The sequence below is a fragment of the Bacteroides zoogleoformans genome (assembly GCF_002998435.1).
Taxonomy (GTDB): Bacteria; Bacteroidota; Bacteroidia; order Bacteroidales; family Bacteroidaceae; genus Bacteroides; species Bacteroides zoogleoformans.
In genome coordinates, this window is the sequence record NZ_CP027231.1 from 461,372 (window position 1) to 576,714 (window position 115,343).

Below are 115,343 nucleotides of genomic sequence, written 5' to 3' on the forward strand. Positions count from 1 at the left end.
AAGCAGACTCCCGAAGCCGAACCCAACTTCCGGTTCGTGCTCGACGCACTTGCTCCCAAAGATACCGTTCAAGAGCAAAGCGACCTGCCTCTTCGCATAAACTCACTGCTGGTTCGTCGCGGAAAAGTATCATATGACGTTCTTTCTGAAAAAGAGACACCGGAAAAATTCAACCCGCAGCACATTCGTTTGAGAAACATCATTGCCAATATTTCCCTCAAAGCCTTGCAAGGCGATTCCATTAATGCAGCCATCAAAAGACTGAGCATCGAAGAGGAGCACTCCGGACTTGAATTGAAAAAGCTAAGCCTTAGGGTTATCGGCAATAACCGGCAGATGAAGATAGAAAATTTTGCCGTCGATTTCCCGAACACGTCTTTGGCAATGGACACGATACACATGGAATATGACAGTTTGGGAGCCTTCGGCAATTTTGCCCGAGATGTACGCTTTTCGTTCCACATGCTGCCTTCTCAAATTGTCTTAAAAGACTTGGCGGCCTTTGTCCCTGCCTTCCGGTCTTTTAAAGAAAAGCTGGAAGTGGAAGTAAAGGCCAACGGCAGTATCGATCGGCTGAACTGTCCTCTTCTGTCCGTTTCGGCAGGAAATCACTTCTACTTAAATGGAGAGGTTTCTCTTCAAGACTTGTCCAATCCGGAAAGCACCTATTTATTCGGTCATCTGTCGCGCCTGTATGCCGACCCTGAAGGGGTTGCTTTCTTTGTCCGGAACTTCAGTGAAAGCAACAACGGCGTCTCTCCTCCTCTGCAACGTCTTGGCATCCTTTCTTTTCGCGGCGAAGTGTCCGGTTATTTCAGAGAGTTCGTAGCATACGGAAATGTAGAGACAGACCTCGGCAGCATCAAAACGGATGTAAAATTCAGTTCCGACAAGGATAAGGGATTTTTCGCCTATTCGGGGACGGTGGAAACTGAAAACTTTGAGTTGGGCAAAATGTTGGACGATGACACTTTCGGAAAGGTCATCTTCAACTTAAACGTCAACGGCAGGCATCACGACAATCAGTACCCGTCGGTACTATTGAAAGGACTGATAGCCTCCATTGATTATAGCAACTATACCTACGAAAACATTACATTAGACGGAGAATACAAGCAAGGAGGGTTCGTCGGTAAGGCCGCATTGGACGACCCTAATGGCTCCATCCTGCTGAACGGCGCCATCAACACCGCCGGCCAAGTGCCTGCTTTCAACTTTCGGGCAAGCATCAGCAAGCTTCGCCCGCATACGCTGCATCTCACTCCCGACTATAAGGACACGGAAATATCGGTCAAGCTGAATGCCGATTTCACCGGTGGGTCCATCGACGAGATGATTGGCGAAATAAACATCGACAGCCTACAGTTCATCGCTCCGGAAACGCACTACTTTATGGATAACTTGAAGATAGCCGCCGTAAAAGAGAACGAGCATCGGAAACGCCTGACCATACAGTCTGAATTTCTTCAGGGCCGCATTGAGGGCGATTATTCTTATCGTACACTGCCTGCCAGCATACTCAATATCGCACGCCACTACCTTCCCTCTATCATCCAGCCCGACAAACAACCGATGAAAACGGAAAACAATTTTCTTTTTGACGTACATGTCCACAACACTGAGCTGTTTTCTACCGTTTTTCAGATTCCAATCAAGATATACACGCACTCCACCATCAAAGGATACTTCAACGATAAGGCACAACGCCTTCGGGTGGAGGGCTATTTTCCCCGCTTCCGCTATAAAGAAAACTTCATCGAATCGGGCATGTTTCTTTGCGAAAATCCCGGCGACCGCTTCCACGTCAGCCTACGTCTCAACAATCTCCAGCCGGATGGCGCCACGAATGTGGCTTTGGAAGCGGAAGCGCAAAACGACAGTGTCCGGGCCACATTAAATTGGGGCAACAGCCACAAGGAGACTTACAGCGGCCGACTTGCCACCGTGGCACACTTCATCGGGCAACAAAAGAAAGAAGGACAGAGGCAACCGCCACCGCTGAAAGCCGTCATAGACATCTGTTCCACAAATGTAATCATCAATGACACATTGTGGAACATACATCCTTCTACGGTGATGATAGATTCCGGAAAAGTACACGTCAACGATTTCTTTTTCAGCCACAAAGACCGTCACCTTCGCATCAACGGGGTGATTTCGAAAGAGCCGGAAGATACCGTTCGTCTGGATTTGAAAGAAATCAATATAGGCTATGTGTTCGACATTGCAGACCTCGGAGTGAACTTCAAAGGAGAAGCCACCGGTCCGGCCTTTGCCAGCGGTGTGCTGGAGAAACCGGTGATGAGTACCGACCTGTTCATCCGTAACCTCGGGCTGAACGACGGATTGCTGGGCGATGCCGATATACATGGAGAATGGCATCACAACGTGAAAGGCATTTATCTGGACGCACACATCCGCGAAAAAGATATAGCGCAAAGCCACGTGCAAGGTTATATCTATCCGCTGAAACCCACCAGCTCGCTCGATCTTCAAATTGAAGCGAAAAACACCAATTTAAAGTTCATCCATTACTATATGAGCAGCATTACCCCCGAATTTAACGGGCGCGCCACCGGGCAGGTGCATTTTTATGGAAAATTCAAAGCTTTGACAATGCAGGGGCGTGTGTTTGCCGATGCATCCATGAAAATCGATGTGCTCAACACCACTTTCTCTCTAAAAGACAGCATCTATATAGAGCCGGAGGGACTGACTTTCCATAACAACCGCATTTTCGACACACAGGAGCACCAAGGAAGAGTGAACGGCTATCTGCACTACAGGCACTTCCAGAACTTGGAGTACAGCTTTAATTTCAACATCAATAATATGTTGATGATGAACACCAAAGAGTCGCCCGACTATCCTTTTTACGGCACCGTCTATGGCACGGGCAGTGCCACTATTGCCGGAAATCCTCAGAATGGGGTGAATATAGACGTTGCAATCACCACTGACCGCAACACCTTCTTCACATACATCAAAGATAATGTATCTACGGCAGTCAACAACCAATTCATCCGCTTTGTCGACAAGACTCCACGCCGTGCGGCACAAGACTCTGTCCGTCTTGCCGAATACGAGATGGCACAAAGGGCGATAGAAGAAAAACAGAAAGAAGAAAATACGGATATTCGCCTGAATCTGTTGGTAGACGCTACTCCCGATGCAACCATGAGAATAATCATGGATCCCATTGCCGGTGACTACATCAGCGGGAAAGGTAGCGGAAACATCCGCACCGAATTCTTCAACAAAGGGGACGTGAAACTGTTTGGCAATTATCAAATCAGCCAAGGAATCTATAAATTCAGTCTGCAAGAAGTATTCCGTAAGGATTTTACCATCAGAAACGGAAGCAGCATCAGTTTCAACGGCCCGCTACTCGACGCCTCTCTGGACATTACGGCCGGATACACGGTGAACTCGGCATCGCTGAACGACCTTATGCCTAATGATGCAAGCACTTTGGACTATATCAGCCAGACCAATGTCAAGGTGAACTGCATCATGGGGGTGACCGGACAACTGACTTCCCCTAACATCAAATTCGACATCGAGCTGCCCAACGAACGCGACGAAGTGCAGGCCATCGTGCGCAACTACATCCCTACCGACGAACAGATGAACATGCAGATACTCTATTTGTTGGCCATCGGCAAATTCTATACGCCTGAGAACCTGGGTGCCACACAGAACTCGAACATGATGTCGAGCGTAGTGTCGTCCACGCTTTCCGGACAGTTGAACAATGCCCTGTCGAACATCATCAATCTTAACAACTGGAATTTCGGAACCAACTTCAGCACGGGAGAAAGAGGATGGACAGATGTGGAGTTCGAGACCATGCTTTCGGGGCAATTGCTGAACAATCGCCTGCTCATCAACGGTAACTTCGGCTATCGGGAGAACCCGATGGCAAACACCAATTTTGTGGGAGACTTCAACGCCGAATGGCTTGTCAACCGCTCCGGCGACATTCGTCTAAAGGCATACAACGAAACGAACGACCGCTACTATACCCGAACCAATCTGACGACTCAAGGCATCGGCATTATCTTCAAGAAAGATTTCAACAGATGGAAAGAACTTCTTTTCTGGAACAAATGGAGACTGAGAAGGCTGAAGAAAAGACAAGAAGCAACTTCCGAAGCTCCTCTGCCTGCCTCAAACAACAAGGAGGCTGCTATGAGGAAACTGTCTCCAACACCTGCCGAAGCTCAATCCAAACGAAACAGAGAAGAGTAATGTGTATTTCTTTCTGCCTTCTACCGCTCTCATGTCTGCTCTTCCCTGCCTATACTTTACATCCACTCTGCCCATAGCTTAGGATTGCTCCCTACAGTATGTCATTAGAAGGGCAGCGGTCCGTCCGAGCCCACTCCTCCAAACGGATTGTCTGTCTGTGGCATGAAATCGGCAGCCGATGGAGGAGGCGGTGTGGCGACATTGCCTATGGGAGCGTTCATTCGCGAACCGAAGGTGGCTCCCATTCCATCAGATGGCGGTGGTATGACCATATCATCCTCCGGATTCTGGAAGCGGGTGTACTGTCCAATAAAGCGCAGACGCACGTCACCCACGGCACCGTTGCGATGCTTCGCTATGATAATCTCCGCCATGCCTCGCAAGTCCGCTCCATCGGCCGAAGTATATATTTTATAATATTCAGGACGATGAATGAAGCACACCATATCGGCATCTTGTTCGATGGCTCCGGATTCGCGGAGATCACTCAACTGTGGACGTTTCCCCTCCTCTCCTTCACGATTTTCCACTCCACGATTCAGCTGTGACAAGGCGATGATAGGGATGTTCAATTCTTTTGCCAATCCTTTCAGCGAACGAGAAATGGTACTTACTTCTTCCTGCCGGCTACCAAACGACATGCCGCTTGCGTTCATCAACTGAAGGTAGTCGATGATGATAAGCTTTACTCCATGCTCTCGCACCAAACGGCGGGCTTTTGTTCGGAGTTCGAAGACCGACAGTGAAGGTGTATCATCCACATACAACGGAGCGTCCAGCAAATCACGCAGTTTATAGTCCAGCTGTTGCCATTCGTAGTCTGCCAACTGTCCGCTCTTGATTTTCTCACTCGGAATTTCGCACACATTGGATATCAAACGGTTCACCAACTGTACATTACTCATTTCCAGAGAGAACAATGCCACCGGATTCTTAAAGTTCACGGCAATATTCTTTGCCATTGAAAGCACGAACGCCGTTTTACCCATGGCAGGACGGGCGGCAATGATAATAAGGTCGGATTTCTGCCAACCGGAAGTCATCTTATCCAGCTTGGTATAGCCGCTTTCCAGTCCACTCAGGCCATCCGTACGGGCAGCCGCTTTCTGAATCAGGTCATACGCTTCGGCAATAACGGGATTAATCTGCGTATAATCCTTCTTCATATTCTGCTGGGAAATCTCAAACAGCCTGCCTTCAGCTTCCTGCATCAAGTCGTCCACGTCCAGTGTCTCATCAAAAGCTTTGCTCTGGATATTGCTGGTGAAGGTTATCAGTTCGCGGGCCAACGATTTCTGGGCAATGATGCGCGCATGGTATTCGATGTGTGCCGAAGAAGCCACCTTGCCGCTCAACTGGGTGATGTAGAACGGTCCGCCCACCTCCTCCAGCACTCCTTTCTTGGCAAGCTGCTCTTTCACGGTGAGGATATCCACCGGTTTCTGATTCACTGCCAAATCGGTAATAGCCGAGTATATCAACTGATGCCTGTGTTCGTAAAAAGATTCCGGACGGAGAATTTCGCTGACCAGCGAATAAGCGTCTTTCTCAATCATCAAAGCACCAAGCACCGCCTCTTCCAGTTCCGGAGCCTGCGGCTGTATGCGCCCGTAGTCGTTGATTGGCTGTGGAGCCTTATTTTTCGGATTTCGGGATGTTTTTCTTTGTTCTGCCACTTCTGTTCTTTTAATATTATAATCTGATAAACCCTATTTCATAATCTGATATGCCTTTGCTTTTAAAAGGGGAAGCAAAGATAAGCGATTTTATTTATAGGGGTCAATAATTCATCGTTAAGTTTTCAGTCTACTATGAACAGAAATGGTTAACTTTGTCTCCGAATCGGGTTCCATGAACCCTAATAAACTTATAACCGAGCCATGCTGACTTTTCCAAATGCCAAAATCAATCTGGGATTGAACATCACAGAAAAACGTCCCGACGGATACCACAATCTGGAAACCATCTTCTACCCCGTCCCTGTGGAAGATGCGCTGGAAATAAACACGCTGAACGAAGGCGACCACAAGTTCCGCTTACACTTGTCCGGATTGGAGATAGCCGGGGAAGCGGAAAACAATCTGGCAGTGAAAGCCTATAAGTTGCTGGACGCAGCGTTCAACCTCCCCCCCGTAGACATTCATCTGTTCAAGCGCATTCCTTCGGGCGCAGGACTGGGAGGAGGTTCGGCTGATGCCGCTTTCATGCTGAAGTTACTGAACGAGAAGTTCTGCCTTGCATTATCCGACGAGGCGTTAGAAGATTATGCAGCAAGACTCGGCGCAGATTGTGCCTTCTTCATTAAAAACCGTGCGACTTATGCCGAAGGTATTGGGAACGTCTTCTCTCCCGTGGCGCTTTCCTTGAAAGGTTATCAGCTATGGCTGGTCAAACCCGATATTTTTGTTTCCACAAAAGAGGCATTTGCCAAGATAAAACCCCATCGCCCGGCACAGTCTCTGAAGCAAATCATCGAACGGCCCGTAGAAGAATGGAGAGAGTGTATGGTCAATGATTTTGAAGAAAGCGTGTTCCCGCAATTTCCTGCCATCGGAGCAGTCAAAGAGGAGATGTACAGGCAAGGGGCCGTCTATGCTTCCATGAGTGGCTCAGGCTCATCGGTTTACGGTCTGTTCAACGCAGACGCCCTGCTGCCAGATGTGGATTTCGGGGAGAAAGCTTTTATATACAAAGGAAGGTTCGGTGATATGTAAAACCAACGGTTCCACCTTACAGGAAAGCCCCCTATAAACAATTATAATGCTTATAGGAGGCTTATATTTTTATACTCTGTGCTTGGAAAAACATCCCCGCACCAATTACTCTTCCCTAACCGTTAACTGCTCTCAGCACACCTCCACTTTGGCGGCGATGCGTTTCGTCTTGTCGCGCAATGCATCAAGATCACCGTCAAGCGGCGCATAGCACAACACCACACCCATACGACGATTCACGCGGGTAGTTGGTTTGCCGAAAATGCGCAGATAGGTATCCTCTTCTCTGGTCACCTCTTCCAGACCACGATAGCCGGGCTGTTCTTGGCCGGAGATGGACGAGAGAATGACGGCACTCGCCCCTATACGCTCCTGCTTGATGCTCGGAATGGGCAGACCAAGCACGGCACGCAAATGGAGTTCAAACTCATTCAGGTTTTGTGTACCTGCCAATGTCACCATGCCTGTATCGTGCGGGCGAGGAGAAAGCTCGGAGAAGTAAACACCATTTTCGTGACTTAAGAAGAATTCCACTCCCCACAAACCGGCGCCGGTCAAGGCACGGGTCACTTTCTCCGCCATCTCTTGCGCTTCCTTCAGATGAGCCGGATGGATATGGGCGGGCTGAAAACTTTCGCGATAATCGCCTCCTTTTTGTACATGACCGATGGGAGGACAGAACAATGTCGGCCCGTTTTTCTGCGTAACGGTGAGTAGCGTTATTTCACTATCAAACTTGATAAACTCTTCGATTATAAGTTCCTTGATGTCTCCACGGCTGCCGTTACAGCCATATTCCCAAGCGTGATCCAGCTCGTCGGCACTCTTCACGAGAGACTGCCCTTTGCCGGAAGAAGACATCAACGGTTTTACCACACAAGGGAATCCTGTCTTTCCGGCTGCTATTTTCAGTTCCTCCAAAGACGTGGCATAGAAATAATTGGCAGTCTTCAGCCCCAGCTCCTTAGCGGCCAAATCGCGTATGGCCTTGCGGTTCATGGCGAAGTTCACCGCACGCGCACTTGGCACTACTTGGATACCCTCTTTCTCAAAATCATATAAACACTCCGTACGGATGGCCTCAATCTCCGGCACGATAATCTCCGGCCGATGCTTACGAACCACACGTTCCAGCGCCTCTCCGTCCAACATACTGAAGACCTCGCTCTCGTCCGCCACTTGCATGGCAGGTGCTCCGGCATACGAATCACACGCTACGACATATTGCCCCTTACGCTTGGCAGAAATCACAAACTCCTTTCCCAATTCGCCGGAGCCTAACAATAAAATTTTCTTCATCTGTTTTCTATCTGTTTGACCTTTCCATGTGGACGCGTGTTTTATTGATGTTGTTCTCTCAACAAATCATTCACCGTCTTTACCGGATTGAATGTGGATAAGGGCACTTCCACGAAAACAGTGTTCCAGTCGCTCATGGCTCCGTTCCACAAACCGGGTAACTCCAATGCTTTCAGGTCTTTACCATTCTTCGACTTATAAGAAATGAATCCTGTAGCCTTGTCCACGTACTTCGTAAGGTCGAATTTATCTCCTTTATAGTCGCGCACGGCGCACACCAAATCCACCGGATTGAAATGGGTGCCTTTTTCAAACATCTCTTTCTTTTCCGGATCACTCATGTCAATCTGCGAACTTTCCAGAATCTGCAAAGAAACAGTGCCGTCACTGTTGTAAGCCAAGAACGGACCTCCGCCGGGTTCCCCCACGTTCTTCACCATGCCGCAGACGCGCATCGGACGATTCAATTTCTTCTTCAGATAAATCGCCAGTTCGGCATCTTCCAGATTCTTTGTTTCCGGATTCTTGCAATAAAGTTGTTTCTGCAGGAATTGCAAGATCTCAAGCAATTGCTCATGCGTATATTTACCGCTATTCAGCAATTGCAGATAAGCAAAGGCCCGCTGTTGAAGCGTTACGAGCACGCCTGCAATCAATTTCTTATGTAACACCGTATCGCCTTTCAGCCTGTCCGGCACCACGTTGTCAATATTCTTTATAAAGATAACATCCGCATCAAGGTCGTTCAGATTCTCAATCAAGGCACCGTGTCCACCCGGACGGAACAGCAATTTGCCGGCATCCCTGAAAGGTTTGTTCTCCATGTCGACGGCAATGGTATCGGTACTCGCTTTCTGCTCCGAGAAGGTGACGTTGTACTCCACACCATACTTTTTGGCGTAAGCCACCGCTTTTTCATTCACCAATGCGCCGAACAAGGCACGATGCTCGGGAGAGACCGTGAAATGCACGTTTACTTTCGCATTCTTGTTGACGGCATACAATGCACCCTCCACCAGATGCTCCTCCAAAGGCGTACGGCTACCCTCCTCGTATTTATGGAACTTCAGCAAACCTTTAGGCAAAGCTCCGTAATTCAGCCCTACCGCCTCGAGCAAAGCAGCTACCACCGCTTTATAATCTCCGGTGGCAACCAAGGATGCGATGTCTTTACCCACCGTCTTCCGGCATGCCTCGTTCAGGTCACCATAAAAGGCGAAATTTTCTATTTTCTCAAAGAACAGCTTCTCGAAATCCGTTTGAGGAGTCGTATAATCCGCCCCAAGAAATTCGAACAAATTCTTGAACATACGGCTGGCCGCTCCCGAAGCGGGTACAAACTTCACCACTTCTTTATCTGCCTGTGTATATGCTTCCCATGCATCCAGATACTCCTTCTGCCGGTCTGTATCCAAAGCCAGCACTCCTCTGTCAATAGAAGCGGCGGCAAACAGATTCAGGTATGGAAAACCTTTTTCAAAACACGTCAACTGTTCGGCAATCTGTTTCTCAGAAATACCTTTGCTCTTAAGCAACTCTTTGTCTTGCGGTGTCATCATATCATCTAACCCTTTTATTAATTCATGCCCAAAATTACAAAAAAAACAGAACTGCTGTAAAGAAAATAAAGAAAAAACTTACCTTTGAAGCATAAAATACAGACGATTATGGAAACAGATGTTTTTTTCACACCGCAAGAGAAAAGTTTACTCTTCTCACTCTACCGAAGGCTATTGCAACTTTCGGGAGAAACACTCCGGAGGGGTGACTGCAAGAAACTGAAAACCCATCTTGTCAACACGATAAAGAACCATCACTTGCAGCGTGACTTATTCGGTCTGAATCCTGTCATCAAGGATATGCAGACGGCAGTCATCGTTGCCGAAGAAATAGGCATGAACCGTGCGTCCATACTGGGGCTCATGTTGCACGACTCCGTGCGCTGCGGCACATGCAGCTCTCAGGAAGTGGAGCAGGGCTACGGTGAAGATGTGGCAGGCATCATCCGAGGACTGATACGTGTGAACGAACTCTATGCCAAAAGTCCCACCATCGAGTCTGAAAACTTCCGCAACCTGTTGCTGTCTTTTGCCGAAGATATGCGCGTCATCCTTATTATGATTGCCGACCGCGTCAACATCATGAGGCAGATAAAAGATGCCGATAACGACGAAGCCCGCCGGCAAGTGGCCAACGAGGCTGCCTATCTTTACGCGCCCCTCGCCCACAAACTGGGCCTATATAAAGTGAAGTCGGAATTGGAAGATCTCTCGCTGAAATATACGGAAAAAGATATTTACTATCACATAAAGGATAAGCTGAACGAAACCAAAGCTTCGCGCGACAAATATATCGCTGCTTTCATTGCACCGATGCAAAAAAAGTTGGAAAAGGCCGGACTGAAGTTTTACATCAAGGGGCGCACCAAGTCCATTCATTCCATCTACCAGAAAATGAAGAAGCAGAAATGCGCTTTTGAGAATGTATATGATCTGTTTGCCATTCGCATCATTCTGAATTCTCAACCGGAAAAGGAAAAATTGGAATGCTGGCAGGCATATTCCATCGTGACGGATATGTATCAGCCTAATCCCAAACGCCTGCGCGACTGGCTGTCCGTACCTAAAAGCAACGGATACGAGTCTCTTCATATCACCGTGATGGGACCTCAAGGCAAATGGGTGGAGGTGCAAATACGCACGGAACGCATGGACGAGATTGCCGAACGGGGACTTGCAGCCCACTGGCGCTACAAAGGCGTGAAAGGAGAATCGGGGTTGGACGAATGGCTCACCTCCGTACGCGAAGCATTGGAAAATTCCGACAGCAGCGGAGCGGAAGCCATGGACCAATTCAAACTGGACTTGTATGAGGATGAAGTGTTTGTCTTCACTCCGAAGGGCGATTTGTTCAAGCTGGGTAAAGGTGCCACTGTGCTCGACTTTGCCTTCCACATCCACACCAAATTGGGATGCAAATGTATAGGTGCCAAGGTGAACGGTAAGAACGTACAGCTGAAGCAAGTGCTTCAAAGTGGTGATCAGGTGGAGATTATGACATCGAACACACAAACTCCGAAACAGGATTGGCTGAACATTGTGACCACCTCCAAAGCTCGTACCAAGATACGACAGGCATTGAAAGAGATGGCCGCCCGTCAGCATGCCTTTGCCAAGGAAACATTGGAACGCAAATTCAAGAACCGGAAGATTGAATATGACGAGGCTACCATGATGCGCCTCATCAAACGTCTCGGTTTCAAGGTGGTAACGGATTTCTATCAGGCGATTGCCGATGAAGTGCTGGATGTGAACGACATTATAGACAAGTATCTTGAGCAACAAAGGCGGGAAAGCGATACGCGGGACGAGATAATCTATCGCAGTGCCGAAGGCTATAACCTCCAACAGAGCATGCCCGAAGAGATAGGCGGCAAAGAAGACGTACTTGTCATCGACCAGAATTTGAAAGGGCTGGACTTCAAACTGGCACGTTGTTGTAACCCCATTTACGGCGATGAAGTGTTCGGTTTCGTCAGTGTGACGGGTGGCATCAAGATACACCGTTGCGACTGCCCCAATGCCGCCGACCTGCACTCACGCTTCGGCTACCGCATCGTGAAGGCACGTTGGGCAGGAAAATCGCAAGGGATGCAGTACCCCATCACTCTGCGGGTGGTAGGGCATGATGATATAGGCATCGTGACCAATATCACCTCCATCATTTCCAAAGAGACGGGCATCAGCCTGCGAAGCATCAGCATAGACTCTCACGATGGATTGTTCTCCGGCATGCTCACCATCATGGTCAGCGACACAGGAGGTCTGGAGGCGCTCATCAAAAAACTGAGAACGGTGAAGGGGGTGAAGCAGATTTCAAGAAATTGAGAATTTTTTTTGATTTTATCTCACCCGTTTCTTTTTGTAATAAGGATAGGTCAGCAGCACGAAAAAAAACAAGGCAAGAATGGCAGCCACAGAAGCGGCGTGATAAATCTGCGCCTCGTCCATGAGGCGACAAGCCACGGCAACGCCAATCAAAAAGCCCGCTTCCATCGACAAATGGCAAGTGGTATTAGCTGTTCCCCGCTGGCAATGGTGCGATAGTCTCACAAATATCCTCATCACCGGAATCACCGTAAATGCCAATACAGCCAATGCCGGCAAAGCCCAATAGTTGCCTGTAAACATCAAAGGCAGCAGCACACCCGGAACAAAGGCAAGCAACAGCATATTGAAGGCCGGCACCCACGCACGAGGCAGCAGAAAACGGTCAATGTTGCATAGTGCCATCCCTATAGGTGCGCGAAAAGCCACATATACCCTTGATGCGAAAAAGAGGCCGGCTACGCCTGTGGCTACAGACAGATAGGCCACCATGCGGAAACCGTCCATATTATAAAGCCAAACACCCAGCCCCGCACCTATCAGCATACCCAAACGTGCAGCCCACGCATAGACCATGTTTCCGGCACTGCGACATGTGGAAGCGGTGATGTCAATAGTCACGGTGATGCCCGCCGTCGTTGCTAACCCGAAACAAGCCCCCTGCACCAGAGCCAGCAGCAACAGCTTCTCATAACTGTCCACGAACACATAACCTATGGTTGCAACCTGCATCACAAGCATAGAAAAAAGAAAGACATGCTTCCTTTTATACTCATCCACCAAGTAAGCATGAAAAGGGCCTACGACAAACATGGCAGCGGAAAAAAACAAGAACATCGTTCCCGCCTCTCCAATGGAAACATCCAATTGCTGCCCCATCACAAAAGGAAGCAAAGGAAAGAGCATATAGACTGATGTGAACAACAACAGGTTTGCCGCACACATCCGCCAAAAATTCAATGTCATAAGTTTGTTAGTACTGTTCTTTCTCATTCGGGAAATCTAAGTTCTTCACATCGGATACATATTTGCTGATGGCATCCGTCATCACAGTGTGCAAGTCGGCATACCGTCGCAGGAAACGGGGGCGGAAGCCGTTGTTCATACCCAGCATATCCTGCGCCACCAGCACCTGGCCGTCTACATCGCCGCCGGCACCGATACCGATAACGGGAATGGCCAGTTCCTTTGCCACACGGGCAGCCAAGGCGGCAGGAATCTTTTCCAGCACCAATCCGAAACATCCGGCTTCTTCCAGCAAGTGGGCATCCTTCACTAACTTTTCCGCTTCTGCATCATCCTTGGCACGAACGGTATATGTTCCATATTTATTGATGGATTGTGGCATCAGACCGAGATGTCCCATGACCGGGATACCGGCACTGAGAATGCGTTTCACCGTACCTATCACCTCTTCGCCACCCTCTAATTTAAGAGCATCGGCATGACTTTCTTTCATAATGCGGATAGCAGAGGCTAATCCTTCCAATTCATTGCCTTGGTAGGAGCCGAAAGGCATGTCGACGATAACCATGGCGCGCTTTACGCCGCGAACCACGGATTTCCCATGATAAATCATTTGGTCGAGGGTGATGGGAAGAGTGGTCACATTGCCTGCCATCACATTGGAGGCCGAATCACCTACCAGAATAACATCAATCCCGGCGCCATCCACAATCTGTGCCATGGTGTAGTCGTAGGATGTCAACATTGATATCTTTTCGCCTCTTTGTTTCATTTCAATAAGGCGGTGTGTGGTCACTTTACGAGAATCATCTGAAATATAACCCATGATATTTACTGTTTATCGATTTACTATGTCAGTGCGAAGTTTTCGCTAATCGGGGGCAAAGGTAATCCTTTTTCCAATTACTTGTGCAATCGGGTCAACTTATCATAAGTGAATCCAGCAAAATCATCCAGAATAAAATGACATAACGGCTCAATCGCTTCGCGCGGGTTGGTGGTCGCCAAACCGATAACAGTGGCTCCGGAAGCCATTCCGGCCTTCAGTCCATTGAAAGAATCTTCGAACACATACGAGTTACCGGGATGGGTTCCCAGAACTTTCATACCAAGCAGGAAGCAATCGGGAGCAGGCTTGGAGGCGGCAAACATTTCGGCCGTGAGAATGCGGTCGAACAAAGTCTTTATTTCCGGGTGAACACGATAGACGGATGCCATCTTCGGTTCGTTGGAGCTGGTCACTACCGCCGTCTTCACGTCGTGGCAGCGCAAGTCTTCTATAAAATCGAGCACACCGGGAATAAAGTCGAACGACATCTCCCGTTCAAAGCGATTCAGGCGTTCTGTGATTTCTGCCTGCTCTGCAGCCTTATCCTGAAAGAAGGTTTCGTAGATATATACCAAGGTTTGTCCCTTCACCCTGCCTTCCAAATCGTCCATGCCCAGATAATCCTTTCCCATACGGTGCCAGAATTGGCTGTACTGTGTCTCTGTGTCCATCACCACCCCATCGAAATCGAACAGAGCAGCCATTGTTTTCGTTGTATCCATACGCATCTGTTTACCTGTTTGTATTCATACCTTTCGTTTACGGTCACAAAGGTCTGAATAATCTCTGAAGGAAACAACTTATTTTGACAAACTCTTACTCATTCCTGATACTTTTTACCGGATTCTCTTTTGCGATAGACCATGATTTCAGCAATACGCAGCCCACAATGAATGCCAACAGCAATAGACCTACCATGATGTAACCGGCAACCGGTAGCGGCACCATATCCTTGAATCGGCCAATCCAGACTTGTCCCGCCTTATAAGCGCCGGATATGCCAAGGGCTACAGACGGAGCAGCAATCCAAAGCACCTCTTGCCACAACAGACGCAGAATATCCCGGGGCCCTGCACCGTTCACCTTGCGGATGGCAATCTCCTTGCTGCGCAGACGAATTTCATCATTGGCATAGCCTATCAGCCCCATTATCACAATAAAAAGAATAGTGACCGATGCCCATAGCGTGACGTTTCGGAAAATGCGGACAGAAGTGGCATTCTCCCTTATGGTCTGCTCGATAGACAGGAATATAAGCTCATCTTGCGGATAGAGGTGCTTCATCTCCTCATTCAACTTCCGCAGGTTTTCATCGAATGGCTCTTTCAGGCGAACTTCCATACAAAATCCAACACCTGAAATCCACTCTATCATCACCGGAACGTCGTCATTCGGAGTACCGGGAAAAGCAAAACTATCCAACAATCCCACTACCCTGCCATAATCGTTCACTTGTTTTCCTATCGGGCTGTCCGTCCAGTGCATCTTCTCGCAGAACTTGCCGTTGACCAACAACTGATGCTCTCCCGTCAGGTTATGCCCCTCCTTCAACCGCAAACCGATGAATGGCAGATAATCGCTGTTGAACCATGAGTTTCTGGGATAAAACATCTCGTTTCCTTGATTGTCGAATATCGGGCGATTAGCCCCGAAACCCAGCATCGACCGCTCGGCCGAGGCTACCGCTTCCACATAAGGCAAGTTGCGTAGCTGAGTACGCAGTTGTGCACCGTCCACCTTATGCTGATAAATATAGGCTACCCTCCGTGGGTTCCAGCCACGGTTGCGCCCCACCATATGACGGTATTGCGAAAAGACCAGCAACAGCATACCCAAGATGAAAGCTGCACCCGTGAACTGCACAAAGAGCAATCCTCTTTTCCATCCTCGCCGTCCGGATGTGTACCGTACAAATACTTGTGTCACGGGGATACGGGCAAAAAGTACAGCCGGCAGGCAGCCGCCTAATAGGAATAGCACCACCGGTACAGCCAGCGGCGCATAGAGATGCTGTGGGGAAAACAGTACGTCGATAGGCACTGCCGCCAGCTCCTCCATTTGTTCATGAAAAAGATAGACCAGAACCCCAGCGACCAACAAAGATATGCTTACCATAACCGCCGTTTCCATCAGAAACATGCCAAATATGTTGCCGCCCGACGCACCGCTGCACTTATGCACCCCTATCGCTTTGGCTCGTTGTGTCAGTGAGGAGATGGAAATCAGCACATAGTTCAATGTGGTGGTAAAAAGCAGCACGATGCCCAAAAAGAACATAATCCAGATTGTTTTTCGTACTTGCGTGTCATCCAGATGCACGTAGCGGATGGGAGTAATGTGAACCGACAGTTCCAGATCGCTGTCCGCCGGCAAATGACGGACAATGGCCGCCGAGAGCCGTTCGTTCAGCCATTCGGCATCCTGCGAAGCGCGCAGCCGGACAAAGCCGTCGTAATTGCCGCCGCTCTGCCATCCCAACCTCCACTTAGCGTATTTACCGATACCGGAGAAAGAGACGATTGCTTCGGGACGTTTGCCCAACGAAGTGTTCATCGGAACGTCTTTGAAGATTCCTTTGACAAGCAGAGCTACACCATTTCCCCACAAATCATACATCAGCGTTTTCCCGATGGGATCTTCACTGCCGAACACCCTGCGGGCAGCCGCTTCCGAAAGGAAAAGCGCATCAGGATTCGCCAAGTCCTGCGGATTGCCTTTCACCACATCCAGCCCGAGGACGAAGAAATACGATGTATCGGCAAGTACTGTCTGCATTTCGAGGTTACGGTTGCCCAAGCGGTAGCGGTCGCCAAAGAGCGAACAACTGACCGTGGCTCCTTGCACCCGGTCGGGAAACTCTTCCGCAATCACTCCCGGAATAGGGATAAGGGTATAGAAGCTTTCTCCTCCATCCGGCACCCCATCCTTCAACCAGCCGGTCTTCACCCAATAGAGATTGTCCGCCTCTTTATAGAAGTTATCGAAATTCAGTTCAAAGGCTATCCTTGCGAAAAGGAATACCGACATCAACAAGCCTAATGACAACGAAACAATCTTGACGGCATTCGCGCCATATCCGCGAAGCAGGGTTTGAAAGGTGTAGTATAAATATCGCATATATGTTCTTTAATGATTAACTTGTTCCTGGTATTCTTTAATGGATTCCCCATCTGCAATACTCCCGTTTCAGATGCCTTGTGTCGGCACACTTGCCATCACACTGCCGTCGAACAGGTGCACTGTGCGGTGTGCAAAGCCTGCATCGTGCCGCGAGTGCGTCACCATGATAATCGTAGTGCCCTCCTTGTTCAGTTCCGTCAGCAGGTTCATCACTTCGGCTCCGTTCTTGGAGTCCAAGTTACCGGTAGGCTCGTCGGCCAGTATCAACCGCGGATTGGTCACCACTGCGCGGGCAATGGCCACACGTTGTTGCTGACCGCCGGAGAGCTGCTGTGGAAAGTGCTTGGCACGGTGGCTGATGTTCATGCGTTTCAAGATATCTTCCACCATGCGTCTGCGCTCGCCGCCCTTTATGCCGAGATAAGTGAGGGGAAGCTCCACGTTTTCATATACATTCAGCTCGTCTATCAGGTTGAAGCTTTGGAACACGAAGCCCAGCTTACCCTTGCGCACACGGGTGCGCTCCTTCTCTTTCAAGTCCGCCACTTCTTGGTCAAAGAGTCTGTAGCTACCTTCCGTGGGATTGTCCAATAAGCCGAGGATATTCAACAGAGTGGACTTGCCGCAGCCCGAAGGCCCCATAACGGCTACGAATTCTCCCTCTTTCACTTCGAGGTTCACATGGTTCAAAGCTACGGTCTCTACTTCCGAAGTACGAAACACCTTACTGATATTACTGATTTCAATCATCTTATTCATTGCTTTACGTTTTATATGTTTTTATAATTATAATCTCTTCTCGAAGAAAACAATCGTCCTATTCACTCTTAATACTGTTCACCGGATTCTCATTCGCAATCTTCCATGATTTCCAAAGGACGCACCCTACGATGACCGTCAGAATGACAATCATCATCAATGCATATACCATCCATCCCAAAGGGATGTGCTCGGAGAACTGCTCCATCCAAAGGCCGTTGACGTACCAAGAAGCAATTGTTCCGATAAGCACTGCCGGGCCTGCCACATAGAGCACGTCGCGCGAGAGCAGCTCCAATACAGTACTTACTTCCGCACCGTTCACCTTGCGGATGGCTATTTCTTTGCTGCGACGGCGCACCTCGTCGGCTGTATAGCCCGTCAACCCCATCAGCATGATAAAAAACATGGTGACGGCAGCCAACAACGTGGCATTACGAAACACGCGGACGGCGTTATAGCGATTCTTTATCATCTGGCTGTAATCGGTAAAGTCGATGGTCTGGCCGGGAAAGGCTTCGCTTGCTTCTTTGTTCAGCTTCCGCAGATTCTCGGCAAACGGCTCTTTCAGGCGAAGGTGTATGTATCCATAGAAAGCCTTGTTACCCCGTGCGATGAAAGGCTTTTTTCCCGAAGTGAAGCCTTGCATTTGAAACTCCTTCAGCAATCCCGACACTTTGTAAAGCCCATTTTCCATATTCACCGTGCGCCCTACTACTTCATTGCCCCAATGCATCATTTCGGCAAAAGTCTCGTTCACCACCACTTCGTCTTTTTCGCGCGCCATACGACCCGCTTTAAAGGTCATACCCATCAGCTCAGGGTAATCTTCGCGCATGTAATAGCTGGATCGTGTGGAAAAAAGAGCCTGCCCGGTAGCGTCCTGAATCATCGAGCCACTGTATCCCCATATCGGAGTACCATGAGCACTGGACAGCGCTTCCACATAAGGCAAATCCTTAAAGAATTGATAGGCGGCATCGCGTGCGTCCTTTTCGTCCCAATAGGCAGTGCCCATAGCGATGCGTTCCGGGCTATATCCCATGTCTTTGGTCATGACAAACCGATATTGCGCCACCACAACACACATCAGTCCACAGATAAAGGCCACCCCGGCAAACTGCACGAACAGCAGCGGACGCTTCCAACCCCTTTTGCCTTCCGTATAACGACGGAACACCTGCGACACGGGGATGCGTGAAAAGAGCCTGCCCGGCAACATACCTCCCACAAAGAAAAGCACACTCACCACCGACAACGGCACCCAGAGGCGGTTAGGGGCTAGCAACAGCAGCGACAGTTTGGCCGAGGCCGTGTCTTCAAAAAACTCGCGGAAGTTAAACAGCAACAATGCCATCAGCAACAGAGCCGCCAGAATGATGATGCCCGTCTCCAACAGGAACATGCCGAAAACCTTGCCTCCGCTTGCCCCGTTGCACTTGTGCACCCCCACTGCTTTGGCGCGATAGCTCAAAGAGGAGATGGAAATCAACACATAGTTCAGCGCGGCAATGAATAGGATAGCAAGACCGAGGATGCTCATGATGTTGCTCATCCGCTTCACTTCCGTATATCCGACGTATGTGTCGCGAATGGGCTGTACAAAGGCTGTGTAGCCAAACTTCTTTTTATCCTCTGCCGGACGATATTTGTCTATCATGGCATCAATGCGTGCGTTCACCACCGACTTGTCCGCTCCGGGGCGAAAACGTATATACTCCATCCAACTGTCCCCGCCACTCCAAGAATAATTGCCCAAGTCGCGACTCCAGAAAGAAGGCATGGAAATAACAGCTTCGGGATTCATGGTGGCATTTTCGGGTATCGCGGCATAAATGCCTTTCACCGTCAAGTCATAGTTATGCCCGTAGTTCAACACCTTACCTATCGGGTTCTCATCTCCGAATATTTTTTTTGCAAGGCGGTCACTCAGGAAAATGACGTCTTTCTGCATCAAATCTTTCTCCGGATTTCCTTTAAACACCTCGATGCCCATGGTGCGAAAAAAGAGTGAATCGGCAAGCACTTTGCCATCATCAAACCGCACGGTCCCATTGTAAAGAGGGTCTCTGGCAAAACCATATCCTATACTGGTAGCCGACTCCACCTGCCCGGGAAAGTTCTCAAGAATGGCACCTGCCACTGGACCGCAGTTTTGTTCCTGAGGCGAATACTTCTCACCGTTCGCGGTGAACACCGACCATACCTGATAAAGGTTGTCATAGTCTCGATAACACTTGTCGAAGCTGTGCTCGTAGACCACCCGGGAGAAAAGCAGAATACTCATCGTCAACCCCAGTCCCAAAGAGACTATTTTAATGATATTCGTCCCTCGCCCTCGCAGCAATGTCTGAATTACATAATGAAGTTCTTTCATCTTATTCGTTTTATGTTATTTTCCTGCTTTTTGTAAAGCAGAAACTATGCCAGAAAAGTAATTGTCTGATTATAAAAGATTAAGCAGAAAGTCCCAAAGGCAACCTGTCTAATAATTAGACACTGTCGTCCAACAATTAGACAGCCGGTGAGACAACCGCTGTCTTATAAGCAATACTGCCAGGCATGCGACCGAAACTTAGTCAAAAAAATATCACAAAATCTTGTCGAATCCTAAAAAATATACATAAACCTGACGTTTGAGGTAGTAGATAACTGAAAATGTACTCTTCATCGTCCTTAATTTTTTTAGGTTCAAAATTAGTCGGTGAAGAATCCTTCGTCGGTACGCAAAACGGGGAGGAACGGCGCAATCTTTTTCCGTAACAGGATTTGTTGCGTGAGTTGTCTGTAACTCACTAATCCTTAACGCCTTGTTCTGCCATTCGCACCCATTTCTTCACCTGTTTGGCGTGGTTACGAACAAGTAACGTAGCGGTGTCTTGATTTGGCTTCGGCAAGGATTAAGGTGGTGTTGGGAATAATTGGCAGCTTTGCTAAATACCTTGTAAATCAAATCTATCACTATATTCTTCCGTATTCCACTTTTTTGTAGTAACTTTGTTCCCTCAAAGCAAAGACGAGTTCAGAGTGAATTCTCTGAGATGGTTCTCTGTTTTTGCAATTAAGGAGATAAAATGAAAATAAAATTCATAAGCCTTGCCAGCGGAAGTAGCGGCAACTGCTATTATATAGGAACAGAAAAATACGGAATACTCATTGACGCAGGCATTGCGGTACGAACCATTAAAAAAGGGCTGAAAGAAGTTGGCATCAGTATGGATATGGTACGTGCCGTATTTGTCACACACGACCATGCCGACCATATTAAGGCGGTAGGCGGATTGGGCGAAAAATTGAATATACCCATTTATACTACTGCACGGATTCACGAAGGCATCAACCGGAGTTATTGCATGACGGAAAAGCTACATTCGTCTGCCCGCAACTTGGAGAAACAGCAACCCATGAAATTAGAAGATTTCACCATCGAATCTTTCGAAGTGCCTCATGACGGCACGGACAATGTGGGCTATTGCATACAAATAGACGGTAAGGTGTTTTCATTCCTTACCGACCTTGGCGAGATTACTCCTACTGCGGCGGAATATATTAAAAAGGCAAATTATCTCATACTGGAAGCCAATTATGATGAAGAGATGTTGCGCATGGGCAGTTATCCTCCCTATCTAAAAGAGCGTATAGCCAGCCGTACGGGGCACATGAGCAACATAGCTACCGCCGAATTTCTTTCGGAAAACATGACGGAGCATTTGCAATACATTTGGCTTTGTCATTTGAGTAAGGACAATAATCATCCGGAATTAGCATACAAAACAGTGGAGTGGAAGTTAAAGGAAAAGGGAGTCGTTGTAGGAAAAGACGTGCAGCTTTGCGCATTGAAGCGCACAACACCTTCCGATTTGTATGAATTTGGATAAAAGCAACCGCTATACCGAGAAACCGCAAAAACATACCGTAAAAACTTGTTTTTTGTTTGGCTGAATAAATTGAAAAGACTACTTTTGCAGCCGAAAAAAAATAAAAACACAGAATGCACTCTTAGCTCAGTTGGTAGAGCAACTGACTCTTAATCAGTGGGTCCAGGGTTCGAATCCCTGAGGGTGTACTACAATTGGGCAAGTTCTCTTTTATCCTCTTTTTCTTTCGTTTTAACATCCACAAACCATAGTTTCCTCTTTTTTTTGTGTATATTTGCGTGAAAAGCTATCGGGTATTCTTTAATGTAGAAACCCTTGCAGAAACCTTAAATTCAAAATATCATGTTACGGAAGATCAGACTAACTTTTGCAATGATTTTCTTTGCACTTATCACCTTATTGTTCCTCGATTTTACAGGGACAGTACACGGATGGTTCGGATGGCTGGCCAAAATTCAGTTCTTGCCCGCCATATTGGCGTTGAACGTAGGAGTGATACTCTTGCTCGTTATTCTCACATGGGTATGCGGACGTATTTATTGCTCTGTCATTTGTCCCTTAGGCGTGCTTCAGGATGTCATGGCATGGCTGGGACGAAAGATTCCAAAACGCAAAAAACTCCCCTACTCTTACTCACCCGCTTTGTCGTGGTTGCGTTACGGTGTGTTAGGGGTATTTGTGGCCGCATTGGCTACCGGCATCGGCTCGTTCGTAGCCTTACTTGCACCTTACAGCTCGTATGGACGCATAGCCAATAATTTACTTCAACCGGTATGGCAATGGGCAAATAACGGATTAGCTTATTTGGCCGAACGCACAGACAGCTATGCCTTTTATGAAACAGAGGTCTGGATAAAGAGCTTGCCTACATTGCTCATTGCGTCTGCTACTTTCGTTTCACTTATCATTCTGGCTGTGCGCAATGGGAGAACCTATTGCAACACAATCTGCCCTGTGGGCACAATATTGGGATTCCTTTCACGATACTCTCTTTTTCGTATCACGATAGATCCGGAAAAATGCAACAAGTGTAGCCTTTGCTCCCGCCGTTGCAAGGCCGCATGTATTGATTTCAAATCATATCGCATAGATTACAGCCGTTGTGTGACGTGTATGGATTGCATCGACACATGCAAGCATGCGGCTATTTCTTATAAGTATCATCCCATAGGCAGCTATCATGCGGTTGAAAATCAAAAAGGAGAAAGCATGGCTGTCACAGCCTCTTCCGCCCCAAAAGCATCTTCGGATGATACAGATAATACTCGTCGCAGCTTTTTCACAGCTACAGCCTTGGTTGCCGCCACCTCTCTCGTGAAAGCTCAAGAGAAGAAAGTCGATGGCGGATTGGCTACTATTGAAGATAAGGCGACTCCCCATCGGAATACGCCCATCACTCCTCCGGGGTCATTGAGCGCGCATAATATGGCGCAGCATTGTACGGCTTGCCAGCTCTGCGTATCCATCTGTCCCAATCAGGTTCTTCACCCTTCTACCGACCTGCTGAAACTGATGCAGCCGGAGATGTCGTATGAACATGGTTATTGCCGGCCGGAATGTACGAGATGTTCTGAAGTATGCCCCGCAGGAGCCATATTACCTATTACCCGGGCGGACAAATCGTCGGTTCAGATAGGGCATGCCGTATGGATAAAGAAGAATTGTATTCCCTTGACGGATGGCGTGGAATGTGGCAATTGTGCCCGTCACTGCCCTGCAGGAGCCATACAAATGGTGCCGAATGTGCCGGAAGATAAAAATTCCACGAAAATACCTGTGATTAATGTTGAACGTTGCATCGGTTGTGGTGCATGCGAGAATCTTTGTCCGGCCCGTCCGTTCACAGCTATCTATGTGGAAGGTCATGAAAGACATCGGATTGTATAATCTTTAGAACTTTTATCATTATGGAAAAGCGTAACAAACATATGAATCGTCGTGATTTCCTAAGAATCGTAGGCATTACGACCGTCAGCTCTACTGCCGCTCTTTACAGTTGCAGCTCTAAAGAAGGAAGCAATAAAGGGAACAAAGCATTGGGAGCTATCCCTACGGATAAAATGACTTATCGAAGCTTCTCGAGTTTGGGAGATGACAAAGTTTCCATCTTGGGATATGGATGTATGCGTTGGCCCACCGTTCCGGCTTCGGATGGCAAGGGCGATATGATAGATCAGGATGCCGTCAATGAATTGGTGGACTATGCCATTGTTCATGGGGTGAATTATTTTGACACTTCTCCGGTATATGTACAGGGATGGAGCGAAAAATCTACGGGAATTGCATTGAAACGCCATCCGCGGGAGTCTTTCCATATAGCAACCAAGCTCTCAAACTTTCATCCCGATACATGGAATCGCGAAAACTCCATTGCAATGTACCGTAAGTCGTTCAAAGAACTGCAAGTAGATTATATCGATTATTACTTGCTGCACATGATTGGAGGTGGAGGAATGGAGCAATTCAAAAAACGCTATATAGATAACGGCATGATTGATTTTCTTGTCAAAGAGCGTGAAGCCGGACGCATTCGTCGTTTGGGATGGTCGTTTCACGGAGATATCAAGGTTTACGACTATGCCTTGCAAATGCACGACCGTGGAGAGGTACATTGGGATTTTGTGCAAATTCAGCTGAATTATATAGACTGGAAACATGCTTCGGGCAGTAACTTCAAAGCCGAGTATCTTTATAACGAATTGGCCAAACGGAATATACCGGTGGTCGTAATGGAACCTCTATTGGGTGGGCGGCTTTCCAAAGTGCCCGATCATATCGTGGCACGGTTAAAGCAACGTGAACCGGACAACAGTGTGGCTTCTTGGGCATTCCGTTATGCCGGTTCGCCTGAAGATGTGCTTACGGTATTGAGTGGGATGACCTATATGGAACATCTGCAAGATAATATACGTACTTACTCGCCATTGGTTTCGTTGACAGACGAAGAAACTCAATTTTTGTATGATACGGCAGATTTAATGATGGAATATCCCACCATTCCATGCAATGACTGCAAGTATTGTATGCCATGTCCGTATGGCATCGATATTCCGGCAATACTGCTTCATTATAACAAATGCGTTAACGAAGAGAATATACCCGATGGCAGCCAGGATAAGAACTATCGGCAAGCGCGTCGGGCATTTCTTGTGGGGTACGACCGAAGCGTACCCAAATTGAGGCAAGCCAACCATTGTATCGGCTGTAATCAATGTTCGCCTCATTGCCCGCAAACAATCGATATTCCCAAGGAGCTGCATCGCATAGATGGATTTGTAGAACAATTGAAACAAACACTATAAGATGAAAAGCATTATTGATATGCTTCATAAAGGAGGATACTCTTGTGTGATGAGAAAAGATAAAGAGATTCGCGCCTTCAGCCGGCGAGGGGTGATGGATTTATACGATTTGTATCAGGCGGACCCTGCGTTTATGCGTGGGGCTGCCATTGCCGACAAGATAATAGGGAAAGGAGCAGCAGCCCTGATTGTGTTGGGAGGCATCAAAAGTGTCTATGCCGATGTTATCAGTAGCCCGGCTGTGAAGTTGCTACACGAATCGGGTGTAAACGTGACTTTTGCCGAAGAAGTGCCTCACATCATAAACCGTTCAGGAACAGGACAATGCCCTTTGGAAGATGCTTGCTGTGGTTTGGAGGCTGTAGAAGACATGTTTCCTGTGATACGGAACTTTATATTCCAAATACGCTCTATCCCCCAATAAAAACAATCTCCCCTCCAGAGTCATCTCTCAAAATTGAGAGATGCTACTGAAGAAGAGAACCCAACACCAGTTTTCATTAAAAATCTGATTTCACAATCAGGGATATCTTCAAGCCTTATGATTATTTACTCTTCTGAATAAATACTTCTTTCATACGAAAATCATCGAAAAAGGGAGATGGAGCCTTAATATATAACTCAAACAAAACAAAACGTTATAAGGACATCTCCCTTAGGAAAAAAGTTCACCTTCACAGGCTTCCTAAAAAAGCAAGATGTACAAATATACCATCCTTGCAAATACCTAATACCTAAATTCTCAATTCTGTTTTTATATAGAGTCTTTTTAGCTTTTGCTCATAACTTATCTTTGGAAACGATTTCTATAGAATACCTTACAAAACTGTTGCAGACATAGGTGTAATCTTCTGCCCCACTTTTTTCTCATATTCTTCCTTTCAAAATCCCTCGCCGCTTTTTCAACTCGTACTATACGTTCATCACATAGGCTGTCTTCATCGCATAAGATGCGATCGTCGATTATATCTACCACCTGTTCGTATGTCAGTAATGGTTTTTTCTGTTTATCCATATTCTGAATAACGGTTGAATAAATCATTGTTTTTTCTGTTGGCAAAGGTAACCTATAGTCCCTATTTATCTTTGCACTCGGTACGCAATAATTGGCATTTATTGCGCATTTTTTGATGGGAACATTTGACTAATATGCGCTTTTCCAAATGGTAAAAAAATGATTTACAGCTGTTTTTGAGATAAAAGAAAAAAGGTCGAGAGATGCGGCTCTTATATACCGCCTATCATTTTTTTATTTGCAATGATAAGGATATTATACACTAACTTTAGGTGTACTCAAAGGAAATACAACCTCAAAAAGGCAGGTAATCTTTGTCATAGCATTCAGCTTCTATTCTCAACCGAGATATTCCTTGTTGCTTTTGCGATACTGCGAAGGTGTCATTTGGAATGTCTGCTTGAATATGCGTGAGAAGTAGGATATCTCCGGAAATCCGCATTTAAAGGCAATATCGCCTATTGACATTTCGGTAGAAGCCAATAAGCGTTTTGATTTGTCCAAACGCATCTGAAGAACATAGCCCGAAGTGCTGAAGCCTGTGATGGCTTTTACCTTGCGATTCAGTTGTGAAAGACTCATATACATGCGGTCTGCCACGATGTCTGAACTTAAATCATGATCGCTTAGCATGGAATAGATAACATCATTCAAGCGCGTCAAAAAGTTCTTGTCATTAAGGCTTAGTTCTACTGCTTGCTTCTTACTTTCGTACATGGCACGTGAATATTTTTCGCGCAACAAGCGGCGTTGCTCCAATAAGTGATGAACACGAATATGCAACTCGTCGGGATTGAAAGGCTTTTGCAGATAAGCATCCGCTCCGGCATCAAGTCCTTCAATACGATCGCTGTCATCATTCCTGGCAGTAATGATAATGATAGGAATGTGATTCAGTAAATCAGACTTACGCACTTCCCTACATAATTCATATCCATCTTTTTCGGGCATCATTAAATCGGTAATTATCAAATCGGGAATAAACTCTTTTGTTTTTTCCAGTCCTTCCTCACCGTCGCGTGCATATAGCAAACGATATTTGTCTTTCAGCAGCCCTCCGATGTAATAAGAGACATCTTCATTATCTTCCACTATCAGCACAAGTGGTAATTCTGTTGATTCGGACGTATCTTGTACTTCAGAAGGTTCGTTCATTTCAATACACCCTGCCATGCAATCTTTTTCGTCCGGCAACTCCTCCGTAGTCCATCTTTTCCAAACGGTACTTCCATGCTTCAGTGGCAGAGAAACGGTGAATGTCGTCTTTTTTCCGGGCAAACTTTCCACATTGATATCGCCCCCCACGCTTTCTACTATCTGTCGCACCAATGGCAGACCTATTCCTGTGCCGATGCCCTCTTTGCTGTTCGCTCCTTGATAGAAAGGGGTGAATATATTAGGTATATCTTCTTCACTGACTCCTATACCAGAATCTATTACACACAAGATGAGTCTATCATCCTTTTGCTTCATGGTTACAAGAATGCTACCTCCTTTTGATGTGTACTTGAAGGCATTGGAAAGCAAGTTACGGGTTATTTTGCAAAAGTATTCGGGAACAAAATCCATCATAATCACTGTTTCGGCAGGAACAAAACGCAGGTCTATCTGTTTTTGACGCGAATAGGCACGATAGTTCTCCATAATCATACGCATGTAGGTCACCGAATCACCATGACGCCATTCCGGGGTACCTAATTCTGATTTTATTTTAGAGATGTCCAAAAGTTGATTCACCAGCTCAAGCAGACTTTTGCCCTGACGTACAATGGTGGCCAATCCCTGTTTATTCTCTTCCGCGGTGAGTTCCCCTTTCTGCAGTTGCTCCGACAATCCTAATATCACGGTCAGAGGTGTGCGAAATTCGTGGGTAATGTTGATGAAGAAGCTATTGCGTACGTTTTCCATGCGACGCATCACTCGCTGACTACGCGATTTCATACGCAAAGCATACCACAGGAAGCCAAACGCCACCAGCACAATGAACAAGAAGAACAACGTACTATTCAGGAGAATGGTCTTTGTACGCTGTTCTATACGATAGCCTTCATGAATGGACAGCAACTCTCTGGTATTCTTTTCTCGCTCATACTCGATGCGCAAATTCAGTATATGGCTCTGGCTTTTGGAGTTTTTTATGCTATCGGCATAGGTTCTGTTCAGAATGTAGCTATCCAATGCACGGCGACAGTCTCCGATTTGTTCATAATAAAGATAATTCAACAAATATACTCCGGACAGATGTTCCCATGAATGCATCTCTTTGGCTGCTTTTTCGGCACGCTCTAAGTAAACTAATGCGGCAGACGGATTTTTCTTTGACAGATTTACTCGCGCCAATGCCAGGCAAGCTTCCAGCCAATGATATATATCACTCTTGTCCACCATCAGATTGTAAGCGTTGCGGTATTCGCGCAAAGCGTCGTCCCATCGCTTTTCTTTTTCGAATAAACGTCCGAAATGATTGTGGCAAAGCGAAATTCCTACAATGGATTTAGCCATGCGGTTACACTCCATTGAATACTGATAATAGACCAATGCGGAGTCCAGCATTCCTTTTTGCTCAAAAATATACCCCAAATTGGCATAGTTCATGGCCTGACCCAGTTTACTGTCCAGTTTCTTTTCTTCAGCCAATGCTACCCGAAAAATACTGTCTGCCGTATCTCGATTATCTAATGTCAGATGTATGTTTCCAATGCCACTTAATGTGATAACTCTATTCTTTCTGGCTTGGGCACTGCTTTTATCTTTAAATTGCTCGCATAGCAATAACGCATGGTAATGATAAGTGGATGCCTCATCCAAAATACCTAAACGGCGGAAGTTTGTACCAATATTATTCAAGGCCCGTACTATTGCAAATGTATCTTTAAGATGCATTGCTATTTGTAATTCTTTGCGATGGCATTCGATGGCTTCATTGAAACGTGCTTGCTCGCGATAGCGCACACCTTGTATCTCAAAACTATCTATATCTGCATGTTCTTGAGCTATGAGACCAGACACATTGGTATCCCGGCACGAAAATAACAATAAGCATGTCATAGCAAGAATGGTTAGTTGATATACAGTCTTTTTCCTCATAGCACAATCGGAAATGAAATCAAAAGTGATTATTATAAGAGAACGTTGCAAATATATATATATTTTAATAATTTATATCCTGTCTGATAGTTTATTTGTAACTTTTCATTTAAATTCACAACGAAGCAACGTCTTTTTCTATATCAGTACACATATTATAGTATGTCTTTAACTTGAATCTACGTAACTCGGCAATCGTACCAATCGCCTTCTTTCTCATTCATGACAACGACCCATTTGTCACCAAATGACTGGCTTCTATCTGTTTGACAGCATTTGCTCTGATGTATATTGTAAGGTCGGAAAAATATACGGCAGACAGTTGCTCGAAAAACTGATATATCAAAAAAAAGGAACAAACAAATATTTTTTTCAATATTTATATGCTTTTCTTGTAAAAAAACATATATTTGCAGATGTTTAATAAAGTTGTTTCAGAGACCTATAAATAAAATATTATTAAACTAAAAAAAGAATGATTATGAGAAAAATTAATTTCAAGATGGCTGCCACCGTAATGGTTTGTGGAGCTTTCCTTCTGAGTTCCTGCATCGGCTCTTTTGCTTTGCACGGTAAATTGGTGAATTGGAACCAAAACATCAGCAACAAGTTTGTGAACGAATTGGTTTTCCTTGCGTTCAACATTGTTCCGGTATATGGTGTATGTTATGTAGCCGATGCCTTGGTTATCAACTCCATTGAATTTTGGAGCGGCAGCAATCCCATAGCCAGTGTAGGCGATGTGAAAAAGGTGAAAGGTGAAAACGGCAATTATTTAGTTCAGACTCTTGAAAATGGTTACTCTATCACCAAAGAAGGTGAAAGCACTTCTATGGAGTTGATTTACAACAAAGAATTAAATACATGGAATGTTGTAGCCGAAGGTGTCAGCACCGAACTTTTGCAAATGAATAATGACGGTACCGCACAAATCACTCTTCCCAACGGAGAAGAAATGACGGTAACATTAGACGCCAATGGCATGGCGGCTGCTCGCCAGGCAACAATGGTTAATACCTATTATGCGGCAAGATAATTGAAGGCATGAATAAGAGAGTGAAAAAACAAAAGGGCTCTCATTCAAGTACGGATTTCACGACCGACATCTGTAGGAAAAATTGCTTGTATCCGTAGAGATTTCTATCGCTATCGGGAAGAAAATTTGCTGATAGTGTCAGTCTTGTGATTCGTAAGACAAAAACAAATCAGTCGACTAAAATAAAAATCAGTCGACTGATTTTTATTTTAATCGATTGATTTCTCAGAGCAAGATGATTGGCAAGACTGACGCATTAGCCTCTTCCCATCCTCTAATTTATTAAAAAACTATACATCCGCTTGCTTTCGAATCCAACTATATTTGTACCTTTGCATATTATTTCTAAAAAAAATGACAGAGAACAAAGGGCACATGCAGCGATACGCAATGTTATTCGGCACCTATATAGGAGTGTATTGGATATTGAAATTCATACTCTTCCCCATAGGCTTGACTGTTCCATTTTTGGCTCTCCTCTTCATGGGACTTACGATTTGTGTCCCTTTCATGGGATACTATTATGTACGGATGTATCGTAACATGGCATGCAGAGGCAGCATCAGTTTTCTGCACGCATGGGTATTCACCGTCTTCATGTACATGTTCGCCGCCCTGCTTACAGCTGTAGCACATTATATCTATTTCCGTTTCATTGACGATGGCTATATCATCACTACCTGTGAAGCCATGATTGACATGCTTGCACAAAGCACTACGCCGGGAATGGAAGGGTATATATCCACATATCGGGAAGCATTAGATGCCGCCCGACTATTTACGCCCATAGACATCACGATGCAGTTGGTGTCATGGAATGTCTTTATAGGATCGATTTTGGCTTTTCCTACTTCTTTGTTCGTGATGAGACGGAAGAGAAAAGACGAACAGGGAAGATGATAATGAAACCTAAGTGTCAATGACGCTTCAACCGTAAATCGTTAATAGCAAAATAAGGGAAAAATGGATATTTCAGTTGTCATACCACTATACAACGAGGAGGAGTCCCTCCCGGAATTGTTCGCATGGATTGAACGAGTGATGAAAGCCAACGGCTTTTCGTATGAAGTGATTTTTGTGAACGACGGAAGCACCGACCGGTCTTGGCAAGTAATAGAACACCTGCAGGCACAGATGCCGGACAGGATAAGAGGCATCAAGTTTCGCCGTAACTACGGGAAATCTCCGGCACTGTTCTGCGGCTTCGAGCAAGCACAAGGAGATGTAGTGATTACAATGGATGCAGACTTACAGGACAGCCCCGACGAAATACCCGGCCTCTACCGGATGATTACGCAAGACGGATATGACCTTGTGTCCGGCTGGAAACAGAAGCGATATGACCCCCTATCGAAAACACTGCCCACCAAACTCTTCAACGCTACCGCGCGCAAAGTGTCGGGCATCAAAAATCTGCACGACTTCAATTGCGGACTGAAAGCATACCGCAAGGATGTGGTAAAGAACATAGAGGTGTACGGCGAAATGCATCGCTATATCCCCTATTTGGCGAAGAATGCCGGCTATGGGAAAATCGGCGAGAAAGTGGTGCGGCATCAGGCAAGGAAATACGGGAACACAAAATTCGGGCTGAACCGTTTTGTAAACGGATACCTGGATTTACTTTCCCTTTGGTTTCTCTCCGCGTTCGGAGTAAAACCGATGCACTTCTTCGGTTTGATAGGGTCGCTGATGTTCATTTTCGGATTCATTGCCGTCATCATCGTAGGCATCGGCAAGCTATATTATATGCACAACGGCATGCCCTACCGCCTCGTGACAGAATCGCCTTATTTCTACCTGTCGCTGACATCGATGGTCATCGGCACACAGCTTTTTGTAGCGGGATTCCTCGGGGAGTTGATTTCACGCAATGCCCCGGAACGCAATAAGTATCAAATAGAGAAAACGATTTAACGATGAAAAACTTAATCAGATTTATAATATTCGGCTGCATCTGCTGCCCTTTGCTTACTGCTGTGCTTGCCTGTTCGGAAGAGGCCGATTGCTCCATGACGGCACGCGGCATGGTGAAATGTTATCTATACAAGATGGACAAAGCCGCCCAAACTGCGCAAAACGATACGCTCGACTCCTTGACAGTAACAGCCTATGGTACAGATTCCATCATCATCAATAATCAGAAAAATGTACACGAAATCTCGTTACCCTTAAGATATACGGCAGACTCCACCAAACTGATATTCAAATACAGCAAGATAAAAAGAGATACCGTGGTCATCCGCCATACCAATACCCCCTATTTTCTGTCAATGGATTGCGGCTATCAGATGAAGCAGGCTATCACAAAAGTACGTTACACCCGCACATCCCTCGACTCAATCTCTATAGCAAACCATGAAGCCGGCATCTATGGAAAGGAAAATCTTAAATTATTCTATTAGCCTTGTATTCTGCCTGCTGACGGCTTTCCCGCTATGGGCGCAGAACCCACCGGCTCCGCCTAAAGGAAACACTCTGAAGAAAGAAAAAAAGGAGAAAAGGGAAGAGACACAATATCCGTTCTATAACGGCATATCCGTGGGGATGGAGCTATGGGGACTTGGCAACTCCGCCCTCGGAGGAGATTTTTCAAGCTCCGAGATTTCAGCGGACGTCAACCTTAGAAACCGGTTCTTTCCGATTCTCGAACTGGGTTATGGAAGTACCGACTCTTGGAGCGAAAAAGGAATACATTATAAAAGCAACGCTCCATACTTCCGCATAGGAATGGATTACAACATGCTATACAAGAAAAAACACGGGCACATGTTGCTTGTAGGCTTGCGCTACGGAGCAAGCAGTTTCAAGTACGACATAGCGGCATCGAAGCTGGACGACCCTGTTTATGGCGGCACAGTGGGCAATCCTAATCTGGAAGACGGCATTTGGGGAGGCAGTCTGCCTTACGAATATAAAGACATGAGGAGCTCCATGCAATGGACCGAATTCTGTGTAGGAATCAGAGCGCACGTATGGAAATCCTTCTATATGGGATGGTCCTTGCGTTTCAAATTCAAATTATCCGCCACCCCCGATGAGCATGGCGACCCGTGGTATGTGCCCGGCTTCGGCAAATACAACTCCAATACAATGGGAGTAACTTATACGATAACTTATAAATTGCCTCTTTAGGACTTATGACAGGATTAGAAATCTGGCTATTGGCTATAGGGCTTGCAATGGATTGCTTTGTAGTTTCTATAGCCAGCGGAATCATATTGAAACGCACCAGATTGAAGCCCATGCTGATCATGGCATTCTTCTTCGGCTTCTTTCAGGCACTCATGCCACTGCTCGGATGGATGGGAACCGGCTTTTTCAGCCATCTGATAGAGAGTATAGACCATTGGATTGCTTTCGGAATTCTGTTTTTCTTGGGAGGAAGAATGATAAAAGAATCTTTTAAAGATGAAACCTGCAAACACGAGTATGACCCCACCAGCCTGAAAGTGATAGTGACATTGGCTTTGGCAACAAGTATCGACGCCTTGGCAGTAGGCATTTCGTTCGCTCTGCTGAACATCAAAAGTTTCCGGACACTGCTACCCTCCATCGGCATCATAGGTTTTGTCTCGTTCGCATTGTCAATGGCCGGTTTGATGTTCGGCATCCGCTTCGGTTGCGGCATAGCCCGCAGGTTGCATGCCGAGTTATGGGGCGGCCTCATTCTCATTGCCATCGGCACAAAGATTCTGATTGAACATTTGTTTTTCACTTAAGGATATCTTCAAACAACTACAGCTATGGACAAGAAAGTACAACGGAATTTCTTATGGATTGTTCTGCTATTGATGGGCACCATATGGATATTGGCACGCCATAACCGCCCCACCCCTTCTTATCAGACCGACAACGGACTGATATTCGGGACAGTATATAAGGTCACCTATCAACACGACCGTAATATGAAAGCAGAAATAGAAGCGGAACTGAAACGCTTTGACGGTTCGCTGTCGCCATTCAACGATACGGCAATCATCACCCGTATCAACCGGAACGAAGATATTGTGGCCGACAGTTTCTTTGTTAAAGTGTTCCATCGCAGCATGGAAATATCCAAAGAAACCAACGGAGCTTTCGACATCACCGTCGCTCCACTGGCCAATGCATGGGGGTTCGGCTTCAAGAAAGGAACGTTCCCCGATTCTGCCATGATAGACAGCCTGTTGGAAATCACGGGATATGACAAAGTAAAACTATCCACCGAAGGGAAAGTAATCAAGCAAGACCCGCGCATCATGCTTTCGTGCAGCGCCGTGGCCAAAGGTTATGCGGTAGATGTCGTCGCCCACCTGCTGGAGAAAAACGGAATCGGCAACTTCATGGTCGATATCGGCGGAGAGGTGGTTGTCCGTGGAAAGAATCCGCAGGACGGGCTATGGCGTATCGGCATAAACAAACCGGTAGATGATTCGCTGGCCGTAAACCAAGAATTGCAAACCATACTGAAAGTTAGCAATTTAGGCATGGCCACTTCGGGTAACTACCGCAACTACTATTATAAAGACGGGAAAAAGTATGCGCATACCATCGACCCGCGTACCGGCTACCCTGTGCAACACAACATCTTGTCGGCAACAGTCATTGCCAAAGATTGTATGAGCGCAGACGCTTATGCCACAGCATTCATGGTGATGGGACTGGAAGAAGCGGAACGCTTTGCCGATATGCGGCCCGACATTGATGCATGCTTTATATACATGGACAAAAACGGCAAACCGAGAATGTTCCTGACCGAAGGAATGAAGAAGTATATGTGAGTTTGAAGGAGGAAACATCAAGGATGTAGATTGAAGTTCCTGACCGAAGGAATGAAGAAGTATATGTGAGGCTTACAGGGGCACCCCTAAAATGCAAAAAGATTTTTCGTTCACCTCGAATTTAAGTCTTATCTTTATCCGCCGTAACGCAATAAGAACGGGAAGGCGATGGGTACATCGCCAACCGTCATAATACCTTATATATATAAAAAAGATGAAACAAGCTAAGATAATCGTTGCCGGCATAGGGCCGGGCAGCGAGGCGGACATTACGCCCGCGGTGACGGCCGCCCTGCACGAGGCGGACGTGGTGGTGGGGTACAAATATTACTTCCGGTTTGTGACCCCGCACCTCCGCCCGGAGACGGAGTGCATAGACACGGGCATGAAGCGCGAACGCGCACGCGCCGAGCAGGCCTTCGAACTGGCGGAGCAGGGCAAGACGGTGTGCGTCATCAGTTCCGGCGACGCGGGCATCTACGGCATGACGCCCCTGATTTACGAGATGAAACGCGAACGGGGCAGCCGGGTGGAAGTGGTGTCGTTGCCGGGCATCAGCGCCTTCCAGAAGGCGGCGTCGCTGCTGGGCGCCCCCGTGGGGCACGACTTCTGCGTCGTCTCCCTCTCCGACCTGATGACGCCGTGGGAGCGCATCGAAAGGCGCATCCGAGCGGCGGCGACGGCGGACTTTGTGACGGCCGTCTATAACCCCAGAAGCGAGGGGCGATACTGGCAACTCCACCGCCTGAAAGAGCTTTTCCTGACGGAAGGCCGCTCGCCCGAGACGCCCGTGGGCTATGTCCGTCAGGCGGGACGCCCCGAACAGGAGGTGCACCTCACCACGCTGGGCGCCTTCAATCCCGAAGAGGCGGACATGTTTACCGTGATACTGATAGGCAATTCGCAGTCGTACGCCTGGGACGGCTCTTTCATCACTCCGCGGGGCTATTATCCGCAGGAAGACGGAAAGGAGAGTGAAGAGCCCGCGAACAAGGGGCAGGACATCATGATTCGCAGCTTCCGCACCATCGAGAAAGAACTGAAGAACAAAGAGATGGCGCCGGACCACAAATGGGCGTTGCTGCACGCCATACACACCACGGCGGACTTCGAGATGGAGCATCTGCTACGTACCGACGAGGGGGCTGTGGCATCGCTCTACCAAGACATCGAGGCGGGAAAGATAAAGACCATCGTGACGGACGTGACCATGGCTGCCAGCGGCATCCGCAAGGGGGCTTTGCAACGGCTGGGCATCGAGGTGAAGTGCTATTTGGGCGACCCTCGCGCGGTGGCAACGGCTGCTGAGAAAGGCATCACGCGTGCCCAGGCAGGCATCCGTCTGGCCGCAGACGAGCATCCGGACGCCCTGTTCGTGTTCGGCAACGCGCCGACGGCGCTGATGGAGCTTTGCGAGCTGATACGGAAGGGCAAGGCGCATCCGGCGGGCATCATCGCCGCTCCGGTAGGCTTCGTGCACGTGCAGGAGTCCAAACACATGGTGAAGCCTTTCGTGCACATCCCCAAGATTATTGTCGAAGGACGCAAAGGCGGAAGCAACCTCGCGGCCACGCTGGTCAACTCCGTGCTGTGCTACAACGACGCGGAACAGTTAAGGCCGGGAAGAGACGTCTGAGGACCTCTGCCCGCATCCCCAAACAGTAGATTGGTATGGAACGAAACTTTATCATCATAGGAATGGACGACAGCCGGGAGCCCTTCTTCACGCCCGAAGCACAAGCGTGGATACGGCAGGGAAAAGTGTTCTCGGGCGGCCTGCGCCATAAGGAGATTGTGGAAGACTTGTTGCCCGCGCAAGCCGAATGGATTTCCATCACCGCCCCGCTGGAGGATGTGTTCGCGCAATACGAGGAGGCCTTCGCCCGATGGAGAAATGCGCTTTCAGACCGTTTCATCGTTGTATTCGCTTCGGGCGACCCGCTCTTCTTCGGCTTTGCCAATACCGTCAGGCGGAAGCTTCCCGAAGCAGGCATCCGCCTTTATCCGGCATTCAACTCCCTGCAGACACTGGCGCATCGGCTCGTCATGCCGTACGATGACATGCGCACGGTCTCGCTTACGGGGCGTCCGTGGCAAGAGTTCGACCGCGCACTGATGGAGCGTGCTCCCAAGATAGGCGTCCTTACCGACCGCGAGCATACTCCGTCGGCCATCGCCGCCCGCATGCTGGAGTACAGCTATTCTTATTACACCATGTACGTAGGCGAACACCTCGGGCATCCCGAAAAGGAGCGTGTGCGCAGGTTCTCTCTTGAGGAAGCCGTGCAAGAGACGTTCCGGCATCCCAACAACCTGCTGCTGCACTGCACCGGAACTGCCGGCTCTTCGATGGTAAGTACGCCCCTTCCTCCCCGCCCCTTCGGCATTCCGGACGAAGCCTTCGCACACCTTGACGGGCGCGCCCGGATGATAACCAAAGCCCCCATCCGCCTGCTCACCTTGCAGGCGCTAGAGCTGAATCGCCGGCGCGTGTTCTGGGACATCGGTTTCTGTACGGGTTCTGTCTCCATCGAAGCCCGATTGCAGTTTCCCCACCTCACGGTCGTTTCCTTCGAGATACGCCCCGAGGGCGAAGCGCTGATGAAGACAAATAGCCGTCGTTTCGGCGCTCCGGGCATTACGGCAATGACAGGCGACTTTCTGCAAACCGAAACCGCCTCTCTGCCCCGCCCCGATGCCGCGTTCATCGGCGGGCACGGCGGACATCTGGATGAAATGACAGGCAAACTGAAGGAGGTGTTACTGCCCGGGGGATGCATCGTATTCAATTCTGTGTCCGCAGAAAGCAAGGAGGCATTCAGCCAAGCCGTAAAAAGGCACGGAATGTTGCTCCAACCTTCCATCCGCATCACGCTGAACGAATATAATCCCATAGAAATAATGAAAGCCACGCTTTCTTAGAATAAATATCATTCATGATGAAAATAGCCATTATCCTGATTTCCGAAGCCGGTCTGCATGTGGCCCGAACGCTGCTCGCTGAACTTCCCGCATCCGGGGTTTTCACCCTCAGGCACGAAGAAGGATGTACTCATATAGATTCTGCCGCCGACTTTACGGCCGAAAACTTCAGCCGCTACGACGCTTTTATCTTTATCGGCGCCATGGGCATCTGCATCCGTTCCATCGCCCCCTGCATCAAAGACAAATATACCGACCCCGCCGTATTGTGCATAGACAGTACGGGCAAGTACGTGGTTTCCGTTCTTTCCGGACACATCGGAGGAGCCAACGAACTGACTATGGAAGCGGCAGGCATCCTCGGAGCCGAACCGGTGGTGACTACACAAAGCGACCGTACCGGATTGTGGGCGCTCGATACCCTGCCGCAACGGTTCGGCTGGACTCCCGTAGTCATTGCGCCCGTCTCTTCCTCTTCTGTTCCGCCATCCACCCTCCCCTCCGGCGAAAAAGAAAGAGTGAGCATGAACAGGCACATCAGTCTCTTTGTCTCGGGCAGACCCACAGCCCTGCTGCTCACCGTGCGCGATGAAGGCACTGACCGGATGGAGGCTCACCTGCCGTCGCACGTAACGGTGTTTTATCGTCCGGAAGACATCGAGCCATCGCGCTTCGAACTGATTCTGTGCGTATCTCCCCAGGTGCCCCGTTTCACGGAAACGCCCATGATATGCTACGTGCCCCGTGCGGTACACCTCGGCATCGGCCTTGCCCGGCAAGCCGGCCCGACGCAGGAAGTGCTGAGGGCCATAGAAGAAACGCTGAAAGAGCAAGGCATACTGCCCGCCTCCATCGCTTCCATCTCCACCATCGACGCCAAGAGCGAAGAGCCGGTGGTGAAAGCCTTACAGAAGGAATATACGGTGAACTTCCATACAGCCGAAGAACTGGCGTCGATAGAAGTCCCCCACCCCAGCCCTACCGTGATGAAGCACATGGGCACAGCCAGTGTCTGTGAAGCCGCCGCACTGCTGACGGCAGCAAACTCCCAATTACTGCTGCCTAAGGTGAAAGGAGCAAACTATACCGTAGCCGCCGCCATCGACGGCGGCATGATGCGCCGGGGGCATATAGAAATTATAGGAGCCGGACCGGGCGACCCCGAACTGATATCCGTGCGCGGACACCGATTACTGGAGAAAGCCGACCTCATTTTATATGCCGGCAGTCTCGTGCCTCGCCAGCTGACGCACTGCGCTAAACCGGGCGCCACCGTGCTCAGTTCGGCTTCCATGGATTTGGAAGAACAATTCCGGGTGATGAAGACCTTCTATGACAAAGGCTGCTTCATCGTACGCTTACATACGGGAGACCCCTGCATTTACGGTGCCATTCAGGAACAGATGAATTACTTTGACCGACACGGCATGAGCTATCACATCACTCCCGGCATTTCCTCGTTTCAGGCTGCTGCTGCTGCCTTGCGGTCGCAATTCACCATTCCGGAGAAGGTGCAGAGCATCATCCTGACCCGTGGCGAAGGACGCACTCCCATGCCCGAACGGGAAAAACTGCACCTTATGGCACGTTCGCAAAGCACCATGTGCATCTTTCTCAGTGCCGGCATTGCCGATCAGGTGCAGGAAGAGCTGCTTCAGGAATATCCTGAAAACACGCCCGTGGCCGTCTGCTACCACCTGACGTGGAAAGACGAGCGGATTTTCCGCGGCGAACTGAAAGACCTTGCCCGGATAGTGAAAGAGAATAAGCTGACGCTGACCACGATGATTGTAGTGGGTGAAGCCATCGGCAACCGCGAAGGACTGTCACGCCTCTATGCGCACGAGTTCAAGCATTTATTCAGGAAATAACGTAGCACATTATGATATTGATATTTGGCGGAACAACCGAAGGACGCATCTCCGTCCAAACGCTCGAAGAGGCCGGGAAACCTTTCTACTACTCTACAAAAGGAGATGAGCAGGAAGTGTTCCTGCACAACGGCATCCGTCTGCAAGGAGCCATGGATGCGGGGCAGGCCATTGCATTCTGCCACCGCCACGACATCAGACTGATAGTGGATGCGGCACATCCCTTTGCCACCCAGCTGCACCACACGCTAGAGCAAGTCTCATCGGAGACAGGTATTCCCGTCATCCGTTTTGAACGCATCTTTCCCGAACGGGATGAGGAGCACATCACTTGGTGCAGGGATTACGACGATGCCATACAGCGGATAGAGGCAGAAAACATTGCTACCTTACTCGTACTTACCGGTGTGCAAACCATCGGAAAGCTGAAACCGCTTTGGCAGAACAACAAGTGCTACTTCCGTATTCTCGACCGCGACAGCTCGCGCCGGCTTGCCCGTGAACAAGGTTTTCCTGCGGAACGTCTCTTCTACTATCGTCAGGGGGGAGACGAACGCATCTTGCTGCAACAACTGCGCCCCGAAGCCATCCTCACCAAAGAGAGCGGAATGTCAGGCGGATTCGACGAGAAGGTGGCAGCCGCCCGCCAACTGGGCATACGCATCTTCGCCCTTTGCCGCCCCGATACGTCTCGCAGGTTTATCTGTGTGAACGGTGAACACGGGCTGCGCCGCATGGTCGAGAAGCTTCTGCCCGATTTCTTCCCCCTGCACAGCGGACTGACCACCGGCACATGTGCCACCGCTGCGGCTGTGGCTGCCGCATGGGATCTCTTCAACAGCAACTCCGCAGAGCGCCCGGAAGAGTTTCCGGTGGTATTGCCCAACGGAGAAACCATTTATGTGCCCGTGCAACCTCAAGAAGATACCCCCCGGCCGGTATTGCAGGACGACGGGGAAAGTTACCGCGGAATAAGCGCCACCGTCATCAAGGATGCCGGCGACGACCCCGACATCACCGACGGGATGAAGATTGTGGCACATGTGGCCGCACCCTCCTGCATGACCGACGCTTTGCGGGAAGAGACTGCTCGAGAAGCTCCCCGCATCATCATCCGCGGCGGAGAAGGCGTAGGCACCGTCACCCTGCCGGGCTTGGGACTGGAGCCGGGCGCACCTGCCATCAACAATACGCCGCGCGAAATGATAAAGCAGAACGTCCGGCTCTGCCTTGAGCGTCTTCATTTAGCCGAACCGTCTCTTCCTTTGGTCGTCACCGTTTCCATTCCCGGAGGAGAAGAGATAGCCCGACGCACCTTCAATCCGCGCCTCGGCATCGAGGGGGGCATCTCCGTCATCGGCACGTCGGGCATCGTGAAGCCATTCTCTTCGGAAGCCTTCGTCAACTCCATTCGCAAATCGATGGAAGTGGCCAAGGCAACGAAGAGTCCGCTCATCGTCATCAGCTCCGGTGCAAAGAGCGAGCGGCACATCAAAGCCCGCTATCCCGACCTCCCGCCCCAAGCCTTTGTACATTACGGCAACTTCATCGGCGAGACTCTGAAAATAGCGGACGAGAAAGAGGTGGCCCGCGTCGTCCTCGGCGTGATGATAGGCAAGGCAGTGAAACTGGCAGAGGGGAATCCGGACACCCACAGCAAGAAAGTGACCATGAACAAGGCGTTCATTCAAGACATTGCCCGCCGGGCCGGATGCGGAAGCGAAACCCTGGCCGCCATCGGGCAAATGACGCTGGCACGCGAACTGTGGGACATCATACCGAAAGACGTCTTGAAAGAGTTCGGCAGGATACTGGTGGAGCATTGTCATCGGTATTGCGCCCCGCTGTTGCCGAACGGAGAACTGACCGTATTACTTATAAACGAAAACGGTGAGATTTACTCATGAAGAACCGGAATAAGTCCTACCGCCAAGCATCAGGTAAACACTTGGAATATCCCTAATTATTACCAAGTTTGCTTTTGCGCTAAAAACATGCAATAGTAATCAATAATTGATTATCTTTGCACCAAAATCGCACAATATGACAATAAGAGAATGGATTCGATACAGAGAAATCGGTGGCTTCCCTACCTTTTCGGTCGAGGATGTAAGGCTGGCATTTCCTGCTTATTCGGGGCAGGTCATCAGGAATGAACTTTTCCGGTTGTCATTACAAGGCATTCTATATTCTGCATACAGAGGATTTTATGTAATCATTCCTCCACATTATGCAGCTAAAAGGATAGTCCCTCCATTATACTACATCGAGCAACTGATGTCATATCTAAACAAGCCATATTATATAAGCCTGTTGAATGCGGCAGAAATTTTAGGCGCGGCCCATCAGCGTCCGCAAACGGTATCTGTGACAACTGTAGAGCCAAAGCCATCCGTTTCATCGACAAAGAATAATTCTCTTGTCTGGGTATATCGTAAGGAGATTCCCTCCGATTTTCTGCTGTCCAAGAATTCCGAAACCGGAGTCATTCATTATTCAAATGCGGAATTAACATCCATAGACATAGTGCAATATGAGCAACATATCGGAGGACTTTCGAGGGCTGCGACCATTCTGGATGAATTGACGGACAAAATGGATTTTCGAGGAGCTTCCGAGAAACTGTTCAATTATACTTCAATTGCTACCATACAACGATTGGGATACATCCTGGAGAAGGTATTGGGCCGGGATGAGATTGCCGAAATAGTATATACGGAATTAAAATTATATGCGAAGCGTTTCAGATTTGTTCCGCTGAGTACACACAGACCTGATGCCGATGCGGAAAAGGACACCCGTTGGAAAGTAAATATTAATACGATAATAGAAACAGACGAAATATGATAAACAGAACAGCCATTACCCAATGGAACCGGGTCGTCCCTTGGAATGACAATGCCCAGGTTGAACAAGATCTTATCATATCTCGTGCATTGGTCGCCATTTTCAATGATGAATTTCTTGCTTCGCAGCTGGCATTCAGAGGGGGTACTGCACTCCATAAACTATATCTGAAGCCGCAACCCAGATATAGTGAGGATATTGATTTGGTACAGATCTCACCGGGACCGATTAAATCGATAATGTCCAGATTAGGCGAAGTTTTGGATTTCTTGCCGGATCGGGTAACAAAACAGAAACGATACAACAACACGATGTTGTTCCGTATGGAATCGGAAATTCCCCCGACAATTCCCCTGCGACTGAAAATCGAGATAAACTGTTTTGAGCATTTCAATGAACTTGGCTTGATTAGAATCCCTTTTGAAATGACAAACAGCTGGTTTTCGGGAAAAAGCGAGATAACGACATATCACCTGAATGAGTTACTCGGGACAAAACTCAGAGCTTTGTATCAAAGGAAGAAAGGGCGTGATCTTTTCGATTTATATGCAGCTTTATCGGAAGCCACAGTGGATACGAACGAAATTCTGCGCTGCTACAATCGCTATATGGCGTTTGCCGTAAAACAACCGCCAACGCATAAGCAATTCATCCATAATATGGAAGAGAAAATGTCTGATGCCGATTTCCTGGGCGATACGAAAAACCTGCTTCGCCCGGAAAGGCCGTTTGACCCTCAAACGGCATATGGACTTGTACGCTTACAATTGATAGATAAATTAAAAGAATGAAGAAGACAATCGCAATCCTCTGCATGGCGGTCGTTGCATCGGGCTGCCCGGCGCAAAGCCTCCTGTCTTTCTATGCCAAGGCAGGGATAGGAACGTCGCGCTTCCACGGGAAAGGCGCGAACAGCGAAACGAAGATAGCCTGCAAAGCTGGCATCGGTGCGGAATATACCCTGAACAGGACATGGGTGATGCAGTCGGCATTGGAGTTTGTTTCTATTGGCGGACAAGATGAGATAGGACATATACATGACGCCCGGATGAACGAGCTGTATCTGCAAGTGCCGGTCACTTTGGCAGCCCGCCTCCACTTGGACAAGAACTATCATGCCTCCTTGGCTGCGGGGCCATATGCAGCCATCGGCGTGGGCGGTAAAACATCGGGCGAAATATACAATCCCAGCAGCAGTCGTCCCGCCTCTCGTTTCAAGGCAGATACTTTCGGCAAGATGATAGACGGCAAGATAGGTAATAATCGTTTCGATGCCGGTATTGTTGTAAACATCGCTCTTGAATACAAAAGATTCGAGTTCGGTGCGGAAGCGCAGGTGGGGCTGGTGACGGTGAACAGGCAGATGAACCGGCTGCCGGAACTGTCGGGAGCAAGGGAATACCTGCCCAAGAACTTCGCTTCTTTCTTCACGTTAGGATACCGGTTTCGGTAAGCGGTGACCGGCGACAGTCATGCGCATCGACTGACGGTAGTCAGCACCGGTGACCGGCGGCAGGCATGCGTACCGACTGACGGCAATCAGCACCACCGACCGGCGACGGGCACCGTTTAACTGCAGATGATAACTGCAAAACCTAAGAAGAGTCGTACCAAGCGCTGTTTCGAGCAATGGTACGACTCTTTCTTTTTGGGCCTTTAAGGAGGTTCAGGTTTCAAACCGGGAAGCGGGCTGAAGCGAGTTTTCTCCGGCCACGCTGCCTGTAACGCTGTTCCCGCCGGAAAGGGAGAGGAGCGCGGGGAACTCCGACCGAGGCCGCACTGCAACTCCGACCGAAGCCGCACGGCAACTCCGGCGCGAGGGTGCCTTAGTCCGCCTCGGCTTCTCCGCCCGTGATGACTGTGCTGCCTGTCCAGTCGGCCACGGTCACTTCGCCCGGCTCGAGTTTCTCCTTGCCCACGGTGAGGTTAAAGGTGTAGCTCTTGCCCTTATCAGGCGTATAATCCCGCAGCTTGGCGGTCATCGTCTTGTCGCCTACGGTAAGGGAAACCGTATGGTCCGAAGCATTATCGGGAACAAGCACCGTGTAGGTGCTGCCCGCCTTGCCCCGGCCCTCGGCATAGGGTGTGTATGTTACCAGAGGGCCGCTTGAGCCTATCTTGTTAAGGAACCTGACGTTATCCACCTTGGTTCCGGCAGGAAATTCGGAGTTGAAGCCGGCTATCTTGACAATGAAGCGTGCCATCCAGCGTTGCATCGTAAAGTGCAACGCGTCTTTCGTCTTTGCTTGGTGATTAAGATCCCCTACCATTAGGTCTGCTTTAGCGATGTTTTCTTCAGTACTCTGGTCTGTTTGATAATCATATGGCGCCCCACTTATATGTACCGAGCCCCATTCGGCGGGATAAAAGGCTCTGAAATCCTCCTGGTCTCTTTTCCAAAGGAGGTACTCGCCGTCTCTGGGCTTCCAGGCAGTGCCATCGAAACGATAGGTGGCATGCTGGTCGCTGTTGGGAGCGTACACTAAGATTTCGTCTCCCGCCTTGAACTTGGTTTGCTCCTCCCCCGTGCCTGTCGGCATGGAGCGGGTGGCGGCAAACGGGTTGGCTATACCGGCCGTAATCCGCACGGCATTTTCGGGAACTTGGTCTGCCTGTGGCCGGTCAAATTCGTTGTTGCAGGCGGTCAGCCCCCCGAGGAGGGCCGCCGCTGCAAGTGTTATTGTTACTTTAAGTCTCATTGCATCAAAAAGTTTATTCCGTTTCGATATTCTCCGTGCCGCCCTCGGTCCATGGGGTGGCCGAGAAGCCGCCGACGATTACGACGTCCTTGCCCACGGTGAGGGTGAGGCCGTGCTGCTTGTCGGACGCGAGGGTGACTCCGGTCGGGGACTTCCATGTATACGTCTTGCCTGCTATGACAATCTTCACCTGGAAGCCGTTGGCGGCGATGGTCTGCGGCACGAGGATGCATTCGTACTTCGCCACGGCACTCTTCGTTTCGCCCTGGCCGGGGGTGTAGATACCCGTCAGGGGTTTGACGGGGGTCGCACTGCCCTGTTCGGTCATGGCATCTTCAATGAGTTTCCATGCGGCCTCGGTCTTCGTGCCTTCCACGCTCACTGCGGTGATGGGGTTGGTGGCGGTGCCGGCGCCGTTCAGGTTGAACTGCGTGCCGAGCTGCACGGTGAGGTTGAGCTTGGCCAGGCGGTGCTTGAGTTCCACTTTCATCTTGCCTTGCGGGGTCAGGTCGTTGGCAGGGTCTACCTCGTGGTTCTTCATCGCGAGGAGGTCGCTTTTGTTCAGCCGGTCGGCATTGCTCTGGTCGGCTTCTACCTTGATGTTCACGGGCGTGGCGCCGTCGGTCTTCCAATGCTCGTCGGTCAGCGTGATGTCGGAGGGGATGCATACGGCGGCTACGTTCACCTTTTGGGTCTTGTTCTGCCAGAGCATCTTCAGTTTATCGGTGCCGGCGTTATCGTAACTCACCCATTCGCCGCTTTCTTTCTTCATCAGGGCGTTGTAGGAATAGGTGGCGTTCTCGGTGTTTTCTACGCGAAGCCGGAACGCCTGAAGGTTGGTTGTTTCCATTCCCGCACGGGTTTGCGGGTGGGTTACGTCGGCAGCTACGCGGATGATGCCGTCGGCCGGGAAGTGGTCGGCGGGAGCAACGAGGTTTTCGTCGTGGCTGCACGAAGCAGCGGTCAGTGCGGCAACGGCAAGCATTGCCAGATTCTTTATTGTCTTCATTTTCTTTGTTATTTTATTGTTATTGAATGATTACTGTTGATGAACGAAAAATGTTTTCCCTCCTTCGGGGTTTCAACCCAAGGGGTTTTCGGGCGTGGGCGAAGGTGTTTCGCCGGGCGTGGGCGTGGTGCCGGGTTGTTCGGACACTTTCTCGCCCTCGCGCAGCACGATGCGCTGTATGCTCTTGGCCTGATTGCGCATCTCCATTTTGGGGAAGAACTGTATGCGGGGGGCTTTCAGCGTGTCGGCTGTGACTTCTTTCTCCGTCATCACGCGTTTGCCGATCGAAACGACTTTGAACGAGCCGAGGTCGGCGAGGTCTACCGCCCGTCCTGCAAACATCTCTTCGCGCACGATTTCGGCAAGGGCGGTGATGGCACTGCGCACGTCGGCGCGCGACAGCGCCGTGGCGTTGATGATGCGGTCTTCCACCTGGCGGGTGGTAATCTTGTCCTGTACAACGGGGGCCGCGTAGTAAACGGTCTTACCCTTGTTCTTGCCTATATAGGCAGTCTCTTTTTTAATTTGATGAATCAACATAATTTTTACTGTTTTTTGGTGATTAATATATTTGTTTTTCTTTACTGTAAGTTCGACTGTTGCCGTACTGTAAGTTCGACCGTTGCCGTACTGTAAGTTCGACCGTTGCCGTACTGTAAGTTCGACCGTTGCCGTACTGTAAGTTCGACTGTTGCCGTACTGTAAGTTCGACTGTTGCCGTACTGTAAGTTCGACCGTTGCCGTACTGTAAGTTCGACCGTTGCCGTACTGTAAGTTCGACCGTTGCCGTACTGTAAGTTCGACCGTTGCCGTACTGTAAGTTCGACCGTTGCCGTACTGTAAGTTCGACTGTTGCCGTACTGTAAGTTCGACTGTTGCCGTACTGTAAGTTCGACTGTTGCCGTACTGTAAGTTCGACTGTTGCCGTACTGTAAGTTCGACTGTTGCCGTACTGTAAGTTCGACTGTTGCCGTACTGTAAGTTCGACTGTTGCCGTACTGTAAGTTCGACTGTTGCCGTACTGTAAGTGCGGCGCGAGGGTGCCTTAATCCGCCTCGGCTTCTCCGCCCGTGATGACTGCGCTGCCGCTCCAGTCGGCCACGGTCACTTCGCCCACCTCGAGTTTCTCCTTGCCCACGGTGAGGCGGTAGGTGTAGCTCTTGCCGACATTATACGAATAGTCCTGCAGCTTGGCAGTCATCGCCTTGTCACCTACGGTAAGGGAAATCTCATTGTGCACAACATGACCGGTAACGAGCACCGTGTAGGTGCTGCCCACCTCGCCCTCGCCATCGGCATAGGGTGTGTATGTTACTTGAGGGGCGCTTGCGTTGCTCTTGTTAAGGAACTTGACGTTCTCCACCTTGGCATCGGCAGGAAATTCGGAGTTGAAGCCGGCTATCTCGACCACGAGGCGTGCCGTCCGGCGTTGCATCGTAAAGTGCAACGGTTCTTTCGTCTTTGCTTGGTGATTAAGATCCCCTACCATTAGGTCTGCTTTAGCGATTTTGTCTATACTGCTCTGGTCTGTTGGAAAAACATATAGTGCCCCAGCAACAGCTTGCAAGCCAGATTCGACGGTATAAAAGGCTCTGAAAGACTCCGGCCAGTCGTATTTCCAAAGGAGGTACTTGCCGTCTTTGGGCTTCCAGGCAGTGCCGTCGAAACGATAGGTGGCACGCTGGTCGCTGCCGTAAACGCGCACCAAGATTTCGTCACCCTCCTTAAACTTGGTTTGCTCCTCCTCCGTGCCTAACGGCATGGAGCGGGTGGCGGCAAACGGGTTGTGGATACTTGCCGTAATCCGCACGGCATTTTCGGGAACTCGGTCTGCCTGCGGCTCGCCAAGTTCGTTGTTGCAGGCGGTCAGCCCCCCGAGGAGGGCCGCCGCTGCAAGCATCGAGATGAAAAAGAGTTTCTTCATGTTCTTTTCTTTTTTTGAAATTGGTTTATAATCGGTGTTTATCACCTATTCAATCTACCGCTTCTCCGCCCGTGATGTCTGCGGCTGCTCCCCAGTCGTTAATCACCACTTGGTCCAGCTCGATGCGGTTGCGCCCCACAATGAGCTTCACGGTCTGCTTCTTTCCCTTTACGAGGGCGAGCGGTGCGGGATGGGTGTAGACGTAGTTCTTGCCGTCGATGGCTATCGTGAACTTCTGCACCTCCTGCGGCATGATGACGGAGGCGTATACCTCGTTGGCCTTCTGCGCCTGCAGGCCGAAGGTTTCGGCAGTCCCGCCGAGCGTAATCACACCCTTGAGGTAGTCGATGGTGCCTTCGTTCTTTGCCTCCGTGCTTACCGAAGCCACGGCGGGTGTTCCGTCGAACTCGTTGCGGTAGGTCAGTTCCAGAACGAGCTTGGACATCATGTGGTCGAAGCGCAGCTGCACGGGGTTATCGGTGGCTTTCAGTCCGGCTTTGCCCTGGCCGGTATTGACGGCCACGAGCAGGTCGCTCTCCATCTGCTTCGCAGGGTCTACCGTTACGGGGTCGGCCTTAAAGTCGGCCACGTTGCGTGCAGGATAGAGGGAGAGGAAGAAGTGCGGCGTAGCCATGTCCACCCACTTCATGAGGGGCGTAGGCAGCCATTTGCCGCCTTTCAGCTCGTTGACGGAGTTGTTCACTACGAGGTTGGTGGCGGCCACCTCGTCGGCAGTGCCCGTCCAGGCATAGACGCTGATTTTGTCGCCTTCGTCAAACCGGGAGGCGTTTCCCGTGGTGGAAACGCGGGTCAGGTTGTCGATGGAGGTGCTCACGGTGATGTACTCAGGCTTGGTCTGCGACTGCGCCTGTTCGTTGTCGTTGTTGCAGCTTGTCAGTGCAACGGCTGCCAGTGCGGCAGCGAAAAGAATCTTTTTCTTCATGTTCGTTAATTTAATATGTTGAATAACTAAAAAAAGGGTTCATCACTCGCCTCGTTCAGTCACGAGGGTTCCGGTATCTCTCCGCTTATCGTCCATCCCTCTTCCCAGTCGCTGATGCGCGTGGGGGTGATGTGCATGAAGGGCTTGAGCTCGGAGTATTTCATTTTCAGCGTGTACTTGCCCGCCGGTTTCATGGGCGGGGCCTCGGCGTCGCACCGGCTCAGGCTCCCGTCGGCATGGCGGAAGGTAAAGCGCAGGTAGGCATGCGCGGCGTTGCTCACCGTGGGCATCGGGCGAAGCGTTTCGGTCTTGATGACGCCATTCTGTTCGGCGGCGGTCTTGCCTTCGGCCGGCTGCTTGCTGTCGGAAGCCCTGCCCCGGGTGCCGTCGGCCTCTTTCAGCGAGGGGATAAGGGCGTCGGCGGCATTGAGCACCACCGTTTCGAGCTTCTCGCCCTGTGGGGCGCCTTCCACTTCTACCGTAAGCTCCGAAAGGATGCGGCGCAGTCTGAGGTCGATACGGATATTCTTGTGCTTCGGCAGGCCGATGCGCTCCACGGCATAGTGGGCGTGTTCGGCCGAGGCGGAAGCTTCTTGAAGTTTCAGCAACAAAGTGGAAAATGTCTCGCCGCCGTCGGCCTCGAAAGGTTCGATGAGGTTGACCGCAGCCACCACGTCATATTCCCCCGCGGGAAGCGAATGGATGTCGAGGGCAATCAGAAACTTGTTGCCGTACTGACGCTCGGACACGAGCTTACCGTCGGCTCGGAATATCCATATCCTGACATTCTTGATTTCGCGGCCGGCATCGGCCGGGTCTGCCCACGAAAGGGCGGCGGAAATGCCGTAATCATCGTCATCGCCCCTGTCGTTGGAGCTGCACGACGCAAGTAAGAACATCATAAAAAACAAAAGTGACAACAAAAGTGACGTGATGGAGAGTGCCACGAGGCACACGAAGGTGTAATAAAATGATGTCTGTTTCATTGTTAATCCTCCTTTGCTGTTTCCGAACGGCGCGCTTTGGCAGCGTTCTTTTCGTTAAAGTCTCGGCCTTTGCCTGCGGTCTTGATGCGGGTGGCATCGATACCTCGGGCGGTCAGCCATGTTTTGAGGGCTTCGGCACGTTTCAGTGACAGGCGCAGGTTGACGGCATCGCTGCCCGTCGTGTCGCACCAGCCCGTCACGATGATGTTCAGCTCCGGGTCGTCCTGCAGCAATCGGAGCGTCTGCTGCATTTTCGCTTCCTCCCCGCCCGAAATCCTTGCACTGTTGAAAGCGAAATACACGGTGGGGAAGTCGACAGCTGCCGCACTCTCGACGGAGGCGACGCTTACTTCGGAAACGGGGCGTTCTATCGTCTTCGACAGCTCAACCGGTTCTGCCGCCTTTGTCGTATCCGGTTCGTTGTCCTCTTTCGGTGCCGGTTGTTCGCAAAGAGCATCGACTTCGGGCATAGCGGGTTCGACGGGCTTCAAAGCCTCCGCCCTTTTCACTTTCTTACCGAAAGCATAAGTGAGCTTCAGGCCGCCTTCGCGGAGCAGATTGGTCTTGTAACCCTGTTCGGGGATGCGGTCTAAGCGTTTGCCGGCAAGCTGCATGAAACCGCTGTAGATGCCGATGCCCCAATGCTCGGACACCCGGTAACCGATTTGCGCCTCGCCGCCCCAACCTATATGCCATTGGGATTCGAGACCCATAACGGTCTTATTGTCGGAAATAACCATGAAATCTGCTTTCGTACGCACTACCGAGACGAGAGGTGAAAGCTCCATGCGCCAGCGGCAATTGCCGGAACGGAAGAATCCCAACAAGTCGATATTGCCCTGCAAGCCGAAACTCCGGACGTTGACGCGACTTTTGAGGTCGTTGTAGTTCCAACCCTCGATGCCGATGACAGGAGCATGGTAACGCACGAGGTCTCTGCCCAGCCAATAGTTCGCGTCGACATCGCTCTTGCGGACGCCGAGCGTAACTTCTCCCCACTTCAATACACCTTCGAGTGAAAACACGGGATTAAACCGGTAACCGCCGAAAAAGCCAGCGCTCCACCCTGGCCGAAACTTATCGGCAGCTGCCGAAACAAAGGTGGACGTTCCTGCCGACAGTCCGCCGCGAAGTCCGGCATACCATCCTCGAACCGTAGTTCGTTCTTTCGGGACCTCCTGTGCATAGGCCTGGAGAATGGCTCCTCCAAGCAGCACCGTCAATACAATTCTTCTATAATTCATATCTTGTTTTGTTTAGAATGTTTTGTTTGCTTCTCTTCTCAATAATTAAATAAAAGTCTGTCGCAACATCGCTTCGTCTCCTCCCGATGGTTCCGTATGAACCTCCTGATTGTTTTTAACGAGAGGTCCTCGAGCAGATGTTTGTGCGCCAAAGCATCGAAAGGAACGGAAAAGGGACGAAGATAGAAAAGGCTTCTTCCATGTATGGAAAGCTCAAGGAACGTTTTGTCCATATCGGCAGAGAACCCGATGGTTATTCCGGCCCCGCCATCCTCCGTTATATATACCCAATACATACTCTTCATTCTTCTTCGTTGTTGATGATGGTGCAAAGCTAAAAAAGAAGGTTTTAGGTGATGTGTCATATCCGGAAAAAAGTGTTTCATATTTGGAAACAGCTGTAAGACAAATAAATAGAGAAGGGAAAAAGCCTCCGTCTCCGCCCTTCTTCTCTTGTGAAGAAGGAACATCTCTCTTGCGAAGAAGGAATATCTCTCTTGCGAAAAAGGAATATCTCTCTTGCGAAAAAGGAACATCGCGACCAAAAGATGAGGCGATAAAAAAGCCCCGAACCATTCGATGAAGAATGATTCGGGGCTTTCGGCATCTATCGGTCCAGCAATCGTTACTTTTCCACCTTCTTTTCTTTGGCGATGGCTTTGTATTCGGAGGGCGACATACCGTAACAGGCCCGGAAGCATCGGTTGAAGGTGGCACGGGAGTTGAACCCCGACTGGTATTCCACCTCATTGATGTTCAGATTGAGATTGCCGGTCAGCAAGGAAGCTGCACGGCGCAAACGGTAGCTATTGATAAACTCATTGACGGTGGCGCCGTCGGCATATTTGCGCACGGCATCGGCAAGGTAAACGGAGTTCGTGCCGAGTCGTTCGGCCAAAACGTCGCGATTCAAGGCTGCATCCTTGTAAATCTCCTCGGTCTTCATCAATTCGCACAATTGACGGTAGAGCCTGCCTTCGCGGTCGAGTTGTTCTTCGGGGATAGCTCTTACCGAACTCTCCACTTCGTCCTGCACACGTCGGTATTGCAGAATGGAGTCGTACAAAACTCTGTTCTTGCGGCGCAGCCTGCGCGTATATATAATGTATAGGACGAGGACAAGCAACAGCAACATACCGATAATGAGAGAGAGGTAGAGACGGGTGGTAATGACTTCGTTGCGTAGCGTGAGCTTGTCCACCTCAAAGATGGTATGCAGTTCGTCGAGCTGATTGGCAAGTTCCGTGGTGCGCAGTCTGTCCTTGTGGGGAAGTATCTCATTGTAGAGTTCGGCAGCCTCTTTATACCGCCCGACTTTCAGGAGAAAATCTGCCTGCTGGACCTGCACGGTGAGCAGACTCACGGAGTCGCCCGAGGCGGCGATGATTTCCATGTTCTTGCGGTTGCAGGCTATCGCTTCTTCATATTGCCTTGTCGCCGCATAGTAGCGCGCCTGCACTTGCAGGAGCTTGAACTGTGCGACAGCCTTGCGTCCCTCGGCATATATCTCTGCTTGTTTCAGCAGTTCGTCGGCCTTTGAATAATTTGCCGTCTCTATCTCGGCAACGGCGGCAGCCAGTGTGCAGTAGAGGTAACGCCCGTTTAGCGGCTGGGTATAACCCTTGCGTAGTGCCTCCTCCCGATACTTGTCGAGGACAGATTTCCATTTCTCGGCTATTGCCCGCAGTCTGTCGTACTCGCCCAATCCGTCGAGGGTTTCGCCTAAAGCATTGTAGGCGGAGAGCAGCTGCGAGATGTCTTCTTCCTTAGACAGAGCGGCAATACTTTCCGTTAAGGATTTTTCAGCCTCACGAAAGCGTCCCATAGTTTGGTAAATGCTGCCTATATCGTATGAGGAAACGCCCAGTCCGTAGTTGCTGTTCACAGTGTGCGCATCGGCATACATCTTCCGTGCTTCAAGCAAGGCGGTCTGCAGTTTTTCTTCGTAAATATACCTTTCCACCAAAACGCTCCACGCATTGTAGTAATAGTCCCACGTCTTGTTTTTCTTCAGAGACTTGAGCGACTCCGGCAGATAGAAGAGGATGCTGTCCGGTTTGTCGTAGTTGTAGTAGCAATACAGCTGCCTGACACGTGCCATCCCTTCGGCTTCCGCGTCCTTTTGTTTCAGGGCCTCCGCAAGAAATTCGCGGATGCAGCGCAACTCATACTGCATATCGTCTTGGGCGGCCGCTAACCGGCAAAGGTTGCTGTGTGCCCGCAAGAGTTCTTTCCCCCCGAGACGATTCATCTCCCGGCGTATGGAGTCGGCGGGACTATCGGCACATACACTTCCTACCGAAAGTATAAGCATAAACAAGATGGATGCGATTCTTTTCATCAGTATATCTATTTAATGTCTACAGTCTGTAACGAGTTCAAGCAATTCTTCGATGGAACGTGCGGTGGCCGGCTCCTTGTCCGGTCTGTGCAACACAAAGCTGCCGTCGTCTTTCAAGTCTCCGGTTTCGATGTACGTTGCCGACTCCACGTTGCGGTTTGCCAGGATGCCGTTTCGTTGCAGCGCCTTGCGCACCATGGCGTACTTCTGTCCGTGCCCCGCCAGACGTATCTCATCGGTGTATTCGTTGTCCACCCTGAAGAGTCCCGTCTCCAAATCGAACACGATGCCCTTGCGGGCGAAGAAATGGCTCAGGCTGCCGTTCAGCGAGAGGTCTTCGGGCGTGCCGATAGTCACTCCGTTCACCTTGTCCATCAGCCAGATTTTATCGGCAATCTGCAAGGCAAGCTCCAAGTCGTGCGTGGAGAGGAAGATGGTCTTATGAGTCTGCCGGCTGAGCCGGTGCAGCAGTTGCATCATCTCCACCTTGCTGGGGAAATCGAGGAAAGCCGTCGGTTCGTCCAGGTAGATGACGGGCGTCTGCTGTGCAAGCGCTTTGGCTATCATCACCTTCTGCCGCTCGCCGTCGCTCAGGGTGTGCACCATGCGGTGTGCCAGATGAGAAATGCCCACCAGCGAGACGGAGTCGCCCACCACCGCCTTGTCTTCTTTCGAGAGCGTTCCCCAGAAACCGGTATAAGGGCTTCGCCCCAAGCCTATCAGCTCGGTGACAGTCATATTGCGTATGTCGCATTTCTCCGTCAGTACCACACTGATGACACGCGAGAGTTGCTTGTCGGTATAAGTGTCTATCTCTTTTCCTTGGATGAATATCTCCCCGCCCAGCTTCGGCTGGAAGGCGGACAGCGTGCGCAGCAAGGTAGACTTCCCCACCCCGTTTGCACCTAACAGGCAGGTCAGCTCTCCGCTGTTGATTCCGGCGCAGATGCCCTCCGCCACCACCTTGACATCTCCCTTGCCGGGATAGCCGATGGAAAGTCTTTCTATATGTATCGTCTCGTTCTTCATTCTCATTTTTCCACTTATTCTATTCATTCTCTTCACTTTTCCTCTTTCTGAACAACACGGAAGCCACTACGGGCGCTCCCACCAATGCCGTGACCGAGTTTACCGGCAAAGCTCCCTCGAAGCCGGGCATGCGGGCTATCAGATTGCATGCCAGTGCCAAGGCGGCGCCCGTCAGCAGGCTGGCAGGCATCAGTATCCGGTGGTCCGAAGAGTGGAAAATGGCACGGCACAGATGCGGCACGGCCAGCCCGATGAACATAATCGGGCCACAATAGGCCGTCACAATGGCCACCAGCACACCCGAACACGAGATGACCAGCAACCGTGCCCGCTTGATGTCCAGTCCCAGATTGCGCGCGTAGCCGTCGCCCAGCAGCAGCAGGTTCATCGTCTTTATCAACAGGAAAGAGAGCGGAAGCAATGCGGCCATGATACATACGAACAGCATCATCTGGTCGCCCGAGACGCGGGCAAAGCTGCCCAAGCCCCAGATGACGTATGCACGGATGTCTTCCTCCACGCTGAAATATTTCAGCACACCGATGACGGCATTCGCCACATAGCCTATCATCACGCCGATAATCAACAGCGTGACGTTTCCCTTCACTTTCCGGGATACGTAGACGATGAGCGCCATGACGGCCAGCGCACCGACAATGGCGGCAACGGACAATGCCACCTCGCCCATATATCCCAACCGGCTCAATGCCGCACCGCCCATGGCACCGGACAACAATACCACGCAAGCCACTCCCAGGCTGGCTCCCGAACTGATGCCCAGCACCGAAGGCCCTGCCAACGGATTGCGAAACACGGTCTGCATCTGCAACCCGCTGACCGAGAGCCCCGCCCCTGCCACCAAGGCCGTCAGCGCCTGCGGCACGCGCGACTTCCAGATGATGTTCTGCCAAACCACAGATTCGTCCGTGCTTCCACACAATATTCTCCATATCGAGCGGAACGGGATGTGTACGGAACCCAACAACAGATTCAGCAGGAAAAACAGGAGAATCGACGCGAATATCAGCAGCATCGACAGCAGTACAGGTCTTTTCATTCTTTCAGCAGTTCGTAGTAGGCAGGTTTGTAATCGGGCAGCAAATGGGGATGGAAAGCATGTATCAAATCTTCGAGCACCACTTCGGGCTGCATGGGCATGCTCTCGTAGAAAGGTTTATCGCTCATGTTGCAGTAGACGACTTTTTTTTCGCAGAAGGCCCGGAAATCGGCATAGCGCGGATCGAGCGACTTCAAGGCATCGTAAGAGAACTTACCGTCGTAGCTGTTCACTATGCGCCAGAAGTCGGCACTTTCCGCTTGGCTGTACACCGTTTCAAAGTCCAATGTCACACCGCCCGAACGGGGGTCGTCTTTCAGGAAATAGTCCGCGCCGGCATCACGAAACAACTCTGCAAGGAAGCTCTTCCCTCCCACGGCATACCAGTTTCCTCCCCTTATCTCTCCGCTGAACACCACCGGGCGTCTCTTCACGCCGGCAGCCAGTTGTTTCAATTCGGTATATCGTTTCTCTATCGCGGCGAACACCTCGTTCGCTTCCGCCTCCCTCCCGATAAACATGCCGATAAATTTAATCCATTCGGCTTGTCCCAACGGAGTCATCTCCTTATATCCCAAATGTGGAACGAGCGGAATGCCGGTTTCGCGCATGGCGTCATACCCTCCCCGTTTGAAGGGAGAGATAAAGATAACGTCCGGATTCATGCTTATTATCACCTCATTGTCAAAATTCCCCTCGATGCCGATTTTAGCAGTCTTGCCCGTCTTCAGGCGTTCGTTCATCTCTTTGTTGAAAAGATGCCGGGTACTGGTGATGCCTGCCACGCAATCGCAGGCATTCAGGCGGATGAAGTTGGAGAGTTGCAACGAGGTCATGCAGATGACGTGCCGCACCGGTGTCTCGATGACCGTATAGTCATCGGGAATGCCCGCAGGCTGTGTTCCCTTGGGCACCAACGCATAATGAAAAGTGCGGCTACTCTCTTTCTGAGGGTCGTGTATGTCTACCAAGCGCACATTGCCCGGAAGGTATTTCACCGCATACCCTTTCGCATAAACGGGAGTGACAATGGCTGCCGTGTCTGTCGCGGCAACGGAACAATCGGCCGCGACGGCATCTTGTCCGGAAGTTTGTTTTGATTTTGCTCCACACGAAGTTATGGATAAAATGCAGCAAAAAGCAATGCCTATGGCTGATATTCGCATCATGATTACGGAATCTTTTAAAAAAAAAATCAGACCACAAAATTCGTCATTTTGGGGAAGATACGCAAATAATTTCCTCATAAAATCCACGTTTATAGCCCTTTCTTCCGCAAAAACAAGTCGCATGGAATGGAATCAGATTCATCAGCTGTCCCTTTCTCCCTAATTGTGCGATTTTGTAAATAAAAGAAAAAGTCTCTTTCATCGAGAAACCAAAAATGGAATTATCACTTTGTGAGTCCCTTCGGGAAAATTACGGAAAAATTCAAGATTTTTCCGTAGTGATGAAGAAAGCTTATCGGCATGACTTAGGAGGAAGTGACTACTGAAGCTGTACAATATTCTAAAGAACAGCCTACTGATATCGTTTATAAACAGAAAAAGCGTCTAACTAAACCAGGAAAAGACACTGCATGTGATAAATCACGCCTGTACAAGTGAAAGGCTACACTTGTACAACTGTAAACGCTTCATTTCCGATGCTGTTTTTTTAAGTGACCTATCACTCTCCATGGCTTACAGGAAGATGTTTGGCGTGCATCGCAATCTTTTCTACTTTTTTCTCAAAACAGCGTTTATTTCTCAATGAAATTGAATAATTTTGCCGTATAACGATATACCGGATCTCAAGAGGAAAATAAAGAATAAACATCCCATGGAACAAAACAAACTAACCCCGATGCAGGCCTATAAAATAGGTGATGTCATAGATTATAAAGTAAGATCTCTGTTTACCACCTATTGTGAACTGATAGACGAGAAGACAGGAATAAAATCGTACCTGCAAGGTACGGCCAGACTTGTCCTATTCAAGGGGCAGACAGTTAAATGCAGGATACTGGCCGTAAGTGAAAAGCATCCAAAGATAGAACTGATGAACATTAGCGCATTTGAGCAAAGCAAACATAACCTGACAGAAGAGAAGCTCACGGGACTGCTCGAATCGCGAGGAATAGCGTGGAACACAAAAGAATTCGTCAAAATACTATTGACAGAGGAAAAAGAGAAATCCTTTGAAACCCAATGCCATCGGTGGATTCAGAACCTATTAAACAAAAAAACCGACTTGCAGACCGTCAGAAAGGATTGCTCTGACTTATTGGAGCTTTCAGACTTACTTAACATTTGCAGCCATAACGAAAGAGACTTCTATCAAGAAAGGCTTACTCTGATTATAGAGCAAACAGGCTATTATATCAGAGCCACCGAACTTATCAATAATGAAGCCAAGGAAGACACAGAAGATACGCCCACCCTTTTTATAGACAATTTATTCAACAAGCTCAAGGTCTCCGGTTTTGTCTATCATCCGAGCAAGAACTTCAGCATACTGTCCAGCTTGTTTCTTTGTAAGCCGGAATTGATGAATAACCGGATGAAAGAACTGCTTGACATCATCAGTGACAAAAATATTCAGATATGGGAGAGAGAACCCTTCGGCAGCGCATTGATTAAACTGTTGGATCTCTACATCAGAGAGTGTGATGGAAAGATTGACAAAACCAAGGAGAACAAAGTGTTGATAGACAACAATATGTTGGCTTTGGCCATACAGCTCTTGCTGATTAAGGATTCAAAGATTTCGAATATAGCCGACTATCGCCTGAATGCAGCCAGGCTTTGCCTGCTTTCTTCTTACCTGTACCCGTCAAATCCGGGAAGACTGGTCAATGCCGCATATTCTATCCTATTCAATTCAAATGCCAAATTACCGGCATATACGATTGAGAAAGTGATGGTATTGCCACATTACATATTCAGTTCTTCCTATGACAACATCGATACGGTTAACTCTTTCTCTCAGGGAAATGGGCGACTATTAATATCCGAAAAGGGTATCCATCTACAGTCTGCGGGTGAGAAAGGAAACTTAAGGCCTGTTTTTCCAAATGAACTCAGGTTATGGAAAAACTTGCAAGTATTCTTGCTTTCCAAACCAAAAACAAGTCTTACGTCCGTTAAGCCAAACGACATCACTCCTTACCAATCTGTCTGGTCTGAAATTGAAACAGAATTCTTCGACATAAAAAAGAGACCTGTTGTAATTGCCAATAAAAACAAAAAGCAGCATAGGACCGGCGAAACAGTGAAGATCACCTTTACAGGACAAGACGTCAATTACAGGGACAAATACTTCTGTCAGATTGAGGATGAAATAGGCGGCAACGGCTTTATCTGTGTGGACGATATAGTGCCCTACTCCATATCAACTTCACTGCGCCATTTCTATGCCTCTGACGGCAGCCGGCTCATTTTTCAGGCCCTGATCATTGACAAGGAAGACGATTTGTTCAGGTTTTCTATGCTCGAAGATTTAAAGACCTTTTTTTCGGATAACTATTATGACGACGATGAAGATATCATATGCTCGGTAGGAAATGTCCCAAACAATTACGGCATGGCTCCGGCCATTACGAAAGAAGGTGTCAGCGTCAGTATCAGAAATGCGGGCAACTTCGAGGGGATAGAAAAGAACAGTATCGTACGTTGCAGGCTAATCGGTGCCGGCTCCGGGACCTTCCATATAGCTTGTGACATTTTGGGTTTTACATCTTTCGATTTCGACTTGAATACCGCTTTCAAAAATCTTATGGAAGCTTGCAGCCTGGGTAAAATTTCTGAAAATATAACGCAACAAGAGGAAGAGCAAATACTGGAAAGTGACAATCTGATTGACGAATCGTATGTGAAAGAGGTCATCTACCTGATTGACAGAATGGCTTTGATAGATACAGAATATGTCAAGTCTTTCAATTATCTTGGGTTTGCAAGGATTCTTTGTTTGTTAATCGGTTGGGAATCTCAGGCCGCATATTACAAGGGAAGAATGGATATAATAGTGATGCTGCACGATTTTGCTCAAAACTCCAAGGTAGATGAAGAAAAGTTGACACAACTTGAACATGCAAATGCAGAACTATTCAGTAACAATGCCGTCCTTCGGGAAAGGTTTATGCAGCTACAGACAGTCAGCTTCATCGGCAAAGTTGAGCACAACGCTGACTTGTTCAATCTTGCAAGCTCCAACCCATATTTAAAGAATCTGGCTTCACTTGTACTGGCTTATAACATCACCAAATCGAATGGATTGGAGAGTAGCGCGACGAATATTCACAACAAAATTATCCAACTGCTGAACCTGAAAGGATATGAAACAGGCCTAAAACTCTATGGGACCGGAGAAGAAAACGAGGAAACAGAGTATAAGACCAGCATCGTATTCTTTGCCGAGGACAATGGTTCTTTTCCAAACCAAGTGAAGCAGATGGATGAGATTCTGAAAGTGATAAACTCTTTCTTCAACACAAGGGGAGGCACTCTATACATTGGCGTCAACAATTTCGGATACGGTGTAAGCGTCGAAGAGGATCTAAAAACTTCTCTCTATTACGGCGATAAAGACAAATACAGCAGGTCGATTGTTGATGCCGTCGCCTCGACATGGGGAAACAGGGCCACTACATACATCAATAAGATTGGCTTTGACGAAGAGAACACTGATAAGAACATCTTGATAATAGAGGTTCTTCCTATTCCATCCGGTTTGCCCTACAATGAACATTGGTATATCCGCAAGGCCGGCAGTAAGAGGAAACTGACGGAAATAGAGTTTAACGAGTATCAAAAGCTGAGCCGGAAGCTGCATACCGCCCCTTCCACAGAAGAAATATCGGAAGAGATGACAGAGACCAATCAGGAGCCTGACAATGCCGCCATGCCTCTTATCACCTCGAAAGACTATGAGATAATGACAAGCCGCATCAGAAAGAACGTGTTATCGGAATGGGACGATCCTGAGAATTATGTAGAACCGATAGGGTTCTTTAAATTCCTCAACAGCGGTAAATTTAAGAAAATAGATGATTACGATTTTGATGACGCATCTCTGTTGACATTAGTCGTTAAAGAGAGTGAGAAAACAGGCTATATGGTTTTGGGCTATGACAATGGACATATTGTCAAGGTGCCTGTAGAGGAACTGCTTGAATATACCAATAGAGAATATTCCAGAAACACTGAAAGCAAGTTAATCTTCGCCTCTTTAGCCAATGAAAATGATGCGGTTATTACAGTTTCCAAAGAAAATAAGACACGGCCAAAGGTGGTAATGCGGTTAGACAGGCTGTCGGGTTTTGAGGAAGGGAGACTCATGGATAGTGGAGAAATGCCATATAATGAAGGGCTGGTAAGTAGGATTCTGGCCTATGATGTGATACCAGACGAGTATATCGAGGACTTCAATAGTATTCTTGACAAACCAAAGACTTCCACGGGCTCCTCAAAGAACTTTTTGGCTAAAGACATGGTCAATAAGCTCCACCTATGGGGCATAAAGGAGATTTGACCATCAATAGCAGAGTGCCTGTTTCACTTAATCCTAAATTCATCAAGATAAAATGTATTCTGTTCTATTCGTATCCCTCGGTCCCGGTGATCCGGAACTGATTACCGTAAAAGGCCTGAAAGCCTTGCAAAACGCCGACTGCATCTTCTGTCCGGAGACAGTGAACAAAAAATCCTTAACATCTCCGGGCACCTCGCATGCGGCCGCCATTCTTCACCAACTGGAAATCAATACAAAGTGCATCATCCGCTTTGCCGTTCCGATGAGCAGGCAGCGTGACAAAGCCATGGCGGCATACGATAGCCTTTTTGCGGAAATAGAGAAACTGCATGCCGACGGGAAGAAAATATGTGTGGCCGCCGAAGGCGATGCAGGCTTTTACGCTTCCATACACTATGTGTACGAACGACTGCAAAAAGAAGGAATCCCGGTAGAGCACATCGCCGGTGTGCCTTCATTTATAGCAGCCGGTGCACGAGCCGGCATCCATCTTGTCAGCGGAACCGAGACACTGACCATACTTCCCGGCACGGCTACAGCCGACGAAGTGGCTCGCCACATAGAACGAGAAGAGGCTGTCGTCATCATGAAACTCTCCAAGTGTGCGCAAAACATGCACGAACTCATCCGGCTGCATCCGGAATACGATTATCACTATTTCGAGAACGTGGGCACCGCCAACGATGTGTATCTCGACCGTCCCGACCTGATTCTTTCCCGTGCGTTCCCCTACTTCTCCATGCTCATTGCCCGCCGACCGGAAAATGCCGATATGAAAGAAGTCATTCATACATTTTCGTAATAATAAAAGACGCTTTTCAGAAAAAAGGTTTACCTTTGCGGCATATAACCATTAAAAGGAATCAGAATATGAAGAAAATTGTTTTTTATATGATGCTGTTAGTGATAAGCATCGGTTATGCCCATGCACAAGGACAGGCAGACATCAAATTCGAGAAGACCGAGCATAATTTTGGTACATTCTCCGAAAACAACCCGGTGGTGAACTTTACTTTCAAATTCACCAACATAGGCGATGCGCCCTTGGTTATCCATCAAGCCGTGGCTTCCTGCGGATGCACAGTTCCCGAATATTCGCAGGAACCGATATTGCCCGGAAAAAGCGGAACCGTGAAAGTGACGTACAACGGAGCCGGCAGATTTCCCGGACACTTCAAGAAGTCCATCACCTTGCGCACCAATGCCAAGACTGAAATCATGAGACTCTTCATTGAAGGAGATATGACCGCAAAAGAATGAGAAATAATGCATTTTTGCGAGATTGAATGAAGGAGATTTTTTTAATCTCCTTTTTTTTGCTTTCTTTGGAGGCATAAAGAAAAACATCAAATTACAAAGCTATGAAACAAGAAGAAGAACCAATTACCGGATTACCGGAAAATGCGTTCCGTGAATTGAAACCGGGAGAAGTGTATAACCCATTGATGAGCCCCGACAGGAAATATGCAGAAGTCAATGTCTGGTCGGTGACATGGGGCATCCTGATGGCCGTCCTCTTTTCGGCCGCAGCCGCCTATTTAGGATTGAAAGTGGGACAAGTGTTCGAAGCGGCCATCCCTATCGCCATCATCGCCGTAGGTGTATCGGGTGCGGCAAAACGTAAAAACGCGTTGGGCGAAAATGTAATTATACAATCCATCGGCGCAAGCTCGGGCGTCATCGTGGCGGGGGCCATCTTCACCCTTCCGGCACTCTATATCCTCCAAGAAACCTATCCTAAAGAAATCACCGTGACCTTTACCCAAGTATTCGTCAGCTCTTTGTTGGGCGGCATATTGGGCATTCTTTTCCTTATCCCTTTCCGTAAATATTTCGTAAGCGACATGCACGGCAAATACCCCTTTCCGGAAGCAACAGCCACCACACAGGTGCTCGTCTCGGGCGAAAAGGGCGGCAGTCAGGCCAAGCCGTTGTTGATGGCAGGTATAATAGGCGGACTCTATGACTTCATCGTAGCCACTTTCGGGTGGTGGAACGAGAATTTCACCACCCGCGTATGCGGCTTCGGCGAAATGCTGGCTGAAAAGGCCAAGCTGGTATTCAAGGTCAACACCGGCGCCGCCGTATTGGGGTTGGGCTACATTGTCGGACTGAAATACGCCTCCATCATCTGTGCCGGTTCGCTGGCTGTCTGGTGGATTATCATCCCCGGCATGTCTCTGATTTGGGGAGATTCGGTACTGAACCAATGGAATCCTGAAATCACGGCTACCATAGGCTCCATGTCTCCGGAAGAGATATTCAAGTACTATGCCAAGAGCATCGGCATCGGCGGTATTGCCATGGCAGGTGTCATCGGCATCATCAAGTCATGGGGCATCATCAAGAGTGCCATGGGGCTGGCCGCAAAGGAAATGGGTGGAAAAGCCGATGCAAAAGCAAGCGTCAGACGCACACAGCGGGATATTTCCATGAAGATTATTGCCATCGGCTCTATCATCACCTTGCTACTAGTCGTCCTGTTCTTCTATTTTGACGTGATGCAGGGCAATCTGACGCATACCATCGTTGCCATCCTGCTCGTTGCAGGCATCGCGTTTTTGTTCACCACCGTGGCGGCCAATGCCATCGCCATTGTGGGTACCAACCCCGTTTCGGGCATGACGCTGATGACACTGATTCTGGCATCAGTAGTGATGGTATCCGCCGGACTGAAAGGTCCCGGAGGAATGGTGGCAGCCCTTGTCATGGGCGGTGTGGTGTGTACGGCCTTGTCTATGGCAGGAGGCTTCATCACCGACCTGAAAATAGGCTATTGGCTGGGCAGCACACCCGCCAAGCAGGAGACATGGAAGTTTCTCGGCACACTTGTTTCCGCGGCTACCGTAGGCGGCGTGATGATTATTCTGAACAAAACATACGGTTTCACCAGTGGACAGTTGGCCGCTCCTCAAGCCAATGCCATGGCTGCCGTCATCGAACCGCTGATGAACGGCGTGGGCGCTCCGTGGTTGCTGTATGCCATCGGAGCCGTGATTGCCGTTATCCTGAACTTCTGTAAGATTCCGGCACTGGCCTTTGCTTTGGGTATGTTCATCCCGCTGGAACTGAATGTTCCGCTGGTAGTGGGTGGCGCCGTCAACTGGTATGTGACCGGTCGCAGCAAAGATGCCTCTCTTAATGCCGAACGCGGAGAAAAAGGCACATTGCTTGCATCCGGCTTCATTGCAGGCGGTGCGCTGATGGGCGTGGTAAGTGCAGCCATGCGCTTCGGAGGAATCAACCTGGTGAACGGCGCATGGGTGCAGAACACATGGTCGGAAGTGCTGGCATTGGGCGCATACGCCATCTTGATACTCTACTTTATAAAATCTTCCATGAAAACCAAATAAAAGTTTTCTATTAACTTAACAACATATTTTTTATGAGATTGCAGAATCTACTACTCGGTTTCCTCGCAGCATTTCCGCTTACCCTATCGGCACAGAGCGGCAACCGCTACGACGACATCACCAACCCTAATCTGACCAGCATCGGCAGAGAACCTGCACGTAGCACATTCACATCATACGCCACAGAAGCCGATGCCGTGATCAATGATCGTAATAACGGTACATCCCGTTTATCCCTCAACGGAAAATGGAAATTCCATTATGTGGAAGCGTTTGCCGACCGTCCTACGAATTTCATGGCAGAGCGGACGGATGTGAAGCACTGGCCCGAGATAAACGTTCCCGGCAATTGGGAATTGCAAGGATTCGGCACCCCCATCTATGTGAACCTGCCCTATGAGTTCTGTTCGGCAGGCTATGCTCCTTACTGGGATAAGCCCAATCCGCCTTATGTTCCGAAAGAGTGGAATCCTACCGGAACATATCGCCGTGAATTTATTCTGCCGAACGACTGGGAGAACAAGTCGGTTTTCCTAAGTGCCGACGGTGTGCGCGGAGCCGCTTTCTATTACCTCAACGGCAAGTTTATAGGCATGAGCAAGGATGCCAAGACGCCGGCACGCTTCAATGTCAGCACCATTGCCAAAAAGGGAAAGAATGTGATTGCCATACAAATACATCGTTTTTCCGATGCCAATTATCTGGAGTGTCAGGACTTTTGGCGCATCAGCGGCATCGAACGGGACATTTATCTCTATGCGCAGCCTCAAATTCATCTCACGAACTTTAAGGCGGAAACTCCTTTGGACGAAAACTACAGGAATGGTGTACTGAAAGTAAAAGTACAGATTGCCAACGAAAGCGGGCAAAACTCTCCTCTTATCGTGGCGTATCGGCTTTTGGACAGCAAAGACCGACAAGTGGCGCAGTCTTCCATCCAAGTGGGAATCGGACAGACCGAAGTGGAATTTGACAAGAAGACCATCAAGGAACCTCTGCAATGGACTGCCGAAACGCCTAATCTCTACACACTGGTCATCAGTCTGAAACGTCCGAACGGTGACGTAATCGAAGCTACCGGCTGCAAAGTGGGCTTCCGCACTGTGGAAATAAAGAATAAGCAACTGCTGATAAACGGACAACCTATTCTCCTGAAAGGCGTGAATTATCATGAGCACAACGAATATACAGGGCATTATGTCACGGAAGATTTAATGAAAAAGGACTTTGAGCTTTGGAAGAGATATAACGTCAACACCATACGTACCTGCCACTATCCTCAACAAGAACGTTTCTACGAACTTTGCGACGAATATGGCATGTATGTCATTGACGAAGCCAACATCGAAAGTCACGGCATGGGATACGACCTGCGCGTAGGAGGAACGTTAGGCAATAACTCGCTCTTCATGAATGCGCACATTGACCGTACGCTGAACATGTATGAACGAGACAAGAATCATCCGTCTGTCATCATCTGGTCGTTAGGAAATGAAGCCGGAAACGGAGTGAATTTCTACGTCACCTACAATACCTTGAAATCGCTCGATAGCCGCCCTATTCAGTATGAACGCGCGTTGATGGAGTGGAACACGGATATCTATTGCCCGATGTATGCTTCGCCCGCTGCTTTGGAGGAGTATGCCTTGAAGGAGGACATGACACGGCCGCTTATTCTTTGCGAATATGCCCACGCCATGGGCAACAGCCTCGGAAACTTCCAAGACTATTGGGATATCATAGAGAAATATCCCATCCTGCAAGGAGGCTGTATCTGGGATTGGGTGGATCAAGGTTTGGCGGCCAAGACAGCAGACGGGCGTAAATATTGGACATACGGAGGCGATTACGGTGAAAACGGCACACCTTCCGACGGGAATTTCTGTATCAACGGAGTGGTATATCCCGACCGCAGCATCAAGCCGCAAACAGAGGAAATGGGAAAAGTTTACCAGAACATCAAATTCTTGGATTTCGACAAACAGACCTGTACCGTGAAAATCCGCAATGATTTTTCTTTTACCAATCTGGATAAATACGATTATTACTACATCATCCGCGATGCAGGAAAGGAAATCTATCGCGGCAAAATAGAGAACATCAAAGCCGCACCGGGCAAGGTGGTGACTTCCGGATTCTTGAATGGCATTCCCAAGGAAAAAAAGACTACGGGAGACGTACGCATTGAATTCTATGCAACCGTAAAGACGGCAGAACCTTTCTTGCCGGCTGGTACGGTCATTGCGCGCGAACAGACCTACATCCATACCTTCTTCAAGAAAGAAGCGCAGATAGAAAAACTTGCGGCATCCAAAGACAGAGGTGACAAAATAGAATTTTCGGGCGCCTGCTTCAAGGCTTCCTTCGACAAGAAAAGCGGTCTGCTCACGTCTTATTTATATAAGAAACAGGAGTATATCCTGAATGGCCAAGGTCCTCGCCCTTTCTTCTGGCGTGCCCCGACAGATAATGATTACGGAGCACAGTTGCCCCTCCGCCTCAAGGCATGGAAAGATGCAAGCTATCAGGAACTGAAAGCTGAAAGCTTCCGCGTATTGCAGGGCAACGACTCTACCACGGTGAAAGTGACTTATCGTTTTGCACAGACAGACGCCCGCTGGGACATTACCTACCGGATATATGCCAACGGAGTAATCAAGGTGGACAACCATTTCGTGGCCGAAAATGAGAAAGTGCCAATGATTCCGCGCATAGGCTTGCGGATGCAGCTGCAAAATTCTTTCAAAGACCTGACTTATTATGGCCGAGGACCGCAAGAGAACTATCGTGACCGCCGAACCTCACAGTTCGTCGGAGAATATACCACTCCGCTGAAAACGATGTACGAACCGTACATACGTCCGCAAGAGAACAATCATCGTACGGACATCTATTGGTGCGCACTCACCAACAAAGCCCGCCGAGGTCTGCTGTTCGTTGCCGACCGCACCTTCGAGCTCAATGCTTCCAACTATCCGCTGGAAAGTCTGGATAGCGGCGACAGCATCGACAACGGTGCCCCGCGTACCGCGAAAAGCAACCATCGTCACCTCACCGACCCCCTGCCGGAAGAGATGGTAGACTTATTCATCGACTACCGCATGATGGGACTTGGAGGAGACGACAGCTGGGGATCAATTCCTCACGAACCTTACTTGATTCGTCCGGGGAAAACCAATGTCATCGAATATGGTTTCTCGATTGTTCCGTTCGATAAAAAAGAGGATTATAGAACATTAATCTTACAATATTGAAAGGAGATTTGAATTTTACTCCCCCTTGATGAGTGAACTATAAAAAGGATGTAGTACATTTGCCGCATCCTTTTTTTCGCTTTTAAAAGAAGCGGAAGGAAAAGCTGGTCATTCATCACTGCATGCGGTGACTTGAAATAAGAAAAAATACCAATCAAAAAAACAAAAAGAATGAGAACAATGAGTAAATTGATGTTCAGCATCCTTTGTGCCACAGGCGTGCTGACCTCGGCTTCCGCACAAGTAGGGAAAGAGATGCTGAGTAACGGAATAAAGTATCTGGATATTCCTTATGTGGCCCATACGCTCGAAGCGGAAGGCCCCGAAGAACTTGTCATCAACTGCGACGAAGTGGATTGCACCACCTTTGTGGAATATGTATTGGCTGAAACCCTTACCCCGAAAACGGAAGATGGAGACGTTTCTGAAACCGCGTTCGGAGAGAAGTTGCAGCAAATCCGCTATCGCAACGGCAAGATTGACGGATACGCTTCCAGACTGCACTACAATACCGATTGGGTGGACAACGGAATACGCAAAGGATTCCTCGAAGACGTCACGGCCAAGATGAGTACAGACACAGAGAAACTGTCTGTCTTCTATATGTCTTCCCGCCCTCAACAATACATGCAGCTGGCCGCTTCGGCAGAGAACGTGGCCAAGATAAAAGAAACGGAGCGGATATTGTCCGGTAAAACCATCCATTATCTGCCCAAGCAAAAGCTTCCGGCCGATGGTCTGCCTTGGATTAAAGACGGCGACATCATTGCCATCACAACCAATATACCGGGACTGGATGTAGCCCACATGGGCATTGCTTTCTATGCCGACGGGAAACTCACTCTCCTACACGCCTCTTCTACTGAGAAAAAAGTGGTTATATCCAAGCACACCTTGTCGCAAATGCTGAAAGAGAACGATAAGTGGACAGGCATCCGCGTGTTGAGAGTAAAGAAATAAGTTTTAACAATGTCATCCAATATTTTACGCTTGCACAAGCATCTGTCGAGACACTTGTGCAAGCGTATTTTTTGTTTAAGCAGACTTCTAAAAATCCACTTGTCATTTCACGGTTGCTTTAACAAATTTCTTCCCTGCAGGAAGAGAACCATCCTTCTCATACAACTTTGAATACTTACCCGACGGTAAATCTGAAAGGACAAATGCATTGCACTTACGGCCGGCGACAATTTTATCTGTGGCCGCTGTATTGATGACTGTAGCTATCATTCCAACCAAAGCTCCGAATCCGCCTCCTCCTCCATTTATACTAGTATCGACTTTGATTTCTCCGGCCCTGTTATAAAGCGTTTGGCCTGTTTTTGTCGAACGTAAGATATATTCCACATTAACGGTTAATTTTCCTCCAATGTTATTTCTTCTCCAATCTTTGATAATAGTAAACATTGCAGCGTCCGCACCCAACACTTTATGGAATATGCTTAAATCGCCTTCTATGAATTGTTCAGCATCATATGCGCTTTCCTGTTGAAACATCTCCATTGTAAGATATGGAGAATACACATAATAGCCCTTCTCGCAGAGTGGCATATACATTGTCGTATAAAAATAGTCTTTTGCCTCGGCATGCGTTGTTTGATTAATAGGCGGCATAATCGCTATAGACAAGGGCTTTTCCTCGTACATGGCAGGGTATTGCTGGCTTAAGGCTACCGGTGTTGTACACGAAGTGACCAATGCCATCATTGAAATTGCAAGAAATATTATCTTTTTCATTTTTCCAACTGTTTAATGATTCTTGATATGTATATCTCAGACTCCGGATAAAGAGCAATCTCTTGTTTTAAATATTTTAGCCCCTCCTCTTTTTTGCCTGTTTTATAAAGCAGGTAGCCATATTCAGAATTCAGTCCCGGAGGTACCACACCTCTGGCACCTTTTTGTTTCTCCGTAAGCTTTTTGTACAGCTCAACTACTTTAACTTGCAATTCTTCTGTGGGCTTCTTGCTATACTGATAGGTAACGTCCTCATAGTTATACCAAGAATACAATGTCTGAGTGGTAGTGCAAGACGACAATGCGGCTACTACAAACGCGGCTGATAATATCTTTTTCATCATGGTAGAATAATTTGCTTAACTTCTTGAGTCGATACGAATATTTTCTTGTTATATAGCGTTTTACCTTTGTAACTGACTGTCAAGGTTCTTGCACCCACACCTATCCCATATTGGGTTCCGTGTCTATTTGATTTTTTAGACTTCACCACTTTGGCATTAAAAGGCTCGGCGGAATCAATGGTGACCTGCACATCCTTACCGGCATACTGCTTTGAACTTACAAAAAGCAAATACGCCATGTCTTCCTTACCACTTTGTTGTGCTACAGGAAAATTTGCCTTACACCCCAAAAGCATTAAAGGCAGACTTAGTAAAATTAAATACTTTTTCATTTGACTTCTTCTATTAAATAGTTGCCCATATTCTCTGAATTAATATTTTCTGACGAGTTCACCTCTACAAAAGAATATTCTGTTTCGGGAGTATCGCCACCGGTAGATACGACTTTGGCCGCTCCTATCTTCTTGCCAGGCAGACTTATAAGAATTCCGGTTTGTGGGTTCTTTACTTTTTTCCCTTTTGTCATTACGGCGAATGTCATTCCTTCTTTTATTCCTTGACTCTTTCCTCCCGCTATAAGAACGGCATCCGAATCGTATGATAAGAAATAAGTTTTCCAAGGATTGTTGGTACATTTGTTGATAATATTTTCAACCAATTGACCGATTGCCTCGGAAATGGCTTTATCACTTAATGTCGCGTCATAGGCGGCTTGGCCGCCAATTCCCATGGTGGTTTTTGTTGTCAGTTCGGCCGTTCCCTTTGCTTCATCCGAATAGATAATCAACCCTGACGAAACCTCAACCAATCTTATGGCTACAGCAGCTTCGACGATTTGGGACTTTTGAGAAGAAAACACTCCGTTTTTTCCGATATTCTTTCTGCCATATTCCGTTATCGAACCAATAATCAGATAATCGGCTCCTAAAGAGGAGGATACATTGCCTCCTCTTTCACACTCCTCCAATAATTTTGACAAGTCACTTCTCTCTAATAACAGGAACTTTCCGGATGACGCCAGTTTGGCAGATAAGATGTCCAATGCCTGTTTTCCCATCGGATCATTCTCCTTGTCATAAAAAATACCTTTGGCATATTGAGTTTCATTGGAGAAACGTCCGATTGCCACTTTTCTTTTCAAGACCATTCCATCGTCTTTGACTTGTGCAGCAGGTGTTTCTACGATTTCTGTCTTGCGCTGGGCAGACATATTTGTAGATAATGCAAATACTGCCGCTAAGAATAACACTTTCTTCATTGTATCAACATTTAAAATTTTAATGATTTCACAAATATATATAAAGTCTCTTCTTGAGACATTGCAAATGTAATAACTTCCACCTTACAATTGCAGTATTTAACCAGACTTTTCGCAAAGACAATTTACGACACAGTTTATACAGTTTGAAACACACCTATCTCCGGAAAAGTTGCGCCCTGCATAAAAAAACAGATGCTGAAGCAAGCCGCACTCACAATCCAGAGGATGACCAACGTCCATTTCAGACCGACATTCATCGGCTGCCACTTGAACATCTGACTGAAAATGCCCCACACAAGGCTGATTAGAGGAATACCCACCACCAAAATGCCGGCAATATACATCACAATAGCCACTAACGGAGAGTCGGGCAACACCACATCGGCCGTCGGAAAGAGAGCTATCAGATCAGCACTGCCACCTATGGCCACCATGACCGCGGCAAACAGCAGTGCCACAAACACCACTCCGAACACAAACAATATCGGACTGCAAATGACGGCGAAGATAATCAGACAAACCTTCAGGAACCAACCTGCAATCATTACCAAGGTATCGCTGAACTTTTGCAGGAGAGTACGGGGCTTTTCGGACGACATATAATCGTTCACACCATTGGCCATCTTCTCGAAGCCGTCTGTCACGGTTCTGCCGATATTCTCTATCGTCACCGCTTCGCCACGCATGCTCAGCTTCTCGGCTGCCGTACGGGCCTCGGGTATAAGCAGCCAGCATACGATGTAAACCGGAATCAGAGTCCCTACCCCACACACCAGAATGACAAGCAGCAACAAGCGGAGTAAAGTTATATCCCATCCCAGATAGGCGGCCAATCCACTGACAACACCTCCCAACATCTTATCGTCCGGATTGCGGTAAAGGCGACGACGCGTAGTACCGTATGCTAATTCGCCGCGCCAAGTGCCATAACCTTTGCCAGCATTTTCAGTGCCCGAATCGAAGCCGCCGCTTTCTTTCCCGGCCTCCATATCTTCCGGTTTTCCCATACGGACAATGACCTCTTCGACATCGGCAATCGTAATCACCTGCGAACCGGTCGCCAGTTTCTCTACAAAAAGCTCGGAGATACGTCGTTCAATATCATCTACAATTTCGTCAGCTCCGGCTTCTTTGCTGAAATGCATCTTGAGATTACTCAAATAATTATCCAAAAGGCGGTATGCGTCATCGTCTATGTTGAAGACGGTGCCACCCAAATTCACAGTCAATGTCTTTTTCATAAAATCTACTATTATTTAATTGTTTAACTATCTTACTACTTTCTGTTTTATACGCGAATCCGGAGTAAAAAAGGAAGTAATAAACCGGCTAAAGAGCCGAGGCACTCCGACGAAATCGGTAACACCCTTATTCACACCTTTTATAAGAAGCTCCATAGATACAACATATTTCAAGAAAAACCTTGGTTTATTTTTACTAAAAACTCTGCGGATTTTTTACTAATTTCCCATCGGATTTTCAGTAAAAATCGGAGGGGTTTTTACTAAAAATTTATCGTGCAGATTTTCAAAGGGGCTTCAAAGATTTTCTTGTCAAATATTATTATCCCGAACTCACGTGTCTTTATATCAGTTTCGGCATTTATAAGCTCAGAAGCGGCTGATGTGATTGACAGTCTCGTTAAGTTCTCTCCAAGATGCTTCCAGTTCGCCGAGAAAGACCTCACCCTTTGCCGTCAACCGATAATACTTGCGGGGAGGCCCTTGTGTGGATTCAATCCACTCATAACTCAGAAGATCGTCGTTCTTCAGGCGGGTGAGCAACGGATAAAGCGTTCCTTCGACTACTATCAGCCGGGCTTCTTTCAGCTTCTGAATGATGTCCGAAGCATAAGACGGCTCTTTGTGGAGCAGCAGCATGATGCAATATTCAAGCATGCCCTTGCGCATTTGCGACTTTACATTGTTTACATCCATGATTTGATTTGACTTTTTGACTATTTACAAATCTCTGTTTCTTTATTGTTTTTTATTCTCTATCAGGTTGCTTTCTTGATAAACTTTCATTATACCAAGCTTATTTGTTTGGCTCAAATATATGCATTACTCTAATACTATGTATTACATAGTATTATTTATTGTCAATTATTAACAAATCAAGAAGGGGGGTATGTGCACTTGCTATTGTTGAACAGTCACGGGTCATCATCACATGTCGATGCAGGCACTTCTGCCACTATTCACCAACCGCTAAAGGCTAATCCCTCTTCCATCAATTTTCATTCCGCTGAGATAGGCGATTGCCACTCCGTAGTTTGTCATGGGCACTTGTTGCAAACGGGCATTGGCAATGCGGCTGAGCACATACTTACGGTTGAACATGCAAGCCCCGCAGTGGATGATTAAATCGTAGTCGGAAAGAGTGTCGGGGAAGTCGGTACCCGAAGCAATGTCCACTTGCAGCTTGGAACCGATACGTTGCCGCAACAGACAAGGCAACTTTACCCTGCCTATATCTTCGCCAAGAGGAGCATGAGTACAAGCTTCGGCAATCAGCACATGCGATTGTTCCGTCAATCGGTCGATGAAAGCCGCGCCTTCGACAAAGTAGTCGATATCACCTTTATATCCGGCAAAGAGCACGGAGAAGGAGGTCAGCAAGCTTTCTGCCGGCTTTTGCCGATAAACGACGGGAAAGGCCTGCGAATCGGTAATAATCAGCTTCGGAGGGCATACAAGCGTTTGCAAGGTGGAAGCAAGTTTATCGGTGGTACAGCTTATCACTATACATTTTTTATCCAACAGTTCGCGCAGCGTCTGCACCTGTGGAAGAATTAGGCGTCCTTTAGGCGCTTGTATATCCTGAGGCATGACCAAAAGAACCACATCTCCCTCTTGCACCAAATCGCCCGTGATATATTCTTCACCAAAATCCTCCGGCATTTTCTTCAGAATGGCCTGAAAAATCTCACTCACGCCGATACCTTCTTTGGCACTAACAATCAGGGGACGTTGACCGCAGTCGCTTTCTATCTGAAGAGCCAACCGGTCAATGTCCGGACGGAGGTCGGCCTTATTCAGAATGAGCACGGTAGGAATATGACGCGCATGCAGCGACTCCAGCCACTGCTTTTCCTCTTCTCCGCCATCTTCGCAAAGCAGCAGGGCAACGTCTGTTTTCTCCACCACTTTCAAAGTTCGCTCCACGCGCATACTTCCCAGTTCGTTTTCATTGTCATCAAAGCCGGGAGTATCGATGAAGAGACATGCACCGAGAGGATTTACCTCCATGGTCTTTGCCACAGGATCGGTCGTTGTGCCCGGCACAGCCGATACCAGCGCAATGTCCTGTCCGGTCAAAGCATTGATCAAACTAGATTTGCCACTGTTGCGCCTTCCGAAAAGCGCAATGTGCAGGCGAGTTGAATGGGGCGTCTGATTCATTTTTTTATTCACTTTTTGTTTCTAAAACCTGAAATCTCTTTTTCCTTGTTCTATCTCTTTCAGGTTTCTTAAAGCTATTTCTCTTACCTTCTCATTGGGGATATGGTTCATCTCTTCCCGAATCAGGCGTATTCCTTTTTCTCTTGTGCCGGGCGATGCGTAATCTTCCATATACTCTTTCAGTGTCATCAACGCGTTGGGTTGGCAGCAATTGGCTATCTGTCCATTTTTCAAGAGTGACATAAAGCGGTCGCCGGTACGCCCTTCACGATAACAGGCGGTGCAGAAGCTGGGGATATGTCCCAATTCGAGTAGCCAGTTCACCACCTCGTCCAATGTACGCCTGTCACTCACATCAAACTGTGACGAGTTTTCCTCTTTTTTCTTTTCAGACACGGCATAACCGCCCACACTGGTACGCGAACCGCCGCTGATTTGCGAAATGCCCAGTTCGAGCACCCTACGGCGTACAACTTCCGACTCACGGGTAGAGATAATCATGCCGGTATAAGGAACTGCTATACGCGTAACGGCCACGATACGGTAGAAGATGTCATCCGATATGGCATCGGGAAAATCTTCCGTCGAGACATCATTTGCCGGACAAATGCGCGGAACGCTGATGGTATGCGGACCTATTCCGAAAGAGGCTTCCAGATGTTCGGCATGCATCAGCAAACCCACAAAATCGTAGCGGTAGGTATTCAGCCCGAACAGCACTCCTATGCCCACATCGTCTATACCTCCCTCCATGGCGCGGTCCATCGCTTCGGTGTGATAAGCATAGTTGCTCTTAGGCCCCGTAGGATGCAACGCCTCGTAATTCGCTTTGTGGTAAGTCTCCTGAAAAAGGATATAGGTGCCGATACCGGCCTCCTTCAGACGGCGGTAGTTTTCCACACCGGTGGCAGCGATGTTCACATTCACCCTGCGGATGGCTCCGTTCTTATGTTTGATGTCATAAATGGTACGGATGGATTCAAGAATGTATTCTATAGGGTTACGCAGCGGGTCCTCTCCCGCTTCCAGCGCCAATCTCTTGTGCCCCATATCCTGCAAGGCGATGACTTCCTGTCTGATTTCTTCCTGTGACAGTCGTTTACGTAGAATGGTGCGGTTCTTAGCATGATAAGGGCAATATACGCAACCATTCACACAATAGTTGGATAGGTAGAGCGGAGCGAACATCACGATACGATTGCCATAGAACTTCTGTTTGATTTCGTTTGCCAAATGAAAGACACGCTCCATCAAATCCGGTTCTCCGCACTCCAGCAATACAGCCGCCTCCCGGTGTGAAAGTCCTCGACACAAGCCGGCCTTCTCAATCAGACGTTCTATCAGTTCGCGATTATTTCGATTTACCCGCGCATATTCCAAAGTCTCCAATATCTCCTGATGATGGATAAACGCCTCGGCTTGCCTTGACTTTACATCAAACTTCGTTTCATATTCTCTCTCCATGTCCTTTATTTGCTATGTTCCACTTTCATAATCTCCTCTCTCCTCCGATACCTCATATCCAATCTTTTTCAGCTGTTCCTTCAGCTCCCGCAAGCCTTCGGCAGACTCCGTCCCCACGGATACCTTGTTATCGTAGAGCGAATAGTCGGCTCGTCGCCCGGATGGAGAGAGGTTAGGCATCACCACGTTAGCTCCTGCCAGTATCCCTCGTTCTCTCCCATCGGGAGTGACCGTTGCCAATGCAGTGGTGGCAGGTATCAATGAGGTGGGCAACAGCAGTCGGAAGATGGAAATCAGTTTGAGGCATAAGCCGATGTCGCCTGACGGGAAAGCGGCAAAAGGTGTGTCATGATGAGGAATAAAAGGGCCAAGGCCTATCATCTCCGGACGAAAACACTCAATGAAGAGAACATCTTCCACCAAATGCTCCACCGTCTGATACGGACTTCCTACCATAACGCCCGTTCCAACCTGATAGCCAATCTCTTTCAGCCAATCCAGGCACTGCAACCGATGAGCAAGCGACATATCGGCGGGATGCAACTTGCCGTAATGCCTGGCATTGCAGGTTTCGTGCCGAAGCAGGTAACGGTCAGCTCCCGCCCGATAAAAGCGCTCATACACTTCTTGTGATTTCTCGCCCAACGAGAGAGTGACGGCACAGTCGGGGAAACGCTGGTGGATAGAGGCCACCACGCTCTCTGTCCATTCATCTTTCACATCAGGCATCTCACCGCCTTGCAATACAAAAGTACGAAAGCCCGACTGGTATCCTTCGTCACAACACTCAAGTATTTCCTCTCGCGTCAGTTCATAGCGGGCTATGCCGGCGTTTGATTTTCGTATTCCGCAATAATAGCAGTTATTGCGGCAATGGTTTGTTATTTCTATCAGTCCACGAATGAAAATCTTATTGCCAAAATGCGTCAAAGCCACCTCACTGGCTTGTTGATGCAAGTAGTCCGTTGTTCCGGCATCCCGGCAAAGCAATAACTGCTTATATTCTTCGGCAGTCAGTGTCCGGCTGCGGTGCAGTTTGTCAACCAAACTCCTCATGATACGGATATTTTGGGGAGGATACCATCAATAAGTCTTTGCCTGTTTGGCCAGTTCCTGCACTAATTTGCGTTTACCGGCCACCACCTCGTTGTGTGCAGACGGTCCGGTAATACACCCTCCTTCGCATGCCATCACCTCGACAAACTGTGCGGCAGCCTTGCCCGATTTGGCATAAGTCCGCAGCATAGCGATATTCTTCTTATCCAGATTAGCCAACTGAATGACTTTGATATCGGCAGCATCTTCCTTCAGATAGGATACTACGGCACCCATCACACCTCCGGCTTGTGCAAAGCCATGTGCTTCGCGCACCGAGGTAAATGCCATTGGATAGGGCTTGGCTTCTTCGGGACGGATGTCCAGACCGGCTAAGACTGAAGCTATTTCCTCAAAGGTCATGACAAAATCCACCGCTTCGTCCCGTTGGGCTTCTTTACGTTTAGCTAGACACGGACCAATGAATACCACTTTTGCATCAGGATGTTTCTTTTTCGCGATACGTGAGGCATAGTACATCGGTGACCCAGTATCCGATACATAAGGCTTCATTGCCGGAATATGCTTGTTCACCAACTCAATGTACGACGGACAGCAAGAGGTGGTCATAAATGCCTGGCCTTCTTCCAGCTTCTCTACCAGTTCGCAGGCTTCATTGCTCACAGTGTCCATGGCCCCTTGAGCCACTTCGACGATATCGGCGAAACCTACCTCTTTCAACGCGCCATACACTTGTTCAACGGGGACATCGAACTGTCCTAAAACAGAAGGTGCCACAATGGCTACCAACTCTTCGCCTCTACGGATGCGATGCAACACATCGAACACTTGCGATATCTCGAAGATAGCACCGAACGGGCAAGCGTTGAGACATTTTCCGCAATAGATGCACTTGTTCTCGTCAATGTGCTCTATCCCTTCTTCATCCTTACTGATGGCCTTTACCGGACAAGCCTCTTCGCAAGGTACGGGAATATAGACAATGGCATGATAAGGACAGCTTTTATGACAAATGCCACAACTGATACATACATCGTGGTCGATACGTGCCTGACTGTTCTCTTTCAGATGGACCGCATTCTTAGGGCAATTCGTCATACAGCTTCGGGCTATACATCCGCGGCAAAGATTTGTTATTTCGTAGTTTATCTGCACACAAGCCGAACAGGCTTCATCTATCACGCACATGATGCGCTCCTTCGGACTGCCGTTTTCTGCCCTATGCAGCGCACGGGCAGCATATTCCGACAACGGAGTAAGCTCATCCGTCTCGTCCTCCATGTCCAGCCCCAACAGCGGCAACGATTTATATTTCCATACTGCCCGTTCTTTGTGTATGCAACAGCGTCCTGCATGTTTCGACTTTTTCGGAGTCAACTCAATAGGCAAACGGTCTATTTTCTCTACGAGTTCGTTATTTTTCCACAGGCTCACCAGCTCTTTCAGCAATCTGTGGCGCACAATCATAGTGTTGTTGGTAAATGCCATAATATTTGTAAGGTTCAGAATTAGTCAGTAACGTTTGCAAAGATAGTATTTTTAGAATAATAAGCACAGTCCACAGTTCACTCTTCATAAAAAACAGATATCTTACTCGTTTGCGGAATTAATATTCTGGGTCTGTGTTGAATCGTGTAGGCAACATATAATGAGAATCCGGAAAAAGTAGTACATTTGCATTCATGGATACAAACATGCTATTCTCTATCGGTTTCAATTTGTCTTTTCCATGGAAAGTAATTAAGAGTGAGTTCCGTTATTGCTCACATATCCATCTCTTGGAAAAGCCTATAGTCTCAAGGAGGGCCTCGTTGATAGAGCCAGGTTTTATTTTCTAAGGGTTAAAATATACAGAACAACATGAATCAAGATACTATTTGTGCCATAGCCACCGCCCAAGGAGGCGCCATAGGTTGCATCCGCGTCTCCGGACCGAAAGCAATAGAAATCACTTCGTTCATCTTCACCCCTGCCGCCACCAAGAAGATATTGGAAGAAAGCAAACCATACACACTCACCTTCGGTCGCATTCACGAAGAAGAAACAATCATCGATGAGGTACTGGTCGGTTTGTTTCGTGCCCCACATTCATACACCGGAGAAGATTCCACCGAAATCACCTGCCACGGTTCCGGCTATATCTTGCAAAAGATACTGCAACTACTCATCAAAAACGGTTGCCGCATGGCACAACCCGGAGAATATACCCAACGCGCATTCCTCAATGGGAAAATGGATTTAAGTCAGGCAGAGGCTGTAGCCGACCTGATAGCTTCCTCTTCTGCCTCAACCCATCGTCTTGCCATGAATCAGATGCGAGGAGGTTTCAGTAAAGAGCTTACAGCTTTGCGTAATCAGCTACTGCATTTCACCTCCCTCATCGAACTGGAGCTGGACTTCAGCGACCACGAAGAGCTGGAGTTTGCCGATCGATCCGAACTCTGCCAACTGGCCGACGGTATCAAAAATGTTATTTCGCGTCTGGTACACTCATTCAGTGTAGGGAATGCCATAAAAAACGGCATTCCCGTAGCCATAATCGGTGAAACAAATGCCGGCAAGTCCACACTACTAAACACTCTGTTAAATGAAGAAAAAGCAATTGTCAGCGATATCCATGGAACGACCCGCGATGTAATAGAAGATATAGTCAACATTGGTGGCATCACTTTCCGTTTCATTGATACAGCCGGCATCCGAGAGACCAATGATCCCATTGAAAGTATCGGCATTGAACGTACCTTTCAAAAATTAGAGCAAGCAGAAATCGTTCTCTGGATGATTGATGTAACTGACACAACACTTCAGACATCACAGATATCCCGACAGATACTCTCCCGCTGCGAAGAGAAACAGCTTATTCTTGTATTTAACAAGACCGACTTGGCAGAGAACCCTTCCTGCATATCTTCTACCCTCTCCTTTCCGGAGAAGATACAGTCCGTCGCAATTTCCGCCAAAAGGCAAATCAACATTGATGCCCTGAAGCAGATGTTGGTTGCTATCGCCAATCTGCCAACCGTAACTCAGAGCGATGTCATTGTCACGAACTTCCGTCATTATGAAGCCCTTACTCATGCCCTTGAAGCCATCCAACGAGTTCAGCAAGGTCTGACCGATAATCTTTCCGGAGATTTTATCTCACAAGATATCCGAGAGTGTATCTTCCATTTGAACGACATTGCAGGAGAAATCACAAATGACATGGTACTTAAGAATATATTTGAGAAATTTTGCATCGGCAAATGATGGCTTGTAAACAGCCATAAGCAACCATAGCCATTTAGAATAAAGTCGCTGAAATCCAGCGACTTTTATTTTTATGCCCATTCCTATCAATTCTGACAGACTGCCGATTTTCAGCATCTTTTACCCCAGTTCGGGATAATCCTTTTTGTTAAATATAAGTTTTAGTGTCTTCGGCTAGGTACACAAGAAGCTCTCCGTTCATGGGACATGGACGGTTATGCTGAAAATGTTTTCTTATTAAAAATGCGTTGCGCTTAAAAAAGGCTCAACTGTTTGGTGTTCTCGATGGTGTATCCACCAAGGGCTTTGGGTTTGTTCCCAAAGAAGCAGTATGCTCCCAATGCGGAAATGATATTCATGATGAAATTCGCAAGGGCCCTGTGGCGTGAATGCACTAATTGCGCAGTGTTTTTCAGCATGTCGTTGATGGTTTCAATGATGTGTCTTTTGCGCAGCATCATCCTGTCATAAAAAGGCATCAGTTTGTTCTTCATGTTCACCCTTAGCCCAGTGACCAGTTGTATGCCATCCTCGAAAAGGAAGTCAAAGAGCTTTTTCGAGATGTAGTCTTTGTCGGCAAAGAGCTTGCCGTACAGTCGTTTAGCCAACACCTCAAACACATTTGGATCCTTGTCGCTGACATTTGCGCCAGTGAGGACAAACGCAATAATCTCGCCTCTGTCATTGCAAGCCAGATGGAGTTTGAATCCATGGCACCAGCCCATGGTTCCCTTGCCATCATCCGTTGCAATGCCCTTGAACACCTTGTTGGCATACCGCCTAAGATTGTGGCACACGGGTATCATGGTGGAGTCCACAAATGTAATGCCCGTGCATCTGCCGAATACTTGGAGGTTCAGGAAGAACATCAGGGGGAAGAACACACGGCTCTCGAGTTCCACGAAACGGTTGTAAGACACCGCGTCAGGGAAAAACGACTTCAACATACCCTTGATGAAGAACAGATAATAGTGTTTGAAGTTGCGGAACGAACCGAAATGGAAATAGAGCAGAATGGTCATGATTTCGCTGTCAGACATGGATGCCTTGCGTCTTCTGCGCTTCACTCCGGCCTCACCCAAAAGCAGTTTTCCCGCATTTTCTGACTTAAATTGTTTGCAGAAATCATCAATAACACAAAATAAAGCAGTAACTTTGTAATCGGTAGTCTTAATCATGATGTTTGTAGCTAATTGATTATCACTTATAAAGGTACAAAATCTTGATTAGACTACCAACTTTTTCTCTTACTATTTTTCGACTTTCTTATCCCGAACTGGGGTAAATCAATAAATCATTTTTTAAGAAACTGTTTAAAAATTATTCGTAATATTTATTAAGCATGATTTTACAGAAAGCTAACTGCACCATCACCACAGCTGTTTCCGCATAGTACTCGTAGTCAATAGTAAGCCTTCTAAAATTCTCAAGCCATGCAAAACTTCTTTCCACAATCCAGCGTTTGGGTAAAACATGAAATTTCGATGGGCATTCATCAGGTCGTAAAACAACCTCTAATTCCCATCCAAATTTATCTATTATCCAATCAGCAAGGCCTCCCCTATATCCTCCATCAGCGAGGATTTTAACCAAACATGGAAATTTGAATGCAAGTTTATCAATAACTTGCAGGGCACCCTTGCTATCATGAATATTAGCTTCATGAACTGCAATTGACATTGGAAGTCCAAGAGTATCAACGATTACATGCAGTCTTCTCCCTTTAATCTTTTTGTTGCCATCAATGCCTCTATCAGAATCAACATGATGAGAAGTCTTTACACTTCTGGAGTCTATAATTCCTAAACTTGGACTTTCATTCTTTCCTAGTTGTTTGCGCACATTCGCATGAATGATGCCTAGTAAATCTTCAATTACACCTTCATTTTTCCATTTATTGAAATAGTAGTATACACTCTGCCAAGGTGCAAAATTACTAGGGAGCATATGCCATTGACAGCCTGTTTTGAGCAAGTAGAGAATAGCATCAAAAATACCACGAATAGAATATTTCCTTCTTCTCTTGTGTGTATTTACTATTTTTTTTATAAATTGCCACTGTTTATCAGTGAGGTTGGTTGAATATTGTTCCATAACTTAATGCCTTTGCAACCATAAAGTTATAAATAATATATCAATCAACCAACTGATATTCAATATAATAAACGTATATATAGTAATTATCTTAATTCATTTTTAAACAGCTTCTAAATATATCATAATGAAATCAATCAAGGAATTATATCGCATCGGTACCGGTCCGTCCAGCAGCCACACCATGGGACCTCGTAAGGCTGCTGAAATTTTTCTGAGCAAGCATCCGGAAGCAACCTCATTTAAAGTAACCTTGTATGGTAGCCTTGCAGCTACAGGCAAAGGACACATGACAAATGTTGCTATCACTGAAACACTGCAATCGGCAGCACCGGTTGAGATTATTTGGGAACCTAAAATATTTCTTCCTTTCCACCCCAATGGTATGAAGTTCGTATCTTTGGATAATGAAGGAAAGGAAACAGATCAATGGACTGTCTTCAGTGTTGGTGGCGGTGCTTTGGCAGAAGAGAGTGAGGGGGCCTCATCCATAAATACTCCGGATGTATATGAAATGTCCAAAATGACTGAGATTCTTCAGTGGTGCGGACGTACGGGAAAGAACTATTGGGAATATGTCAAGGAGTGCGAAGAAAGTGATATTTGGGATTATCTGCGAGAAGTGTGGAAGACCATGCAGGCTGCTGTGAAACGCGGATTGGAGCAAGAAGGAGTATTGCCCGGCTCGCTGAATTTGCGTCGAAAAGCGTCTACCTATTATATACGCGCCAGTGGATACAAGCAGTCACTTCAATCACGTGGACTGGTGTTTTCCTACGCATTGGCTGTAAGTGAAGAGAATGCATCAGGAGGTATTATTGTCACTGCGCCGACTTGCGGATCATGTGGTGTAGTTCCGGCCGTACTTTATCATCTGGCAAAAAGCCGTGACTTCAGCGACATACGCATATTGCGCGCTCTTGCTACAGCCGGATTGGTAGGAAATATTGTAAAAACCAATGCTTCTATATCGGGGGCTGAAGCCGGATGCCAGGCAGAAGTGGGTGTAGCATGCTCCATGGCTTCGGCTGCTGCCAATCAATTGTTCGGAGGAAGTCCGTCGCAAATAGAGTATGCTGCGGAAATGGGTTTGGAACATCATTTAGGAATGACGTGCGACCCTGTGTGTGGTCTGGTACAAATTCCGTGTATCGAACGCAATGCCTACGCCGCCGCACGTGCTTTGGATGCCAACCTCTACTCTTCGTTTACCGATGGCATGCATCGTGTGTCGTTCGACAAGGTAGTGGCTGTGATGAAAGAAACCGGCAATGATTTGCCCTCACCATACAAGGAGACTAGCGAAGGAGGCCTGGCAAAGGATTATAATCCAATGTAAAAGAAATACTACTAAAATATCTTCTAAGAAAATAGGGTAGATTCCAATAGCAAATGCAAATTTATATGAGTAAGTTGTAAAACTCTTGTTTTGGTGTAGAGAAATTAAGTTTTGATGTGCTGCAGCCTGTGCCGACAACTCTTGTAGAGTTCGCTTCCGCAGGAACGGTCGAAGTGGATGTAGCTGTAAATGGTTTCGACGCAGACGCACGCTTTTCCCTTACGCAGCATCCATTCCCGGATTTGCTCGGGCGACCATTGCTCATTAACTATGAATGCGATGATTTCTTTCGCATCTCGAGACTGAATTTACGATGTTTGCGCATCTGTCGTTTACGTTCATCGCACTGCTTTTGGGCAACGCCGTAATGGTAATGGTGCCGTCCTTGGTTACGTTTTAACCTGAGTTCGGGATAAGCCAGGCTGTTAATCCCATCTTTGTCCAGTTCTCTGGTAGGGACATGACACATCTGCCATCCAAACTCCTTGGATGTCTCTCAGAAGCAACCTGCAAAAAGGTTGTTGGTTCGACAGACAACTTACCGTATAACGGCAAGCCGTCCATCAACATTCTCAATGCAGTAGTCAATGTTGATGGACGGTTTCTTTTCGAAGAAGCTGTAAGCTGCCAAAACGGAAAGGACGTTCATGGCAAAGTTGAACACGCTGCGATGTCGCGAGTGCACAAGTTGGGCTACGTTTTTAAGCTCGTCGTTGATGGTCTCAATGACAGACCTTTTGCGCAGCAGTATCTTGTCATATAGTGGCATGAGTTTGTTTTTCATGTTACACTTCAGGCCCGTTACCATTTCGACACCATCGTTGAAAAGCCTTTCAAACAATCCCTGAGATATGTATCCCTTGTCTGCGAACAATTTCCCAAACACGTTGTCTATCAATCTGTTGAACACATCAGGGTTTCTGTCGTCAACATTCGCCTTAGTGAGCATGAAATTGAGCAACTCGCCTCGCTCATTGCATATGAGGTGTAGCTTGAAGCCGAAATACCACCCCATGGTGTTCTTGCCCACCTCAGCATAACCACGAAACACCTTGTTCCTTTTTATGAGTTTGTTGTGGCATACAGGGACGCACGTGCTGTCAATGAAGCTTATGCCCGTGCACCTCCCAAAACAAAACAGTTGGAGGAACAGCATCATCTCAACCGCAACTCTGGATTCAAGCTCAACAAAGCGGTTGTATGAAAGCTGACTTGGGAACAAATCACGCAAGTACACCTTGACATAAAAGAGGTAATAATGCTTGAAATTGCGGAAAGTGTTGAAGTGGAAACAGATGAGAATTGTCATGATCTCGGCACGGCTCATGCTCCATTGGCACTTACGGTGCTTGCGTCCGTCTGCCTCACAAATGGCCATACGGGATCTCTCTCTTTGTCATATTCCTGGCAAAAATCATCGATAATACAGAAAATTCCAGTAATTTTGTTCTTGGTAATCTCCATAACTATAGTCTCCTTTGAATTTATAATTAATTGATTTACAACAATAAAGGTACTAGAAATTATTGAGATTACCAACTTTTAAGCAACGTTTCTTATCCCGAACTCAGGTTATTAACTCGCGGTAAACAGTGCTGTAATGCACATTTATCGTATCTGCAACACGGCTTTTAAACTTTGATTTATGTGCATAATCCCCCTTACCCATATCTGTATGATGTGGGTGCAAATATGATTATTGATAATCAATCTGTTATGTATATTTCAAAACTAAATTTATTTCATTTTTGAGCTAAAAGATGTAGCACTTTGGTTAAGTTTAGCGATAATTCTCTGACGATTTCAGCCGTTCCTTTGATTTTGTCAGCGACTTTCTTCCTTTTGTTTTTCCAGATAGCCAATATTGCCAACATCATTCTCTGGATTGTATCAAGGGTTCTGGCCGCTCTTCCGGTTTTACGCTTTATGCTGTCCTGCCGTAGGTTGTAGTCCAAGTCCCAGTGCATACTCTCAATCGACCAGTGTTGCCTGGTTATCAGGCCTAATTGTTTGGCTGTACCGTCAAGGCTTGAGATGTAAAGTCTCTGTTCGGACGCACAGTGACCGCCGGATTTCTTTTCCGCACTTGTAAGCATCTCTATGACAGTCAGCCTTCCGTTCCATTTCTCCCGGTCTGCGATAAGTCCTTCCCCACGGTATATGCGACAGATTCTCAATTCAATCCTGCCATGCTCAAGACTGGGGCCTTCCGTGTAAACATCTGACGGTGTGGCTGTCTTGATTTTATCCTCAAGTACGTAACGCAGGGATTTTTGGTTTGCTTTAAGCTCGATGACAAAGTCTCCTCCCTTTTCCCTGATCTTGTCTATGATTGATTTCTGGAAAGACATTGCATCAGCGGTGACGATGCAGCCGGAGATCTCTATTTTATCCACTAATCTGGGAACCGATTTAATCTCGTTGCTCTTCTTCTCGCATGCATCCGTAGCGAGAGTAATCCCGGAATTGAGTGAATAGGCTGATACTATATCCGGATTACGTCCGTTTTCATGCACGGTGCCTCTCATGGCTTTACCGTCCACACAAATAATCTCAGCCTCCTTGTTGGGGAGTTCCTTGCGGAAGGAATCGACGAACGCGGACATACGACAAGCCATCGCTTCATCATCTATGCTTTTGAACACACGACATAGCGTGGCCTCTGACGGCAAGCCGCCCAGCAGGATACCCATTGAGTGAAAGCGTTTCAAATATCGTTTGCCAAACCCGATTATCTCGGCTCTGGTGATACACTTGCTGAGCCTGCCCAATATGACAAGCATAAGTATGTCTTCAAGTTTATGCTTGAAATTGCCTTTCCCGGTTCTACGGTATTCAGGTACTGAAGTTACGAACTCCCTCAGATGTTTCATGGTGCTGCCACTCGGACAGCCAAAGTGTTTCTTTTTTACTATTATTAAATGCAAATACTTGTATATCAGATAAATAATGACTATTTTTGCTGCTGCAAAAATCAAGGTGGAAGACAAAATAGACATCACGTCGCTCTTGAAATCCGCCTATTAAAAAATCTTTTATATGATTAAAAAGAAACACCGAAGACGGTGCTTCGGCATCGTTATGTGCGAAAATAACGCTGTTTCCCGGAACTACAAGTGTTTTTAAATGAAAAAGCCGTGTATGTGCAATGTCTTTACCGACATTCTCTTTTTCAGCAATACAAAAATAGGTAAGCTTTCGAATAAATACACATTACCCCCCTTAGGGTTTGATTGTAGTTTTGTACTCGCGAAAACAATCAAACCCTAATTGTTATGAACAGATCCAAATTTGAAGAATTGGAATTGCAGGTTCAACAAAGCGCCCTGCCATTGAAGTTGTACCTGCAACAGGCAGGTGTAAGTTATTCAACCTATCATTACTGGCGTAAAAAATGTGCCGCAGAAACAGACAGTCTGAAACAGGAGTTGGCTCCCATCAGTTTCAAGCGCCCCACTGCAGAACTGACCTTGGGTGAACAGGTGCCGCATGGTGTAGCCCTGCTTTTCCCCCCAACGGTCTCCGTGCCCACTTCGGGAGCGGATCCGAGAAGCTGTTGATGGAACTGCTAACCCATAGTCTCGAAGATGCCCATGTTTAGCCTGAACGATACGATGCGCTACTTTCTGTGTCCCGGCAGGACAGATATGCGCAAGGGCATCAGTTCGCTGTGCGGACTGGTGCATGAGAAGATGAAGAGCGAAGTGAGGAACGGTGACGTGTTCATCTTTGTCGGGTCCAGCCTCAATCTCATGAAACTGCTTCATGCGGAAGACGGCGGCATGGTGATGTACGTCAAACGGCTGGAGGCAGGTCGCTTCAAACTGCCGGAATACGATCCCGAATCAAACAGCTATCCCATGGAATGGCGTGACCTGGTAATGATGGTTGAAGGCATTCAGGAGAATCCGCAGCAGAGGCTCCGGCGACTTAGGGCCGAGCGTAAAGAGTACCATGTATAACCTGTTTTTCTGAAACAAAAGTAGTGTTCCTATTGTGCAATCCGCTAATATTTAGTATCTTTACATCTATAAAAAGAGACAGACAATGGATGAAAAAGATACATTACTCAAGACGATAGAAGGGCTGAATACCTCTGTTGCTTCATTGTCTGCCATCAACAAAAAACAGGCAGAGCAGAATGAAAAGCTGCAGGAACGTATCAAAGAGTTGACGGCTCAGGTCGCATGGCTGAACCGCCAGCTCTTTGGCCGTAAAGCAGAAAAGCTTCCTGTCTACGACCCCAACATGCCGGATCTCTTTGCGGATGAATTTGCCGGCCTGCAGCGAAAGGCCGAAGAAAAGCGTGACGAAGCGGTGGAGAAGATGGAAAAGGAGTCCGCCGAGGAGAAGAGACAGAAGCGGCAGAACCGAAAAATGATGGAAGATCTGCCTGTACTCGAAACCGAAGTGATTGAGCCGGATGGCGTGGACCTTTCCCTGTACCGCAGAATAGGCGAAGAGGTAACCCGTGTTGTCAAACACAAACCGGGAATGCTCTATGTAAAGGAAATCATCCGTCCCAAATATGCGCTCAAGGACAACACGCGTCTTCCACCCGGGGGACAGAAAGGTGTGGAGATGGCTCCCATGCCGCTGATGCCCGTTGACAAGTGCATCGCCGACACCAGCCTGCTTGCCGAAATCCTCCTCCAGAAATACGAGTATCACGTTCCGTTCTACCGTCAGATACAGCAGTATCGCCACCTTGGCATGAAAGGACTGACGGAAAGCACGCTGGACGGATGGTTCAAGAAAACGGTAGAACTGCTGAAACCGCTGTACGAAGCGCTAAAGCAGGAAGTCTTTTCCTGTGACTATGTGCAGGCGGATGAAACCACCGTTCCGGTCATCAACAAGGAAAAGCACAGGGCCGACAAGGAATACCTCTGGATGGTCAGGTCGGTCCTAGAAAAACTGGTCATCTTCCATTACGACGGGGGATCGCGGGCCGGAGCGGTCATCGAATCCCTGGCTAATCAGCACCACTTCAAGGGTTACCTCCAATGCGACGGTTTTGCGGGTTATGAAACAGCCTTCAAGACCAACCCCGGTGTGCACCTGGTCAACTGTCTGGTACATATCCGCCGGCATTTTGAACAGGCGCTTGATGAAAATAGGGAAATGGCCGAATATGGGCTTACGCAGATACAGAAAGTCTATCAGATAGAGCATGGCTGCAATGACGCAGGCTTGTCGTATGAAGAACGCAAGAACAAGCGTCAGGAACTGGCCCGTCCCATCCTGGAAGCCATGAAGGCATGGATGGAAGCGGAAGGTATCAAGTACAGCCCCAGGTCACAGGCCGGCAAAGCCATCACATATACCTATACCCGATGGAACAATATGATGCGGTGCCTGGAAGACGGACGTCTGCTATGGGACAACAACCTGGCGGAAAATGTCATCCGCCCCATCACACTGGGACGAAAGAATTACCTCTTCTGCGGCAACCACGAGGCGGCCGTCAATATGTCTGTAATCTGTTCCCTGCTGGCTACTTGCAAAGCACACGATGTGAATCCGAGGGATTATCTGAATGACATCATTGCCCGAATGCCCTATCATAAGAAGGCCACACATGAGGAACTCATAAAGCTGCTTCCGCATCAATGGAAGTTGCAACATCCGGAGAGTGTGTTGACCAAACAGGCAACAGAATCCAGTAACTGACCCCCAGCTGCAAAATATAGGTTCAACAAAACAATAGCGACTGCAACTATTTGGTTTATAGTGACAGTCGCTATTGTTGTATAGAAAGGTTCAAAACCTGTAGTGCTTCGAATGCTTACAAAAATAGTGTATCTTTCCTCTAAAAAGAAAAATCTCCATCTATTATATATCCATATTTAGTCGTCCCTTAAAAACTATATTTCAGCGTGAAGTTTGTAAAAGCGAACTTCACGCTGAAATATAGTTTTTAAGGGACGACTAGTTACTTAACCGAAAACCACATCGCTGTAAAGCAGCGTCCAATTTATTGGTGTTATACGTCAGGGCTTCATTCAGGTCGAAGATGCGACGGTTATACTTGCGCATATCCTGCACGGTCTTCTCCGGCACAAAACTTCCCCGAATCAGATGCTTCAACAGACACTCCGCTATCCATTGGGCATCTTTCACATCACTCTTGCGACCGGGAAGCTGCTTAAAAAATAAGGATTTACCAATTTGAGCGACATGCTATCGCACAAGGCATTCCACACCGGAACCCAATAGGTCGAGGTGCTTTCCATTGCCGCCTCTGTCACCCCATGAGGAACCATATCCGAACACATAAGTTGCAAATCCGGAGTCAATGTGCCATAAACATTTGCAAAAATAACGGTCTCTGCAGTGTCCAACACACAGAGATAAACTGTATCTTGTGCACATTGAGGCCGGCCACGATTCTGTCTTTGTCCATATTTGAGATTTTTTAGTTACACTCTTTAAATATAGGACATTCGTAACAATTAAACAAAGCATGAAGCTGAGTTTGTGGGCCGGCCTCGGTTTTTATTACGCCGGTATAGAAAAACTCGATTTTTCTATATAATTTTGTGCTGAGGTTAATTGATGATATTGTCATATGACAATACAAAGTTGATTAATCTCGGGGAGATTTCGGTCTCCCTTTTCTCTTTTTTTGTATTGCTACTGAAATCTTTTGTCTCGTCGGGGCTTTCAGCCCCTTGCCGACAGCGTTCCCCGAGTGTTTTTCATAGTCATCTTATAATAACAGAGAATATTTGCACTTCTTAGTGGGAATTATCTAGTTCATGAAATGAAGTTTACCTCAAAAATCATGAGCTATTCATTTTTTAGATATCAATATGGAAAAAATTACTCATTTCCTTCTTCGGTTGTTTCCTCAAAATCTGTCATGCCGCTTGCTACTAACAGATTATACCAAGAAATCAATTTTTTAATATCCGAAAGATATACTCGGTCACGGTCAAAATCCGGCAATACTTCAGCCAAATAGCCACGCAACTCATCAGCGGTGGCCTTTTTCAAGTCCATTGTCACAACAGCGCCGTTTTCTTTTTTCTTCATGGAAAGTAGAACCTCTTTCAAGGGAATATCTTCTGTATCTGTATACATGGCAATATCACCTAAAGAAATTATCTTCTCATTGCTGTAAGCAGGAAAACGTTTCTTATCAATAAGTGATTCTACAATTAACATTTTTTTCCCTTGAGAAATGAGTTTATACAATCCGGGTTTACCGGAAATAGACAAAATAGTCTTCAACATAGTATATTCAATTTTTATTATTAGTAGTTTTTTTTGGGTGGCAAAGATAATGCAAGCCGAAGACAATACAAAATAAGCCTGCTTATTTTTATGGTTAAGGATAACAGCTATTTTTCAGAGGTGCAATCTGTTGTTTCGTACAATGACTTAATCAAATTCAGAATCTGTGAAATTAAAGGAGTATTATCGTCATTTGTAATCACGAAGTCGGCATATTCACGTTTCTTCTCATCATCCATCTGACTTTGAATGCGCTTTTCTATTAATTCGCGCGAAGAAACATCTCGCCGGATTGCGCGCGAAATACGCAACTCTTCAGGGGCATAAATCATCACTATCAAGTCTACTTCATTGGTAAAACCCGCTTCAATCAAGATGGCAGACTCAATGCCTACTATCTTGGCATTGCTATGATGATGTACCCACTGTATGAAATTCTCTCTCACACAGGGATGGACAATGTCATTAATAATCCGGGCATGTTCCGGATCGGCGAATAAATAAGATGCAAGTAACTGTTTGTTCAGCGTACTGCCGCAGTAGATTTCCTTGCCAAGCAAAGCTTGTAGTTTCTTACGAATGAAAGAATCAGAACACATAAGCCGCTTTGCCTCTACATCCGATATATATACCGGAACACCCATTACTTGCAGTAAATGAGAGACCATGCTCTTCCCACTACCGATGCCGCCGGTGATACCGATTTTAATTGCCATATGCAGAAGGAACTTGCTCTATTAGAAAATCTACTTGTGCCGGATTACAACGTATCTGACTTACACCTTTTGGCAGATTCTTGATTCTCACCGTATACTTATCGGAACCTAAATGTAATAGTTCCTCATACGATATATAAATATGAAAATCTTCGGCTGTAATTTGTCTGAAACGAGTTAAGCCAATATGAAAAGTAACTTGTACTTTCGAGGGAAAAGTGCGGAGTACTTTATCTGCCGGAAAATTGACTCCACGTAGTGGTACCTCCACTGTTTTTTCCGTATAAATATCGACCGGTAGTCTCATTTCAACAGAAGCCGGGACAAACTTCACTCCTTTCTGGATGCGCAAAGGCACCCGACTTTTTAAGCTATCTGATATATTTTCCAGTTTTAGGCGCTGTGTATAAGCTGTTGTAATTGTGTCTAATACAGCTTCAGGAGCATATGCCAATACAGAGTCGGGATAGAATATAGTATCTGAAAGATAATATTCACGCCCGGCACTTACCGTACCATTCAATCTTACCGGCACCAATTTGGATGCTCCCATTGAGTAGATATATTCCAATGTATCGGGTTTTAGTGAAAGCAAACGGGTAGATGCGTTCAGCTGATTCAGCACTATCTTTTCAAACTGCGAGACAGATATTCTTACTTGATTATCTCCTCCTTTATAATCGGCATAATCAAGAGTGATAGGATAAAAACTCTTCCCTAACATATAATTGAAAAGTACTGTTCCCTTGTCCTTTACCTTGATATGAACTTCGGAAACCGGTTCAGAGGTTATTACGACATTATTTGGAACCCCTTTCAAACGTACCGGAATAGAGAAAGTCGTTTCATAATCATTGTTCAAGGTCTGCAATAACCAAAATCCACCTGCTACAAGAAAGAAGAATAAAAAAATGAAGAATTCTCTGCTTTTATCACTAAGCAGAAAATTCTTCACTTTCTTCGTTATCTTCAGATATATATGTCCTATATTTCTGCATTCGAACATAGGCTTACGCTCTTATTATTTAGAAGCCTGATTGCTGTTTGCATCGGCAGCTGCGGCAAAAATAGAATTCTTGTCTATACGAACCTTTACGTTAGAAGCTATTTCAAGCGTCACATCATTATCATTGATTTCTTTGATAACTCCATGAATACCACCGGCAGTGATTACCTTTTGGTTCACTTGAAGCGATTTGCGGAAGTTTGCTATCTCCTTTTGCTTCTTGTTTTGGGGACGAATCATAAAGAAATACATGATAACGAACATGGCTATCAGCATAATCCACATTAAACTTCCACTGCCCGGAGCGGAAGCGGGAACTTGCAGAAAAAATACGGTCATAATATTCATAAATACTCAATTTTTGATTTTGTTTTTTATTATTTAAACAAAGGTATTAGTTTTTTGTCAACTTACCTTCTTTTTTCAATTGATTAACTATTCCATCTAATGTTCCATTAACAAAACTTCCACTTTTGGCTGTACTATATAATTTTGCAATGTCTACATATTCATTTAATGAAACACTTATCGGTATATTGGGAAAACTCAAAATCTCAGCTAATGCACATTGCATGATGATAACGTCCATAAAAGCTACACGTTCCAAATCCCAATTGCGAATGTTTTCGCTAATCAAATGGCGATAGTAATCGCAATTCAAGATAGTTCGACGGAACAAACGCCGTGCAAATTCCTGATCTTCATCATCCTTGAATTCAGGCAGCAATGCTTGCCCGGCTCCGTTCTTTTCATCAAAACGCTTGATGGTCTTCAACACGAAAGTATCTACAATTTCCTTATCATCATTCCAATAGAGACTTTGATCTTCGAGGAGTGCATCTAAATCGTTATTATTGAAGATAAATGCTTTATATAGCTTTCTCCACAACTCCCGATCATTTTCGTAAGAATCATCAGACGAAACCATGTACTCTTTATAGATATCAGATTGTAGAATTTTCTCGTACAATCCTTTGACAAAATCCTCGTCGTTGCCCCAAGTGCGTTTTTGAGTAGTGATGAATTCTGTTAACTGTTTGTTTACTTCCAATTGTGAAATGAATTTGTTTTCTACAAATTTCATGTTAGGATACAATTCTTCGGTTGTAGGAGCTAATTTGGCTTTAGCTGCATCAATACGTTTTTGTGCATAGTTCGTCAGAGCTATCATCAGCATCAGCAGATAATTATATAAGTCGTATGCCTTTGAGAGACTAAAGAACAACTCTTTCTCCGCTGAGTCTAAATTTTTACTGCCGTTCTGATAGTAAGCATATACAATTTGTATAATCTTAAGACGAATAAGAACTCTGTTGATCATAATTATATAGTAAATTCTTTAAATTGAAGTGCAAAAGTAGATATTTTAAATGAGTTTACACAAACAAATCACATTTTTTAATGCAGAAGTTGATTATCCCATATTTTTCTTTTGATGATTGAAAAAAAAACATCAATTTTGAAGCCGGTAAAAGATATCGGATAAAAATCCGAACGGTCTTTGTTACTCATTATCCATAAGACCGATGATTAAAGAAATATATCCCAATAATAGAGACTTATTAAATTATGGAAGACATTAAGAAGAAAAACGCATCGGACATGAACGAAAAGGAGATTATATTCTCTCAATCCATCAAAGCTGGTAAACGTATCTACTATTTAGACGTTAAAAAGAACAGAAAAGACGAATTGTTTCTTGCTATTACGGAGAGCAAGAAAGTCGTAATGGGAGAAGGAGACGATTCACAAGTAAACTACGAAAAACATAAAATCTTTTTATATAAAGAAGATTTTGAAAAGTTCTTGAACGGGCTTCAACAATCCATTGATTTCATTCAAGGGCAACAAGGTTGTTATACAAGATCTGCCGCAGAAGAGAATCCTGAAGAGTATGCCCCCAAAGCAGAATCTACAAAAGCAACATCTTCTTTGGAAGAGGAAATAAAAATAGATATTGATTTTTAAACCATAATCTTTTGATAATTCAAAAAGATGCTGTACTTTTGCACCGCTTTTTTGCGGCATTGTGTGATAAAAACACATCGTGTAATGGTGAATTAAGCAAAATAAAGAACTACTTAATTTAGAGTAACACAAAAAATAAAAAAATGAGATCAATTGAAGTAAAAGGAACTGCAAGAACCATTGCAGAACGTTCGTCTGAACAAGCGAGAGCCTTGAAAGCTATTCGTAAAAACAATGATGTACCTTGCGTACTTTATGGTGGCAGGGAAAACATTCACTTCACGGTACCGGCAGAAGGTTTGCGCAATTTGGTATATACTCCCCATATTTACGTAGTAGATTTAATTATTGATGGCAAGAAAGTAAATGCCATCATGAAAGATATCCAATTCCATCCGGTAAAGGATACTATCCTGCATGTTGACTTCTATCAAATTGACGAAACTAAACCTATTGTTATGGAAGTTCCGGTACAGATGGAGGGTCTGGCAGAAGGTGTTAAGGCCGGTGGTAAACTGGTACTCCAGATACGTAAGCTCAAAGTTAAGGCTCTCTATAACGCAATTCCCGAGAAATTGATTATCAATGTTTCTCATTTGGGATTGGGCAAGACTGTTAAAGTTGGTGAATTGAAATACGAAGGCCTGGAATTGTTGACGGCAAAAGAAGCTGTGGTATGTGCCGTTAAGCTGACTCGTGCTGCAAGAGGTGCCGCTGCCGCAGCAGGCAACTGATTCCTCTTCTGAAGAATATTATTGGGAACGCGGATTAACGCAGCCATAACGCAGATTCATCGACAATCCGCGGATAACTGTGATAATCCGCGTTCCTTTTTTACATAAATAACCAATAAATGAAATACTTAATTGTTGGATTAGGTAATATCGGATCCGAGTATCACGAGACTAGGCACAACATAGGATTCATGGTAGTAGATGCTTTAGCCAAATCCTCGAACACTAATTTCATTGATGGACGCTATGGTTTCACGGCTCAGCTATCACTTAAAGGACGGCAATTGCTATTATTGAAACCCTCTACCTATATGAATCTCAGCGGTAATGCCGTACGCTATTGGATGCAAAAGGAAAACATTCTTTTGGAAAATGTATTGATAGTGGTAGATGACCTAGCTTTGCCTTTCGGAACATTACGCCTGAAAGGAAAAGGAAGCGATGCCGGACATAATGGTTTGAAGCATATTGCAGCAACATTGGGGACTGAAAACTATGCTCGTTTGCGCTTTGGTATCGGCAATGATTTCCCGCGTGGAGGACAGGTGGATTATGTATTGGGAAATTTCACAAATGATGATTGGGAGGTTATGGACGAAAGATTGAAAACTGCCGGAGAAATTATTAAAAGTTTCTGTCTGGCAGGTATCAGTATCACCATGAATCAATATAATAAGAAATGAGTGAAGCCAGAATTGATAAATGGATGTGGGCAGTGCGCATCTTCAAGACACGCACCATTGCTGCCGAAGCTTGTAAAAAAGGGCGCATCAGCATAAATGGTGCTTTAGCTAAAGCATCCCGCACGGTGAAGCCGGGAGATGTTATTCAAGTACGGAAGCCTCCTGTCACTTATTCCTTCAAGGTGCTGCAAACTATCGAGAAGCGCGTGGGAGCCAAGCTTGTTGCCGAAGCCATGGAAAACGTAACCTCCCCCGAACAGTATGAATTGCTGGAGTTGAGTCGGGTCAGTGGTTTTGTCAATCGAGCTAAGGGAACCGGACGGCCTACAAAGAAAGACCGACGTAATTTGGAAGAGTTTACTACGTTAGAAGTTATCGATGACTTTGACTTCGACTTTGACTTTGAAGAATGAAGTCGTAATGGTATACAGATTTTTATGAATGATAAAGTTATTAAATGGGGATTTATAGGTTGCGGAGAAGTGACCAAATATAAAAGTGGACCCGCATTCCAAAAAATAAAAAACTCCGAAGTCGTAGCCGTCATGAGCCGAAATGGAGAGAAGGCCAAAACTTACGCTAAAGAAAGAGGAATTCCTAAATGGTACGATGATGCTCAAGAATTAATCAATGATGAAGAGGTAAATGCGATATACATTGCTACTCCTCCTTCATCGCACGCTACTTATGCCATCATGGCCATGAAAGCCGGAAAGCCCGTATATATAGAGAAACCGATGGCTGTTACTTACGAGGAATGCTGTCGCATAAATCGCATCTCTAAAGAGATGGGAGTACCATGCTTTGTAGCCTATTATCGCCGCTATCTTCCCTATTTCCAGAAAGTAAAATCATTGGTGGACGAAGGAGCTATTGGCAACATTATTAATATACAAATCCGTTTTGCCCAGCCACCTCGCGATTTGGACTATAATAAAGAGAACCTGCCTTGGCGTGTACAGCCCGATATTGCCGGAGGAGGTTATTTCTATGACCTTGCCCCCCACCAGATAGATTTATTGCAAGAAATGTTCGGCTGCATACTTGAAGCCAGTGGTTATAAAAGTAATCGCGGTGGCTTGTATCTTGCTGAAGACACTATTAGTGCATGCTTCCAATTTGACAATGGGTTAGTAGGCAGCGGCTCCTGGTGTTTTGTGGCTCATGATTCTGCCCGTGAAGATCGTGTGGAGGTTATTGGTGATAAAGGGAGAATCTGTTTTTCCATGTTCACTTATGATCCTATTGCGCTACATACAGAAGGAGGCCGTGAAGAGATTATGATAGAGAATCCCACTTATGTTCAACAACCACTCATTCAGGCTGTAGTCGATCATCTGCTTGGTAAGTCTGTCTGCAACAGTGATGGAGAAAGTGCTACACTAACCAATTGGGTGATGGATAAAATATTGGGCAAGTTGTAGAACTTATCGAAGATGAGATAAAACTATAACCCCCAAAGAACGACGGCCAGAAGCGAGGGGAGAAATTTTTTCAATGCCATTCGAAGAAGCTTTAAAGCCTGCCCTACTCTATAGTTTACAGTTTGAGAAGATACATTCAATCTGGAAGCAATTTCTTTACGAGTGATTTTTTTGCTCCTGGTCAGTAGATAAACTTCCCGAAACTCTTTCGGTAAATTTTTTACGGCTTGTTCATAGGCTTTGAATAACTCATCAGTCATATAAAAATCAGGTGACTCAAACTTTGTTTTATATTTTTCCGCAATCTCTTGATATACTTTCCGTTTGATTTCATAATGGCTTATACGATTCAGCGCCTTGTTTTTGACTATGACAAAAAGCAGAGTTTTTAAGCTTAAATCAACCATCAGCGTAGAAGTGTTCTCCCAAAGCCACAGCATAGTTTCTTGTACCACCTCTTCTATATCCTCTTGCTCATTGAGATATTGTGAGCAGAAAGCACAAAGTCTCGGAAAGTAGGCTCTATAAACAAAATCGAATGCAACTTCTTTATCGGTTTGCAAAGCAATAATCAAACCCTTATTGTCATTGATATTCAATAGCATATAAGATAATAGTATTCACTTTAACTTTAAGGTAAAACAAAAGTAATCAAAGCAATGTTCAAAATGAAATAAACGAATAAAAAAGATTTTTATTTCAGATTTTAGTATCATTGCACAGCTAAATGTATTACAAATAAAGGGTATATTAAAGTAAAAAGATTAGCCGGTATTTATATGGACGACACTATCTTGATAAAATACTTGCAAGGTGAATGTAATGATGAAGAATGTTGCCAAGTGGAAACATGGTATGAAGCATCTCTTGATAACCAAAAGTTACTGGAACAGCTTTATTATGTCCTTTTTGTGGGTGAATGTGTTGCGGAAATCAGTGCAATAAATACAGAAACGTCATTGAGTAAGTTTAAATCGGTTCTCCGTAAAGAGGAGAGACTGACCTATACAAAAGGCTCCTTGCATGCGTAATTTTACGGTTGTACAAGTGAAAGCCTACGGTTGTATAAGTGAGGGCTTACACTTGTACAAGTGTGAGGCGGTACCTGTACAAGTGTAAGCTCTTGAATATCTATGGATTACAAGACAAAGGGCTATTTCTGCCCATAATCTTTGTCCGATATCTCTGTGTTACGTCGGATTAGCCGCAGTGGAAGTAACGTTCCACTAATTTCAGCATTTCTTCCTGATTGTTCTGTATTTCGCTACGCAAAGTTTTATCTCCGTATGAACGTAACTTGGCGATGATTCCGTCAATCATTGCAGGGCTGAATACTTGATGCTGCTCAAATATGGCGCGCTGCTTTTCCAGACAGTCGGCAGAAGCCGAGCAACTATCCGGCAATTGTGCCAGCTGTTTCAATTTATCCGCATTTTCTTTCTGATGAATATTCACGTTCACGTAAGTCTTTTCTGCAACAGCCAACGCATCTTCCATCTCAAAACCATGACGACATGCCACGGCCAAGCCTGCTATCAACTGATACAAGTTGGCCGAACCGTCTGGAGAGCGCATCTCCACAGTTTGTTTCTGCGTAGTGTCATAATGGCTTGGCTTCTCCAGCGGATTGGCCAGCACGCACATATCTGTTTTGGCCGACCATCCCAATGGTACACGTACCAATACGGAACGGTTCCGGTCGCCCCAGCACACATTGGTTGGTGCTTCCTGATGAGGCACAAGACGGAAATACGACGTAGGATTCGTATTGCCGAAAGCCGTAATGGAGGGTGCCAAAACCATCATTCCTGCAATGGCTTTGCGAGCCGTTTCAGAGAGCACACCGTCTTTCAACATCTGATTCTGTCCGTCTTTCACGATGCGCATGTGGATATGCAGACCCGAACCGGCTTTCCCGGCCGTTATCTTAGGTGCGAAAGTTATATTATAACCATATTGAGAAGCCAGATTGCGAATAACCCATTTGGCTATCATCAGTTGGTCGGCAGCCTGTTCGGCAGGCACGGGCAGGAATTCTATCTCATTCTGCTCGTATATCTTGTCGCCAAGCGTAAAGTTGCCCACCTCGGAATGACCGTATTTTATCTGTCCGCCAATTTGCGCAATAGTCAACATACACTCTGTGCGGAACTCATTGAATTTGGCATACGGAGCCGATTCGTGATAACCACGCTGGTCGGTGGCAGGAAACATTCCGTCATTTTCCGAAATCACATAGTATTCCAACTCGCCCATAGCCTGAAACTCCATTCCCGTTACATTCTTGAATGCCTGACAAGCCTTGCGTAATGTATATTCGGGTGAGCTCTCCAGCGGTTCGCCGTCTTTATTGAAAAAAGAACAAAGCATCGAGAGTGTGGGTATCTGTGCAAAAGGATCAACAAAAGCAGTCCGGAAACGGGGCACTACATACAAATCGCTGCTGCCCGCCTCTATAAACGGAAAGAGGCTCGATCCGTCCACACGCTCTCCGCAAGTAAGAATTGCGTCCAGATAAGCAGCGTTGTTAATAACAAAATTCAGCGTTTTCAATCGTCCGTCTGCTGCCGGATACATGAAATTCACCATACTGATATCATTATCCTCAATATAAGAAATGATATCCTCTTTCGTAAATTCAGAAGCCGGTTTCTGAAGTTCATCCACCAACGAATGGGGGCACATCGACAATTCTTGATTCATAATACATCAATTGTTTTTAAGTTTATATATGGTTAACAAAAAAATGTGTCAACACAGAATCCTGTCATTATCCTATCATCAACATTTGGCACACTCTCGTGAGACAAAGGTAGTAAAAAATAATATTAGAAAAAGACATATGCCGGATATTTTATGACATCCTGTTCACCAGTTCGTCACAAAGCCGCTTCTTTACTTCTGCCATCGGCACCTCGCACCCCAACTCTTTTTGCAGGGAAGTGACTCCTTTATCTATAAATCCGCAAGGATGAATGTAGCTGAAATAGCGCAAATCGGTGTTTACATTCAGAGCTAATCCGTGCATGGTGACAAAATGGCTGCTGCGTACCCCGATAGCACAGATTTTACGGGCGCGGGAAGTATCACCTTCCAACCAGACTCCGGTAGCCTTTTCCAAACGTCCGGCCACGATTCCATACGAAGCGCATATACCGATTACCGCCTCTTCCAACAAGTGTACATACTCTTTCAACCCTAAAGAATAATCCTCAAGATTCAATATGGGATAACAAACCAACTGCCCCGGACCATGATAAGTGATGTCTCCGCCCCGGTCTATGTGGTAGAGCGTGGCTCCTATCCTATGAAGCTGCTCATCATTCAGCAACATATTACCGCCTTTCCCGCTGCGTCCCAATGTATAGACATGGGGGTGCTCGCAGAGCACAATATGATTTACATACTCCACTCCCGTTTGTTTGGCTTGCACAAGTGTGTCAAACCATTCCGTCTGCCGTTTCCATGCCTCGGCATAAGGTATTGCATTCCAATCTGATATTTCCGGTTTCATGTGGGCAAATATAGGCTTTTTCTGATAATCACCAAGCATCCTCCTCTATCAATATCCTTTATTCTGCACCAGTCTGCCATTCATCTTCAGCACATTGCCCGGAATGGGGAATACGGTAGTATAGCCATTTGCTTCTTTCGGCAATTGGGGACGGCTGTCATAGGCACGGGTAAACATTCCGAAACGTATAAGGTCTTGGCGCCTCCATCCTTCCCATGCGAGTTCCAACAGCCGTTCGTCCAGCAAAGTAGCCAATGTGGCCGGACGAGAAGCAGCCTTCACACGGCTGCGTACTTTCGCCAACTCTTCGTCTCCGCTTTCTCCGTTACGTACTTTTGCCTCGCTCTTCATCAGCAGCACATCCGCATAGCGAAACAACACGACATCATTCTCCATCAATTTGCCATCTTTGGTAGCGTTCACATCTATCTCATATTTTTTCATCCGCGCGCCCGCAGTTTTTTCATAAGGTGTATCGGATATATCTACTGCCACTTCCCACGGATGATATTCCAGCACAGTACCGTCATCCAGTTTGACAATCTTTCCCTGCAAGTCATATACCTCATGTGCAAAGTAACATTTATCAAAGCGGGGATCCTGCCCATCCGTATCATAGCCAAACACGCGCAATGCATCTACCGTTGCACTGGAGCCGTTTTCACCGCCCAGCCCGTAAGCCTTGGCATGATTATAGTGCCGGGAACGGAACAGATATTGCAACTGATTGGTATATAAAGTCTTATTCATGGGAATAGTGTATATATTCTCCACCGAAGACTCATTATATACGGCAAAGTTCGTTTCATATCGGGCTTCCAATCGATATCCCGACGCAGTGATGCTGTCACAATAGGCCATCACTGTTTGCCAAGCATTCAACAACTGTCCGCCCACCGTAAAGTAAATTTCCTTTCCGTCAGGATGTACACCGTCAGTCCAATCATTGTCGGTATAAACTTCGGCGTTTAATGCCAACTTTGCAAGCAGGAAATAGACCACCGGACGCGTGATACGTCCATAATAATCTCCCGGCCGGTTGCTATGAGCCTCTGACAACAGAGGAGCCGCTTGTTGCAATTCTTTCACCGCAAAATCAAATATATCTTTCCGTTCCTTCTGCACCACTTTTTCCATAGAAACAGAAGAAGAAAGTACCAACGGCACACGACCGAACAAATCCATCAGATAATAGTAATACATGGCACGCAACGCACGCACCTCTGCATTATATTCCGATAGTTTCGGTTCGTTGTGAGTGACCGGAAAATTTTCGATTCTCTCTACCGACCTGTTGCTCAGCATCACCACCTTATAGAGATACTCCCATGTGGCTTGAATGGCATCATTGTTCACCCCCCATCGATGCAGAAACAATCCTTGCCAAAAGCCACCATCATACCAATCACCACCGCGAGTGGGCATAATGGCTTCATCGGAGGTAAACGTATTCAAGTCATAAACACCGCGTCCCGTTCCTTGCAGCCCCTGACTGTCGGCACATCCACCCACATAATTATAAAGTGACGCCACTGCGTTCAAATACAAGTCGGAAAGTGTGCGGTATGCTTCCTCTTTATCTATCTTGTCGTGAGGTACCTCCTTCAAAAAAGCATCGCAAGTCGTCAACAAGAAAAGACTGCAAAATGCCGCCAGCCAATATTGAATCCGAAAATTCTTCATAATATTCTCTTTAGAAATTAATATTCAACCCCAAAGTAAAAGTTCTGGCAAGCGGATAGTTCCGTTTATCATCGAGGCCTAACGTATTGTTGACGGTAGAACTGTTTATCATAGGTGAAACTCCCGAATAACCGGTAATCGTAGCCAAATTATTCACCGTAAAAGTAAGACGCAGGTTTTGAATATACTTTTTTGTCCCCCGCAACGGAATGTTCCATCCCGCCGTCACATAGTCTAAGTTCACATAATCTCCCCGTTCCAGCCAATAATCAGTAGCCGTCTGGTCTTTGATGTTGGCTTGCGGAGCCTTCTTCATCACATTATAGTCAGGAAATATCCCCATATTCATGTAAGTCAGCGAAGTTCCATTATAAATTTTATGCCCGAAAGCCCCATTGATTTGTACCGACAGGTCGAAATCCTTATAACGGAAACTGATATTGGAACCGACAATGGCTTTCGGCATGGCTTGTCCGGCTATATAACGGTCTTCTCCATCCTCCAAACTTATGCCTCCTCCGTTCAAGTCGGCAACCCCATATTTATAACCGCCATTCCCGTCAGTCACCAATCCGCTATTGCGTGGGAGATAAAATACCCCCAACGGCTGTCCCACAATCTGATATACAATGTGATTGTAGCCTCCGTGAAAGCCGGCTCCATCCAAGCTTGAAATGCTTTTATATGTTGCTGCACTGAGATATTCTCCATCATACATGCCGCTCAAAGACAGCAACTTGTTTCGCTGGAAAGAAACATTGGCATTAATGTTCAGTTCCATATCTTTGGTTTTCAAAGGAGTAACTCCCACTGCCATTTCCAAACCGCTGTTGCGCATCGAGCCCATATTCGCCACTAATGTGCCATAAGTGAATGGAGGAACACTCACATTATAAGTATAAAGCATGTCGTCTGTCTTGGACAGATAATAGTTGGCGGAAAGCAACAGGCAATTACCGAATAGTGCCAAATCCACCCCGGCATTCAGATTGTGTTTTACTTCCCATTTCAAATTGGGATTTGTATTGCGCAATTCGGTAAGAGAAACCACTTGCGAACTACCTACGGGCACCACTCCGTTGGGCTGTGCCAACCGAAGGGTAGTATAAGAATCTATCCCGCTCTGATTTCCCGCCAATCCGTATCCTACGCGAATTTTCAGGCTATTCACCTGAGGCAGTTGTTTCATAAACTCTTCCCGAGACACATTCCAGGCTGCTGAAACTGAAGGGAAGAATCCCCATTTATGATTGCTCCCGAATTTAGAAGAAGCATCTGCACGGGCATTCACGGTCAGGATGTAACGGTCGGCATATGTATAATTGACACGTCCCATGTAGGAAACCAGACGAGGGCGTTCATAATATGAGTTCGTCCCTTCCCAAGGTCGTAAGGCACCGGCTTGCAGGTTGTCATACCCAAACAAATCGGAACTGAAATTGGTGACTGTTGTATAAAAACCCGTATAGCCCTCCTGCTGAACCTCGGCCAAGGCCAGCGCATCGATAAAATGGCGCCTCACATGCTTCCTGTATGTCAGTATGGCATTCCCGACCAATGCTTCCGATTTACGTATTCCGCGATAAGCCTGTCCATGTGCCCACACTGCCGTCGGGAGGTATTGGGAATTTTCAATCATATTATAGGAATAGGAACCGAAAAGCTGAAAGTTCAAATACGGCATAAGATTAAACTTCAGCTTGGCATAAGTGCTCATGTGCGAGGTCGATTCTTTGTCTTTCACCTCCATCCAAGCCAAAGGATTGGTGATTTGGCTTGCGTTGGTCACACCATCCCACGAACCTTCCGCATTCTTATGATCAGGATAAGTAGGATTGAATGCGGCTGCCGAATAAAAAGTCTTTTGTACGTCTACCGGATTGCGATTCTTCTGCACTGAACCGAACATGCCCACATCGCACTGCACAAATCCGCCGAAAAGTTTCTGAGTCATATTCATGTTCGATGTAAAGTTAGTCATATGTTCATTGACGATAACCCCTTCTCTACGCATAAAACCAAGAGAGACCCGATAGTCGGAATCGTCCTTTCCTCCATAGAAAGCCACATGATGATCTTGTTGCCAACCGGCTCGCTGTATCTCTTTCAGAAAATCCGTATCATTACCTAAGTCTACGATGGATATTCCTTCTTTCCGTGCCACATCGCGATATTCGTCGGCCGACAACATTTTAAGACTTTTATAAACGGCGGCAACACCGAAATTACCATTGTAGCTTACCCGCGTCTTGCCTTTCATGCCTTTTTTTGTCGTAATTTCAATGACACCGGACGCACCACGCGAACCATATTGGGCAGTCTCCGAAGCGTCTTTCAGAATCGTGAAACTCTCTATATCAGTAGGATAAACAGAAGTAAGCAAAGAAATATCTCCAAACACTCCGTCAATGATAATCAGCGGGTCGTTGCCACTGGTCAATGAAGTTGTTCCGCGAAGACGAACAGCATCCAAGGCAGCCATGCCATTTGCCGCACGATGTATCGTCAACCCCGGCACCTTACCGTAAATGGCCTCCAGAGGATTGGTAATCTGGTCGACCTTCAGCAGTTTTCCGGTAACTTTTTCAACAAGGGAAGAGACGTTTTTCTCATGTCCCATAGTATATCCGATGGTTATCATGGAGTCGGGCACAGCAATATGCAGCGTTTTTTGCGCATGTATAGACACCCCCGCTCCGAAGACACAGAGACATACTGAGACGACAAATTTATAACACAGTTTCATCATTCTGCCTATTAGAAAGGTTAACTCTTTTTTATAGCAACCAAAAGTAAGAAAATCTTTTCACTTTTCCAAGAAAGATTGGATAACAGTTTTTTTTTCTTTTTTATGCATACAGTTCGTTTATATGTTCTATATTTGTCGATAAAGATTCTTGGTTGAAGTATTGAATTATAAATAAAACCGAAAATGAAAAAGCAAACTGTCAGTCTACTTGTCTTTCTGCTTGCGACAAGCAGTTTTTTCTTTTCTTGCAATAACACCGTGAACAAAAACGCCGGAGCGTTGGAGTTCGACAGTATACAAGTAAATGAAACATCGCATCTTTTTGGAGATACAGCCAAACCGGCCTGCAACCTTGTTGTAAAATTCACTTATGCCGCAAAATCATCCGATACAAAACTGAAGGACAGTCTCAACACCTTTCTTGTTTCCACCTTCTTCGGCGATAAATACATGATGGCAACGCCGGAAGAAGCCATAAAGAAATACACGGAAAAATACATCAACGATTATCGCAACGATCTGGAACCGATGTATAAAAAAGACGAACAGGAAAAAGAAGAAGGCGCAAGCATGGAAGCATGGTACTCGTATTATAAAGGTATAGAAAGTCGCGTACAACTCTACATCAAGCATCTGCTGGTCTATCGCATCGACTACAACGAATATACCGGCGGAGCACACGGCATCTACATGACCACATTCCTCAACATGGACTTGCGCACATTAAGCCCCGTCCGCTTGGACGACTTGTTCGTCGATGATTACAAAGAAGCGCTGACCGACTTGCTGTGGAACCAATTGATGGCTGATAATAAGGTAACCACCCGTCAAGAGTTGGAAGACATGGGCTATGCCACCACAGGTGAACTGGCGCCGACCGAGAATTTCCACCTCACCCCCCAAGGCGTCACGTTTTATTATAATGTCTACGACATAGCTCCTTACGTAATGGGGCCGATAGAAATTTCTCTTCCATATGAAATGGTGCAACACTTGCTGAAAGACGATTGCATGGTGCTGAATGAAATACGAAACTCTTAATTAAAAACAATCTGTCATACATTGTAATTGATAATCAAATGGAACTAATCCTGAAGTATTTTCCCGATCTGACAGAGAAGCAGAAAGAACAGTTCGCCGCCATCTATGATCTTTATTTGGATTGGAACTCCAAAATAAATGTCATTTCACGCAAAGACGTTGAGAACCTCTACGAACATCATGTGCTCCATTCTTTGGGTATAGCCAAAGTGATTCGTTTTAAGCCGGGAAGTCAAATCATGGATCTCGGCACCGGAGGTGGCTTTCCGGGCATACCGTTGGCCATTCTCTTTCCCGAAGTGAAATTTCATCTGGTGGACAGCATTGGCAAGAAAGTGCGCGTGGCCACGGAAATAGCCAACAGCATCGGATTGGAAAATGTCACATCGCGCCATGCTCGTGCAGAAGAAGAAAAAAGGACATTTGATTTCGTAGTGAGTCGTGCTGTGATGCCACTGCCCGATTTACTCAAAATCGTCCGCAAAAATATATCCGCCAAGCAACAGAATGCCTTGCCCAACGGACTGATTTGTTTGAAAGGCGGAGAGTTGGCACAAGAAGCAATGCCTTTCAGGAACAAAACCACCATGTGGGACTTGAAAAACATCTTTGAAGAAGATTTTTTCAGTACGAAGAAAGTAGTGTATGTAACCGTCTGAGAAGCGTAACAAATAATATAAGAATGAAGATAAAGAGATTTGAATTCAACATGTTTCCCGAAAACAGCTATGTACTGTGGGATGAAACCAATGAAGCTGTAGTCATTGATCCGGGCTGTTTTTATGAAGAAGAGAAACAGACATTGAAGAACTTCATCATAAAAAATGAACTGAGCGTAAAACACTTGTTGAATACACACCTGCATTTGGATCATATATTCGGCAATCCGTTCATGCTGAAAGAGTTCGGCCTGAAAGCTGAAGCTAATCAGGCAGATGAATTTTGGATTGACGAAGCTCCCAAGCAAAGTCGCATGTTCGGCTTCCGGTTGCAAGAAGCCCCCGTGCCCTTGGGCACATATCTCCACGATGGAGATATCATCAGTTTCGGTAACACGAAGCTGGAAGCCATTCACGTACCGGGGCATTCACCGGGCAGTTTGGTGTACTATTGCGCAGAAGACCATTGCATGTTTTCGGGTGACGTATTGTTTCAAGGCAGCATCGGCCGCGCCGACCTTGCCGGTGGAAACTTCGACGAACTGATAGAACATATCTGTAGTCGTCTGTTCGTTTTGCCCAATGATACCGTTGTCTATCCCGGACATGGAGCCCCCACAACAATCGGAATTGAAAAAGCAGAAAATCCTTTCTTCAGAAAGTAAACTTTAAAATCACTATAATTATGAAAAACGACGTATTCTCCAGCCGTCACATCGGCATCAGTGAACAAGATGAAGAACAAATGCTCCGGAAAATCGGAGTGAACAGCCTGGACGAGCTGATTGACAAGACCATTCCTGCCAATATTCGCCTGAAAGAGCCGCTGGCACTGCCAAAAGCCATGACGGAATATGAGTTTGGGCAACACATTGCCGATCTGGCCGCGAAAAACAAACTTTACGCCACTTACATTGGCATGGGGTGGTATAACACCGTCACACCTGCCGTTATCCAACGTAACGTATTCGAGAACCCCGTCTGGTATACCTCTTATACTCCTTACCAGGCTGAAGTGTCACAAGGACGATTGGAAGCTTTGATGAACTTCCAGACCGCCGTTTGCGACCTGACCGGAATGCCTCTTTCCAACTGTTCCTTGCTGGACGAAGCCACAGCGGCTTCCGAAGCTGTAACCATGATGTATGCCATGCGTCCGCGCGACATGCAAAAATCCGGGGCAAACATTGTGTTTGTTGACGAAAATATATTCCCGCAGACCTTGGCGGTCATGACCACCCGCGCCATTCCGCAAGGCATCGAACTGCGTGTAGGCAAATGGAGCGAAATGGAATTCACCCCGGGCATCTTTGCCTGCATACTTCAGTATCCTAATGCCAACGGTAATGTGGAAGACTATCGGGCTTTTGTGGAAAAAGCACATGCCGCAAACTGCAAAGTGGCTGTTGCCGCCGACATCTTAAGCCTTGTCTTGCTCACTCCTCCGGGAGAATGGGGAGCAGACATTGTTTTCGGCACGACACAACGGCTGGGTACACCGATGTTCTACGGAGGACCATCGGCCGCTTATTTTGCCACGCGTGATGAATACAAGCGCAACATGCCGGGACGCATTATAGGCTGGTCGAAAGATAAATACGGTAAACTCTGTTATCGCATGGCCTTGCAAACCCGCGAGCAACACATCAAAAGGGAAAAAGCCACTTCCAACATATGTACCGCACAAGCGTTATTGGCCACAATGGCAGGATTCTATGCCGTATATCATGGTCCGAAAGGCATTCATACCATAGCAGAGCGCATACACAGCATTGCCGTATTTTTGGAAAAGAGCATCACCAAGCTGGGATACAAGCAAATGAACGTACAGTATTTCGACACACTGCGTTTCGCACTGCCCGATACCGTATCCGCACAACAAATCCGCACCATCGCACTGAGCAAAGAGGTGAACCTGCGCTACTTCAAAAACGGTGATGTGGGCATGAGTATTGATGAGACCACAGATGTACCGGCAGTAAACATTCTATTATCCATTTTTGCCATTGCTGCCGGAAAAGACTGGGAAAGAATATGCGATGTCCCGGCAGGCAGCAACATCGGCAAAAACCTGAAACGTCAAAGTTCCTACCTGACTCATGAAGTATTCAACAAGTATCACACGGAAACAGAAATGATGCGCTATATCAAGCGCCTCGACCGCAAGGACATTTCTTTGGCACATTCCATGATCTCACTCGGTTCGTGCACCATGAAGCTGAATGCAGCCGCAGAGATGCTGCCGCTCAGCCGTCCCGAATTCATGAGCATGCACCCTCTGGTACCCGAAGATCAGGCAGAAGGCTACCGGAAGCTGATTGACAATCTCAGCGATGAACTGAAGACGATAACCGGATTTGCCGGAGTCAGCCTGCAACCTAATTCGGGTGCGGCGGGCGAATATACCGGATTGCGCGTCATCCGTGCTTATCTGGAACACATCGGACAAGGCCATCGTAATAAAGTGCTGATACCGGCATCCGCACACGGCACCAATCCGGCATCAGCCATACAGGCAGGGTTTAACATCGTGACATGCGCTTGCGATGTACAGGGCAATGTGGATATGGAAGACCTTCGTGCCAAAGCGGAAGAGAACAAGAACGAACTTGCCGCCCTGATGATTACCTATCCCTCAACGCACGGTATCTTTGAGACGGAAATCGTGGAAATCTGTAATATTATCCATGCTTGTGGAGCACAAGTGTATATGGACGGTGCCAACATGAATGCGCAAGTAGGCCTGACCAATCCTGGCTTTATCGGTGCCGACGTATGCCATCTGAACCTGCACAAGACGTTCGCTTCACCCCACGGTGGCGGTGGTCCCGGCGTAGGTCCTATTTGCGTAGCCGAGCATCTGGTTCCGTTCCTGCCGGGACATGTATCGTTTGGCAATGCCGCCAATGAAGTATCTGCCGCTCCGTTTGGCAGTGCCGGCATCCTGCCCATCACCTATGGTTATATCCGCATGATGGGAACGGAAGGGCTGACACGTGCCACTAAAACAGCCATCCTCAGCGCCAATTATCTGGCAGCTTGCCTACAAGATACATACGGCACTGTTTATCGAGGAGTAAACGGCTACGTAGGTCACGAAATGATACTGGAATGCCGCAATGTCCATGAGGAAACGGGCATCAGCGAGAATGATATCGCCAAGCGCCTGATGGATTACGGTTATCACGCCCCCACCCTGTCTTTCCCCGTACATGGCACATTGATGATTGAGCCCACAGAAAGTGAAAGTCTTGCCGAGCTCGACAATTTCGTACATGTGATGCTGACCATCTGGAACGAGATTCAGGAAGTAAAAGAGGGTAAGGCCGACAAAGCGGACAATGTGCTAATCAATGCGCCACATCCCGAATATGAAGTCGTGTCCGACAGATGGGAGCACAGCTATACACGCGAGAAAGCGGCCTATCCGATGGAAAGCGTACGGGACAACAAGTTCTGGGTGAACGTGGCACGTGTAGATAACACATTGGGCGACCGCAACCTGTTGCCTACATGCTACGGATGCTTCGACTGATGGAAAACAGACGTAGCGGACTATTTACAGTCCGATAGAAGAAACCGTCAATTCAATCTCCCATGGCATAGGTTTTGCCATGGGAGTTTTATTACCGTTCCCCTTTCTTTAAAGTTTACTTTTCAGCATTGTAATTCTCTAAACCGGTCTGTAAGAACTCGATGTATTTGGGTATATCCTCATTGTAAGAATAAGATTTGTTAAGAGGTTTCCCTTCGTTGTCAATCAGCACATAGAAAGGCTGTGCATTGGCCCCGAACTTCACCCGTTGCAGATAGCTCCACTTATCGCCCACTGTGCGCAAGGTACGCTCGGTATCGTTTTCCACAATCTTCACAGGCGCAGGAAGCGGCGTCTTATTGTCCACATAAAGGGTGATAAGTACATAGTCGTTATTGATGATATCACTCACTTTCGGATTTGTCCATACGGAAAGCTCCATTTTACGGCAGTTCACGCAACCATAACCGGTAAAGTCGAGCATCACAGGCTTTCCATGCCGGCGTGCATACTCCATGCCGAGATCATAGTCATCGAACTTGGCATGTACTTCATTATTATAGAGATTGAAATCCTGAGTCTGCATGGGCGGAGCAAAAGCACTGACCGCTTTCAATGGGGCTCCCCACAAACCGGGAACCATGTAAACGGCAAATGCCAACGAAGCCAAAGCCATGAAGAAACGAGGGACACTGACCTTTGTGTCATCGTCATCGTGAGGGAACTTGATTTTACCCAACAGATAAAAGCCGAGTAGAGCAAACAGCACAATCCATAAGGCAAGGAATGTTTCACGGTCAAGGATACGCCAGCCATAAGCCAAATCGGCCACCGAAAGGAACTTCAAGGCAAATGCCAGTTCCAAAAATCCAAGGGTTACCTTAATGATATTCATCCAGCCTCCCGACTTGGGCATGGACTTCAGCCAAGACGGGAACAGCGCAAACAATGTAAACGGCAATGCCAAAGCTACCGCAAAACCAAGCATGCCAATGGCCGGGGCCACTATACTGCCCGTAGTAGAAACCTGCACCAAAAGAAAGCCGATAATAGGCCCGGTACATGAGAAAGACACCAATGACAACGTGAACGCCATCAAGAAAATGCTAAGCAGACCACTCGTAGCCTCCGCCTTGCTATCTACGGCCGTACTCCATTTGGAAGGCAGAGTTATCTCGAATGCTCCGAAAAACGAAGCTGCAAATATGACCAACATCAGACAGAACAAGATATTGAATATCGCATTGGTAGAAAGCGCATTCAAGGCACTGGCACCAAAAATAAGCGTAATGGCCAGACCCAGCGTAACGTAAATGACAACGATTGACGCACCGTACGTCCAAGCGTCACGAATACCTTTTTTCTTATCCTTGCTACGTTTCAGGAAGAAACTGACCGTCATTGGAATAATGGGCCACACGCACGGGGTAAACAAGGCCAAAAGCCCTCCGACAAATCCGGTAATGAAAATGTAAAGCCATGACATGTCCTCGTGAGAGGTGGATTCACCCAAAGACCGCAATTCGCTGATTACAGGCTTCCACAAGTCAGACTTATCCGTCGCATCTCTTCCCGCAAACATTTCCGCTTCATCAACCTTTCCATCAGAAACAGTATCGGCAACAGCTTCTTGCGATTCCGGTACATTATCCGCGCTTGTTTCCGCTACAGAAGTTGCATTTTCCTTGGCAACGCCCTCCGCTTTTCCGGAAAACTTAAAAGGTTCCTGGGTGGGAGGCAAGCAATTCTCGTCATTGCAGGCGCCATATTCCAGATATCCTTCTACTTGATAAGTACTGCCTGTAAGTCTTAGCTTCTGTACAAACCGGGCGGTATGCTCAAAGTAGCGCACCTTCATCTCAAACAACCGGTCGAATGTGGAAATCTCCTTACCTGCCGGCTTTAATTTCCCCACGGTTTCCACTCCCGAAAGCTTCTCAACATTGAAAGTAGCCGAAATGGGGCCGCCATCACCCAAATCGGTGGAATAAACATGCCAGCCCTTATCGATGGCCGCAGTGAACACTATTTCCGCCTCACCACCCGGTAAATTTTTCCATTCCGACTTAAACTTAACGGGATCTTGCATCTGCGCTTGCGCCATCATGGCAAAGAGCAACAGAAAGAGAGAGAGAGAGATTTTCTTCATTGCATAATATTATTTAATGGTTATACATGTTTCTTACAACTCATAATCCACACAAGCGCGACTTTCTTTCACTGTGGCAAGGAGTTTCCCGGCAGCCACATGATCGGGATGAACGGCATAGGCCCTCACATCATCCAAGGTGTCGAACTCACTGTAAAGAGCAATGTTCCACGTCTCGCCCGGATTCATATTCAATCCCACTTCAATCTTACGAATAACGGGAATTTTTGCCGGAAGCGCTTCAATAGCTGCTTTAAAATCATTCATTACAGCCAACTTTTCGTCAGCCGAAACCTCATCTTTCAATTTAAATAATACAATGTGTTTTACCATAAGTTGTTGTTCTAATGATTTATGTCTATATTTGTCAATCGAAACGGCTGCTTCTTCCATGAATGGCTGAAACTTAAGAACGACAGAGCACAAAAGAATGTTCATCTTCGTTTTGGCGGGATGGTTGGCAGAATAAAGCCGGCTTTCATGCAACAAAAATACAGATTATGTTTTAAATATGCACTTAAACGGATGTTAATAATAGGAATTGCAGGAGGAACCGGTTCGGGAAAGACCACCGTAGTACGTAAAATCATTGAAAGCCTACCGGCCGGTGAAGTGGTATTATTGCCACAAGACTCTTATTACAAAGATAGCAGCCAAGTGCCTGTGGAAGAAAGGCAGAACATCAACTTCGACCACCCGGACGCATTTGAATGGAGCCTGCTTTCCAGACATGTGACCATGCTGCGCGAAGGAAAAAGCATTGAACAGCCCACTTACTCCTACCTGACGTGTACCCGGCAGCCCGAAACCATTCACATCGAACCTCGCGAAGTAGTCATCATCGAAGGAATCCTCGCCCTGTGCGATAAAAAATTGCGCAACATGATGGACCTCAAGATATTTGTAGACGCCGACCCCGACGAACGTCTGATTCGCGTAATTCAGCGTGACGTGGTGGAACGAGGACGTACGGCCGAAGCGGTAATGGAGCGTTACACCCGTATTCTGAAACCCATGCACCAACAATTCATCGAGCCCTGTAAACGGTATGCCGACCTCATTGTGCCGGAAGGTGGAAATAACCGGATAGCCATTGATATCCTGACCATGTTTATCAAGAAACACTTGGGATGACAATACGCTAAGGGCTGAAAAACCGATGATTGACAATCAACAGCAATAGATAGAGTATGATTGACCTGATTTGCTTCCGGAAGCCATGGCCGCTGATGAACAGCCATTCATTATCGGTCATTCTGTCACTGTTGCTTTGCTGCATAGCCGGATGTCGTGGCAGCCATAGTACAGAAGAGAACAGACACGACGGTTTGCAACAAATAAAAGACAGCGGCGAACTGGTCGTGCTGACCTTATACAGTTCCACATCCTATTTCATCTATCGCGGTCAGGATATGGGATTCCAATATGAGTTGAGCGAACAGTTTGCCAAAAGCCTGGGAGTAAAGTTGAGAATAGAAGTCGTGCGAAGCGTACACGAACTCATCGAACAATTGCAGGCCGACAAGGGAGACCTTATCGCATACAATCTGCCCATCACCAAGGAATGGAAAGACAGCCTGATTTATTGCGGCGAGGAGATCATCACTCATCAAGTCATCGTACAACGAACCGGTGGGGGAAGCAAACCACTGAAAGATGTTACGGAACTCATCGGAAAGGATGTGTATGTGAAACCGGGAAAACATTATGAACGCCTGGTCAATCTGGATGAAGAACTCGGAGGAGGCATTCACATCCATCAGGTCACCAACGACAGCATCAGCACCGAGGATTTGATCAGGCAAGTGGCGCAAGGAGAAATTCCCTATACCGTAGCCGACAATCATGTGGCGCAACTGAATGCCACCTACTACCCCAACCTAAACATCGGACTATCCATCAGTTTCGACCAACGCTCCTCATGGGCGGTACGCAAAGACAGTCCGCAACTGGCTGCCATTGCCGACAAGTGGCACGCAGAGAATGTGACTTCGCCTGCCTATACAGCCAGCATGAAGCGCTACTTCGAAATCAGCAAGACCTTTTTGCACTCTCCTATTCTTTCATTGCGCGAAGGCAAAATATCCCATTACGACGATTTGTTCAAGAAATATGCACCCGAGATTGATTGGGACTGGCGCCTGCTGGCTTCCTTGGCCTACACGGAGTCGAACTTTGACACCACTGCCGTATCATGGGCAGGAGCCAAAGGGTTGATGCAGCTGATGCCGGCCACAGCAAGGGCAATGGGAGTGCCTGCCGGTAAAGAGCAAAACCCGGAGGAAAGCATCAAAGCGGCCATCAAATATATAGCCGCTACGGATAAAAGCTTCACGCAGGTTCCTCAAGATGAACGTATCAACTTCGTATTGGCTTCCTACAACTCCGGAATCGGACAT

The 115,343-nt window shown here is 47.2% G+C and carries 91 protein-coding genes, 1 tRNA gene and 2 pseudogenes (2 of these 94 running past the window's edge); 45 read left to right on the forward strand and 49 right to left on the reverse strand.

The genetic code is table 11. The features are described 5' to 3' along the window. On the forward strand, positions 1-4,251 hold the 3' portion of the coding sequence (locus tag C4H11_RS02010; RefSeq protein ID WP_106043023.1) for a translocation/assembly module TamB domain-containing protein. The gene continues 240 nt to the left of window position 1, outside the view; 4,251 of the gene's 4,491 nt are visible here — the last part of the coding sequence; the start codon falls outside the window, past its left edge; its stop codon occupies positions 4,249-4,251. A 104-nt stretch (positions 4,252-4,355) separates the two neighbouring features. Here C4H11_RS02010 and dnaB read toward each other — a convergent pair whose 3' ends face one another. Further along, positions 4,356-5,927 (reverse strand): replicative DNA helicase, encoded by a 1,572-nt coding sequence (gene dnaB / locus C4H11_RS02015; protein ID WP_106040276.1) that lies wholly within the window; start codon positions 5,925-5,927, stop codon positions 4,356-4,358. 204 nt (positions 5,928-6,131) lie between these two features. Between dnaB and ispE the strand changes: the two genes are divergently transcribed. After that, positions 6,132-6,965, forward strand: a complete 834-nt coding sequence (gene ispE, locus C4H11_RS02020) for a 4-(cytidine 5'-diphospho)-2-C-methyl-D-erythritol kinase (protein WP_106040277.1) — start codon at positions 6,132-6,134, stop codon at positions 6,963-6,965. A 132-nt stretch (positions 6,966-7,097) separates the two neighbouring features. Here the strand turns inward: ispE and purT are convergent, their stop codons facing one another. Together purT and C4H11_RS02030 are read right to left on the reverse strand one after the other, a co-directional pair. After that, on the reverse strand, positions 7,098-8,264 hold the full coding sequence (gene purT / locus C4H11_RS02025) for a formate-dependent phosphoribosylglycinamide formyltransferase (RefSeq protein ID WP_106040278.1): 1,167 nt from the start codon (positions 8,262-8,264) through the stop codon (positions 7,098-7,100). Positions 8,265-8,305: 41 nt separating this feature from the next. Further along, positions 8,306-9,823, reverse strand: a complete 1,518-nt coding sequence (locus C4H11_RS02030) for a DUF4301 family protein (RefSeq protein ID WP_106040279.1) — start codon at positions 9,821-9,823, stop codon at positions 8,306-8,308. 108 nt (positions 9,824-9,931) lie between these two features. Here C4H11_RS02030 and C4H11_RS02035 point away from each other — a divergent pair, with 108 nt between their 5' ends. After that, positions 9,932-12,151: a RelA/SpoT family protein gene (locus tag C4H11_RS02035; RefSeq protein WP_106040280.1), complete on the forward strand. Its 2,220-nt coding sequence runs from the start codon at positions 9,932-9,934 to the stop codon at positions 12,149-12,151. A 15-nt stretch (positions 12,152-12,166) separates the two neighbouring features. Here the strand turns inward: C4H11_RS02035 and C4H11_RS02040 are convergent, their stop codons facing one another. The 6 genes from C4H11_RS02040 to C4H11_RS02065 all read right to left on the reverse strand — a co-directional run bounded on the left by C4H11_RS02040 (position 12,167) and on the right by C4H11_RS02065 (position 20,202). After that, the gene (locus C4H11_RS02040) at positions 12,167-13,144 is read right to left on the reverse strand and encodes an MFS transporter (protein WP_106040281.1); all 978 of its coding nucleotides are present in this window, start codon (positions 13,142-13,144) and stop codon (positions 12,167-12,169) included. Further along, positions 13,125-13,946, reverse strand: a complete 822-nt coding sequence (gene panB, locus C4H11_RS02045; protein ID WP_106040282.1) for a 3-methyl-2-oxobutanoate hydroxymethyltransferase — start codon at positions 13,944-13,946, stop codon at positions 13,125-13,127. The genes C4H11_RS02040 and panB overlap by 20 nt, the downstream gene beginning before the upstream one ends. 74 nt (positions 13,947-14,020) lie before the next feature. Next, on the reverse strand, positions 14,021-14,668 hold the full coding sequence (locus tag C4H11_RS02050; protein ID WP_106043025.1) for an HAD family hydrolase: 648 nt from the start codon (positions 14,666-14,668) through the stop codon (positions 14,021-14,023). Between the two features lie 94 nt (positions 14,669-14,762). After that, a complete protein-coding gene (locus tag C4H11_RS02055; protein WP_106040283.1) occupies positions 14,763-17,063 on the reverse strand; it encodes an ABC transporter permease in 2,301 nt (766 codons plus the stop codon). 69 nt (positions 17,064-17,132) lie between these two features. Beyond that, positions 17,133-17,816: an ABC transporter ATP-binding protein gene (locus tag C4H11_RS02060; protein ID WP_106043027.1), complete on the reverse strand. Its 684-nt coding sequence runs from the start codon at positions 17,814-17,816 to the stop codon at positions 17,133-17,135. Between the two features lie 67 nt (positions 17,817-17,883). Then, entirely contained in the window at positions 17,884-20,202 is a 2,319-nt protein-coding gene (locus C4H11_RS02065) for an ABC transporter permease (protein ID WP_106040284.1), read from the reverse strand. Between the two features lie 697 nt (positions 20,203-20,899). On the opposite strand from C4H11_RS02065, the gene C4H11_RS02070 reads away from it, so the two are divergent. From C4H11_RS02070 to C4H11_RS02090, 5 genes are all read left to right on the forward strand, one after another. Further along, on the forward strand, positions 20,900-21,703 hold the full coding sequence (locus C4H11_RS02070; protein ID WP_106040285.1) for an MBL fold metallo-hydrolase: 804 nt from the start codon (positions 20,900-20,902) through the stop codon (positions 21,701-21,703). A 115-nt stretch (positions 21,704-21,818) separates the two neighbouring features. After that, positions 21,819-21,891, forward strand: a tRNA-Lys gene (locus C4H11_RS02075). Positions 21,892-22,045: 154 nt separating this feature from the next. After that, on the forward strand, positions 22,046-23,590 hold the full coding sequence (locus C4H11_RS02080) for a 4Fe-4S binding protein (RefSeq protein ID WP_106040286.1): 1,545 nt from the start codon (positions 22,046-22,048) through the stop codon (positions 23,588-23,590). Positions 23,591-23,610: 20 nt separating this feature from the next. Beyond that, the gene (locus C4H11_RS02085) at positions 23,611-25,005 is read left to right on the forward strand and encodes an aldo/keto reductase (RefSeq protein ID WP_106040287.1); all 1,395 of its coding nucleotides are present in this window, start codon (positions 23,611-23,613) and stop codon (positions 25,003-25,005) included. Between the two features lies 1 nt (position 25,006). Then, entirely contained in the window at positions 25,007-25,429 is a 423-nt protein-coding gene (locus C4H11_RS02090; RefSeq protein WP_106040288.1) for a DUF1893 domain-containing protein, read from the forward strand. 930 nt (positions 25,430-26,359) lie between these two features. Here C4H11_RS02090 and C4H11_RS02100 read toward each other — a convergent pair. Further along, positions 26,360-29,068 (reverse strand): hybrid sensor histidine kinase/response regulator transcription factor, encoded by a 2,709-nt coding sequence (locus tag C4H11_RS02100; RefSeq protein ID WP_106040290.1) that lies wholly within the window; start codon positions 29,066-29,068, stop codon positions 26,360-26,362. A 520-nt stretch (positions 29,069-29,588) separates the two neighbouring features. Between C4H11_RS02100 and C4H11_RS02105 the strand changes: the two genes are divergently transcribed. The 14 genes from C4H11_RS02105 (at position 29,589) to C4H11_RS02170 (ending at position 43,999) form a co-directional block, all read left to right on the forward strand. Then, positions 29,589-30,143, forward strand: a complete 555-nt coding sequence (locus tag C4H11_RS02105) for a DUF3332 domain-containing protein (protein WP_106040291.1) — start codon at positions 29,589-29,591, stop codon at positions 30,141-30,143. A 354-nt stretch (positions 30,144-30,497) separates the two neighbouring features. After that, entirely contained in the window at positions 30,498-31,043 is a 546-nt protein-coding gene (locus C4H11_RS02110; protein WP_106040292.1) for a DUF4199 domain-containing protein, read from the forward strand. A gap of 63 nt (positions 31,044-31,106) precedes the next feature. Beyond that, complete coding sequence (locus C4H11_RS02115; RefSeq protein ID WP_106040293.1) at positions 31,107-32,060, forward strand: glycosyltransferase family 2 protein; 954 nt, start codon at positions 31,107-31,109, stop codon at positions 32,058-32,060. A 2-nt stretch (positions 32,061-32,062) separates the two neighbouring features. Then, positions 32,063-32,548 (forward strand): DUF6452 family protein, encoded by a 486-nt coding sequence (locus C4H11_RS02120; protein WP_106040294.1) that lies wholly within the window; start codon positions 32,063-32,065, stop codon positions 32,546-32,548. Continuing rightward, a complete protein-coding gene (locus C4H11_RS02125; protein ID WP_106040295.1) occupies positions 32,517-33,278 on the forward strand; it encodes a DUF6048 family protein in 762 nt (253 codons plus the stop codon). Before C4H11_RS02120 ends, C4H11_RS02125 begins: the two co-directional genes overlap by 32 nt. A 5-nt stretch (positions 33,279-33,283) precedes the next feature. Next, on the forward strand, positions 33,284-33,865 hold the full coding sequence (locus tag C4H11_RS02130; protein ID WP_106040296.1) for a manganese efflux pump MntP: 582 nt from the start codon (positions 33,284-33,286) through the stop codon (positions 33,863-33,865). 24 nt (positions 33,866-33,889) lie between these two features. Continuing rightward, positions 33,890-34,906 carry an FAD:protein FMN transferase gene (locus C4H11_RS02135; protein ID WP_106040297.1) on the forward strand — a complete coding sequence of 339 codons (1,017 nt, stop codon included), beginning with the start codon at positions 33,890-33,892 and terminating at the stop codon, positions 34,904-34,906. A 214-nt stretch (positions 34,907-35,120) separates the two neighbouring features. Beyond that, positions 35,121-36,542, forward strand: a complete 1,422-nt coding sequence (cobJ, locus tag C4H11_RS02140; RefSeq protein ID WP_106040298.1) for a precorrin-3B C(17)-methyltransferase — start codon at positions 35,121-35,123, stop codon at positions 36,540-36,542. Positions 36,543-36,577: 35 nt separating this feature from the next. Beyond that, a complete protein-coding gene (gene cbiE, locus C4H11_RS02145) occupies positions 36,578-37,828 on the forward strand; it encodes a precorrin-6y C5,15-methyltransferase (decarboxylating) subunit CbiE (RefSeq protein WP_106040299.1) in 1,251 nt (416 codons plus the stop codon). A gap of 17 nt (positions 37,829-37,845) precedes the next feature. Continuing rightward, positions 37,846-39,699, forward strand: coding sequence for a precorrin-4 C(11)-methyltransferase (gene cobM, locus C4H11_RS02150; protein ID WP_106043029.1), 1,854 nt, complete (start codon positions 37,846-37,848; stop codon positions 39,697-39,699). A gap of 11 nt (positions 39,700-39,710) precedes the next feature. Further along, positions 39,711-41,606 (forward strand): cobalt-precorrin-5B (C(1))-methyltransferase CbiD, encoded by a 1,896-nt coding sequence (cbiD, locus tag C4H11_RS02155; protein WP_106040300.1) that lies wholly within the window; start codon positions 39,711-39,713, stop codon positions 41,604-41,606. A gap of 136 nt (positions 41,607-41,742) precedes the next feature. Then, positions 41,743-42,546 carry a type IV toxin-antitoxin system AbiEi family antitoxin domain-containing protein gene (locus tag C4H11_RS02160; RefSeq protein WP_106043031.1) on the forward strand — a complete coding sequence of 268 codons (804 nt, stop codon included), beginning with the start codon at positions 41,743-41,745 and terminating at the stop codon, positions 42,544-42,546. Continuing rightward, complete coding sequence (locus C4H11_RS02165; protein ID WP_106040301.1) at positions 42,543-43,337, forward strand: nucleotidyl transferase AbiEii/AbiGii toxin family protein; 795 nt, start codon at positions 42,543-42,545, stop codon at positions 43,335-43,337. The genes C4H11_RS02160 and C4H11_RS02165 overlap by 4 nt, the downstream gene beginning before the upstream one ends. Then, a complete protein-coding gene (locus tag C4H11_RS02170; RefSeq protein WP_106040302.1) occupies positions 43,334-43,999 on the forward strand; it encodes an outer membrane beta-barrel protein in 666 nt (221 codons plus the stop codon). Before C4H11_RS02165 ends, C4H11_RS02170 begins: the two co-directional genes overlap by 4 nt. A gap of 373 nt (positions 44,000-44,372) precedes the next feature. On the opposite strand, the gene C4H11_RS02175 is transcribed toward C4H11_RS02170, so the two are convergent. The 12 genes from C4H11_RS02175 to C4H11_RS02230 form a co-directional block, all read right to left on the reverse strand. Further along, positions 44,373-45,245: a fimbrillin family protein gene (locus tag C4H11_RS02175; protein WP_106040303.1), complete on the reverse strand. Its 873-nt coding sequence runs from the start codon at positions 45,243-45,245 to the stop codon at positions 44,373-44,375. 13 nt (positions 45,246-45,258) lie between these two features. After that, a complete protein-coding gene (locus tag C4H11_RS02180) occupies positions 45,259-46,254 on the reverse strand; it encodes a fimbrillin family protein (protein WP_106040304.1) in 996 nt (331 codons plus the stop codon). Between the two features lie 72 nt (positions 46,255-46,326). Beyond that, a complete protein-coding gene (locus tag C4H11_RS02185) occupies positions 46,327-46,794 on the reverse strand; it encodes an HU family DNA-binding protein (RefSeq protein ID WP_106040305.1) in 468 nt (155 codons plus the stop codon). 505 nt (positions 46,795-47,299) lie between these two features. Continuing rightward, positions 47,300-48,178: a fimbrillin family protein gene (locus C4H11_RS02190; RefSeq protein WP_106040306.1), complete on the reverse strand. Its 879-nt coding sequence runs from the start codon at positions 48,176-48,178 to the stop codon at positions 47,300-47,302. 49 nt (positions 48,179-48,227) lie between these two features. Then, positions 48,228-49,121 carry a fimbrillin family protein gene (locus C4H11_RS02195; RefSeq protein ID WP_106040307.1) on the reverse strand — a complete coding sequence of 298 codons (894 nt, stop codon included), beginning with the start codon at positions 49,119-49,121 and terminating at the stop codon, positions 48,228-48,230. Positions 49,122-49,180: 59 nt separating this feature from the next. After that, on the reverse strand, positions 49,181-50,107 hold the full coding sequence (locus C4H11_RS02200; protein WP_106040308.1) for a FimB/Mfa2 family fimbrial subunit: 927 nt from the start codon (positions 50,105-50,107) through the stop codon (positions 49,181-49,183). A gap of 2 nt (positions 50,108-50,109) precedes the next feature. Then, positions 50,110-51,351 (reverse strand): OmpA family protein, encoded by a 1,242-nt coding sequence (locus C4H11_RS02205; protein ID WP_106040309.1) that lies wholly within the window; start codon positions 51,349-51,351, stop codon positions 50,110-50,112. A 38-nt stretch (positions 51,352-51,389) separates the two neighbouring features. After that, a complete protein-coding gene (locus C4H11_RS02210) occupies positions 51,390-51,656 on the reverse strand; it encodes a hypothetical protein (protein ID WP_035455892.1) in 267 nt (88 codons plus the stop codon). A gap of 320 nt (positions 51,657-51,976) precedes the next feature. Next, entirely contained in the window at positions 51,977-53,692 is a 1,716-nt protein-coding gene (locus C4H11_RS02215) for a helix-turn-helix domain-containing protein (RefSeq protein WP_106040310.1), read from the reverse strand. A gap of 12 nt (positions 53,693-53,704) precedes the next feature. Beyond that, the gene (locus C4H11_RS02220) at positions 53,705-54,721 is read right to left on the reverse strand and encodes an ABC transporter ATP-binding protein (protein ID WP_106040311.1); all 1,017 of its coding nucleotides are present in this window, start codon (positions 54,719-54,721) and stop codon (positions 53,705-53,707) included. Between the two features lie 19 nt (positions 54,722-54,740). Then, on the reverse strand, positions 54,741-55,778 hold the full coding sequence (locus tag C4H11_RS02225) for an iron ABC transporter permease (RefSeq protein WP_106040312.1): 1,038 nt from the start codon (positions 55,776-55,778) through the stop codon (positions 54,741-54,743). Further along, positions 55,775-56,947, reverse strand: a complete 1,173-nt coding sequence (locus tag C4H11_RS02230) for an ABC transporter substrate-binding protein (RefSeq protein ID WP_106043033.1) — start codon at positions 56,945-56,947, stop codon at positions 55,775-55,777. The genes C4H11_RS02225 and C4H11_RS02230 overlap by 4 nt, the downstream gene beginning before the upstream one ends. Before the next feature lie 652 nt (positions 56,948-57,599). Here C4H11_RS02230 and C4H11_RS02235 point away from each other — a divergent pair. The 6 genes from C4H11_RS02235 (at position 57,600) to C4H11_RS02260 (ending at position 68,856) form a co-directional block, all read left to right on the forward strand. Then, positions 57,600-61,289, forward strand: a complete 3,690-nt coding sequence (locus C4H11_RS02235) for an AlbA family DNA-binding domain-containing protein (RefSeq protein WP_129588271.1) — start codon at positions 57,600-57,602, stop codon at positions 61,287-61,289. 52 nt (positions 61,290-61,341) lie between these two features. Next, entirely contained in the window at positions 61,342-62,091 is a 750-nt protein-coding gene (cobI, locus tag C4H11_RS02240; RefSeq protein WP_106040314.1) for a precorrin-2 C(20)-methyltransferase, read from the forward strand. 68 nt (positions 62,092-62,159) lie between these two features. Further along, positions 62,160-62,549 (forward strand): DUF1573 domain-containing protein, encoded by a 390-nt coding sequence (locus tag C4H11_RS02245; RefSeq protein WP_106043035.1) that lies wholly within the window; start codon positions 62,160-62,162, stop codon positions 62,547-62,549. A gap of 101 nt (positions 62,550-62,650) precedes the next feature. Next, entirely contained in the window at positions 62,651-64,642 is a 1,992-nt protein-coding gene (locus tag C4H11_RS02250) for an OPT family oligopeptide transporter (RefSeq protein WP_106040315.1), read from the forward strand. A 32-nt stretch (positions 64,643-64,674) separates the two neighbouring features. Then, on the forward strand, positions 64,675-67,896 hold the full coding sequence (locus C4H11_RS02255) for a glycoside hydrolase family 2 TIM barrel-domain containing protein (protein ID WP_106040316.1): 3,222 nt from the start codon (positions 64,675-64,677) through the stop codon (positions 67,894-67,896). A gap of 171 nt (positions 67,897-68,067) precedes the next feature. Next, positions 68,068-68,856, forward strand: coding sequence for an N-acetylmuramoyl-L-alanine amidase-like domain-containing protein (locus tag C4H11_RS02260; RefSeq protein WP_106040317.1), 789 nt, complete (start codon positions 68,068-68,070; stop codon positions 68,854-68,856). 102 nt (positions 68,857-68,958) lie between these two features. Here the strand turns inward: C4H11_RS02260 and C4H11_RS02265 are convergent, their stop codons facing one another. From C4H11_RS02265 to C4H11_RS02310, 10 genes are all read right to left on the reverse strand, one after another. Then, the gene (locus C4H11_RS02265; RefSeq protein WP_106040318.1) at positions 68,959-69,633 is read right to left on the reverse strand and encodes a GNA1162 family protein; all 675 of its coding nucleotides are present in this window, start codon (positions 69,631-69,633) and stop codon (positions 68,959-68,961) included. Beyond that, positions 69,630-69,977 carry a DUF4810 domain-containing protein gene (locus tag C4H11_RS02270; RefSeq protein WP_234819854.1) on the reverse strand — a complete coding sequence of 116 codons (348 nt, stop codon included), beginning with the start codon at positions 69,975-69,977 and terminating at the stop codon, positions 69,630-69,632. Before C4H11_RS02270 ends, C4H11_RS02265 begins: the two co-directional genes overlap by 4 nt. Next, positions 69,974-70,309, reverse strand: a complete 336-nt coding sequence (locus C4H11_RS02275; protein ID WP_106040319.1) for a hypothetical protein — start codon at positions 70,307-70,309, stop codon at positions 69,974-69,976. The genes C4H11_RS02270 and C4H11_RS02275 overlap by 4 nt, the downstream gene beginning before the upstream one ends. Beyond that, on the reverse strand, positions 70,306-71,235 hold the full coding sequence (locus C4H11_RS02280; RefSeq protein WP_106040320.1) for a CsgG/HfaB family protein: 930 nt from the start codon (positions 71,233-71,235) through the stop codon (positions 70,306-70,308). The genes C4H11_RS02275 and C4H11_RS02280 overlap by 4 nt, the downstream gene beginning before the upstream one ends. A gap of 137 nt (positions 71,236-71,372) precedes the next feature. Next, entirely contained in the window at positions 71,373-72,479 is a 1,107-nt protein-coding gene (locus C4H11_RS02285) for a PspC domain-containing protein (RefSeq protein WP_106040321.1), read from the reverse strand. Between the two features lie 369 nt (positions 72,480-72,848). Next, positions 72,849-73,175: a PadR family transcriptional regulator gene (locus tag C4H11_RS02290; RefSeq protein WP_106040322.1), complete on the reverse strand. Its 327-nt coding sequence runs from the start codon at positions 73,173-73,175 to the stop codon at positions 72,849-72,851. A gap of 273 nt (positions 73,176-73,448) precedes the next feature. Next, positions 73,449-74,642 (reverse strand): [FeFe] hydrogenase H-cluster maturation GTPase HydF, encoded by a 1,194-nt coding sequence (gene hydF, locus C4H11_RS02295; RefSeq protein ID WP_106040323.1) that lies wholly within the window; start codon positions 74,640-74,642, stop codon positions 73,449-73,451. A 21-nt stretch (positions 74,643-74,663) separates the two neighbouring features. After that, entirely contained in the window at positions 74,664-76,106 is a 1,443-nt protein-coding gene (gene hydG / locus C4H11_RS02300) for a [FeFe] hydrogenase H-cluster radical SAM maturase HydG (protein WP_106040324.1), read from the reverse strand. A 12-nt stretch (positions 76,107-76,118) separates the two neighbouring features. Then, positions 76,119-77,162, reverse strand: a complete 1,044-nt coding sequence (gene hydE, locus C4H11_RS02305; RefSeq protein ID WP_106040325.1) for a [FeFe] hydrogenase H-cluster radical SAM maturase HydE — start codon at positions 77,160-77,162, stop codon at positions 76,119-76,121. A 27-nt stretch (positions 77,163-77,189) separates the two neighbouring features. Next, complete coding sequence (locus C4H11_RS02310) at positions 77,190-78,650, reverse strand: monomeric [FeFe] hydrogenase (RefSeq protein ID WP_106040326.1); 1,461 nt, start codon at positions 78,648-78,650, stop codon at positions 77,190-77,192. Positions 78,651-79,022: 372 nt separating this feature from the next. Here C4H11_RS02310 and mnmE point away from each other — a divergent pair, with 372 nt between their 5' ends. Beyond that, the gene (mnmE, locus tag C4H11_RS02315) at positions 79,023-80,411 is read left to right on the forward strand and encodes a tRNA uridine-5-carboxymethylaminomethyl(34) synthesis GTPase MnmE (protein ID WP_106040327.1); all 1,389 of its coding nucleotides are present in this window, start codon (positions 79,023-79,025) and stop codon (positions 80,409-80,411) included. A 254-nt stretch (positions 80,412-80,665) separates the two neighbouring features. On the opposite strand, the gene C4H11_RS02325 is transcribed toward mnmE, so the two are convergent. Next, a complete protein-coding gene (locus C4H11_RS02325) occupies positions 80,666-81,589 on the reverse strand; it encodes an IS982 family transposase (protein WP_106040329.1) in 924 nt (307 codons plus the stop codon). Between the two features lie 142 nt (positions 81,590-81,731). Beyond that, a complete protein-coding gene (locus C4H11_RS02330) occupies positions 81,732-82,505 on the reverse strand; it encodes an IS5 family transposase (protein ID WP_106040330.1) in 774 nt (257 codons plus the stop codon). Positions 82,506-82,632: 127 nt separating this feature from the next. Between C4H11_RS02330 and C4H11_RS02335 the strand changes: the two genes are divergently transcribed. Further along, positions 82,633-83,844 (forward strand): L-serine ammonia-lyase, encoded by a 1,212-nt coding sequence (locus C4H11_RS02335; RefSeq protein WP_106040331.1) that lies wholly within the window; start codon positions 82,633-82,635, stop codon positions 83,842-83,844. Positions 83,845-84,382: 538 nt separating this feature from the next. On the opposite strand, the pseudogene C4H11_RS02340 reads toward C4H11_RS02335, so the two are convergent. Both C4H11_RS02340 and C4H11_RS02345 read right to left on the reverse strand, forming a co-directional pair. Further along, positions 84,383-85,308 (reverse strand): annotated as a pseudogene (locus C4H11_RS02340) (IS982 family transposase). 278 nt (positions 85,309-85,586) lie between these two features. Beyond that, the gene (locus tag C4H11_RS02345) at positions 85,587-86,717 is read right to left on the reverse strand and encodes an ISAs1 family transposase (RefSeq protein WP_106043039.1); all 1,131 of its coding nucleotides are present in this window, start codon (positions 86,715-86,717) and stop codon (positions 85,587-85,589) included. Between the two features lie 402 nt (positions 86,718-87,119). Between C4H11_RS02345 and tnpA the strand changes: the two genes are divergently transcribed. The 3 genes from tnpA to tnpC all read left to right on the forward strand — a co-directional run bounded on the left by tnpA (position 87,120) and on the right by tnpC (position 89,517). Continuing rightward, on the forward strand, positions 87,120-87,404 hold the full coding sequence (gene tnpA, locus C4H11_RS02350; RefSeq protein ID WP_234819855.1) for an IS66 family insertion sequence element accessory protein TnpA: 285 nt from the start codon (positions 87,120-87,122) through the stop codon (positions 87,402-87,404). Positions 87,405-87,431: 27 nt separating this feature from the next. Continuing rightward, positions 87,432-87,806 carry an IS66 family insertion sequence element accessory protein TnpB gene (tnpB, locus tag C4H11_RS02355; protein WP_234819856.1) on the forward strand — a complete coding sequence of 125 codons (375 nt, stop codon included), beginning with the start codon at positions 87,432-87,434 and terminating at the stop codon, positions 87,804-87,806. A gap of 85 nt (positions 87,807-87,891) precedes the next feature. Beyond that, positions 87,892-89,517 (forward strand): IS66 family transposase, encoded by a 1,626-nt coding sequence (gene tnpC, locus C4H11_RS02360; RefSeq protein WP_106040332.1) that lies wholly within the window; start codon positions 87,892-87,894, stop codon positions 89,515-89,517. Positions 89,518-89,778: 261 nt separating this feature from the next. On the opposite strand, the pseudogene C4H11_RS14680 reads toward tnpC, so the two are convergent. The 6 genes and pseudogenes from C4H11_RS14680 to nusB all read right to left on the reverse strand — a co-directional run. Next, positions 89,779-90,250: pseudogene (locus C4H11_RS14680) on the reverse strand (IS110 family transposase); the annotation flags it as partial. Positions 90,251-90,669: 419 nt separating this feature from the next. After that, positions 90,670-91,083: a DUF5606 family protein gene (locus C4H11_RS02370; RefSeq protein WP_106040333.1), complete on the reverse strand. Its 414-nt coding sequence runs from the start codon at positions 91,081-91,083 to the stop codon at positions 90,670-90,672. Between the two features lie 107 nt (positions 91,084-91,190). Then, positions 91,191-91,799, reverse strand: coding sequence for a dephospho-CoA kinase (gene coaE, locus C4H11_RS02375; protein ID WP_106040334.1), 609 nt, complete (start codon positions 91,797-91,799; stop codon positions 91,191-91,193). Continuing rightward, on the reverse strand, positions 91,789-92,805 hold the full coding sequence (locus C4H11_RS02380; protein WP_106040335.1) for a CdaR family protein: 1,017 nt from the start codon (positions 92,803-92,805) through the stop codon (positions 91,789-91,791). Before C4H11_RS02380 ends, coaE begins: the two co-directional genes overlap by 11 nt. 15 nt (positions 92,806-92,820) lie before the next feature. After that, positions 92,821-93,153, reverse strand: coding sequence for a preprotein translocase subunit YajC (gene yajC / locus C4H11_RS02385; protein ID WP_106040336.1), 333 nt, complete (start codon positions 93,151-93,153; stop codon positions 92,821-92,823). A 46-nt stretch (positions 93,154-93,199) separates the two neighbouring features. Further along, on the reverse strand, positions 93,200-94,126 hold the full coding sequence (nusB, locus tag C4H11_RS02390; RefSeq protein ID WP_106040337.1) for a transcription antitermination factor NusB: 927 nt from the start codon (positions 94,124-94,126) through the stop codon (positions 93,200-93,202). A 248-nt stretch (positions 94,127-94,374) separates the two neighbouring features. Between nusB and C4H11_RS02395 the strand changes: the two genes are divergently transcribed. The 5 genes from C4H11_RS02395 (at position 94,375) to C4H11_RS02415 (ending at position 97,614) form a co-directional block, all read left to right on the forward strand. Then, positions 94,375-94,773, forward strand: a complete 399-nt coding sequence (locus tag C4H11_RS02395; RefSeq protein WP_106040338.1) for a PUR family DNA/RNA-binding protein — start codon at positions 94,375-94,377, stop codon at positions 94,771-94,773. Between the two features lie 143 nt (positions 94,774-94,916). Continuing rightward, a complete protein-coding gene (locus C4H11_RS02400; RefSeq protein WP_106040339.1) occupies positions 94,917-95,507 on the forward strand; it encodes a 50S ribosomal protein L25/general stress protein Ctc in 591 nt (196 codons plus the stop codon). Positions 95,508-95,626: 119 nt separating this feature from the next. Next, positions 95,627-96,190, forward strand: coding sequence for an aminoacyl-tRNA hydrolase (gene pth / locus C4H11_RS02405; RefSeq protein WP_106040340.1), 564 nt, complete (start codon positions 95,627-95,629; stop codon positions 96,188-96,190). Beyond that, the gene (locus tag C4H11_RS02410; protein ID WP_106040341.1) at positions 96,187-96,603 is read left to right on the forward strand and encodes an RNA-binding S4 domain-containing protein; all 417 of its coding nucleotides are present in this window, start codon (positions 96,187-96,189) and stop codon (positions 96,601-96,603) included. Before pth ends, C4H11_RS02410 begins: the two co-directional genes overlap by 4 nt. 24 nt (positions 96,604-96,627) lie before the next feature. Next, a complete protein-coding gene (locus C4H11_RS02415; RefSeq protein WP_106040342.1) occupies positions 96,628-97,614 on the forward strand; it encodes a Gfo/Idh/MocA family protein in 987 nt (328 codons plus the stop codon). Between the two features lie 23 nt (positions 97,615-97,637). Here C4H11_RS02415 and C4H11_RS02420 read toward each other — a convergent pair whose 3' ends face one another. Beyond that, entirely contained in the window at positions 97,638-98,219 is a 582-nt protein-coding gene (locus C4H11_RS02420; RefSeq protein ID WP_106040343.1) for an RNA polymerase sigma-70 factor, read from the reverse strand. A gap of 174 nt (positions 98,220-98,393) precedes the next feature. On the opposite strand from C4H11_RS02420, the gene C4H11_RS02425 reads away from it, so the two are divergent. Further along, entirely contained in the window at positions 98,394-98,645 is a 252-nt protein-coding gene (locus C4H11_RS02425) for a hypothetical protein (protein ID WP_106040344.1), read from the forward strand. Positions 98,646-98,814: 169 nt separating this feature from the next. On the opposite strand, the gene C4H11_RS02430 is transcribed toward C4H11_RS02425, so the two are convergent. The 4 genes from C4H11_RS02430 to C4H11_RS02445 all read right to left on the reverse strand — a co-directional run bounded on the left by C4H11_RS02430 (position 98,815) and on the right by C4H11_RS02445 (position 105,557). After that, positions 98,815-100,317, reverse strand: coding sequence for a glutamine synthetase family protein (locus tag C4H11_RS02430; RefSeq protein ID WP_106040345.1), 1,503 nt, complete (start codon positions 100,315-100,317; stop codon positions 98,815-98,817). A gap of 151 nt (positions 100,318-100,468) precedes the next feature. Further along, positions 100,469-101,128 carry a lipoyl(octanoyl) transferase LipB gene (lipB, locus tag C4H11_RS02435; RefSeq protein WP_106043043.1) on the reverse strand — a complete coding sequence of 220 codons (660 nt, stop codon included), beginning with the start codon at positions 101,126-101,128 and terminating at the stop codon, positions 100,469-100,471. 48 nt (positions 101,129-101,176) lie between these two features. Continuing rightward, complete coding sequence (locus C4H11_RS02440; RefSeq protein ID WP_106040346.1) at positions 101,177-102,811, reverse strand: RagB/SusD family nutrient uptake outer membrane protein; 1,635 nt, start codon at positions 102,809-102,811, stop codon at positions 101,177-101,179. A gap of 10 nt (positions 102,812-102,821) precedes the next feature. Then, complete coding sequence (locus tag C4H11_RS02445) at positions 102,822-105,557, reverse strand: SusC/RagA family TonB-linked outer membrane protein (RefSeq protein WP_106043046.1); 2,736 nt, start codon at positions 105,555-105,557, stop codon at positions 102,822-102,824. 186 nt (positions 105,558-105,743) lie between these two features. Here C4H11_RS02445 and C4H11_RS02450 point away from each other — a divergent pair, with 186 nt between their 5' ends. The 4 genes from C4H11_RS02450 to gcvP are packed head-to-tail and all read left to right on the forward strand — an operon-like array spanning position 105,744 to position 110,795. Then, positions 105,744-106,601: a DUF3298 and DUF4163 domain-containing protein gene (locus tag C4H11_RS02450; RefSeq protein ID WP_106040347.1), complete on the forward strand. Its 858-nt coding sequence runs from the start codon at positions 105,744-105,746 to the stop codon at positions 106,599-106,601. A 38-nt stretch (positions 106,602-106,639) separates the two neighbouring features. After that, positions 106,640-107,260, forward strand: a complete 621-nt coding sequence (rsmG, locus tag C4H11_RS02455; RefSeq protein ID WP_106040348.1) for a 16S rRNA (guanine(527)-N(7))-methyltransferase RsmG — start codon at positions 106,640-106,642, stop codon at positions 107,258-107,260. 23 nt (positions 107,261-107,283) lie between these two features. Further along, positions 107,284-107,925 (forward strand): MBL fold metallo-hydrolase, encoded by a 642-nt coding sequence (locus C4H11_RS02460; RefSeq protein ID WP_106040349.1) that lies wholly within the window; start codon positions 107,284-107,286, stop codon positions 107,923-107,925. Between the two features lie 20 nt (positions 107,926-107,945). Beyond that, entirely contained in the window at positions 107,946-110,795 is a 2,850-nt protein-coding gene (gene gcvP / locus C4H11_RS02465) for an aminomethyl-transferring glycine dehydrogenase (protein WP_106040350.1), read from the forward strand. Between the two features lie 115 nt (positions 110,796-110,910). Here gcvP and C4H11_RS02470 read toward each other — a convergent pair whose 3' ends face one another. Then, positions 110,911-112,944 (reverse strand): protein-disulfide reductase DsbD family protein, encoded by a 2,034-nt coding sequence (locus C4H11_RS02470; RefSeq protein ID WP_106040351.1) that lies wholly within the window; start codon positions 112,942-112,944, stop codon positions 110,911-110,913. A 33-nt stretch (positions 112,945-112,977) separates the two neighbouring features. Continuing rightward, a complete protein-coding gene (locus C4H11_RS02475; protein WP_106043048.1) occupies positions 112,978-113,277 on the reverse strand; it encodes a Dabb family protein in 300 nt (99 codons plus the stop codon). Positions 113,278-113,469: 192 nt separating this feature from the next. On the opposite strand from C4H11_RS02475, the gene udk reads away from it, so the two are divergent. Both udk and C4H11_RS02485 read left to right on the forward strand, forming a co-directional pair. Beyond that, on the forward strand, positions 113,470-114,078 hold the full coding sequence (gene udk / locus C4H11_RS02480; protein WP_106040352.1) for a uridine kinase: 609 nt from the start codon (positions 113,470-113,472) through the stop codon (positions 114,076-114,078). 95 nt (positions 114,079-114,173) lie between these two features. Beyond that, positions 114,174-115,343: the 5' portion of an MltF family protein gene (locus tag C4H11_RS02485; protein WP_106043050.1), read on the forward strand. The gene runs 240 nt beyond the window's last position; only the first 1,170 of its 1,410 coding nucleotides appear in the window; it begins with the start codon at positions 114,174-114,176; its stop codon lies off the right edge, out of view.

Bases quoted from the DNA above. Each gene is read 5' to 3' on its own strand.
- C4H11_RS02445 (WP_106043046.1), bottom strand. From the start codon at position 105,557: ATGAAACTGTGTTATAAATTTGTCGTCTCAGTATGTCTCTGTGTCTTC.
- C4H11_RS02225 (WP_106040312.1), bottom strand. From the start codon at position 55,778: ATGAAAAGACCTGTACTGCTGTCGATGCTGCTGATATTCGCGTCGATT.
- pth (WP_106040340.1), top strand. From the start codon at position 95,627: ATGAAATACTTAATTGTTGGATTAGGTAATATCGGATCCGAGTATCAC.
- C4H11_RS02345 (WP_106043039.1), bottom strand. From the start codon at position 86,717: ATGAAACATCTGAGGGAGTTCGTAACTTCAGTACCTGAATACCGTAGA.
- C4H11_RS02170 (WP_106040302.1), top strand. From the start codon at position 43,334: ATGAAGAAGACAATCGCAATCCTCTGCATGGCGGTCGTTGCATCGGGC.
- C4H11_RS02260 (WP_106040317.1), top strand. From the start codon at position 68,068: ATGAGAACAATGAGTAAATTGATGTTCAGCATCCTTTGTGCCACAGGC.
- C4H11_RS02215 (WP_106040310.1), bottom strand. From the start codon at position 53,692: ATGAAAAGAATCGCATCCATCTTGTTTATGCTTATACTTTCGGTAGGA.
- hydF (WP_106040323.1), bottom strand. From the start codon at position 74,642: ATGAATCAGACGCCCCATTCAACTCGCCTGCACATTGCGCTTTTCGGA.
- C4H11_RS02460 (WP_106040349.1), top strand. From the start codon at position 107,284: ATGAAGATAAAGAGATTTGAATTCAACATGTTTCCCGAAAACAGCTAT.
- C4H11_RS02035 (WP_106040280.1), top strand. From the start codon at position 9,932: ATGGAAACAGATGTTTTTTTCACACCGCAAGAGAAAAGTTTACTCTTC.
- C4H11_RS02290 (WP_106040322.1), bottom strand. From the start codon at position 73,175: ATGGATGTAAACAATGTAAAGTCGCAAATGCGCAAGGGCATGCTTGAA.
- C4H11_RS02440 (WP_106040346.1), bottom strand. From the start codon at position 102,811: ATGAAGAATTTTCGGATTCAATATTGGCTGGCGGCATTTTGCAGTCTT.
- cobI (WP_106040314.1), top strand. From the start codon at position 61,342: ATGTATTCTGTTCTATTCGTATCCCTCGGTCCCGGTGATCCGGAACTG.
- C4H11_RS02085 (WP_106040287.1), top strand. From the start codon at position 23,611: ATGGAAAAGCGTAACAAACATATGAATCGTCGTGATTTCCTAAGAATC.
- C4H11_RS02070 (WP_106040285.1), top strand. From the start codon at position 20,900: ATGAAAATAAAATTCATAAGCCTTGCCAGCGGAAGTAGCGGCAACTGC.
- tnpA (WP_234819855.1), top strand. From the start codon at position 87,120: ATGAACAGATCCAAATTTGAAGAATTGGAATTGCAGGTTCAACAAAGC.
- C4H11_RS02175 (WP_106040303.1), bottom strand. From the start codon at position 45,245: ATGAGACTTAAAGTAACAATAACACTTGCAGCGGCGGCCCTCCTCGGG.
- hydG (WP_106040324.1), bottom strand. From the start codon at position 76,106: ATGGAGAGAGAATATGAAACGAAGTTTGATGTAAAGTCAAGGCAAGCC.
- cbiD (WP_106040300.1), top strand. From the start codon at position 39,711: ATGATATTGATATTTGGCGGAACAACCGAAGGACGCATCTCCGTCCAA.
- C4H11_RS02120 (WP_106040294.1), top strand. From the start codon at position 32,063: ATGAAAAACTTAATCAGATTTATAATATTCGGCTGCATCTGCTGCCCT.
- C4H11_RS02130 (WP_106040296.1), top strand. From the start codon at position 33,284: ATGACAGGATTAGAAATCTGGCTATTGGCTATAGGGCTTGCAATGGAT.
- C4H11_RS02200 (WP_106040308.1), bottom strand. From the start codon at position 50,107: ATGAAACAGACATCATTTTATTACACCTTCGTGTGCCTCGTGGCACTC.
- C4H11_RS02235 (WP_129588271.1), top strand. From the start codon at position 57,600: ATGGAACAAAACAAACTAACCCCGATGCAGGCCTATAAAATAGGTGAT.
- C4H11_RS02325 (WP_106040329.1), bottom strand. From the start codon at position 81,589: ATGATTAAGACTACCGATTACAAAGTTACTGCTTTATTTTGTGTTATT.
- coaE (WP_106040334.1), bottom strand. From the start codon at position 91,799: ATGGCAATTAAAATCGGTATCACCGGCGGCATCGGTAGTGGGAAGAGC.
- C4H11_RS02425 (WP_106040344.1), top strand. From the start codon at position 98,394: ATGGACGACACTATCTTGATAAAATACTTGCAAGGTGAATGTAATGAT.
- C4H11_RS02205 (WP_106040309.1), bottom strand. From the start codon at position 51,351: ATGAATTATAGAAGAATTGTATTGACGGTGCTGCTTGGAGGAGCCATT.
- C4H11_RS02030 (WP_106040279.1), bottom strand. From the start codon at position 9,823: ATGATGACACCGCAAGACAAAGAGTTGCTTAAGAGCAAAGGTATTTCT.
- C4H11_RS02270 (WP_234819854.1), bottom strand. From the start codon at position 69,977: ATGATGAAAAAGATATTATCAGCCGCGTTTGTAGTAGCCGCATTGTCG.
- C4H11_RS02180 (WP_106040304.1), bottom strand. From the start codon at position 46,254: ATGAAGACAATAAAGAATCTGGCAATGCTTGCCGTTGCCGCACTGACC.
- C4H11_RS02475 (WP_106043048.1), bottom strand. From the start codon at position 113,277: ATGGTAAAACACATTGTATTATTTAAATTGAAAGATGAGGTTTCGGCT.
- C4H11_RS02110 (WP_106040292.1), top strand. From the start codon at position 30,498: ATGACAGAGAACAAAGGGCACATGCAGCGATACGCAATGTTATTCGGC.
- C4H11_RS02055 (WP_106040283.1), bottom strand. From the start codon at position 17,063: ATGCGATATTTATACTACACCTTTCAAACCCTGCTTCGCGGATATGGC.
- C4H11_RS02410 (WP_106040341.1), top strand. From the start codon at position 96,187: ATGAGTGAAGCCAGAATTGATAAATGGATGTGGGCAGTGCGCATCTTC.
- gcvP (WP_106040350.1), top strand. From the start codon at position 107,946: ATGAAAAACGACGTATTCTCCAGCCGTCACATCGGCATCAGTGAACAA.
- C4H11_RS02135 (WP_106040297.1), top strand. From the start codon at position 33,890: ATGGACAAGAAAGTACAACGGAATTTCTTATGGATTGTTCTGCTATTG.
- C4H11_RS02330 (WP_106040330.1), bottom strand. From the start codon at position 82,505: ATGGAACAATATTCAACCAACCTCACTGATAAACAGTGGCAATTTATA.
- purT (WP_106040278.1), bottom strand. From the start codon at position 8,264: ATGAAGAAAATTTTATTGTTAGGCTCCGGCGAATTGGGAAAGGAGTTT.
- C4H11_RS02285 (WP_106040321.1), bottom strand. From the start codon at position 72,479: ATGAAAAAGACATTGACTGTGAATTTGGGTGGCACCGTCTTCAACATA.
- C4H11_RS02275 (WP_106040319.1), bottom strand. From the start codon at position 70,309: ATGAAAAAGTATTTAATTTTACTAAGTCTGCCTTTAATGCTTTTGGGG.
- C4H11_RS02470 (WP_106040351.1), bottom strand. From the start codon at position 112,944: ATGAAGAAAATCTCTCTCTCTCTCTTTCTGTTGCTCTTTGCCATGATG.
- mnmE (WP_106040327.1), top strand. From the start codon at position 79,023: ATGAATCAAGATACTATTTGTGCCATAGCCACCGCCCAAGGAGGCGCC.
- hydE (WP_106040325.1), bottom strand. From the start codon at position 77,162: ATGAGGAGTTTGGTTGACAAACTGCACCGCAGCCGGACACTGACTGCC.
- C4H11_RS02040 (WP_106040281.1), bottom strand. From the start codon at position 13,144: ATGAGAAAGAACAGTACTAACAAACTTATGACATTGAATTTTTGGCGG.
- C4H11_RS02255 (WP_106040316.1), top strand. From the start codon at position 64,675: ATGAGATTGCAGAATCTACTACTCGGTTTCCTCGCAGCATTTCCGCTT.
- C4H11_RS02395 (WP_106040338.1), top strand. From the start codon at position 94,375: ATGGAAGACATTAAGAAGAAAAACGCATCGGACATGAACGAAAAGGAG.
- C4H11_RS02115 (WP_106040293.1), top strand. From the start codon at position 31,107: ATGGATATTTCAGTTGTCATACCACTATACAACGAGGAGGAGTCCCTC.
- C4H11_RS02100 (WP_106040290.1), bottom strand. From the start codon at position 29,068: ATGACATGCTTATTGTTATTTTCGTGCCGGGATACCAATGTGTCTGGT.
- cobM (WP_106043029.1), top strand. From the start codon at position 37,846: ATGAAAATAGCCATTATCCTGATTTCCGAAGCCGGTCTGCATGTGGCC.
- C4H11_RS02065 (WP_106040284.1), bottom strand. From the start codon at position 20,202: ATGAAAGAACTTCATTATGTAATTCAGACATTGCTGCGAGGGCGAGGG.
- C4H11_RS02165 (WP_106040301.1), top strand. From the start codon at position 42,543: ATGATAAACAGAACAGCCATTACCCAATGGAACCGGGTCGTCCCTTGG.
- C4H11_RS02450 (WP_106040347.1), top strand. From the start codon at position 105,744: ATGAAAAAGCAAACTGTCAGTCTACTTGTCTTTCTGCTTGCGACAAGC.
- C4H11_RS02250 (WP_106040315.1), top strand. From the start codon at position 62,651: ATGAAACAAGAAGAAGAACCAATTACCGGATTACCGGAAAATGCGTTC.
- C4H11_RS02160 (WP_106043031.1), top strand. From the start codon at position 41,743: ATGACAATAAGAGAATGGATTCGATACAGAGAAATCGGTGGCTTCCCT.
- C4H11_RS02060 (WP_106043027.1), bottom strand. From the start codon at position 17,816: ATGATTGAAATCAGTAATATCAGTAAGGTGTTTCGTACTTCGGAAGTA.
- C4H11_RS02400 (WP_106040339.1), top strand. From the start codon at position 94,917: ATGAGATCAATTGAAGTAAAAGGAACTGCAAGAACCATTGCAGAACGT.
- C4H11_RS02380 (WP_106040335.1), bottom strand. From the start codon at position 92,805: ATGTTCGAATGCAGAAATATAGGACATATATATCTGAAGATAACGAAG.
- C4H11_RS02370 (WP_106040333.1), bottom strand. From the start codon at position 91,083: ATGTTGAAGACTATTTTGTCTATTTCCGGTAAACCCGGATTGTATAAA.
- C4H11_RS02090 (WP_106040288.1), top strand. From the start codon at position 25,007: ATGAAAAGCATTATTGATATGCTTCATAAAGGAGGATACTCTTGTGTG.
- C4H11_RS02280 (WP_106040320.1), bottom strand. From the start codon at position 71,235: ATGAAGAAAGTGTTATTCTTAGCGGCAGTATTTGCATTATCTACAAAT.
- C4H11_RS02210 (WP_035455892.1), bottom strand. From the start codon at position 51,656: ATGAAGAGTATGTATTGGGTATATATAACGGAGGATGGCGGGGCCGGA.
- tnpB (WP_234819856.1), top strand. From the start codon at position 87,432: ATGCCCATGTTTAGCCTGAACGATACGATGCGCTACTTTCTGTGTCCC.
- C4H11_RS02420 (WP_106040343.1), bottom strand. From the start codon at position 98,219: ATGCTATTGAATATCAATGACAATAAGGGTTTGATTATTGCTTTGCAA.
- tnpC (WP_106040332.1), top strand. From the start codon at position 87,892: ATGGATGAAAAAGATACATTACTCAAGACGATAGAAGGGCTGAATACC.
- udk (WP_106040352.1), top strand. From the start codon at position 113,470: ATGTTAATAATAGGAATTGCAGGAGGAACCGGTTCGGGAAAGACCACC.
- C4H11_RS02190 (WP_106040306.1), bottom strand. From the start codon at position 48,178: ATGAAGAAACTCTTTTTCATCTCGATGCTTGCAGCGGCGGCCCTCCTC.
- C4H11_RS02430 (WP_106040345.1), bottom strand. From the start codon at position 100,317: ATGAATCAAGAATTGTCGATGTGCCCCCATTCGTTGGTGGATGAACTT.
- rsmG (WP_106040348.1), top strand. From the start codon at position 106,640: ATGGAACTAATCCTGAAGTATTTTCCCGATCTGACAGAGAAGCAGAAA.
- cbiE (WP_106040299.1), top strand. From the start codon at position 36,578: ATGGAACGAAACTTTATCATCATAGGAATGGACGACAGCCGGGAGCCC.
- cobJ (WP_106040298.1), top strand. From the start codon at position 35,121: ATGAAACAAGCTAAGATAATCGTTGCCGGCATAGGGCCGGGCAGCGAG.
- C4H11_RS02310 (WP_106040326.1), bottom strand. From the start codon at position 78,650: ATGGCATTTACCAACAACACTATGATTGTGCGCCACAGATTGCTGAAA.
- C4H11_RS02185 (WP_106040305.1), bottom strand. From the start codon at position 46,794: ATGTTGATTCATCAAATTAAAAAAGAGACTGCCTATATAGGCAAGAAC.
- yajC (WP_106040336.1), bottom strand. From the start codon at position 93,153: ATGAATATTATGACCGTATTTTTTCTGCAAGTTCCCGCTTCCGCTCCG.
- lipB (WP_106043043.1), bottom strand. From the start codon at position 101,128: ATGAAACCGGAAATATCAGATTGGAATGCAATACCTTATGCCGAGGCA.
- C4H11_RS02220 (WP_106040311.1), bottom strand. From the start codon at position 54,721: ATGAAGAACGAGACGATACATATAGAAAGACTTTCCATCGGCTATCCC.
- ispE (WP_106040277.1), top strand. From the start codon at position 6,132: ATGCTGACTTTTCCAAATGCCAAAATCAATCTGGGATTGAACATCACA.
- C4H11_RS02265 (WP_106040318.1), bottom strand. From the start codon at position 69,633: ATGAAAAAGATAATATTTCTTGCAATTTCAATGATGGCATTGGTCACT.
- C4H11_RS02245 (WP_106043035.1), top strand. From the start codon at position 62,160: ATGAAGAAAATTGTTTTTTATATGATGCTGTTAGTGATAAGCATCGGT.
- nusB (WP_106040337.1), bottom strand. From the start codon at position 94,126: ATGATCAACAGAGTTCTTATTCGTCTTAAGATTATACAAATTGTATAT.
- C4H11_RS02415 (WP_106040342.1), top strand. From the start codon at position 96,628: ATGAATGATAAAGTTATTAAATGGGGATTTATAGGTTGCGGAGAAGTG.
- C4H11_RS02105 (WP_106040291.1), top strand. From the start codon at position 29,589: ATGAGAAAAATTAATTTCAAGATGGCTGCCACCGTAATGGTTTGTGGA.
- C4H11_RS02050 (WP_106043025.1), bottom strand. From the start codon at position 14,668: ATGGATACAACGAAAACAATGGCTGCTCTGTTCGATTTCGATGGGGTG.
- C4H11_RS02335 (WP_106040331.1), top strand. From the start codon at position 82,633: ATGAAATCAATCAAGGAATTATATCGCATCGGTACCGGTCCGTCCAGC.
- C4H11_RS02125 (WP_106040295.1), top strand. From the start codon at position 32,517: ATGGAAAGGAAAATCTTAAATTATTCTATTAGCCTTGTATTCTGCCTG.
- C4H11_RS02195 (WP_106040307.1), bottom strand. From the start codon at position 49,121: ATGAAGAAAAAGATTCTTTTCGCTGCCGCACTGGCAGCCGTTGCACTG.
- C4H11_RS02080 (WP_106040286.1), top strand. From the start codon at position 22,046: ATGTTACGGAAGATCAGACTAACTTTTGCAATGATTTTCTTTGCACTT.
- C4H11_RS02230 (WP_106043033.1), bottom strand. From the start codon at position 56,947: ATGATGCGAATATCAGCCATAGGCATTGCTTTTTGCTGCATTTTATCC.